This is a genomic window from Leptospira vanthielii serovar Holland str. Waz Holland = ATCC 700522 (assembly GCF_000332455.1).
Classification (GTDB): domain Bacteria; phylum Spirochaetota; class Leptospiria; order Leptospirales; family Leptospiraceae; genus Leptospira_A; species Leptospira_A vanthielii.
The window spans coordinates 57,672-173,014 of the sequence record NZ_AOGY02000042.1 but is presented as its reverse complement, the minus strand read 5'-3'; the positions used below and the strand labels follow the sequence as shown (position 1 = coordinate 173,014).

The following is a 115,343-nucleotide window of genomic DNA, read 5'->3' as shown; positions in this document are numbered from 1 at the left end:
ACTTGGTTATTATAGCCGGGCTCGCAATCTAAGAAAGGCCGCCATCTTTTTAGTTCAAAATTACAACGGATCTTTTCCGAGAGATTTGGCCTCTGTTTTGAAACTTCCAGGAATTGGAAATTATACGGCAAGGGCAGTTCTCTCCATCGCTTATGATCTACCACTTGCTGTTTTGGATGGAAACGTAAAACGTGTCCTCTCTCGTTATTATGGGTATTCAGAAAATATTTTAGGATCAAAAGCAGATACCGACTTACAAAAGCTAGCTGATGACTTTCTGAACTTAGACCATCCTGGAGACCACAACCAAGCCGTGATGGAGCTTGGGTCTACACTTTGTCTCCCAGAGTCACCGAAATGTTTGATATGCCCTCTGAGTGATTCGTGTTTTGCAAAAATCCACCAAAAGACGTCAGAGATTCCCCTGAGAGTTAAGGACAAAAAACAGATCCAACTAACAGCCGAAATTTTAGTGTTTTTCTATAGGGAAAACATCCTTCTTGTGCGAGAACCTAAGATGCGTTTTTTAAAAGAGATGTTCCATCTGCCGTATGGATTTACTGGAGAAATTCCTGCCGAAGCGTATGAACCCACTCCTTTTTTTTTGGCCTTAAGAGAATCTTTGTTGGGTCCGAATCCGAAACCGATAGGGCAGTTCAAACATACAATCACCCACCACAAAATGAATTTTTCCGTTCTCACTTCTCGATTAGAAAACAGATCCCGAGTTGAAACTCTGGCAAAGGAATTTGCTGTGGAAAGTAAGTGGGTCACTCTATCCACTTTGGATTCTGAATTTCCCTCTTCCCTTGCTTCTAAGGTAAAAAAGATTTTGCTTTACTTAGAACCATAGTTCGATACCATTCATGGGCTATGGTCGAGATCATTGTTTGGATCGAACTTGTTATTTCCAACATCCCATTGCCTATATTGGAGGTATGGGGTCGGTTTTCATTTTTACTAGGATCCATTATTTCGATATTCGCCTTTACTGGTTTTACATTTCGGAATGGAAAAACCTTCCGAATCTCTAGAGAAGTCTGGAATTGGAACCTAACAAGTTTCTACTGGTTTCTCATCACCTTCGTTACCATCTTTCTAACTGGATATTTGGGAAGCTCTATTGTTCTTATCCCCGGGGCCCAAACTCTCGAAAGCCTAAAGGATCTTTCTGTTTTCCTATGTTTGAATTTTTTTGGATACCCTGCTTTACTTGCAGTTCCTTTTGCCTACGGACTTTCTGATTTGATTGAGGGTGTACCTCCCGAATTTCTCTGGGACTGGTTACCCGGTTATTTTATCAACCCAAGTTTATTTTGGATCTCTTATCAAATGATAGGTAAGTCACCTGATTTTCGTAAGTTTCGAATTTGGGTGTATTACTTTTTATTTGTCCTACTCTTTTTATTTCTCGAACCATTTTTATGGGGATATTTATGTTCGGAACAATTCGGTGCTGAAATTTCTTACCATACTGTAAGTTCTGCTCTTCTATTCACTACCGGCATTACTTGGATTTTGGCTCCGTTTGTGATGTTAGTTACTTTTCCCCTTGTGAGAAGGTATGGATTGTTTTGGGCAGAGGTTCCAGGCCAAATGAAAGAAGTCACTCTTTCTGAGCCTCAAACCATATGGAAGTCGGGGCCAAAGGAATTCGATAATTTACAAACTGAGTCTGATCTAAGATCGGGAATTTCGTTGCAACTATTCATTGTTACACCTTTTGTTTGTTTGGTTTTGATTCTAGTCGGTGTTACTGCTTATATAACTCTTAAAAATGCAGAACAATCTGCTTTCCAAATGGTGGAAGTTTTACACAGACAATGGTCAAAGAATATCAGTCTTAGTTTGGATCGGTATTTGTCTTCGATTCCTGCAACTAACAATGAGATAAGGGATATTAGTGGTTTCGAAAAAGTTTTAGATGATTCTAAAGTCAATTCACAAGGTCGAGTATTTTTACTCGATGAACAATTATATCCATTGGCATCTCTCTCCTCAGAATTTAGAAAATCGAGGTTACTCGAAACTGTTCGAGTAGAACTAAAAAAACTGGGAAACGATATCAATACATCCGAAAAAAGGTTTAGTTTTGCGGTAGTGACCAAAAAACCACTCTCTCGTGATAACTGGAATGCGATGGTCACCATCTATGTTCATCCTAACTTAAAAGAAAAAACCTATCTTATCACATTGTTTCCTTACTCTTTTTATTTGAGTGGAGTCATTACGGGTAATAGTGAATCTGCGATGGTTTTTGCATGGGCGATCCTCCTTAGTTTGATCTTAGCTGCGGTACTCGCTGAGTTTGTGACAAGGCCCGTTCTCTCATTTGCAAAAGCATCCAAATCTCTTGCGAGGGGAGATTGGAATTATCCTGTAGATGAAAGTATGATTGCAGAACTCAAAGATCTATCGGAAGCCTTTCGTTTTATGTCCTCGGAACTCAAACAGAGTTTTGAACGCGTAGAAGAAAGCCAACGTTTGGTTATGGAGACAAATTCCAATTTGGAGGAAAAAATTGGACAACGAACGGAAGCGTTAATTGAAAGTAATCGCAGTCTTGTGGAGATGATCGAGACAAAGGAAAAAATCCTTATCGATTTACACAATACACAAACACAACTTTTGATGAGCGAAAAGTTAGCAGCCCTGGGTCAATTTGCAGCAGGGATCACTCATGAGCTCAACACTCCACTCGGCGCCATTACCTCCAGTGTCCGTGCTATGTCTGAGATTTTAAAAAATGATATCACCGACTTACCCGTATTTTTAGAATCCTTGAATCTCTCTGAAAGAGAAGATTTTCGATACTTACTCCATTTAAGTGTATCTTTTGGATCTCGTAATTCGGGACTACTCAACCGAGCAGAAAAAAAAGAACGATTGGGAATTTTGAATTCGCACCAAATTGAAAATCCAGAAGAGATCATTGAAGATCTAACTTCACTAGGGATCTTACAATTGGATGAACCACTTCTTAAAGTTTTAAAAAAACCAAGGTCTGGAATTATTTTGCAAAATGTATTAATTCTCGGGGGTTTATACCGTTTGGTGTATGTGGTGCAAACGGCGACAGAAAAAGCATCCCATGTAATCAACGCCCTCAAACATTATCTACATACCGATCGGTTAGAAACAGAAACAAAGTTTCAAAATGTTCACATTCCTACGGAAATAGATTCCATTCTTACCTTGTATCAGGCAAAAATAAAAAACGATGTTGAAATTATCAAATTCTATTCTACATCTGATTATTGTTTGGTGGAAAGAGACAAACTCAATCAAGTTTGGATCAATATTATCAACAATGCATTACAAGCGATGGACTATCGCGGAAAATTAATAATTTCCGTGACATCGGATACGAATTCTGTCATCACATCCATTCAGGATTCGGGAAAGGGAATTGCGCCTGAGATTCGCGATAAGATCTTTTTACCTTTTTTTACTACAAAAAAACATGGCGAAGGGATTGGGCTTGGGCTTGACATTTGTAAACAAATCGTAGAAAAAATGAAAGGCCGAATCGAATTCTCGTCAGATGATCATGGGACCGAATTTAGAGTGTATTTGCCAAAAGTAGTAGAAGGGGAAAGAGTTTGAATATTACGCAAGTACAACAGGAAAAAAACGCAATCCTTTGTGTGGATGATGAACCGATCCTTCTTCTTTCCCTCGTACAAGAACTGAAACGGGAGATTGGTGGTAGTTTTACCTACGAAACGGCTCAAAATCCAGAAGAAGCCATGGAAGTCATCGATGATCTTTGTCATTCGGGAGTGGAAGTGATTCTTATCCTTTCCGATTGGCTGATGCCTGGAATGCGTGGGGACGAATTTCTCATCCAAGTGCACCAAAAATACCCACATATTAAATCCATTCTAATTTCTGGCCATGCAGATCGAGATGCCATCAACCGAGTGAAGGAAGAGGCAAAAACTTATGCCATTTTTTCCAAACCTTGGAATAGCAGGGAATTACTCGATGCAGTTCGTTTCTGTTGCAATTTGACCTAAGTCCCATTTTCTGGACGTAAGGTGCGTACCATCTACATCCGCAAACTCCGATTCGAAGAAGCTCGGATCAAACTAGAACGAGAAATCCATGATGCCTATATGGATGGGGAAACCTATGTGGAGATCTTACATGGAATCGGGGAGGGAATTCTCCGGCGAATGGCGATTGACTATGTAGCGACTTGCGATTTTCTGAAATTAGTGGAGACCGATCCGATGTTTCGGTCCAATCCGGGCGCAACGATAGTCGAAATTCTCGCTCCGTCCAAAGAATACATCAACCGATTGAAATCATGACCGAATCTAACTCTACTATAGAAATCCTGGACGTTACTTTGCGTGACGGGGAACAAACAAACGGTGTCTCTTTTTCTTGGCAGCAAAAATTAAATATCACCAAACATCTATTAAAAGATCTAAAAACTAATCGAGTGGAAATTGCCAGTGCACGTGTTTCCCCGGGCGAATTTGAAGCCGTTAAAAAAATAGTGGAATGGTCTAAATCAGAAGGCCTTCATGATCGGATTGAAATTTTAGGATTTGTGGATATTGATAAAACGGTGGAATGGATGAAAGGAACGGGAGTTCGTGTCCTCAATCTTTTAACGAAAGGTTCACTCAACCACCTAACTAATCAACTCCGAAAAACTCCCACCGAACATTTTTTAGACATCCAAAAGACGGTAGCTAATGCAAGTGCTTCTGGAATTACAGTGAATGTTTATTTGGAAGATTGGTCTAATGGATATTTACATTCTCGTGATTATGTTTTAGAATATTTGAGTGTTGTCTCAAAGTATCCTGTGAGTAAATTTTATTTAGCAGATACACTTGGTGTTTTGTCACCAAGGGAAGTACGAACTGCGATCACAGATTTAGTGAAAGAGTTTCCGAAATTATGGTTTGAATTTCATGGTCACAACGATTATGATTTGGCTGTTGCGAACTGTTTGGAAGCAGTAGAGGCTGGGGTTCGCGGACTTCATGTGGCTGTGAATGGACTGGGGGAAAGGGCAGGTAACTCACCACTGGAGGCTGTAGTCACTGCTTTACATGACAAAACAAAATTCAGAACCTCGGTTGTAGAAAGAGAAATCACTAATGCATCTAGGCTTGTCGAAATATTTTCCGGGAAACGAATCTCAGATAATCGTCCGATTGTGGGGGAAGATGTATTCACACAAACGGCTGGGGTTCACGCCGATGGTGACAAAAAAGGAAATTTATATGCCAATCCTATATTACCCGAAAGGTTTGGGCGGACCAGAGTCTACGCCTTAGGTAAGTTAGCTGGTAAAGCAAGCATTACCGAAAACTTAAAACAGTTGGGAATGGTTCTTTCTCCTGAAATCGAAAAAAAGGTTTTAGAAAGGGTTATAGAACTCGGGGACCAAAACAAAACTGTCACGAAAGAAGATCTTCCTTATATTATCTCTGATATCACTGGCGAAAATTTAGAAGCTAGTTTTCGAATCGAAACTTGCACTGTGACCAGTGGGATTGGTGTGAAACCCAAAGCGGAAGTAAAAGTCAATTACCAAGGAAAGTATTTTGAAGCGAATGGGGAAGGCGACGGCGGTTATGACGCTTTTATGAATGCTCTTGGGAAAATTCTAAAAGAATTAAATATCCAAATTCCAAAACTCTATGACTATGAGGTAAGGATTCCTCCTGGTGGGAATACCAATGCCCTGGTCGAAACTGTGATTACTTGGAAAGGGGAGGGAGATTCACATCCGATTCGTACGATTGGAATTGATTCTGACCAACAAGTGGCGGCTGTAAAAGCCACAGAACGATTGTTACATATTTTACTCGGAAACGTATGATTCATTTTCTCATTGTAGGCCTTGGAAATCCAGGGGACAAATACAAAAATACTCGCCATAACATTGGTTTTATGATCTTAGATGCACTGGCCGCAAGTTTCGGTGTTTCGTTTAAAGATTCTAAAAAGTATATGGAAACCACTCATACTTGGGAAGGGGACAAAGTGCATCTTCTCAAACCTCAAGAGTTTATGAATCTTTCAGGAAAATCCACACAAACCCTTGCCAACTTATATAAAATCCCTCCTTCCCAAATTCTTGTGATCCAAGACGAAGTAGACCTACCTTTTGGAAAAATAAAAAATAAAATTGGGGGCGGAACTGCCGGCCACAATGGACTAAAAGATATAGTCGCAAAAATCGGATCACAGGATTTTCATCGGTTGCGATTTGGTGTGGGAAAACCGGAAAAAGGGGGAATGGAAGTGGCTGACTTTGTATTACAAAATTTCAATTCAGAAGAACGAAGTAGTTTGGATACACTCATCAAAGAATCCATTACCAAAACTGAAGATTGGATCCGAACCAACCGTAATCTTATTCGAAAAGAAAATGGGGTTTAGGGTTTATTATTATCCAACCGGAAAAGACTAACGGGCATTAGAATCGCATTTTATGACAAAAGAAAAAGAAACATCCATCAACCTTCGTAACCTTATCTTCCAAACCATTCTTTCTATTGTCATTGTCCTTGTGATTGTTTTTGGATTGGCATTTTTTTTCCGTAAAGAACTTCTTGGGTTCAGCGAACACTTTGTCCGAATTTTTGGATATTGGGGACTTTTTTTCGGTATGATCCTTTCGGATAGCCTTCCTGCCTTTGTCCCACCTGACGCCTTTCTTATGTTAGCGATCACAGGTGAGATGGATCCACTATTTACCATTCTTTCTATGTCCTTTGGAAGTATCCTTGGTGGAACTCTGGCTTACTTTATCGGATTGTATCTCATTCCTAAATTTCATTTGGGAAGGCAGATGGTTTTACACTACGAAGACAAACTCCTTCCTTATCTACGCAAATACGGTTTTGGGGCCGTGGTGCTCAGTGCTCTCACTCCCATTCCCTATTCCTGGATGGCTTACACAGTGGGAACATTTAAGATGCGTTATTCGCTATTTTTGTTTGGTTCTCTCTTTCGGTTTGTTCGTGTTACTGTTTATTTTTACGCTATGTATTTAGGATGGATCACGGGGGGATAGATGTCAGAAGAACGTTTGTTTCCCAAATCTGTCGATGAAGTCATTTTAGAGAAGGTAAGATTTTTCTTTTTGCCTGATCGTACGGCTGTTTTCGTAAAAAATTTAGTGGATGGTAAGGTATCGGAGAGGTCTCTTATTTGTTGTAATTCCGGTTGTGATGTTTGTAATGAAACCATATACAATTGTTATATGGCAGTAAAAAAAGAATTGGAAAATAGTTAAATTGGATTCCCTCTTTTCTCAAAACAAACAAGTTCCTTTGGCCCATGCAGTGCGGCCCAAAAATTGGTCCGAGTTTGTGGGCCAAACCCAAGTCGTACAATCTCTCAAATCCATTCCGAAACCCACCTCCATTCTGTTCTACGGTCCCCCGGGTTCTGGCAAAACTACTTTGGCACACCTTCTCACCCAAACTTGGAGTTTGGAAAAACGTTATTTGAGTTGTGTGACAAGTGGCCTAAAAGAAGTGAGAGAGGTTTTGGAGGAAGCAAAGAGGCGGGGAACCATTGTTTTGTTTTTAGATGAGATCCATCGTTTTTCTTCCTCACAACAAGATGCTCTTCTTTCTGCTGTGGAAGAAGGGGAAATCATCTTGATTGCGGCAACTACAGAAAATCCGAGTTTCCGTGTGAATAAAGCTCTCCTTTCTAGAATGCTTGTCTACCGACTCACTTCTTTATCTGAGGCAGACGAAAACTTTATTTTTGAATCTTGCCTCACTAAACTGGACCACAAACGAACTTTTCCAGAAGATTTAAAAAAAGAACTCTTTCGTAGAAGTTCTGGGGATGCAAGAAAACTTCTCGGGTATTTGGAACGTATTCTAAATGCTACGGAAGAAACTGATAAGATCACCGAATCTAAGTTAGCTGAAATTTTGGGTGAAAATGTTATTTTTTATGATAAAAATAGCGAAAGCCATTATGATATCATCTCTGCTTTTATCAAATCCCTTCGGGGTAGTGATCCCGATGCCGCCTTATTCTATTTAGCTCTTATGATCGAAGGGGGAGAAGATCCCCTATTTATTGCAAGAAGGCTTGTGATTTTTGCGAGTGAAGATGTGGGGAATGCCAGTGTCCACGCCCTCCCACTTGCCATTGCCACTTGGCAGGCTGTGGAACGAGTGGGAATGCCAGAAGGGAGAATTCCTTTGGGGCAATGCACTACCTTCCTTGCATCAGCACCAAAGTCTAATGCAAGTTATTTGGCCATCGACAAGGCTTTGCAACTTGTCAGGGAAAGAAAAAGAGAATTCCAAATTCCAAACCATTTGCGTAATGCTCCCACTGCCACACATAAAAAAGAAGGGGCTGGAAAAGATTACCAGTATCCCCATGATTTTCCAGGGCATTTCCTAAAAGAACATTATTTTCCTACTGATTTGTATCCTGACATCCCACGGTTTTATACTCCGACAAATCAAGGGATGGAAAAGAATTTAAAGGAGCAATTGGAACGTCTCTGGGGGGATCGGTATTGAGAATTTATCTCAAATCGGTTATAAACATTGCAAACGATCGAAATTAACACGAAAACAAAGGGGAAAATCATTCTCATCTTGACAATCGACCCTACTCGTGAGAGCATTTTCATACATGGGTTCTGCACCAGATAGTTTCGCACCAATCCTTTTACAACTTTTGCTCGGAGTCGGTTTCTCTGCTCTGATCTTGACCCTTGCCTTCCTCATCAATCCGAAGAAAAAATCGAAACCTCAAGACACCTTTGAATGTGGGGTCACGTATTATGGTGATGCCAGAGGACTTTTTAACATCAAGTTCTATCTTGTTGCGGTTCTTTTCATCCTCTTCGATATTGAGGCGGTCTTTTTATACCCTTGGGCAGTGAACTTAATTAGCTTCAAAGAAGCAGGGCTTGGAACCTTCTTCCTTGTGGAAATGTTTTTCTTTTTACTCATACTCGTTGTCGGTCTATACTATATATGGAAAAAGGGAGCACTGGAATGGGATTAACAGAAACACTATCCAAACCTGGAGAGATGTTTGGCGATATGTTCCAAGTCGCAACACTCGACAACGTAGTCCAATGGGGACAAAGTTTTTCTTTATGGCCATACCCTTTTGCAACTGCCTGTTGCGGAATTGAATACATGAGCACAGCTTGTGCCGATTATGATATCGCTCGTTTCGGAGCAGAACGTCCTTCTTTTTCTCCACGCCAAGCAGATATGATTTTGGTCCTCGGAACCATCACTTATAAAATGGCTCCCGTATTACGCCAGATATACGACCAACTCGCAGAACCAAAATTTGTCATCTCTGTAGGGGCGTGCGCCTCTTCTGGTGGAATGTTTCACACCTACGGTGTGTTACAAGGTGTAGACCGAATCCTTCCCGTGGACGTTTATGTTCCCGGTTGTCCACCAAGACCCGAAGCACTTCTCGATGCCCTTGTCAAACTCCAAAAGAAAGTGCAAGGCCAGGGACTCGAAGCGAGACGCCAAGAAGTGATGAGAAAAATCGAAGAAATCAACGAACGCAACAAACCTCTCGTAGTCGCATGAAAGAAAAAATTACTGAATACATAAACTCAAAGTTTTCTGATGTATTACTCCCGCAAAGGGACATAAACACCAATTTACTCTACTTTAGCATACAAAAGGAAGCCCTTCCTACCGTTGTACAAACGTTAAAGGATCATCCTGAGTTTTCCTTCAATTATTTGAATGATCTCACTTCCATAGATTGGCTCGGAAAAAGGGAACCAAGATTCGAAATGATTTATCTACTTCGTTCGCCAAAAAACAAACACTTCCGTTTGCAACTTCGAGTTCCTGTGGGCGAAGGAGAAGAGGTTCCGAGTCTTGCTGGTATTTTTCCTGCGGCCAATTGGCCTGAGAGGGAAGTGTATGATTTGATGGGAATTCCTTTTTCTAGTCATCCGCAGATGGAACGTCTCATTATGCCTGATAACTTTGTGGGTCATCCTCTTCGTAAGGACTATCCATTAGAGGGTCCAGGCCAAGATTATCTCATTGAAGACCTACTCACCATTCATGTGAGCGAGGATATTACCGGTTAGGCGGTAGGGAATCATTATGGTAATGTACGAAAAAACAGCCGAACATTTTGGCAAAAAATTCAAAGACCTACCCGAAGGCCATCTTCTTGTCAATCTCGGGCCAAGCCATCCTGCCACTCACGGAATTTTACAAAACGTAATTCAAATTGATGGGGAACGTGTTGTCGACACAGAATCTGTCATCGGTTATGTCCATCGTTGTTTTGAAAAATTAGGCGAACGATACGATTACAACCAGTTCTTAGTTTGTACGGATCGTATGAACTATGTATCCACTCCACTCAATAACATCGGTTGGATCCTGACCGTAGAAAAGATGATGCAAATCGAAGTTCCTGATCGAGTGACATACGTTCGTATGATCATTTCCGAACTCTCTAGGATCATGGACCATATCATTTGTAACGGGATTATGGGTGTAGACCTGGGTGCCTTTTCTGGCCTTTTGCATTTATTCCATCATAGAGAAAACATTTATCAAATTTTGGAAAAACTGACAGGTGCTAGGTTGACTACAACCTTCTGCCGAGTGGGTGGAATGGAAAGGGATATTTATCCTGAATTCCAAACTGAGATCAAAACCATCATCAAAGGACTAAAACCAGCCTTGGATGAATTTGAACAACTTCTCGTTCGCAATAAAATTTTTAACGAAAGAACCGCCGGGATCGGTGGACTTTCTGCAGAAAGAGCCATTGCCTACGGATTTTCTGGTCCGAACCTTCGGGCTGCAGGAGTTCCTTGGGACGTTCGAAAAGATGATCCTTATATGTTTTATGACAAAGTGGATTTTGATATTCCCGTAGGTGGGGACGGATCTGCTTTGGATAGAACTCTTGTTCGCATGGAAGAGATGCGTCAGTCCATGAGAATCATTGAACAACTGATAGACGGAATTCCAGAAGGTCCATACCACGCTGATGTTCCCCATACCTTCCTTCCTCCGAAAGACAAGGTGTATCACAATATGGAAGAACTCATTTACCATTTTAAAATCATTATGCACGGAGTGAAGGTCCCTCCCGGCGAATACTATATGTCGACGGAAGCTGCCAATGGCGAACTCGGATTCTATGTGGTTTCGGAAGGAGAAAAGTCTCCTTGGCGAGTGCATGTAAGACGTCCTTGTTTTTGGTATTACCAAGCGTTTCCTGAACTTGTCAAAGGTGGACTGCTTGCTGATACAATTGCCACTATGTCTTCACTCAATGTCATTGCAGGGGAGTTAGATTGTTAATGGCTTATCAATTTTCACAAGATTCCGAAAAAAGATTTCAAAGGTTGATCCCGCAGTTCCCAAGTAAACGTTCGTTGATTTTACCATGTCTTTTTTTATTACAAGCTGACAAAGGTTTTGTGGATCAGGAAGGAATGTCCTACATTGCAGAACGAATCGGTGCTCCGGTTTCTCTCGCACAAGTGCATGGGGTAGCTACCTTTTACACCATGTACAATAAAAAACCCGTAGGGAAGTTCCATATCCAAATTTGTGGAAATATTTCTTGTTACCTTGCGGGATCCGATTTCATCACAGAACATGTATGTTCTAAATTAGGAATCGATGCCGGAGAAACCACGGCTGACAAAAAATTCACGGTAGATGAAGTGCAGTGTCTTGGTGCTTGTGGGTTTGGGCCAGTCGCTCAAATTAATGATAAATATTACGAAAATCTAACCCCAGAGATCATTGAAAACATTCTCTCTGAATTGGATAAGCAGGTATAAAATGGGACTAAAGAACCTACTCACAACTCATATTGGTGCCGCAGATTCCCATACCTTAAACCATTACAAGTCGGTTGGAGGGTATGAAAGTCAAAAAAAAGCTCTCTCCGAGATGACCGCCGAACAAATCGTAAACGATGTTAAGAACTCAGGACTTCGAGGCCGTGGTGGTGCTGGTTTTCCTACGGGAAACAAATGGGGATTTATTCCCAAAACAGATAAACCAAAATATTTAATTTGTAATGGGGATGAAGGAGAACCGGGAACCTTCAAAGACCGACTCCTCCTGGAAAAACTGCCTCATATGCTCATCGAAGGGATGGTCATTGCTGCCAAAGCAATTGATTCCCACCAAGGTTATATTTATATTCGTGGTGAATTCCATAAAGGCATTCGTGTGGTGGAAGAAGCCGTAGAAGAAGCCTACAAAGCAGGTCTTCTTGGTGAAAACATTATGGGCCTAGGGTATAACTTTGATTTGGCGGTATACTCCGGTGCCGGAGCTTATATCTGCGGCGAAGAATCAGCACTCATTAATTCCCTCGAGGGTAGGAGGGGCCACCCACGACTCAAACCCCCATTCCCGGCAGTCTCTGGTCTTTATGCTTGCCCTACGGTTGTAAACAACGTAGAAACTTTTTGTAACGTCCCACATATCATCCGTATGACGGGAGAAGAATACAAAAAAATTGGAACTGAAAAATCTCCCGGAACCAGATTATTTGCTGTCAGTGGGCATGTGAAAAAACCAGGAATTTATGAAGTAGAAATGGGAACTCCCATGAAAGAACTCATTTACGATATTTGTGGTGGAATCAAAAACGATAAAACTCTAAAAGCTGTGATTCCTGGAGGAAGTTCTTCTCCCATTCTCACTGCCGAAGAAGCAATGACTGCCACTATGGATTATGAGTCGATTGCATCCCTTAAATCGATGTTAGGTTCCGGAGCTGTCATCATTCTCTCTGAGGTTGCTGATCTTGTGGAAACAACCTACCGATTGGCAGAATTTTATTCTCATGAATCTTGCGGCCAATGTACACCTTGTCGTGAAGGAACCCATTGGGTAAAAGACCTTCTCCATAAAATAAAGAACGGAGAGGGAACAGAAAAAGATGTAGAACTCATTTTTTCTTTGTCCAGAAATATGGAGGGTGGAACCACCATTTGTCCGTTAGCGGATGCATGTGTGATGGCAGTTCGTCCTACTATGACAAAGTTTAAAGGAGAGTTCTCAGCTCGATTGAAAAAGGAAGTGAGCGTCTCTCACTAAAGGTCACCGAAACATTATGGACTGGGCACTACTACTTGCTTGGGGAATTAAAATCCTCTCATTATTTTTTATAATCCTAACCGGTGTAGCTTATTATACACTCGCCGAACGTAAGTTTGCTGGATTCATTCAGGATCGTCCTGGTCCAAACCGGGCTGGAATTTTTGGTCTTTTCCAACCTCTGGCCGATGGAATCAAATTCATCGCCAAAGAAGAAATTTTCCCCAAAAATGTATCCAAGGGAATGTATCTTTTGGCTCCCACAATCTCTATGACTTGTGCCATTATGGCCTGGGCCGTGATTCCTTTTGGCGGAACCCTTCCTGCGCCGGAATGGTTGGCGACACTCACTGGTGTGACTACGATAGACTTACAAATTGCCAATCCCGATTCTGGGGTTTTGTATATGTTGGCCATTTCTTCATTATCTGTGTATGGGATTATGATTGCTGGTTGGTCTAGTAATAATAAATACTCTCTACTTGGTGGCGTTCGTTCCACGGCCCAGATGATTAGTTACGAACTTCCGATGGGTCTGTCCATCGTGGTAATTGTCATTATGACTGGATCTTTAAAGTTAACAGACATTAGTGATTCTCAAAAAGATATGTGGAACATTTTGTCTCCACCCGGTTTTGTAGCTTTTTTTATTTATGTGACTGCTATGTTTGCCGAAACCAATCGCCTTCCTTTTGACTTAGCAGAAGCCGAGTCGGAACTTGTCGTAGGTTTTCATACCGAATATGGTGCCTTTAAATTCGCTCTCTTCTTTTTGGCAGAGTATATGAATATGATTACCATGTCTTGTCTTACCACCTTACTTTTTTTTGGCGGATACAATGTTCCGTTCCAGTTGGGTGCGGGATCCCATTACCAAGCATTCATTGGACTTGGGTTTTTTATTTTGAAAGTTCTCTTTTTTGCCTTTTTGTTTATTTGTGTTCGTTGGACCCTTCCTCGTTTTCGTTATGACCAACTCATGAAACTTGGCTGGAAGAAGATGATTCCTTGGGGACTTTTTGCTGTTATGTTTGCCGCAATTTATACTGTATATTGGAAAGAAGGATGGATGAAATTATTTATATGAACCTAGAATCTTCTCCTTCTTTTTTATTATTTATCTTTTTTGGAACTGTCATTGTAATTACTGCACTCAGTGTCGTTTTTCAGAAAAATCCTGTGGTCTCTGCGGTTTCTCTTGTATTTACCTTCTTTGCCCTCGCAGGGATTTACGGGATTATGGGAGCCCTTTTTATTGCCACAATGCAGGTGTTAGTGTATGCAGGTGCAATTATGGTTTTGATTGTTTTTGTTTTGATGTTACTTTCTCAAAGGACAGAAACCTTGTCTCGTTATAGAAAACATCCAATCCGGTTGGTTTTACTTTCTCTATTTGCCTTTGGTTTTTTCTTTTTATTGTATTCTGCTCTTACTACAGGTGTGCCTCATTCGGACCAAATGGGAAAAGGGTATGCCCTCACTGAATATTCTTATCCCATCCAAGGAACGGGCACAATCAATGTGAAAGGGAATGTGGCAACAGTCGGTGCCTCTACATATTTAGATTATATACTCCCTTTTGAAATGATATCAATCCTTCTACTTGTGGCAGTTCTTGGTGCGGTGATCCTTGCCAAAAAAAGATTAACAGAAGTGGAACAAACTAAGGATACAGTCCTATGAACCAATTTGTAAACGGCATCCCCATTTCCTACATTCTTGGACTTGCTGGAATTTTGTTTTCCATTGGAGTTCTCGGTGTTCTCATTCGCAGAAACATTGTGATCATTTTTATGTCTGTGGAACTAATTCTAAATTCCGTGAATTTAGTTTTTGTTACATTTTCAAAAGCTCTTTCCCATATTTCTGGTGAAACCATTGTTTTCTTTGTGATGGCTATCGCTGCGGCAGAAGCAGCGGTGGGACTTGCACTTGTGATTGCCATTTTCCGGCATAAAAAATCCACCAATGTGGATGAACTCCAATCGATGAGATGGTAATCCTATGTTAGATTTATTTCCGTTAGTTGTTCTTCTTCCTCTCCTTGGTTTTTTACATAATGGTCTATTAAAGGATCGAATTCCTCATCGGTTTGCCGGTGCGATTGGAACTTTAGCTGTATTCATTCCATTTCTTATCACCTTAGGGGCGTTTAACGAGTTTCGACCGATGGAACGAACTGCCCCTCATTTGGTTCCTGTATTTGATTGGATTGTGGTTGGAAATTTTAAATCTTCCTTTGGATACCAAATCGACCAACTTTCCCTATATATGACTCTCATCATCACAGGAATTGGGTCTCTCATCCACTTGTATTCGATGGGTTATATGAAAGGTAATTTGGGATACAACCGATTCTTTGCTTATTTGAATCTATTTATTTTTTGTATGTTAAACCTCGTGCTCAGTGACAACTTAGTGCTTACCTTTCTTGGTTGGGAAGGAGTGGGTCTTTCTTCTTATTTACTCATTGGTTTTGACTATGACAAAAGTTCGGCGGCGGAAGCTGGGATGAAGGCTTTCATTTTGAACCGAATTGGGGATGTTGGTTTTATTTTAGGAACTGGATTTCTCTTTTGGATTGGGGGCAGTTTACAATACTTACAACTTCAAACAAACTTAAGTGAGATGAGCGAGTTTGCAAATTACGCCAATATCATAGCCTTGTTTTTCTTTATTGCTGCTATGGGGAAATCAGCTCAGATTCCACTTTATGTATGGCTTCCTGATGCCATGGCAGGTCCAACTCCCGTATCGGCTCTGATCCATGCGGCAACCATGGTAACTGCGGGGATCTTTCTTATTGCAAGACTCAATTTTGTATTTTTACTCGCACCAGAAACTTCCCTATTTATCGCATGTATTGGCGCTGTCACTGCTCTTTTTGCGGCAACGATTGGTACCTTACAAAACGATATCAAAAAAATCCTGGCATACTCTACAGTTTCCCAACTTGGTTTTATGTTTCTTGCTATGGGAAGTATGAGTTATGTAGCAGGTTTATTCCATTTAATGACACATGCCTTCTTTAAAGCTTTGTTATTTCTTGGTGCAGGTTCTGTGATTCACGCTCTCCATCATGAACAAAATATCAAACAGATGGGAGGGCTTTTTGGTAAAATCAAAATCACTTCCTTTACTTTTTTATTGGGAACCTTGGCCATTGCCGGGTTTTTTCCCTTCTCTGGATTTTTCTCCAAAGATTTGATCTTAGAAAAAGCTTACACTTATGGAGCTTACGGTTCCATCCTTTGGACTATGGGAATTGTTGCGGCCTTTTTTACTTCGTTTTATATGTTCCGCCTGGTTTTCGTTGTTTTCTTTGGTAAAGACAATACAGACCCGCATCATAAAATACACGAGTCTCCTTGGACTATGACCTTACCTCTGGTTCTTTTAGCATTGGGTGCGGTGTTTGCCGGTTTTTTACAAACTCCGCATTTCTTTTTACATATTGATACTTTGGAAAGATTCTTTGCACCTGTCTTAAACAAAGGATATGAGTTGGCATCATTACAAGGGAGCCTTGCCGAACACAAATCTCTCGTCCACGAGGTAGAACTTTCCCTTGCTGGTTTTTCGGTGGCGATTGGAACTGTGGGACTCATCCTCGCATACTTTCTTTACCAAAAAAAAGGAACACCAGTTTCAGAAGAACATACGGGATTTCGAAAGATTCTATTTCATAAATACTATATCGATGAAATCTATGATTTTGTTTTTGTTCGTCCCTTTCTTTTCCTTTCCCGGGGAGTGGCTTTTTTTGTGGATATCAAGGTTCTCGATCGTTTCTTTTTAGGTATCGGAGGAAGTTTCGGTATCATTGCCAATGGCCTTCGTCGTCTCCAATCAGGTTTTATTGGAGATTATGCTTTGTATGTAGTCATTGGTACATTTTGTATTTTAGTGTATTTATTAACGAGGGGGGTGTAAGGTGCCGGAACAAATTCTTTCCATCATTATCTTTTTACCAATCGTTTCCTCTATACTCATTGTATTTCAAAAACGAGTAGGGACTGTGGTTGTGATTTCTGCTCTCTCATCTGCATTCACAACCATCCTTTCCGTGGGACTGTTTTTCTTTTTTGATTCTTCCCAGTCAGGACTACAATTTGTCCATTGGATTCCCGATTGGATTTTATCTGGAAAACTCAGTGTGGATTACCATGTAGGTCTCGATGGTATCTCACTTTTACTTTTTGCACTCACTGCTTTTATGTTTTTCCTTTCGAGTATTGCCTCTTGGTCCAATATTCCTAAAAAAATCAAAGAGTTCCATATTTGCCTGCTCGTTTTAGAAACTGCCGTCCTTGGTGTTTTTGCTTCCGGCAACCTAGTTCTTTACTATGTATTTTGGGAACTCATGGTATTACCTATGGTTCTTATGATTGGAATTTGGGGTGGAGAAGAGAGGACCAAAGCTGCTCTCAAATACTTCTTATTTTCTATGGCTGGCTCCTTGTTTATGTTAGGTGGAATTCTCACCCTTTACTTCAAAACAGGAAAAACATCGATCGAGTCTTTAGCCACAGCAAGCCTTGGAATGTATTCGGAACCTCTGCAATGGTTTTTGTTTTTTAGCTTTTTTCTTGCCTTTGCGATCAAAATTCCACTTTTTCCATTTCACACTTGGATGCCCGATGTCCATACCCAAGCACCTACTGTGGGTTCGGTGGACTTGGCGGGAGTATTACTAAAGATTGGGGCTTATGGTTTCATTCGGTTTTGTATTCCTTTTTTCCCAGAACCAAGTTTGTTATCGCAAAATTGGATTCAGATCCTTGCCGTGATTGGTATTGTTTATGGTTCTATGGCAGCCCTAGTCCAAACGGATATCAAACGAATCATTGCTTATAGTTCTTTATCACATTTAGGTTTTTGTATTTTGGGACTCTTCTCTTTCACAAACGAAGGGGTTGTGGGTGGAATGTTGCAGATGGTATCTCATGGTGTTTCCACCGGGATGATCTTTCTTATGATTGGTATGGTCTATGAAAGAGCTCATACCAGAAACATTGCTGAGTTTGGTGGACTTGCCAAACAAATGCCGGTGTTTTCCACTTTCTTTCTCATTGCTATATTGTCTTCTGTGGGTCTTCCTGGAACCAATGGATTTGTGGGTGAGTTTCTGATCCTTATGGGAGCCATCAAATCCAATGTATGGCTCGGTGGGATTGCGGCCACAGGAGTGGTTCTTGGTGCCCTCTACCTTCTATGGTTTGTAAAACGATTTCTTTTTGGGGTGAGTAAAACCATTCAAGCAAAACCATATAAAGATTTAAGTTTCCGCGAAGTGGGAATTCTTTCTCCACTCGTAGTCTTTATTTTTTGGATTGGAATCTACCCAAAACCTTTTTTAGAAATTTTACAATCTTCATCGAATGTATATTTGAATTCGGCATCGGTTCAGTCCATTGCAGAAAGAAAAGACATCCAAAAAGATTTTCTTGGTGGAACGGCAAGCCGGCAATTTTCTGATTATTCCAGTTTGGGAAAAGAACCACTTTCGTTTGAAGAAAGGTTGGGCACTTTTCAATCGAAGTATGCACTTCCTACATTTGTTTCCTTAAAAACAAACCCACCAAATTTGAATGAAAACTTAGACAATTTGGAAAAATCCATTGAGTCTGATTTTGAATTGGAACCAACACCGAAAGAGACAATAGGAAACTAACCCATGTCATATACTCCTTCTTCCAATGACCTAATCGCTATCTCACCCATGCTCATTCTTTGCGGGGTGGCCTTACTTTCGCTAGTCGTTCAGTTTCTAATCCCCAAAGAAGAGGACTCCAAACCTTTATGGGTACTTTCTATATTAGGAATTCTTGGAGCCATGTATGCTTTGTATCATACCACTAGTTCTCCGGGTTATGGCAAATTTTTTGGATCACAGGTTTCCATTAGTCCTTTAACTGTATGGCTCAGTGCAATTTATTTAATCGCTGGGCTTATTACTCTTCTCATTGCTCCTCCCTTTTTAGCACAACATAAAACCTTATTTCCTGAGTTCTTTCCCCTTGTACTGTTTTGTTTGTCTGGGATGATGTTTTTAACCTCAGGATATGATTTTATCGTCATCTTTGTGGGATTAGAAATCTTATCCCTTTCTCTTTATGTGATGATTGGAATGGCTAGGTCTTCTGTTTCATCCTTAGAAAGTGCGATGAAATACTTTTTACTTGGAACTTTTAGTTCGGGGTTTATGTTACTGGGAATTGCCTTTTTGTATGGTGGATCTGGAACGACTAACTTAGACGGTGCCTTAAGGGGTCTTTTTTTAAAAGGGTATGAATCCAATTTTTCTAAATTAGGATTTGGACTCTTTTTAGTGGGAGTTTCTTTTAAGGCAGCTCTTGTTCCTTTCCACTCCTGGACACCAGATGTTTATGAAGGAGCTCAGACACCGATCACTGGTTTTATGGCTAGTGCAGGAAAAGCATCGGCTCTTGGACTTTTTATTGTATTATTCAATCATATCCCTGTGGGTGAGATTGGGAATTCTTGGAAATACCTGATGGGAGTGATTGCTCTTGTTTCCATGACTTGGGGAAACATTGTAGCTCTAAAACAAGAGAACCTCAAACGAATGTTAGCCTATTCGTCAATTTCGCATGCAGGTTATATTGTGGCTGGAATTGTTTGTGGGGCAGGACTTGAGGCTTTGTATTATCTTTTTTCCTATTCCCTTTTGAATTTAGCTGCCTTTGCTATCATCTCCTATTTAGAACAGGGAAAACATGAAGTGACTGTCAATGGGATTTCTCATTTAAGCGGAGAACACCCGTTAACGGCACTTTCACTTTCTATTATCTTTTTATCCTTTGCTGGTTTTCCACCTCTCATTGGATTTTGGACCAAACTTTTCCTTTTGCAAAAGATTGCAGAATCGGATTTGTTATTCAACAGAATCCTTCTTTTTGGTGCTGTGGCAAACTCTTGTGTGGCATTTTACTACTACATGAAAATTACCATCCAATCCTATATGAAACAAGATACAGGGGCGGTGGCAGGAGTCCGAGACCTTCCTGCGATGCCAACTTTGGGATTTCTCGTATTTTTACTTAGTTTGTTTTTTACTGCGGGATGGCTCTTTTTCCAACCAGGTGCCTTGCTTTAAATCTGCTATAGCAGAAATAGTTCCAGGATAGCGAAAAACGAATTGATCCCTAACCTGGGATCTAGAGGGTAGTCCATAAGTAGGTAATTTCGTATGGCAACCATTCAAAGAAAGACAGAAACTCTCCAAGATGCAGATGCGATCAAGGCGTTCCTTGTTTCCAAGGGACTTGTATATGAATTCTTTAAAACACCAGAATCTCTGGATTTGATCCTTGACCAAAAAGGCTTAACTGATGCTGAAAAAGCAGAAGTTCTTTCTGGATTGGAATACCGATTTGACCAACTAAAAAAAGAGCATGGTTATAAGGCCAACGATCTTGTGGTCCTTCATGATGAAGTTCCTGGAATCCAAGATATGTTAGCTAAATTTGATAAACTTCATATCCATACGGATGAAGAAGTGCGTTATATCATCGACGGAAGTGGTATCTTTGGATTCATCATTGATGGAGAAAGATTCGAAGTCCATGTCAGTAAGGGAGATTTCCTTTCCATCCCAGCCAATACCAACCACTGGTTTACCCTCGACAAAAATTTAAGAATCAAAGCAGTTCGATACTTCAAAGACAATTCTGGATGGACCCCTGTTTATGTGGATGAATCCAAAGTTTTGATTAATGCTTAGTCTGTAGTGATTGTTAGGCGGAATTTGCCTCGATTCGCTAGAGGTAAAGGTTAGTCGGCGGAGTTTTCCGCCGCAATTCCAAACCACTCAACAATGAATTGGAGGGTGGTCCTTCCTTGGTAAAAGTTTTCTTCCAAACTGCCCACAAGATCAAAACTCCCATGTTCCGACATAAATTTTTGGAACTCTTCTCCCTTATTCCAAATCATATACTTTAAAGAACCACTTCCAATCAAATGAAATCGAACGTGTTTTCCGGCACTGAGAGGTGTTAGGTGAATGGCTTTGGCATTCCGGATGGCAAGTTTGATATCGGGATTCCCTTGTCCAAAGGGTTCTAGGTCCTTCCATTCTTTCAGAAGTCGTTCACCCATCTCTTCTGTGAGAACGGTAAAGTCAGTTTCAATGGAATGAACGGCTGATCTTTCTTTATCTTTTGCTAACCAGTCTTTGGCGGCGATATACAAAGCAGATTCAAAGGCAGGAATTTTATCCAGTTGGATGGAAAATCCTCCCGCTTCTGGATGACCCCCAAAATGCAAAAAATGACTGGATAAAGATTCTAAAAGTTCCAGAACATTCTCTGGTCCATAGGACCGAATGCTCCCTCTCGCATCTCCATTGTCAGGTGCCAAAAAGATCGCCGGTTTTTTATAGGTATCCACCATTCTTGTAGCCACAATCCCGCTGACACCAGGTTCCATATCGGGTTCATAACAAAAAACAATTTCATTATTTGTCCTTTCTGGTTTGCGTGCAAAATACCTTTCCACACGATCCATATTCCGTTTGGTTCTTTCTTTTCGTTCCTCATTGATGGATAATAATTGTTTGGCTTTGGTTTTGGCATCCAAAGTTGTTTCGGCAAGAAGTAAGGAGACAGCTTCCTCGGTTTTTCCCATTCGTCCTGCGGAATTGAGAACAGGGCCAATCGACCAACCTAAATCTTTAGTGGTGATTCCGTGGGGATTGAGTTTTAATTCTTTTAGGAGTTCAGAGAGTCCTTTTCTTTTTTTGTCACCTACGTAGAGTTTGGTGAGAGACTCGAGGGCCAATTTCACAAAATGTCGATTCTCTCCAGTGAGGGGCATCATGTCTGTGATGGTTCCAATTCCTGCAAGATCTGTTTCTTCTTCGAGGCCGGAGAAAAAATCAGGAATCCGGGAACATTGGTAATAGAATAGTTTTCTTTCGTCATCAACGGGGATGGCGGTAACAAAATCTTCAGGATAAGGGAGAATGGAATTTTTCTCAAATTTTTGGTTGTCTACCGAATCTTTCGGAATGATTAAACCATTTTGGAAATAGAAAGTTTCCTTCTGACCACTGTCTGGATGAGTGGTTGTTTTTGTATAGATTCTGCCAAACTCTTCACTCAATCGAAAAAGAATCGCAGATACAAGTTTAAATGATAACACTGCAGTGCAGATTTTTTTTTCAGGATAGACTGAATCGGTTCTTCTTGGATTCACCAATGCACAGTGAGTTGGAATTCGTACAGGCACTTCATGATGATCAAGAACAATGACTTGAATCCCTGTTTTTGTTAATTCTTCAATTTCATCCGCTTGGCTCGAACCAAAATCTAAAGTAACAAGAAGGTCTGGTTTTACTTTTTTAATTTTGACCAGGGCTTCTTTACAAAGGCCATAGGGATCACTTTCAGAAGATACCATCACTTCTAGGTTGATGCCAGAAAACTCTGGATGAGATTTTAAAAAGAAGGCAAGAAGACAAGTGGAGCTTACTCCATCCGAATCACGATCTCCATACAAAAGGATTTTTTTCCCCTCTTTGGCAAAACGAACCAAGAGTTCGACGGCATCTAAAAGATCGGGAAGTGAAAATGGAGAGTGCAAACAAGAAAAGTCGGAACTCAGAAGTTCTTTGGGATGGATGTTACGAAGGCCCTCTCTTTTATCGACTAAGTAACGTAAAAGGGGCCTTTTGGAATCAACTTTGGTTCGAACTTCAGACAACAGTGGTCCGAAGTGAACCTTGGTTACATGATGCAATTGCCAATAATTTTGGAACCGAATTCTACTTCGAGTCCCGGTGTTTTGATATCACCAACGACCTTACCATTTTTTTTAAGTTCCACTTTTTCTTTTGCGTCTACGTTTCCTTTGAGGTTTCCGTGAACCACTAGGCTTCCTACTTCCACATCGGCTTCTACATCACCAGTTTCATCAATGATGAGTTTCCCTTGGGAAGTGATTGTGCCTTTGAATTGCCCTTTGATTTTTAATGTTTGGTTGAAGGAAAGGGTTCCGCGAAACGTGATGTCGTCGCTAATAATGGTGTCTATAGATTCGTCTTTCATCGGTAGGGATAGTCTTGTCTGATCCTTGCGTTTTGGCAACTACACAAGCATTTGTAACCAAAAGGAAATGGAAAAAAGTTCATATTTTCTAGTGTTTTCTCTTGTGTCTCCACTTCAATTCTTGAACCTGGGTCTCAAGAGTAGAAAAAATAGTGAAAATTAGACGCTTCTGGAAGTCCGGGTTCATCCTACTTTTAGCGGTTTTCATCAATCTGAATCTGGTCGATGACCGGTTTGTTTCTCCTCTCGAAGATTTGGATTTTCAATACCAATCCTACGAGTTGGAAGAGACGACTCGTGTTCTTACTTCCTCTAAAGAATCCAACCAAGTTTTGAAATTAGTTCCTTCTCGCAGGGAACAGTCCCTTGTGAAGATTTCTGTCCTTCGATGGTCTACAATTTCTACAGAACCTGTCTTTTTTACTGAAATTCCTATCTTATTTCACTTTCTTTACCTCCCACCTCCTTTTTTGGCTTAATCGTTGCATGTAGATTAGTCTAGTAGTAGAGCCCAAGTTTGGCCTCTGCAATGTTTTCAATTTCAAATAGGAATTATGTTAGAAAAAATCATTCAGTTTTCCATTCACAAACGAGCCACAGTTCTCGTTTTGACAGCCACACTCACCATCGTTGGCTTTTATAATGCACTCAATCTTTCCATTGATGCCATTCCCGATGTGACAAATGTCCAGGTATCAGCTGTGACTTCGGTTCCTGGTCTTTCACCACTCGAAGTGGAACAATTTATCACTTATCCCATCGAACTTGAGTTTAACGGGATGCCTAAAGTTACGGAAATTCGTTCGATCTCAAGGACCGGTGTCAGTTCCGTAACAGTTATCTTTGAAGATGGGACGGATATCTATTTTGCAAGGCAACTTGTAAACGAAAGGTTAAAACAAGCAGAGAACTTTATTCCAAAATCTTACGGAAAACCGGAACTTTCTCCGATTGCGACTGGCCTTGGTGATATTTATGAATTTGCTTTAGTTTCCGAAAGCCATACTCCTGAAGAACTCCGAACCGTGATGGAATGGGAAGTCGCAAGACAACTTCGTTCCGTCAAAGGAATCATTGATGTAAACGTAGTAGGGGGAGATGCCAAACAATTTCAAATCAAAATTGACCCCAAACGTTTGTTATCTCATAACTTAACACTCTCTCATATCACAGAAGCTCTGGAAGGTGCTAACGTCAACTTAGGTGGTGGATACATCCAAAAAGGGGAAGAGCAGTTTGTGATTCGAGGCGAAAGCCAATTTAAGTCCATCGATGATATCTCAAGGCTTTCCGTTCGTACTTCAAGAGATGGAATTCCTTTGACACTTGGTCAAATTGCCAAAGTGGAAACGGGACCTGCCCTTCGTTTTGGGCTTAGTACGATGAACGGCAAACGTGAAGTTGTCGGTGGGACTGCCATGATGTTACTCGGTAGTAACTCCCTCCAAGTGGTGAGCCGAGTAAAAGAAAAAATGAAAGAAATTGAATCCCGTCTTCCTAACGGGATGAAAATTCAAGTTTATTACGACCGTTCTGAGTTCATTGGCCGAACACTTTCTACTGTTTTTACAAACCTTGTCGAAGCAGCTATCATTGTTCTTGTTTGTTTGATTTTAACATTAGGGACGGTGAAGGGAGCCTTTGCCGTAGCACTTGCGATTCCTGTTTCTATGATGGTTGCCACCATTCTTATGAATGCCTTTGGGATTGTGGGAAACTTGATGTCTCTCGGTGCTCTTGACTTTGGGCTTCTTGTGGACGGTTCCATTGTGATGTTAGAGTCCACACTCCATGGATTTTTACTTCGTAAAAGTTTCCTCCTATCTAAAACCTCCGCCCAGGACATGGAAGATGGGATGGAAGAAGTCATCATGGAGTCTTGTATCAAAGTAGTGCGGGCATCTGCTTTTAGTGTGGGAATTATTTTACTCGTATATTTACCGCTGATGACACTGGAAGGGGTGGAAGGCCGGATGTTTCGTCCGATGGCCATTACCGTAGCGTTTGCGTTAGGTGCCGCACTTTTATATTCGATTACCACATTTCCGGCACTCATGTCGTATATCTACACAAAACCAATTTTACATGAATCAGCGTTTTGGCATAAGTTCCAATTAAAATATGCGGAAGTGCTCACTTATGGGATGAAGTTCAAACGCCAGTTTACTTATGCCGGGATTGGTGTGGTTTTGTTGTCTTTTGCTCTTGCTTCCACTCTCGGATCAGAATTTTTACCAAGGATTGACGAGGGAGAGATTGCCATTGATATCAAACGCCTTCCCTCTACCGCCATCAACCATTCCCGTGACTTAAATTTGGAAATGGAGAAGGTAATTTTGAAATTCCCTGAAGCAGTAAGCGTTGTCTCGAGACAAGGACGTGGTGAGTCTGCCGCAGAACCCATTGGTTCGGAAGAGGGAGAGATGATGGTCAAACTGAAACCCCGCAAAGAGTGGGTTTCTGCACACGACCGAGAGGAACTTATGGAGCTTATGAAAAACTCTGTGAACAAAAATGTTCCTTCATCTTACATCAGTTTGTCGCAACCCATTGAAAACCGCGTCAATGCCTTGTTATCTGGATCCAAAGCCGATATCGTAATCAAAATTTATGGTGATGATTTAAAAACATTGAAGTCCATTGCGGACAACTATGCCTCCAAAATCAAAAAAATCCAAGGAGCTGCCGATTTGCGGGTTCAGAAACTCCTTGGTCTTCCCTTACTTGAGATCAAAATGAATCGGGGAAATATGGCTCGTTACGGGGTTCGTGCAGAAGAAGTGCTTACCACCATTGAAACACTTCGTGTAGGTGCTAATGCTGGAAAGGTTTACGAAGGGTACAAACGTTTTGATCTCATTGTGCGTTTGGATGCAGATGTCACCGATATTGGAGTCATTGAAAACGTTCCCGTCATGACTGACTTAGGCGGAACGGTGCCTCTTGGGCAAGTAACAGACATTATGATGACGGAAGGGCCGGCTGCTCTCTATCACGAAGGTCTGAAACGTAGGATCCTCGTAGAAGTGAACGTTCGTGGGCGAGATATGATTGGCTTTGTGAATGATGTGCAAGGTGCCACTCAGTCTATCGAGTCGGGGCTTCCGCAAGGCTATTATGTAGATTGGGGTGGTCAGTTTGAAAACTTCACTCGCGCTAAAAACCGATTGGCCATAGTGATCCCGATTGCCGGAGCCATTATTTTTGCGATGCTCTTTATAGCTTTTGGAAGTGTCTATTATGCATTGGGAGTTTTTATCTTGGTGCCATTGTCACTTTCTGGGGGAATTTTATCTCTTGTGATTCGTGGTCTTCCCTTTTCGATTCCTGCAGGGGTTGGATTTATCGCCGCAGCCGGTATATCGGTGTTAAACGGGGTGGTCTACGCTTCGGCATTAAAAGACCAATTAAAAGTCACAAGAGATCCTTCCATTGCAGTGGTAGAGGCTGCGGTATATACACTCAGGGCAGTAGCCACAACGGAACTTGTCGCTATCATTGGATTTTTACCGATGGCGATTGCTTCCAGTGCGGGTGCCGAAGTCCAAAGACCTCTGGCAACAGTGGTGATGGGTGGGGTTCTTGTAGCAACCATCCTTTCCAGGTTCCTTTTGCCGATTGCCTTTGAATTTTTAGTGAAACTCGCACAAAGACAAGAAATCAGACAAATGGAAAGGGAACGTAAAATGAATGATTACTTTGTAGAAGAGATGAAAAAATACAAAGCAACAGAGCTCAACGAAACACACGGACATTCTCATCATTACAGGGAAGTGGAAGAACATTCGTCGCAAAACGAAGATGATTCCAAAACAAACAAACAAAATCAGAAATCTAAAAGAAAGAGGACTTAAATGAAACCGAATTATTACGTAGCGCACCCTTGGCATGGATTGGAACTGGGACCAAAAGCTCCCGATGAGTTAGATGTATTCATTGAACTCACTCCGCAAGACACAGTAAAATATGAAATCGATAAAGCTTCTGGTTTTATTCGCGTGGACAGGCCTCAAAAGTATAGCAATCGTTCGCCGACTCTATATGGATTTATACCAAGAACATTTTCTGGGGAAGCCTCTGGAAAACACTGTTCGGATGTAGTCGGAAGACCAGACATCATTGGTGATGGAGATCCGATTGACATTTGTGTCCTTAGTGTGAATCCAATCACACATGGAAACATGATTCTAACGGTGATTCCCATCGGTGGACTTCGAATGATTGATAAGGGTGAAGCAGATGACAAAATTGTCGCTGTACTCAAAGGGGACGAAGTGTTCGGTCAAATCAAAGATATTTCTGAAGTTCCTAAAGCTCTTATCAACAAACTCCACCATTATTTTTTGACTTACAAATTGGATCCGAACTCTCCTTCTACTGGAACAGTGGAGATCACTGAAGTGTATGATCGGGTCGAAGCAATCAAAGTCATCCAGTATGGAATCGAAGATTATATAAAGAAATTTGTAACTGTATGAAATTTGTTAGGAAGTTTTCTGTTTTTATCCTTTTAGGGATCAGTTCATTCCCTGTTTTTCCCAAAGAAAAAGCGGTTTATGAACTGCATTCTAAAGAAGAATTGTTTTTCCTTGGTGAAGATTCCAGAGCCCAAGATTCGAAAGAAAAATGGAACTTGGATGAGTTGGAGGATTTTGCTGTCACAAGTAATCCTCTTTACCTTCGCGAAAAACAAAACATCGGTATGGCTCGCGGGGATGTCATTACCGCAAGTTTGTATTATAACCCGATAATGAACATGCAACAGCAGTTTATAGGAGCCTCTGCCAATGCTGCAACAGGTAGAGCAGAAACTTCGTTTATCTATAACCAACCCTTTGATATGAGTGGAGTGATTCCTCAAAGGGAAAAAGTCGCCAAACAAGAGTTTTTAGGAACCATTGCTAGTTTTCGCGACTTTGATCGTTTGTTTCGTTTGCGTCTCAGACAAAACTTTTGGACTTATCTCTACGTAACAGAGCAGATCAATTACCAAAAAGAATTTTTGGAAAACTACCAAGACCTTTTGGATCTTACTAAACTTCGGGCCGAAAAAGGAGATATATCCTTTTTGGAATATGACCGATTGGCATTAGAACGTGTACAAATTGAACGAGAATACCGAAATGCACGGATTTTGAGGGCACAAGTAGTAAAAAATTTGAGAATCCTTATTGGTATATCTGATATGAATTCTCCTTTGAGTATCAAGGGACGGCTTGAGTTTATATCCACTCGTGAGTTTGGTATCGATTTAAATGATTTTGATATTGAAGAGAGACCTGACTTAGTTGCTTTAAAAATTCGCCAACAAAGAGAACGAATGAATATCGAATTAAAAAAACGAGAAATCATTCCTCCTCTTACACTCGGTGTTGAATTTTTAAACAAAGGAAATGAAAATGTCACGGGTATTTATGCGGCAACACCGCTTCCTTTGTTTGATCGAAAACAAGGGGAAATTTTAAAGTCGGAAGAATCTTATAAAAAACTAGGATTCGATGTGGATGCGAAACGAAACGAAATCGTTTCGGAGATTTCTGCAGCCATTAAAGAATTACAAGCTAGGGAATCGCAGTTACTCGATTACCAAAAGATGGGACTTCTCGAAAAAAACAAGGAAGTCCAAGAGAAGTCAAGGCTTGCTTACATTCGAGGTGCATCTAATTTAGTAACTTTTTTGGAGGCTGAGAAAAACTATCTCAGTGTCCTTCGAAGTTATTATGAAATCATTTATCTCTATTACAATGCTTTGGAAGGATACAAGGCTTCTATCGGAAAGATGGATAGCTCGGAGTTTTAAATTTATATGAAAACAGAATTCAATTTTAAGAATATTAGATCGCTAAGTATACTGGTGCTTGTCGGCAGTTTAGCATACTTCGGGTATACGAAGTTTTTTGGCGCCGGTAAAAAAACAGAAGCACTGACTGATGATAAGTCAAAGTTTATGATTTCACAGGAAATTCAAAAGAACCATCCGTTTTCGGTGGTTTATCTGGAAGAAAAAGCACTGGAGGAAGAACTCCAACTTCCAGGAACTGTTTCTTATGATATGAATAGTGTGGCCAAAGTAGGGTCTCGTGTTAGCGGACGAATTGTACAGGTATTTGTAAAGGAAGGAGAACACGTGAAAAAAAGTACGGCTCTTGCTTCCATCCAATCAGTGGAACTTGGAACCACAGAAGCTAATTATTTAAAGGCGAGGGCAAGATTAGAGGCCTTAAAAGTCCAAGCCGACAGAGCCAAAGATTTGTATGAAAGGAAAGTGACCTCTGCCAAAGAATATGAAATGTCTTTAATGGATTACAAATCGGTAAAAGCAGAAATGGAAACATCCAGGAATGCTTTGGAAAATTTAGGTCTAAATGATGCAGAAATTACAAATCTGGAAGGTGGAAAATATAATTCTAAAAACTTATATATCCGAACTCCCATTTCTGGAACTGTAACGGTAAGGGAAGCTATCATTGGTCAGGCGGTCAATGCTCGTGACAATCTATTTACTGTTGCTGATTTGAGTGTATTATGGATCAATTTAGAAGTATATGAAAAAGATTTGGCCTCCATCCGTATGGGTAACGAAGCAAAAGTCATTCCTATTGGTTCGAAGGATGATTCTTTGAAAGCTGTGGTATCTCATGTGGGGGATGTGATTGATCCGATTAAAAAAACCGCAGAGATTCGTTTGGAAGTTAGAAACTCAAAAGGGAGGCTTCGTCCCGGACAAAGTGTAACCGCAACTGTTGTGGGCGCAATGGTGGAATCTTCGGTTAACAAGGCAAAGGTGATCCCGGCTGATTGTATTCATAAAATTGAAGGCGAAAATTATATTTTTGTTCGGAACTCAGACGGATCTTTTTCTGCCAAAAAAATTGGTGTGGGTAAAACTTATGACAATTGGGTTGAGATTACAAATGGTGTGGAATCAGGGGAAGCCATTGTAGAAGAAGGAAGTTTTGTTTTGAAAAGTGAGTATTTAAAGTTATAACGCCTAGTTTTTTGTTGACATAACGCCCATTTCCTAGTTATCTGTTTAGTATGAAAGATCTCACGGAAAAACAAGAATTTGTTCTACAATACATTTCGGGCACGGTCCGCGAGAAGGGGTTCCCTCCTACCATCCGTGAGATTGGGGACCAGTTTGGAATCACCGCGAAAGGTGCTTACGACCACCTCAAGGCGATCGAAAAAAAAGGTTATATCCGCACTTCTAAAAACCAAAGTCGTGCTATCGAACTCCTGAAAGGAAATGGGGACGAGGCACTTCTCGTCCGTGCGTCTGGAATTCCTCTCCTTGGCCAAGTGGCTGCGGGTTCACCCATTCTTGCCGAAGAAAATATCGAAGAATACATTGCTGTCCCAGAAGACTTGGCGACAAAACCTGGAACCTTTGCTTTACGTGTGAAGGGAGATTCCATGGTGGAAGCCGGGATTAGTGATGGTGACATTGCTATCATCCAAAAAAAGGACACAGCTAGGAATGGGGAAATCGTTGTCGCCATGATTGAAAACGAAGCTACCTTAAAAGTTTTTTATAAAGAACCGGACATGATCCGTTTGGAACCAAGAAACGTGAAACTAAAACCCATTCGTACTAAAAAGGCTACGATAATTGGGAAACTAATCGGACTCTACCGCATTTACTGATTGACCAAACCCTGGTTGGGAGTGAGTTTAGAAGGGATGTCGAAACATCTCTTCTCTTTCCCAACATTTCTTATCCTTTCCCTTCTCCTCTCTTGCGCTCCCAAAAAACAAGAAATTGATGCCTATGACTTAAAACGTGTTTTAGAACGGTTCGCACAAAATCGGATCCAAACCGGTCTTATGGCAGATACCAAAAGGCCCACACCGACAGACATTGCTCTTTTTGAAGAAGCTTGCGAAGTCTACCGGTTGTCCATCCCAGAAGCCAAAGAAATGTTAAAAAAAGAAAACAAAGCCCTATACGAGTCAATTTATGGAAATGAATAAAATCAAAGTATCCGAACGTCTGATTTGGGGAAGTATTACCCTTTGTTTGGTGGCCCTTGTCTTTTTTGCAAACACTGATAAAGTAAAAGCCATCTCCACTGACGGCGAAAAATACTTACAAATTTTACACGAAGTTGTTTCTTATATTGAAAACGATTATGTGGATCCCCAGGAAGAGAAAAAAATCTACACAGGTGCCATCCTTGGAGCCTTACAAAGTTTAGGTGATCCACACACACGGTTTTTAGATACAGATGAGTTTGGAGAGTTACAAAATGAAACCAAAGGAAGTTTTGGTGGAATTGGTGTGGAGATCAGTTTCCAAGAAAATGCTTTTATTATAGTGGCGCCGATAGAAGGAACACCTGCTTGGAAAGCGGGTCTCCAACCCCAAGACAAAATTGTCGAAATCAACGGAAAAAGTACAAAGTCAGTTTCGTTATCCGAATCCATCGGAATGATGCGAGGAGAAGTGGGATCCTCCATTTCGATGAAAATCGAAAGAAAAGGAATCAAAGATCCTTTTGTTGTGAATTTAGTCAGAGAACTCATCCAAATTCGTTATGTAAGATCGCATTACCTTCCGGAGACAGAAACCGGTTATATCAAACTCGTGCAGTTTATGGGGAAAGAAACCACTGCCAAAGAATTTGCGAGCGCACTGACCGCCATGAAGGAAGCGGGTGCCAAAAAACTAGTGATTGATTTACGAATGAATCCCGGTGGACTTTTGGATTTAGCCATTGACCTTGCGGATCTCTTTTTACCACCAGAGGCGGAGATTGTCTCCGTGAAAGGCCGAGGTGGTGTTCTTGTAAAAAGTTATAAAGCGGATAAAAAAGAGAAAAAGTTTTTAGACATTCCGATTGCCATTCTTGTAAACGGGGGATCTGCGAGTGCTTCTGAAATTTTAGCGGGTGCGTTAAAAGATAACAAACGTGCAGTGGTGGTTGGTACCCAAAGTTTTGGAAAAGGTAGTGTGCAGTCTATTTTTCCTCTTTCGGGGGGAACGGGTGTTGCCATCACCATTCAAAAATACTATACCCCTTCTGGTGTTTCCATTCATGGAAAAGGAATCACTCCCGATTATATCGTAAACCCAATTGCTGCCAGTGAAGATGAAAAGTATGCCTTAGAAAAACTCTTTAAAAAAAACTTGATCCGTCCCTTTTTAGAAACTCATGCGGAATACAACGATGCTGCTTTAGCTGATTTTGCATCGATTCTAAAAAAGGAAAATCTTACCATCTCGGATTCAGTAACTCGTATATTTCTATTTAACGAAATGAGAGCCGGTTCTTCCCATGCGAAACCAAGACTGGATTTGGATACTCAACTTTCTGAAGCCATCCGTATTTTGAAGTAATGGCCTACGGGTTAGGAATCGAATCCAGTTGTGATGAAACCTCCATTGCCATTGTTTCTGATGGCAAGGACCTCCTTTCCTTAAAAGTCTATAGCCAAATTGAGTCCCATTCCCCCTACCGTGGTGTGGTTCCTGAGATTGCCTCCCGTGCCCATTTAGAAAAAATCAACTCTCTGCTCGCTGTTTCTATGGAAGAGGCAGGGATCAACTATTCAGATTTGGAATACGTCGCAGTTACCAGTTATCCTGGGTTAGTTGGTTCGCTTATGATTGGAGCGCAACTGGCCCGATGTATTTCTCTTGTGTATGGAATCCCGATTGTGGCCGTCAATCATCTAGAGGCTCATTTAGCTGTGATTGGTTTGGAAAGAGAACTTCCTCCCTTTCCTTGGCTTGGGGTACTTTTGTCTGGTGGAAACTCTTCCATTTATCTTTATAAGGGATTTGGTGATTTGCAGATCCTTGCGGACACGCAGGACGACTCGCTCGGAGAAGCTTTTGATAAGGTGAGTGCAGTTCTTAACCTTCCATATCCTGGCGGCCCCTATCTCGAGGAAAAGGCCAATGCCTACAAAGTGAAAAAGGAGGAAGGGAATCCTTTCCCGAAACTTTTGAAAGAAGATGGGGATGAGAAAATTAGATTTTCTTATAGTGGGCTTAAAACTGCCGTTCTTTACTATTTACGGGCAAACTCGGAAGCTCCTCCCGTGGAAAAAATTTCCTACTTCTTCCAAAAGACGGCCTTTGAACTGGTCACTCGCAATATCCGTAAAGCGATCGCCAAAACTGGAATTCGAACAGTCGTCGCCGCCGGTGGGGTCCTTGCCAACGGGACCCTCAGAGAAAGTTTGGAAGCCGAAAAAGAAAGATCCCAATTTGACCTATTTTATCCTCGAAAAAAAATTTACTGCACAGATAACGGAGCGATGGTGGCATGTCTTGGATACTACCTCTGGAAACAAAAATCCTTTGTGGGGCTCGACTTTAAGGTAAGCCCCAAGCGAAACTTTGAACAAATAATATGAAACTAAAACTTACCTGGATTCCAAACACCCTTACTCTCGGAAACTTAACCTTGGGATTTGTCTCGATGCTCCTTGTTGCAGAAACAAATCCAACGCACACCAATTCCCACGAACTTTATACACTCGCGGGAGTGTTTATCATCTTAGCTGCGTTATTCGATGGATTTGACGGGATGGCGGCTCGTGCTCTCAACTGTACAAGCGAACTTGGGGCCGACTTAGATAGTTTGGCTGACCTCACAACCTTCGGAATTGCTCCCGGATTTTTGTCTTACAAAATGTTCTTCTTTGATATCAAATTGGATATCTTTGACAAACCAGACTACTTTCCTTTAGGGATGTTCATTGCGGCTTTGTATCCGATTTGTGCGGCTTATAGACTCGCTCGGTTCAATGTAGCACATGATCCTAAGTCGTTTAATGGACTTCCTTCTCCCGTTGCCGGAGTTGTGATTGGAATTTTTCCTTTGGTGTTTTCTGTGTCCCAGGTTCCTGTTTGGACGGCAGTTTTGTTTTTTGTGATCACGGCACTTCTTATGGTTTCGACTTTAAGATACAGCAAACCTCAAGTGGCAATCCGAGGGCTTTTTTCTTGGAAAAAATTAGGGATAAGTATTGTGGGCCTTGGTCTTTTGTTACTGGCGATCGGATTTTACCGCTGGCCTTATGTGATGTATGGTGCGGTGGGGTTTTATGTATTCTCTGGAATTGTATCCTTTCTCATCCAAACCATCCAAGACTATCGAGTCTAATTTGTTTCTTTTAGATGAAAAATATCAAGTAGATTGGCAACGGTAAATATAGTTCGTACTTCCGCAGATAAATGGATGATACGGACTTGTTTCTTTTTTTCCTTTGTCCAACTATAAGTATGGAGTAAGATTCCGATTCCAGAAGAATCTAGGTAACTCAAGTTTTTAAAGTCTAAAACCAGTTCTTGGATTTCTGGTGTATCAATCAATGTCTTTAAGTCCGTGCGAAATTTGGGAGTATCTCTAAGGGACAAGGACCCATTCAAAAGGACTATTGCCTTATCATTTTCTCGTTTGATTTCATACTGAAACATAACTTCGGTTAAGACATCATCTGAAAGAACCAAATACAATCAAAAAACGTTTGATTTTTCAAAAAAGGACTCTAGAAAAAGAGCAATGAAAATCAAGTTTTGGGGTGTCCGCGGTTCCATTGGTTCACCCATTCGGCCTGAAAGTGTTAAACATAAAATCGAAAAAATTCTTTCTTTGGCAAGTCCCACAGACATTCAGAACGAACAGAGTATCCATAGTTTTTTAGATTCTTTAAGTTTTTCTTCTTCATCAACTTACGGTGGTAATACGACTTGTGTAGAAATCCGCGACAAAGAGGAAAACCTAATCATCATCGATGGTGGTACGGGGCTTAGGGAACTCGGAAATCAAATTATGGCCTCCGATTTTGGAAAGGGTGCTGGCCATGCCTATTGGATTTTAACTCATACACATTGGGATCATATCCAAGGAATTCCTTTTTTTGTACCTCTCTTTTTACCAGGCAATCATTTCGAATTTATTTCTTGTATGAACGATGCAGAAAAAAGATTGGAACACCAATTTGTATTCACACATTTTCCAGTTTCCTTTGATCATTATGCGGCCCAAAAAACCTTCCAATACATAGAAGAAGGGGAAATCATTTCTCTTGGACCCCATATCCAGGCTTTTAGTAAATCGGTGCGCCATCCTGGAGGGAGTTTTTCTTATCGGTTTATGGAAGACGGTAAGGCCATCATCTTTGCCTCTGATGCAGAATTCAATTTAGAAGAGATGGAAAATATTGATACCTATATCGATTATTTCCGGGAAGCCGATGTGCTTGTCTTTGATACACAATACACGTTCGAAGATTCTTTACAAAAAATTGATTGGGGTCATAGTTCGGCATCGATTGCCACAGACATTGCTCTTCGTGCTAAAGTAAAAAAATTGGTGATGTTTCATCATGATCCATCCTACGATGATGAAAAGTTGGATTTGGTATATTTACGTGCTCTTAAATACAAAGAGATGTTTGATCCCCATGGAAAATTAGAAATCATTATGGCTTATGAAGGTTTGGAAATAGAGGTTTAAGATGGCAAAAAAAGGTTATATCATTGGGATTGATGCAGGTACTACAGGAATTCGTACTTTTTGTTTTAACGACAAAGGAAAGGTGATTTCTTCTGCTTACCAAGAATTCAAACAATATTATCCCAAACCAGGTTGGGTGGAACATGACCCAGAAGAGATTTGGGCAAAAACTCAGAAACTAATTGGAGCCGCCATTAAAAATGGAAAACTAAATCCAAAAGATGCAGTTGCGATTGGAATCACAAATCAAAGAGAAACTTCTGTTGTTTGGGATAAAAAGACCGGCAAACCAGTGTACAACGCCATCGTATGGCAATGCCGCCGAACTTCTGATATCTGTAAGGAATTAAAAAAACAAAGCCTCGATTCTAACTTTCGCAATAAAACAGGTCTTGTTCTGGATGCCTATTTTTCAGGAACCAAAATCCAATGGATTTTGGATAACGTCAAAGGGGCAAGGACCAAAGCAGAGAAGGGAGAATTGTTATTTGGAACCATCGACACTTGGCTTTTGTATAAACTCACCGGTCACAAAGAACACAAAACAGACCATACCAATGCCTCAAGAACTCTTCTATTTAATATCCAAACCAAAGAATGGGATGAAGAACTTTGTGATATTTTACGAGTTCCTATGTCAATGTTACCTAAGGCATACAATTCCAAAAATCTCTTTGGATTTACTTCTAGTGTAAAATCACTTCCCGATGGGATTCCGATTTCCTCTCTTGTGGGAGACCAACAAGGAGCTCTTTTTGGTCAACTTTGTACAGAACCCGGCGAAGCCAAAAACACCTATGGTACTGGATGTTTTTTACTCTTCAATGTGGGGGATGAATTTAGAATTTCAAACCAAGGACTCATCACTACACTGGCCCTCGGTCCTGAAGGCAAAACAGTCTATTGTTTAGAGGGTTCTGTATTTATTGGGGGAGCAGTCGTTCAGTTTCTCCGGGATAATTTAGAATTTTTTAAATATTCCAAAGATTCCGAAAAATTAGTCAAAGCCATCAAAACAAAAGATGATTTGGTTTTTGTTCCTGCCTTTGCAGGTCTTGGAGCACCTCACTGGGACCAAGAAGCGCGTGGTGCTATCTTTGGGCTTTCTCGTGATACAACGGCTGCTCAGATTACGAGAGCGGCTCTTAAGGCCATTGCTTTACAATCCTATGAACTGGCAAATGCAATGGAAAAAGAAACAGGGAAACCTTTAAAATTTTTACGAGTTGATGGAGGAGCCACTTCCAACGCCTGGCTTATGCAATTCCAAGCAGACATCCTTGGAACCAAAGTCATCCGACCGAGTAATGTAGACACAACAGTGCTTGGGGCCGCTTACCTTGCGGGACTCGAACGAGGATTTTTTAAGTCGGTGGCAAGTCTACGCAAAGAAGAACAAAAAACCACTCAGTTTGTTCCTAAGATGAAAGAGAGTGAACGGAAAGAAGAAATTGATAAATGGAACTGGGCCATCGCTCGAGTCAAAACAGGAAATTAAATAAATCGAACGATAACTTAGCAACTATTAGCTGAGTTCTGTTTGATCCTTTTTGGGAAACCTGTTTTCATTTTTTGCGAAATAGAATCCTATAGAGAGTAACCAAATCGGAAAACTCAGTTGGCAAAGAAGGAGAACCCCTGGTGAAACCAGCCAGGGGTAACTGGCAGTGATTTGAAATCCAAAAACAAAGATTCCTATTACTAAAACTAAACTACCCCAAGTTTTTTTCCTAAAAGAAATACTGAATAATAAAATCGCCAATGCCAAAACAAGGGAGATCATATGCATGGTTCCTGCGATCAAACTTAAGATAAATACAATCGTATCGATTGCGAGAGGATAAACATTCACAGGATACACGAGCCTACCGAGAAGCAAATCCACAAGAACAAACATCGGAACAACAAGTAAAAATAACAAACCAGAGGCAAATAACACAAGTGGTGGCTGGTTTTCTTTTATAGGATTTGCTAAAGTATAAATGGAGGGAAGTAAAGAGAGTGTGGCAAAGATCAAAATTTCATCAGCGATCTGTAGAAAAGTTTTCCATTCAGTAATCCAGCTATGTAATTGAGCTGTATCACTCGGGGGAGAAGGGACAAGGTAAGAAAGCACAAAGTATGTGGCAAATAACAAACTAGCGATGAAAAAAGGGAATCCCTTCCATAGAGAGTTAAGATTTTTGATTTGCGCCATGTTTTTAATTTAGAGAAAAAAGAACCGTAAGTCTAGTGAAAAAATTTGATTCGTGAAACCTTCTTTAGTAATCAAACCATAGAAGGGAAAATTCAAAAGGTTTTTTTTCTTTCGTGATGCCGCCACCAACAAGGAAGATCCCGGTTGCATAGTAAGGAAGTTCAATGAGTAAATCAGGCGGGAGTCTATGAAACTCAGAAGATTTGATTTCTTTCCGAGATAAAAAGAAATCAAATCGTAGGACATCGATCCAATCATTGGTTTTAAAAAATAACTTCGTAGCTGTTTTCCCATAAAAACTAAGCGCGTTACCAAAGACAAAAAAATTGATTTTCTCTGAGTTCGTAAAAGGGATCTCTTCTTTGAATTCCTCTTCCCCTTTTTCTCTATAGGTAAAGATAGAACCTTCTTCGTAGTAGATATTTCTCGCAAACCGTTTGTAAATTTCCGTCTCTATCACTGTAACCAAATCCTCACCTTCCGGTGGTTTTTTTGAGGGGCCTTCTAAAATATGTTTCATTTTGTTTTTGGAGATAGAAGACCGAATCACATTCATTACTGGTTTGGAAAGATTTGGTAAAATAGATTTGATGTACCTTTCGTCGTGGTTTCGTAAGATTTCTTGTAAAAAAGGGCCGTGAATTAAAGGAATCATTTCCACAGTAAACATCTGTTTGTTTAAGAATTTAGCAAATTCTGGTTCATAACGAAATAAATTAGAAACAATGGTTTCTTCTTCCCGAGGAGTTCCAGAAAAAAGAATGGATACCAATCGAAAGAGATAAGTTTTACTTTTGGCATCGAAGTATAGACTTTCAATTTTTTCACGAACTAAGGTTTCCGATAGATCAGGATTGATGATGTCTCTAAGGGAAAGGTATTTTGCCGATTGAAACTTGTCTCGTTTGGAACGAAAAAGTGGAGAGGGAAAATTGTTGATTCCACCAATTTCAGTGGTGAAGATTCCAAATCCAGGTTTTGGTCTCGTTTCCGAATCTTTTGGAGGTTTCGTACTACCTAGATAAGTTGGCGTTATGGCAGGTTTTGTTTCAAACGATTGTCTATTGTATTGTAAAGAATAAAGAAACTGAGGAATGAGGATGGGGTCTGTGGTGACTGAAGGAAGTTCAAGGATCCTACTTTTTGCAATCGGATAAAAGGGTTGGATGGATGTTTGGAATCTCGCAACAGAGTCCGCAGTGGCTAAAAAAAAATGGTAATTGTTTCCTTGTCTGTATATCAAAGGGGAGGGGATTTTTTCAGTTTTTTCTGAATTCTGATTCTAAAGTGCTCCCAATTATAATCAGATTTTAAAATTTCCAACTCATTTTCGACTCCAAAACGCATGAAGTCGTAGATCTCTTCGTGTTCCATCCCCACAACAATCGAAAGGTCTTGGATGACTCTTTGCAATCGTCTGGCATCACGGTCACTTAAGGTAAAGGTTTCTAATAGTTTTTTTTCGAATTCCGTCAGTTGGATCAAGGGAACCTAAAACGCAGCCACAAGGATGGTTTCGATTTCATTTTTGGGAAGTTCTCTAGGAAGACAATCAAGAAACGAGTAGGTTGCTGCCAGTGTGGCAATTCCAGGTAGGTCGATTTTTTTCACTTCGTATTCGGACAATCTTTGTGGAATTCTTAGTTCTAAATAGATTTTACGAATTCCTTCCACCGCTTTGATCGCAGCTTCAATGACGGAGATATTGGTCACATCTTCATCAAGTGCTCTTGCAATCATTACATACTTACCAGCAGAGGAGGTTAGGTTGTATTCCATTACATGGGGAAGTAAGATCGACATACTTTGAAAGATATCTAAATTGGTTACGGTGGTAACTGCCAATGAAAGCGCATAACAAAGTCCAAGGCTACTTGTGGACTGGGCAATGCCAGCAAGTAAACTTGCCGCATAAATAGAGTTTTTCGGTCCTAAGTTTCTCGGTTCACGGATGGCAGGTACAATGTTTTTGGAGATGAGTTCAATGGCACGGAGTGCTGTGGAAGATGTGATTTCATTGGCATATTTGGAAAGAATACTATCCACCGCTGCAGATAGAATTGAAATCCCTGTTTTTGCAGTTTCGGAACTTGACATACCGGCACCAATTTTTGGATCAGAAACAATGAGTTCCGGGAATGCCCATTCATGTGCAAAGTACTTTCTGTTTTTATCTTTATCATCCACAATCGAAAAGAAGGGAGAACATTCATTACCGAGTAGCGGTTTTGTGGGAACAACAATCAAAGGAAGACCTTTTCTTTTTGGTTGTTTTTTCCCAATTAACAATTCTTCTGCAAACAAATCATTGGTTGCCAGTAGAGAAGCCGCCTTACCTGCGTTTACTGATTCAAAGGAACCATAAGCCACAACACAATCGGCATTGGAAATTCTAAGGAAGTGGGCACAGGAATCTAAATCTTTAAAATGAACTCGGTCTACAATATCATCATAGATAATCACACCTTCGGCGTGTTTTTCGAGACTGGTTTTGATGATGGAAAGTTCTTCTGCGTTTTCTAGTTCTTTCTGCGTTGTGATAAGAACCACTCTAGACCCAATGTTTTTTACAAAAGATCCGAGTTTGTATCCACAGTCGATTTCGAAGTGAATTTTAGGAGGAAATTGAAAATTAATCCATTCGGGGAGTACTGGCATACGATCCCCTAATTATGAATGTACGGACTGAGAGAAATCCCCGGAGAGGACAAGTAAAAAGGATCCCTCACCACCCGTCCTTTTTACTGCTGTCCGAGGAAAGTTGACGCGATTTGGTCGGAGATTTTATCCAACATCTCTGTGGAGAGGTTGTCATAGTCGCCGTTTTTCAATCGTTCTTTGATCGCTTTGATTTTTTCTGTACGATCTTCTTCTGGAGGAGCTTGTACAATTTGTTTTGCGATTTGTTTTACTTCTGCTTGGAGCTTTGCTTCCGATGCAATTTTTTTGGCAGCATCAGAGATAGAAATAGTATCTACCGGAGCTTGTGTTTCCGTTTCTCTTGGCCCTTGTGGTTTTTTTGGTTCGTACCCGTAACCACCAACTCGTCCTATTTTGTCGACGTTCATATATTTAGTCCTCTTCCTACATCACATATCGGTGGAATCTGAATTTCCCTTAAGTGTTTTTTTTCGATGATTTAAGAGAAAAACAAACTCGCCTTTGGCGTTGGGCGGTTTGGCTAGCAGATCCCTAGGATTTGCGTAGTAAAGTACCTCTTCAAAGGTCTTTGTCAACTCCCTTCCCACAAGCACTTCCGTTTCTGGAAAAAGTTCTACAAGCATAGGGTAAAGCCTTGGGAGTTTGTGGACTGATTCGTAGAAAACCACGAGTCCGTCGATTTCGGAGGCTCTTTCTAATTCTCGGTGTTTTTTACTCGGTTTTTCAGAGAGAAAGCCCAAAAAATACGTGGGATTGACCTGAAATCCAGAAACAGAAAGTAATGCGGTTAAGGCGGAAGCACCAGGAACCGGTACAATCCGAAATCCTTTTTCTCGCGCCGTGCGAACCATCTGGCTTCCTGGATCGGAAACACCTGGGGTACCCGCATCCGAAACTAGGGCCATGGACTTACCTGCTGCAAGTTGTTCCAAGATACTCGAGTAGGGAGATTCTGAACTGTCTTTGTAGAGAGCAAGGACGGGCGTTACGATTTCTAATCGAGATAATAGGGAGCGAGTTTCCTTCGCTGATTCGCAAAGGATAAGGTCTACTTCTTTGAAAATTTCGAGAGCCCGTAAGGTCACATCTCCCAAATTTCCAATGGGAGTGGCAACAACATAGAGAGATCCGGGTTCGCGTTTATGGGCCAATGTACTGGCATCCTGGTGGATTTGCACCTGCGGGACAAGTACAACCTAGGTCATTGTCACCCTTGGTGCAGGGGTTACAGGCAGTTCCCAGAGCACAAGCGGTGGGTGTGCCACAAGCCGCATTAGCACAAAAACTTGTATTACATCCTGTTCCAACGGGGCAATTGGTTTGGATATCGTTTACTTTATTGGGAATGGCACAGGTACTTGTGGTGGCGGATGGATTGGAAATCAGTCCACCTGTCAGCATTGAACGAAGGGTAAAATTATAAATTTGGCATTTCTGAAAGAATTCTGCGCCAGGAGGGGGAACGGCAAACCGGATTCGTTTTGTCACAATCTTCGATGCTTCTGTGGATGCTTGGTAAGGAAGGTGTGGAAAACTCGGTTGGACCCCATCTTCTAGCCATTCCCCTTGGATGGTTTGAATGACCCCAGGAAAGGCCGTTGTCACATAGAGATTATAACCTTGAAATTGGGGTTCCCTGTTGGTCACAAAATAACGAAGAACGTATTCAGGCCTTGGGTCGACTGTTTGTGTCAATTCCGACTTGAAGTCATTTGTCAGGTTGCTATTGACTGCGACCACAGAAAGGATTTGCGGGATACTGGGAGGGACCAGGAATATAAACGGAGCCACGGGCGTATCTGTATTGATCCCGCATTGAAAAAAAGAGAGAAAAGATATGCAGACTAAGTAAATTGGATGTAAAGAGGGAAAACGCATTCTATTTCTCGTTTCCCTTCCAAGTTTTCAGGAATTCAATCTATGGGAATCCAAAAAAAAATACTCTTTGTGTCCATTTCAATGATTGGGCTTTTTTTTCTCATTTTACTCTTAACGGGTGGAGATGATGAAGATGAAGTCCGCCGTAAAAAAGAAAGAAGTTCTCAGGCCCTTGCCCTTTTTGTGGGAGGATCGAACAATCCGAAAGGAACCAACCGTTTGGGGGTGCGAGGCGAAGATGCTGGTTCCATCTTTGATTCCGACTACTACAATGCAGGTGGTATGCGTTATGAAGAAGATGGCACTCTTGCAAACTCGGAATCTGGTGAAATTCCCATCAATCCGCAAACAGGCAAACCTTATCCTCCAGAGGCCATGCAGGCATTTGAAGAACTTCGGGAACAATTTCCTGATAACGATTTGATCCCGAAACGAATGACTGCGGAAGAGAAAAAAAAACAGTCTGAATTCAATCAAAAATTATCAAGAGCCACAAACACAGTGTTTGGTGGAGCTCCCAACGCCACAGACGTTGCTTTGTATTATAACCACGTGCGAAAACAAGGGAAAGATAGATTGGAAATTATCAATTACCTGATTGAAACACAAGGTGGAGATGATCCAGAGATGGATAAAAAGTTCCAAGAAATTTTGAAGAATATTCAATTTCAAAACGAACAAGCGGAAAAAGAAGCAGCAAATGCCTTCGAAAAGGCAGGGATTTCATCTTCGAATTAAGTTTCGTTGGATAAGATGGGATACCGGTAACTGGATTTTGGATCCAGGCCGTACTCATCCAAATGGAACGAGGGAGGAAGCCTCTCTCGTTTCCATTGTGCTGTCATAAATAATTTCTTAAATTTCCTTAGATAACCAAAAAGGTTGTCCGTTGTCTCCCATGGAAATTCTTGTTTTAAACTTTCCAAACAGTCCAAATCACCAATCGCTAAAAATACAAGTTTTCTTTCGATCGATTGTAAGATGGGGTAGGGCATAAGATCTTTTTCATCTTCTTGGTGTTCTGCGAGGGGTTTTAATTCTGCTGTGGGTTTGGTGTTTCGTAAAGTCGAAATGGAATCTTTCGGTGAAATGAATTGGTTGTTTCCATTTTGGATATCATCCAACCAGTCCAGTAAAAATTCCTTACTAACACCAGCTAGTGGAGCAATGGAACCCGACGAATCACCATCCATAGTTGTATAACCAACAGCGGCCTCACTTCTGTTTCCCGTCGATAAAAGTAAATGACCATTGATATTGGCAAGTAACCAAACGAGTGGAGAACGAACTCTTGCTTGGATATTTTGCAAAGGTAAATCGTGTTCTTTCCAGTTGAGTGTCTTTCCGATTACCGATTCAATCAGTTCCACGGAAGTTTCCACAGCGCGGTCAATGGCGATGGAATAAAAATGACAATCCAGTTCTTCTGCAAGGGCCTTTGCGATCTCTTCTGTCAGCGTGGAATTGTTTTCCGTTTTTTGGTAGATGGTAACAAGTAGGTTTTTTTCCTCAATTCCCAGAGAGGAAAAAATGGAATCACCATTTTCTCTTTTGGCAATCTCTTTCATGGCAGTGACAAGAAGCGCACAGGTAGCACTGTCTGCACCACCGGAAAGAGAAAGGGTAAACCCTTTAGTTTTGGATTTTCGTAGGTAATCAAAGAGACCGAGGCAAACTGCCTTTGTGAATTCTTCATAGAAAGAAAGGTGGAGTGAATTAGAACTCTCTTCTTTCTCAATTTCTGTTCGTTTGTCTAGGACTGAAAATCCGAAGGATTCCATTCCGTTTGCATTTGCAAGCGTATCGATCTGGATTTTTGCAATTTCTTCCATGGGAAATTTTGGTTTGGGATCACGAAAGGAGCGAGCTTTCGCCGCACGGATCTCCATAGGATCAAAAGAATAGGAGGTTACTTGAAAGGGAGAGAAGGCAAACCTTGGCCCTTCTTTCACTAAGTTACCGAGGGAGGCAAAAATGGCTCCTCCTTCAAAGATAATCCTTCCTGATTCATTTCCGGTAAGATTGGTAAAGACTTGTAGGTTACACTGATTCCTACTGGATTCCGCAAAAATTTGCCTACGTATTTTTTGTTTCCCCATTGCAAAATGAGATGCTCCCGGAGAAAACAAAACATCGATTCCTTGGAGGCTGTAAGAGGTGGCTGGCTTTTGTACAGACCAACTGTCTTCACAAATCTCTACTCCAAAATTCCAATTTTGAGTTTGGAAGATAAAATGTCCAAAGGGAACTTGCCTGCCCCCAAAAGTTATGGTTTTGTTGAGGAATTCTGACTCAGAATGGAACCATCTCCGTTCATAATGTACGCCTGTGTTTGCTAAATTTAGTTTAGGAACAAGGGCCACCACCTTACCACCGTAAAGCACTGCCATACAATTGTATAAAAACGAATCCACAAAAACAGGGAGGCCAACCATCACAATTTGGTTGGGTGCCAGTGTTTTTAATTCGCCGATGATTTCTTCAGAGCGAATCCAAACAGAAGGTTTGTAAAAGGCATCTTCACATCCATACCCAGAAATACAAAGTTCAGGAAAAAGGATACAATCCGCATTTTTTGCATCTGGGCTGCCGATTGCCTTAGAGATTGATTCATAGTTTCCTAAAAAGTCTAGGGGAGTTGTATTCAGTGTAACGGCGACTATTTTAATTTTGGGCATTTGCAAAAACTCGGTTATAAATCTTATCCGACGCTCCTCTGTTTTCTACAACAAAGTTTCGATTTCCTTTTCCCATCTTTTCTCTGAGGGTTTTGTCTTTGACTAAAAGAGCAAATTTTTGGACAAATTCTTTCTCGGTCTCCGCTTGGAACAGTCCACCTAATTCTTGCATAACGATGGCTTCAGGTGCGTTGGAGATTTTAGGTCCGGTGATCACAGGAAGTCCCAGGGCCGCCGGTTCAATGGTATTGTGGACACGGTGCGTAAAAGCCCCTCCCACATAAGCAAAACTTCCATATTGGTAGGCAAAAGCCAGGATTCCCATAAGATCAAAAAGAAGGAATTTTGGGAAACCTTCTCCTTTCTTAACTTTCGAAAACACTCCTACGGTTCCATATTTTTCTAAAGTAGGGATCCAGTCCTCCATACGACTCGCATCCCATTTATGAGGAAAAATCCAATAGTAGGCATCATCTGTATGTGTTTTCAAATAAGCCGTAAAATATTCTTCACAAACGCCATAAGTGGAACCGAGGAGGATGGGTTTGTTTTTGTTTAAGAATTCTTTTTGGTCAGAAACAAATTCGGTAAAGATGGGGTTCGGGGATTTGGTTTCTAACTTTCCAAGCACCGATTCAAACCTTGTGTCACCTAACACAAGGAAATCTGTGTTTTCTGCGACCAGGCCTTCAAATTCTTTTGCCATTAGTTCGTGGCTTGGATAAATTCCAGAAAGGTAACGAAAGGATGCCTTGGTTAAGGATCTTACAAGCGGATTTTTTCTGGATGACTGAGAGGACAAACTGGCACAACAAAGATAAGACTTGGTTCCTTTACGAGAAGCTGTTTTTAGAAGATTGGGCCAAGTATCCCAAGCCATCACAAGTAAAACTTGGGGTTTAAAATGGGTAAAGATTCGATCATACGCATGGGGAAGATCAAGGGGGAGATAAAAATAAACATCCGCTAAGGGATCTAAAAACGAAGATTCTTTCACCGAAGAGGAAAAAACAGATTGGATGATAAAAACATTTTTATGTTTTTTGCGGATGGTTTCAGTAAGAGCACGCGCTTGGTCTAATTCTCCCACACTTGCGGCATGAAGCCAAACCACAAATTTGCCTTCGGGAGTTTTCGAAAAGATTTGGTTTAGGGATCGTTTTCTTTTTTTTAATTCTTTGCGAACTGGTTTTACGAATAAAAAAAGAAATTTTAAAACAAGGAAAACTGTGAAGGTAAGGATGTTGTAAAAAAAATATACCATTTAGCGTTTTTTACCCCAGGTGTCGTTTACTTCCGAACCAGGGTAGATGAAAGTTCTTTTATCAATGACGAAACTCAAATTGTCAAAGTATAAATGAAACTCTCCTTTCTTTTGTGAGGCCAAACTCTTCAATCGAAACGAAGAAAAGGAAATGGGGAAAGACATGGATTGGATGAGCCTTGTGTTTTCTTTGGGTAGGCTTATCGTAAATTCCAATCGTCTCCACCCTACAAAATTCAAAGTGCCCAAATCAAAATACAAGTCTTTCGATTTTTTTTGCGAAAGACCCATACTCAAATTGATATGATGGCCTTCCGAATACACCCAAAGGATTCCTTGGATGGGCATTCCGAGCGGTAGAAGGATTGGTTCTTTCGGACGTATTTCCCAGTGGTCAAGCCTTGGATTTTCTACATAACTTTGGAGAAGGAAACTGGTTTGGTTTTGGAGGTTTGCATAACCCGATTCTTTGAGGATCGTTGTCTCTTGTAAAAATGCTTCGGATTTCGGAACAGAGGCGGCAAACTGAGTTATTGCCAAAAAGGAATCCACTCGGTAAAAATCCCATGGTCTTTCTCCTTCAAAATCTTCCACAAGGAAGAGAAGGTAACTGGAATCAATGGTGAGTGCGGATTTTAAAATTTGGACTCGGCCGGCTTCGTCAGGGTCATGGGGCCTCGGAAGAGACAAAAGACTGGAAATCATGAGTAGGAAACCCAAAGAGAATGTGATTTTTTTTGTAGTTTTCATGATTTCTCACTTTTCGAAAGACCAAAAACGTGTACTCTAATTTTATCAAAGGAAAGGAATCCGCACGTCATGGGCCGCCGCGACAATTTGAAAATACTCACAACTGCCATTCTAGTGGTCCTACTTCTTTCATCGTTCATTTTTGCATTTATCTATAGAAACGAAATTTACCAAAAACTCCAAACCATCGGAAAAAACAGAGATGCGGAGATGGTGGATCGGGAAATTGAAAGAGAATCACCCCAGATCCCTGCGCCCAAAGAAAACTTAGCCAAAAATGATGGTATAGAGTCAGTAGAGGATCGGTCTAAACTTCCTGAATTGCCTAGTTTGGACGACATGGAACCAGAAACAGAACGCCCTCGTTCTGTTTCTGTAGCAGCATCTACCAAATCAAAAGACAAAACAGATCCATCCTCACGTTTGCAAGAAAAATTGGACCAAGTGGAAGAGACTTTTTCTCCCAAAGAAGAAACTAAAAAAACTAAGAAACCATCTTTGAAAGAAGAACAAATCTCTGAGAGTGTCGATCCCACTTCTTCCGCCAAACAACCGAAAGCCGATATGAAGGATTCTGTAAAACTTTCCAAAAAAATGGATTCAAAAGTTACCAAAACTTCAAAGGCCATATCACAACAAAATCGCACTAAAAAATATAGTTCAGTTGCGGATAAGAGACAAGGAACCAAATCAAAAAAATCATCTTATCCCCAAAAGTCGCAAAAGAACAACTATGAGGAAACTGGATCTTCTACTATGGAAGTTCGGATGCGCACTGTGGAACAAAAACTTTCTACGCAAAACGATCGAAATGAAAAACGATTCATTGAGATCGAACGCCGCATTGAGTCTTTAGAAAAAGCGTTAGCTAAGTAATCGTGTCCGATTACGGTTCTTTGTATTTCTCCATTCAAAACTCTCTAAAGGATTTATATCCCAAGAGATCTCCTTTAGTCATTGCTGTATCCAAAACAAAACCCTACGAAGTGCTGCGAGAGGCCTATTTACAAGGCATTCGTGAGTTTGGTGAAAATTATATCCCCGAAGCCATTTCTAAATTCACAAAACTAAAGGAAGAGTTCCCCGAATCGGCAAGTACGGTCCATGTTCACCATATTGGTCCTGTCCAATCCGGAACCTTGCGAAAGTTATTTGGTGTTTTTTCCCATACACATGGTGTCGGAAGTATTTCTACATTAAAGGAACTTCTCAAACGTGCCGAAAAAGAAAAAACTCTCATTCGTTATTTTATCCAAACCAATCTCACCGAAGAAAATACAAAACATGGAATGGGATTTGAAACCCTTCGCACTATGAAAGAAACTCTCTCCAGTTACCAAAATGAGTTTTGTATTTGGGAGGGGTTTATGGGAATGGGTCCGTCAACTGGTGATTTGGCGAAAACTCGGGAAGTATTTTCGCTCCTGGCAGAACTACGTGATACTTACTTTCCCGAAAAAAAACTGTCTATGGGAATGAGTGGTGATTATGAACTCGCAGCCGAGTTAGGATCCGACTATTTGCGGATCGGTTCAAAGATTTTTGGAGAGAGGGACTATGCAAAGGAATCCGTTTGAAACTGTAGGAATTGTGGGCCTAGGAAAGATGGGGGCGGCGATTGCGGCGGCTCTTGTGAAAAAAGGAACCAAGGTTTACGGGTTTGATCCGAACTTAAAGGAATCTCCTGTGGCCGGTGTGACTCTTGTGAGCACACTTGAGGCAGTCAGTAAAGAGGCGGAAGTGGTCGTGATTGCGGTAAAACCAAATCTTGTTGTTTCCGTTCTAAAAGAATTTTCCAAACCATCCACTTTTGTTTCGATTGCCGCCGGGATTTCCTTTTCGCAAATTTCAGAAGCCGTTCCCAAAGGATCTCACTCTGTAAGAGTGATGCCAAACCTACCTCTGGTTTCTGAACGAGGGGCCTTGGCGTACTTTTGTGAAGATGGGGCAGCCCCAAACGTGGAACGATTGTTTTATGGAATGGGTACAACGATTCGGGTCGGAAAAGAATCACTAATGGATGCAGTGACCGGGCTTTCTGGTTCAGGGCCAGCTTATGTATTAACTTTTTTACAAGCAATGGCGGAAGGGGGACTACAAGAGGGTTTGAGTTATGAAGAATCTTTGTCCTTGGCCATGGAAACCATCGAAGGAACTTTAGTGTATTTTAAAACGCTAAGAAAGGAAAACAACCTTCATCCCATGGAAGTGAGAAATTGGGTGACTTCTCCCGGAGGAACTACCATCCATGGCTTAGATGCTTTGGAAAGGGGAGGATTCTCAACCGCCGTTAGAGATGCAATCAAACGAGCGACGGAGAGAAGTAAGGAATTGGGGAAAGGATAATAACGGTTGCGCGGACAGGATTCGAACCTGTGGCCTTTGGGTTATGAGCCCAACGAGCTACCAGCTGCTCCACCGCGCAGTATAAAACCATTATTTTAAAGATTGGTAAATTGTCAACGTAAACGTTATGAAAACTTTGCTATTTTCTCCCAATTGTAAATTTATCGATTTCCGCCAAAATCTTACTTTACAGTAGTCAAAAAAGACGAATGATTCCTATCTTATACAGAATTCTGGCGGTGCGTTTTGTCTTTTAAAGAAAACACTGATATCGTTTTTGAGCATTACGAAAAAAAAAATCTACGACCAAAAACAACTACTGGAAATCTCTCGTGCCCTGAATTCCACGTTAGACTATAAGTATTTAATTGATGCTATTCTTAACATTTGTTTGGCGCAATTACAGACTCTTCATGCAGCCATGTACTTAGAGCCAGAAATTGACTTGGGGTTATTCAAACTAGAACCCCAGTCCATCAAAGGATTTGAGTTGAGTGTGGAAGAACAAAACTACGAAATCAAAATCGATAGCCCTCTCATCCATTATTTCGAAGAAAAACCCAAAGCCGTAACCATGGACCAGATTCTACTTATGGATTCTTTGAAGTCCATCCCTGACATTACCTACCTTCGTAAGATGGGAGCCGAGATCTTGGTTCCACTCAATGCGAAGGGAAAGGTAAATGGTCTTTTAGTCCTTGGTGACAAAATGACTTCCGAAGAGTTTTTGGAAGATGAAAAAGAATTTATGACCACCCTTGCCAACCTTGCAGGGATTGCTGTAGATAACGCTCGTTTGTATGAATTGGCAACTGTGGATATGATGACGGGTCTTAAAATCCATCACTACTTCCAAACAAAACTCAAAGAAGAAATGGATCGTTGTCGTAAAAAAGGAACCAAACTTTGCCTATTGTTTACAGATGTGGATCATTTCAAAAGGTTTAATGATACATACGGCCACCAAGCAGGGGACGTGGTTCTCATTGAAGTCGCAAAACAAGTGATCAATGCAGCGCAGCGCCACCACATACCAGCAAGATACGGCGGGGAAGAGTTTTGCCTTGTGATGCCGGGGGCAACGGAAGAAGAGGCGATGGTTAAGGGAGAAGAGATCCGTAAGGCTGTCGAATCCATGGTTGTTAAAAATCCCAATGATGGAACGGACCTAAAGGTCACTTTGTCAGTGGGAGTATCCAGCTTTCGCACCACCGACCGTAACAACAAAGATCTGATTGAGAGGGCCGACAAAGCCTTATACCAGGCAAAACATTCTGGTAGAAACCGCACAATTTGTTATAAAGATTAGGAAATTTGCCGATGGGTAGAGTATGGCAGAGCCGGCATACCTACTCAACGACCTCTCACCATCGGTTCCTTCCGATGTATATGAATCCATTCGCAATCGTGCTTTGGGTCTTTCTTCGTATGATTTCCAACCCTATTCTTGTTTTATCGAATACAAGACTAAGGATCAAAATACGGGGATTGAATATCGAGATTGTATCGTAGATTACACAAGATGTTCCAATTCTCGCTGTATCAAAAAATTGGTATAATTCTTTCTCTATTCTTTTTAGGGGCATGTATACCAGGCCCTGTGCGTTCCCACCAAACCTTTGTTCCCTACCAGTTTCCCACAAACAAAACGCTCCCACCGCACATCAGTATTTCGGTTATCGACAAGGGAACCCATCTTCTCCTTAAGGGAGCACAAACCCAAGGGCAAACTTATTCCTTTTTGTGGGATACCGGGTCTGATTTGAGTTTTTATGAATCGGCTGGTGAAGACGGGACTTCGGAATTTCTCTTGGGCGGTCAGCGGTTTACCTTGAAAAATAAAAATGGGGTTTTGCCGGAATCCATTCCGGGACTTCTTGGCCTCGATTTTTTTCGGAACAGTTGTATCTTTTGGTGTGGCGAAGAGTTAAAACAATTTCCAGAGGATTCTCCATTTTGTGAACACCCGGACGCTTACCTATCTACAGATCTAAAAATTCTGAATACAAAGAAGAAAGGGGCTCATTTTTATGTGCAATTTGAATATCCAGAAGGATATACCTCCTTTGGACTTCTCGACACTGGATCTTCTTTAAACCTTTTACCCAAGGGCCCCAAGGACCGATTTCTAGGAGAAAAGAAGGTATTTCTTGCAGGAAATAAGATCCAAACAGCGATCCAGATGGAATCGGCTTCTCCGTTCTATTTAGTGAACAAGTCCGGGATTCGAGAAGAATATAGACAAGTCCAGTTTCTCACAGGAATTTCACTTGAGAATTTCCATTTGCCGGGGGACAAGGATAGGGAAGAGGATTGGGTGATCGGTCTTGACATACTTCGGACACGTCCTTTGTTCTGGGACTTCTCCCGGGGTCGAGTAGGAATCGTTCATACCAAAAACTAAGGTGAAAGAAAAAGAAAAAATCATAGTAGCGATGAGTGGTGGGGTAGATAGCGCAGTAGCTGCAGGACTTCTTATGGAAGCGGGTTATGACGTGATCGGTGTGAACCTACGTACTTGGGAATATGAAGCTCCCGCCTGTGATACTACTAAAAGATCCTGCTGTTCTCCAGAAGACATCCGCGATGCTAGGGATGTAGGTCTTTCTTTAAACATTCCTTTTTATGTAATTAAAATGGAAAAGGTATTTGGAGAGCGAGTGATCGATCGTTTTATTAATGATTATAAAGATGGAAGGACACCTAACCCTTGCGTGGAGTGTAACACCTTTGTGAAGTTTGGTGCTCTTTTTGAACAAGCAAAAGTATTAGGAATCGAAAAGATTGCAACGGGTCATTATGCTCGTGTGATTGAGGTGGATGGTCGTTATGCCATTCGTAATGCTGTGGATATGAAAAAAAACCAAACGTACTATCTGTACGGTTTGTCCCAAGAAAATATTAAAAATACAGTTTTCCCTTTGGGTGAGATGGACAAAACTCAAGTTCGTGAAATTGCCAAACGGATGGGTCTACCTGTGGCGGAAAAACCAGAATCACAAGAGATTTGTTTTATTCCTGAAAATGATTATAGATCTTTCCTTAAAAAAAAGGGGATGGAGTTCACTCCTGGATTTTTTAAATTGGCATCCGGCCAGATCATAGGCAAACACCAAGGAAAAGAAGGGTTTACTATCGGCCAAAGGAAAGGCCTTGGGATCGCTTGGAAAAACCCACTTTATGTTCTCTCCATTGAAGATGATGGAACAGTGGTTCTTGGCGAAGAAGAAGAAACAGTATCTGAATCTTTTGTTTTAGAAGAGATTACCTACCAAGCACTGATGCCGATGGAAGTGGGCGAAACTAAGGAAATGAAAGTCCAAATTCGTTACCGAAGTGCACCTGTTCATTGTTTGGTGACTTCGCTTGGAAATACTTGGAAAGTAGAATTTTTAGAAGATGTAAAAAGTGTCACTCCAGGTCAATCAGCAACATTCTATCCAAAGGATGGGGATTATCTACTTGCTGGTGGAATTATCCAAAAAGGTTCGATCACAAGAAAGGTGAAGGCAAATTTTGTTTCTGAGGCGGAGAGTGTTACCATTTGAAATCGGTAGAAGGTAAAACAATCCTCATCATTGGTGGGGGGTTGTTACAAGTCCCCATCATCCAAACCGCAAAGACCATGCGACTGCATACTGTGGTTGCTGATATGAACCCCACTTCCATCGGATTTCAGATTGCGGACGAAGCCATCCTGATGTCCACAAAGGATGTAGAGGGGATGGTTCGGGAGTCAAAAAAATTTGCACAAAATTCTCCCATCCACGGGGTCATCACTGCCGGCACTGATGCGAGTATGACAGTGGCAGCTGTGGCCTCTGCCTTACAACTTCCAGGTATTCGTTTTGTGGATGCAGAAGCGGCATCTAACAAAGGGAAGATGCGTCAAAGACTAAAGGAATTTGGAATGCCCATTCCTCGGTTTGCCGCAGTTTGGTCTTTGCAAGATGCGAAAGATGCACTTGATTCTTTGACCTTTCCTTTGGTGATGAAACCTGCTGACAATATGGGAGCACGAGGTGTCATCAAAGTCACAAACAAAGATGACCTTCCCACGGCCTTTCGCCATGCCAAAAGGTTTTGTCCTACGGGAGAATTGATTTTAGAAGAGTATATGGAAGGCCCCGAACTCTCTGTGGATGCCTTGGCTTTCCAAGGTCAGATCCGGATGACAGGGATTGCCGACCGAATCATCGAAAGAGAACCCTATTTTATTGAAGTTGGGCATAACATGCCTTCTGCGATGTCCAAGGAAGTTTTGGATGAAGTGGAACGAGTGATGGCGGGTGGAATGCGAGCTCTCGGAATCCATTTAGGTGCAGGAAAAGGGGACATCAAAGTCACAAAAGAAGGTGTGAAAATTGGTGAAATTGCCGCAAGACTTTCAGGTGGATTTATGTCTGCCTTCACTTATCCCTTATCTAGCGGTGTGAATTTAAATCGTGCAGCACTTCTTATTTCCCTTGGAGAAACTCCCGATAATTTAGATCCCGTTTTTAGTCGAGTCTCTATAGAACGTTCGTTACTGTCTAAACCAGGAAAACTTGTTTCCATTGCTGGAGTGGAAGAGACAAAAAAAATTGATGGAGTTTCAGAAGTTTTTATCCAATCCAAACCTGGTGATATCATAAAGGAACCTACAAATAACATTGATAAGTCGGGGCATGTCATCATTGTTGCTGACAATTTAAAAGATGCGGAACTTGTTTTTGAAAAAGTAAAAGATACCATTCGTTTCGAGGTAGATGAACAATTTTCTATCACAGAAAAAGAAATAGGTGACCAAGCGAGAATTCGTTTTGGTAAAGATATTTGTTGGGTCTGTAAACAATGTGATGGAAGTAATTGTGCCTCAGGGATTCCTGGGATGGGCGGAGTGGGTCGAATGGAAACTTTCCATGACAATAGCGAGGCCCTCGCTGAATATTCGATTTTACCGGGTTATATTCGAGATCATGTACTACCTGAGATCCAAACCAAGTTTCTCGGTTTTGATCTAAAAACTCCAATCATGGCGGCACCAATGACCGGGGTGGGAACGAATATGAACTTTGTGATGACGGATGCCGATTATGCAAATTTGGTAGTTCGTTCCTTTGTTCAAAATGGAAGCCTTGCTTGGCTTGGAGATGGTGCTTCTCCTGAAAAATACAAAATTATGTTAGAGGCATTAAAGAAGTCTTCCGGAAAAGGCATTTTGATTTGTAAACCTAGGGAAGATGAATCGATGTTAGTGGATCGTTTTTCCGAAGCAGAAGCGGACGGAGTGTTCGCTCTGGGAATGGATATTGATGCTGTGAATTTCAAAACCATGGTACAAAAGAATTTATCCAGTATTACTCGACCTCTTGACCGTCTGGTTCGGTTGAAAGAAAAAACAAAATTGCCGTTTATTCTTAAAGGAATCATGAATCCAGAAGATGCAAAGTTAGCTTTAGAAGGTGGGTTTTCTGCGATTGTTGTTTCTAACCATGGCGGAAGGGTATTGGATGGAATGCCGGGAACGGCTCGTGTCCTTCCTAAAATTGCAGAGGTAGTAAAGGGCAAAATTCCACTCCTCGTAGATGGTGGCATTCGTTCGGGTATGGATGTTTTTAAAATGTTAGCGCTCGGTGCCGATGCCGTGCTTTTGGGAAGGCCCGTTGCCATTTCCCTAGTCGGTGGTGAGGAAGCGGGAATTCGCTTTCTTTTACAAAAATATTCGGAAGAACTAAAACAATCAATGAGTGTTACCGGGGCCAAAACTTTGGTGGACATCAAGCGATCTATGTTGCTTCATAAACTTCACGGTTGACTATGGATAAGGAAATCAAAGACCCCGATGGTATTTTAAAGGTAATTACCGCACTTTTCGGCAAACTTCCGGCATATATTATTTATTCTGACAAAGAATTTCCTGTTAAGATCATTGCATTAAAAAATAAAGCTCTAATCATCAATACCAATCTGAAGTTTCCAAATAGAGATCGAATTCTAACAGTTGTTCATAATGGAAGTAAGTTTTTAGCACATTTTATTGTAGCTGGCGGAGATGGAAATGGAATCGAAATCCTAACGCCTGTTAAAATCCAAATTACCACCGCATCAAGACAAGGATCTCGGGTGGAAGCCAGTCAAATCCAAACTGGTATGGTAGTTTCTAATATCATCAATGTAAACGACGTATCCAAAGCCATTGGATTTGATGATAAAAAAGTGGATGCCATCCTTCTTGCTTACAGAGCCAAACTCACCAAAGCTTTCCCGTTATCTTCTATATTCTTTGCTGGTCGTATGGACAATCGTCTGCGCCTGATGCACCACTATGATAAAGATATTTTCATTGTTGACCGTAAGGAAAAGTCATCGGCTTCGGCGGATTTTTTTCCATTCGATGAGTATTTGAGAATTTTCGATAGTTCTAAAATTCCAGACACATACACTTCAGAAATCTGCGTACCTATTAAGTATAAAGGTTATGTGCATCTTGGTTATGTTCAAGTATTAGCTGAAAAACCTCTCGATTTCGAAATTTACAAACAAATTCAAAACTTTTCCAATGCAGTGAGCCGTGATATCATAAGCACGGGTGTTTTCCAAGAATCTCGTGACGTCTGTCAGGTAATGGACTTAAGTATGGGTGGTATTAGTTTTATTCACGCACCATCCCGTTCTTTCTCAAGATCTGTTACTTTGAATGGAACCATCCTTTTTGATTTGAACTTGGAAGAAGGTAAACGAGTTACAATCCGTGGAATCATAAAAAACATCCGTAACCAAGAAACCAACTTCCGAGTTGGTTGCCAGTTCTACAACCTAACAGAAAAAGATTTAGAAGTTCTCGGAGTTTTTCTGGATGCAGGTAAAACAGAGGAAGAGGCAAATGCTCCGTCCGAGGAACCACCGATGGATACCAATGAGAATGGAGAACCGGCCGCCGACTCGGAAACAACAGAAGAAGGACCAACTGTGGTGAGTGCTGCGGACGAACCTGGGGATCCCTTTGGAGAAGTTATGGATGATTTTTCTTCGGATACACCCATTTCCGAACCTTAAAAAATGACTGTTTACAAGTCATTGATTCGTTATCCCTATACGGGTAAGACAGTTTTTGAATTCCTAACAACAAAATTTCCTTACCATGACCCCGAAGAATGGGGCTTCTTACTCAATGAAAACCGTGTCAAAGTCCAAGACAAAGTGGCACTTCCTGATTTTGTTCTTCAGGAAGGAGATACCTTAACCTATGAACCCATCCCGGGTCGGATTGAGGAACCTGAAGTTGATACCAACTACACTATTCTAAAAGAAACAGAGGATTTCCTCTTTGTAGACAAACCGGGAAACCTACCTATGCACCCTGCAGGAAGGTATCGCACAAGGACACTACTCAATCTTTTGGAGAAAACCTATCCCAGAGTGATTCCTGTCCACAGGCTTGACCGGGAAACCTCGGGTATTGTGATCTTTGCCAAAACGGAAGAGGGCCGCACCTGGCTTCAAAAAAAATTTGAATCAAGAGAAGTAAAAAAAGAATACCTGGCTGTGGTTCGAGGTTATTTTCAAAAGGAACTTACCCTTGAGGGTTTTATGGGAAAGGATTTGGATTCTGCGATCCGTAAAAAAATGAAATTTTCATCATCCGAATTTCCAGATGCCAAGTCAGTTTCTACAAGTTTTATTCCACTAAACTTCAACGAGTCGCAAAATATTAGTTTGGTACTTGTGCGGCCCATTACAGGCAGGATTCATCAAATCCGGGCAAGCCTTCTCTATTTAGGATTTCCTATTCTTGGGGATAAATTGTATGGCCCAAGAGAAACTATGTTTTTGGATTTTGTTCAGTTTGGACTCAGTGCTTCTTTACTAGATGAGCTGGGATTTGAACGCCAATTGCTTCATGCACATAGCATTAGTTATATGGATGAGAGGGTTGGTAAAAATTTACTTATCAAATCAAATCCACTGGCAGAGATCGAAACCTTCTTCCCAAATTCTAAAGACTATGTCCCATAGGTTTTAATAAAATCTAACTCAAGATTCGCCTTTCCTCCGATCTTTCTATAAAGAGAGAGGAGGCTTTTGCAAAGGATGGCAGGAGCAGGCAGACTATTAAAGGATTCCGATAAGATTGTATTTGGTGAGTTTTGGACTGCAAAACAACGCCAAGGACATCCAATTCATCATACCGTAAGTTATAGAGCATCATTTAAACCGGAACTTCCTTCTTTTTTTATGAAGGAATTTTTAAAAAAGAAAAATAGGATCGTATATGATCCGTTTGGTGGAAGAGGAACTACTGCGATTCAGGCTAATATTGAAGGTCATGTGGCGGTTCATAATGATATTCACCCATTGTCTATTTTTCTTGCGAGTGCAAGGCAGTATGTTCCGAGACTCGAGGATTTAGAAAAGAAGTTAAATTCCTTGGATTTAGAAGCGGAAGTGGAGGAAGATCCCTTTGATGTGAATCTCCTTCCTTTTTTCCATCCACGCACTTTAAAGGAAATCAAAAACCTAAAGAAGTATATGGCAAAAGATCCGTCTGTGGAAATGAAATTCATTTCGCTTATCGCATTGTCTCGGTTACATGGCCATAGCACTGGATTTTTTTCCGTATATACTTTTCCTCAAGTTTCGATTCCCCCGGAATCACAGGCAAAGAATAACATCAAACGCGGGCAAACTCCCGAGTATCGTCCCATCAAACCGAGAATCTACCAAAAGATGAGGCGAGATTTGGCACTTCCCATTCCTCCGTTTTATCATGAATTTTCGAAGAACAACTTGTATTCACTAAATTCAGCAAATTCTGTTCCCAATGTAGATTCGGAATCTGTGGATTTAATTGTCACTTCACCACCATTCTTAGATAAGGTGGACTATGAAGGGGACAACTGGCTACGTCATTGGTTTTTGGACATTCAAAAGTCAAAAGACAGAAAGCTCAGTATATTTAGCAATTTAAACGATTGGAATGAGTTCATTCGATCTACCTTAAAAGAATCGGCAAGGGTTCTAAAAAAAGGAGCTTACATGGTAATGGAAGTAGGAGAAGTCAAAAAAGGAAATTCCATTCTGTATTTGGACGAGGACGTGGTGCGGATGGCGGAAGGAACGGGACTTGTTTGGAACAAAACCTACGTCCATACGCAAAGTTTCACAAAACTTTCAAATTGTTGGCAAGTTTCCAATAACGAAAAAGGCACAAATTCCAATCGTTGTGTTGTTTTACGGAAAGTTTTATAAGTCTAATCTTTGTATGAAACAATTTCGATTTCTTTTGATACTTTCTTTTTTAGGTTCTTTCGGATTGATTACTGGTAGTGGTTTTGTAAATGAGTTGTCTGCGGATCCTTTGGATTCGCACCCAATTGAAATATCAATTAAACAGAAATCACCGGGAAAGTTTGAGTTGGAATTGTTTTTGCCAAAAGACTTTGGGTTCCAGATGGAAGCACCACACAGGATATTTTTATCGGGAACGGATGGACTTAAAGTTTTGAATGCAGATTTAAAACTTAAAGGGCCGGTTCACTCCAAAAAACCAGAATACTTTGAATACTTAAAACCCTTTACCTTCCAAGTGGAAGGAAAGGGTAAGTTACAACTCGATGCGAAGTTGTTTTACTGTAACTTTGTAAAAAACATTTGTATACCGGCTAAAGTTAACAAATCGTTTTCTATCTAAGTTCTAAATCATTCTAAATCTTTGGTAACTAGGCGTTTTAAGTTGGATTTTTGAATTTGGTATAAGAAAAAATACCTTCCGCCAATAGAAACGTTTTTATCCACAATCTTTCCTTCTTTAGAAATCTCGCGGAGTTCTTTACGTCCCTTATCAGAAAGATTAGGGATGGTGTATGTTTTTAATAAGTTGAGTGACTTTTGTTCTGCAATTGTTTTTGCTTCATCCATTCGTTCGGATTCTGTTGGTAGAACACTGGACACGGCTACTTGAAACAATGTCTCAGAAATGAATCCTTCTTTTGCTTTAGTAAATTCTAAAATGGCTTGATTTTCTGTATCATTGGCTTGCGGCACAACTTCTTTGGTTTCTTTGGACTTACAATTCCATACGAGAGTTACAATAGCGAAAGAAAGGATAATCCTTGTTAGAGTTTTGTTCATTTACAATTTCCTAGGTTCTGAAATGTGAGTTTTTTCCACACGTTCCATTAATTTAGGTTGGATGTTGCGGAATAGGAAAGCACATTTTGTTCTATCTGTGTAATCTTCTTTATATAAGGTAAGAGTGTCAAAGAACCAGGCAAAGTTGTGTAAGTTTTCAACAGGATTCTCTTTTTTGTCTTGGGGATTCCCCCTAACTTCGCCTAGGTTCTGGCCTGTGATTTGCGACTGTGAAGGATTTGTAGTGGATTGCCCTTGGGTAGTCTGAGCATTTTGTAGGGTCATCGGATTTGCGGCTGTAGTCGCACTGGTTTGAGTTCCCGTGCCTGAAGTAGTGTTCTGAGGAGCATTGGCAACGACCCTCGTTTGTCTATCTTTCCCTTCTAAGGATGCCGCATATTCATCGAACCCCTCACCGAACCTGTGCTTTTGTCTTTGGATTTGTAGAAGGAAGGGCATACTCAATCTCTCTCTTTCTACAAATGCTCTCCGTTTACAATCTTCACGTCTTGCGTTTCCTGAGATTTCTTTGTAAGTCACTGGGATTTCGACTTTGATTTGAAAAAATTCCCGAGAAATAAACCCTTCATCTTTTTCGTTGAGGAGAGCTTGTTCTACATAATTGGGATCAGCAATAGTGAAGAGGCGACAGGAACAAAAGAAGCTTAAAATTAGAAGTTTACGAACCATTTCCACCTTCAAGACTAGTAGATGATGTCGAAATTACGAATCTTTTTCCTTTGTTTCTTACTACAATTTTTACCTCTTTTTTCCCAGGACCAATTCTTCGGAACCTCCGAATCCCAATTTCGTGAAAAGATAAAAACCATCCGTTTGGACAATGGTCTCACCGTTGTGCTGATGAAGCGAGGAACTTCGCCGACAGTTGCCTTGTACATCAAATTCCTTGTAGGAGCTGTGGATGAAACACCGGAAGAAGCGGGTACGGCTCACCTTTTGGAACATATGCTTTTTAAGGGTACCAAAAATGTGGGGACCACTGACTTTGATAAAGAAGAAAAATACCAAAAACAAATCGAAGTTTGGGGAACAGAACTGGATGATCTCAAATTAAAAATTCGAGACCTTACCACACGAGGAGAAACCATTCCTCCTTCTTTACAAGAAGAGGTGGAAACCTTAAATCGAAGGTTAAAAAATCTCATCCAACTCCAAGATGAGTTTATTGTTAAAAACGAAGATTCTTATATTTATGAACAAAATGGTGAGGTTGGATTCAACGCATATACCTCACAAGATGTCACAAACTACCAAATCCAACTTCCCAACAACAGAATCGAAGTTTGGGCAAAGATTGAATCGGACAGATTAAAAAATCCTATCTTAAGAGAATATTATACGGAAAGAGATGTTGTGATTGAAGAACGTCGGATGCGTACTGATGACAGTGGAGCAGGTGTTTTACGAGAAAAATTTTTCTCTTTGGCCTTTGAAAGTCACCCTTACAGAAAACCAGTGATTGGATATTCTACAGGCCTACCTTTTTTAAAAATAGAGGATACCAAAGCCTTTTTTAAAAAACACTACACACCAGATCGAATGGTCATCTCCATTGTGGGACAATTTGATTTTGAAGAAACCGAATCAATCATTCGTAAATATTTTTCTGATCTAAAACCTGGTAAACCAAGGCCTACTTATAAAGTGGAAGAAAAATCTTTTCCTGGGGAAAAACGATTCAAAGTTTATCACCCTTCGGGAAGTCAGATGATGGTGGGTTGGCTAAAACCCCCTTATCCTCATAAAGATAATTCTTCTTTTGATGTACTATCCACCATCCTCACCTCGGGAACGGGATCTAGGTTGTACAAACGATTGGTTTTGGAAGAAAAACTGGCTGTGAGTGTAGGGGCAGCTAATGGATACCCTGGAGAAAGATACCAAAATTATTTTGTATTCTTTATCAAACCGAAAGAGGATGCCAAACCAGAATTGATCGAAAAAATCATTTGGGAAGAACTGAATAAAATTAAAGAAACGGGCATTCCCAAAGAGGAACTGGATAAAGTAAAAAACCAAATGGTTTCCGATTTTATTAAAACCTTGGATGAAAATGGAAGTATTGCTGATCTTCTAAGTTATTATCAGTTGTTATATGGTGATTGGGCTGGGCTTTTCCGTCAATACTCTGCCATCATGAAAACCTCATCAAATGATATCCAAACTCTAATTCCTACATATCTTTCTAAAGATAAAGTAGTTGTGGGTGTATTGGAAGACGTAAGGAAAAAATCAAAATGAAACGTATTTATTTAATTCTTTTTGTAGTTGTCGTTTCTGGTCTCTCGGCTCGGGAGATGGGGGAGTTTGTTCGGGATTTAAAATTCAAACCATTGGAGTTTGAAGTGCCAAAAATCACATCAGTAGAACAACCCTCAGGTGTAGAAGTATTCTCATTAAAAAATGCAGAATTTCCTATCGTGTATGCGGACATTTATGTTTACCATGGAAAAAAACATTTAAGGAAACGATCTGTCGAAATTGCCAGATTATTAGAAGATAGTTGGGAGTTGTCAGGATCGGCAACATTTCCCAAAGAGAAGTTTTTAGAAACACTCGAGTTTTACGGAGCGTCTTTTTCAGTTTCCATCGATTATGAAAAAACAATATTCAGCATCGCTTACCTGAAATCCACAGAGAAGGAAGTCCTTCCTGTTTTGCGGTCTTTTTTCGCAGAACCAAATTTAGATGAGTCTTTGATGGTTACCACCAAAGGAAAGTTAGGTGAAGAGATTAAACGTAGAAATGATAACCCGACGGCACTTGGATCAAGAAAAGCGAAGGAGGCGTTGTTTCGTGGAACCATTGCAGGAACTTCTATGCAGCTTTCTTCGTTAGAATCTCTGAAACTCGCTGATCTTGTCCAGTTCCAAAAAGAAATCTTAAGTGAGACCAAACGAAGGTTCCTTTTGACTGGTGATTTTGATTTGAAATCCTGGGAGAACTTCCTGCCGAAGTTGGCAGAGGGATCAAAAACACAGGACTTTGAACTCATTACGCCATTGATCTTGTCTGAAAATGTAAAAAAAGAAGGAAAGGAAATTCGTTTGGTGGCCAAAGATGTAAACCAAACATTTATTTCTATGATAGGAGTCCTTCCTGAACACAACCATCCTGATTTTTATGCCATCCAAGTTTTAAATTATATCATTGGTGCTGGTGGGTTTAACTCCTATTATATGAGAGAGATTCGAAACAATAGGGGTCTTGCTTATTCGGCGGGGAGTAATACTGAATTCCAAGAAAATTATGGAACCATCCAGTTTTTTGCGATGACCAAAACGGAATCCGCAAAAGAAGTTCTCTCCCTTATGCGAGAACTCATCCAACCCAAACTCATTGACTCTTTAACAGAAGAAGAACTGGTTCGGGCAAAAAATGCCATCATCAACCAGTTTGTATTTCAATTTGAAGATGATAAACGAACTCTTGCCAGCGAAGTGAGAAGACGTGATCATAAAATGCCAGAAGGATATTTACAGAACTTCCGAAAGGAGATCGACCGATTGACTCTCTCTGACTTAAAAAGAGTGGGTAATCTTTATTTCCAATCGGACAAATTATTGGTTACGGTTGTGGGGCCCAAAACTTTGGAACAATCCTGGAAAGGATCGGTAAAGGTAATAAATCCGGAAGATTGATGTTAACTGCTAGTTTCGAATACAAAGGAACCAAATTTGAAGGTTTGTCCGAAGGTGGGATTCGGACATCCATCATTTGTCCTTCTCTTGACTTTATGTTTGATTTTGGGTTTATCAATCCTGATAAAATCCATATCGGAAGAATTCTATTATCGCACGCCCATCTGGATCATTCTTGTGGAATTCCATATTATGTGTCACAACGGAGCCTTCGCAAACTTCCCGTCCCGAAAATTTACCTTCCCAAATCTTTAGAACCAAAGATGTCGCAAATTCTAAAACTATATTCCGAAATTGAAGGTTTCGATTACGATTGTGAACTTGTTGGCCTCGAGTTTGGGACCAGAGTAGATTTAAAACCAGGTTATTTTTTTAAACCTTGGGAAAGTTTTCATAGAGTTCCTTCTCAAGGTTATACGGTTTATGAAACCAAACGTAAGTTAAAGAAAGAGTGGACAAGTCTCAATTCCGAAGAAATTCGAAACAAAAAAGATTTGGGCGAAGATCCTACGGAAGAAATCTCTGTCCCTCTGGTTTCCTTTTCTGGAGATACAAAAATTGAATATGTATTAGAAAATGAAGATGTTCGAAAGAGTAAAATTCTATTTATGGAATGCACTTATTATTGTGAGAAGAGGGATGTGAGTCGTGCACGGGAATGGGGTCATACCCATTTTGATGAAATTGTTGAACATGCGACCGCTTTTGAAAATGAAGCTATTGTTCTCATCCACCCATCGAAACGTTATAGTTATCGCGAGTTAAACGATATCCTTCGTAAAAAAGTTCCCCCAATTCTGAAAGATCGCATTTCTCTTTTTTTACCTCCCAAAACATGAAACCAAGACCGAGTATTTATATCCCAGAATTGGAATCTTATATAGATTCTAGTTTGGTGTACAAACCAAATCCCATATTTTCGGAAATGGAAACGTATGCCAAAGATAAGAACATTCCTATTGTGACTGCTGCCACGGGAGCTGTGTTGTCTCATTTGGTCTCTCTTTTGAAACCGAGTCAAGTTTTGGAATTAGGGACGGGCCTTGGGTATTCGACACTTTGGATGGCCTTGGGTTCCCCGAATTCGCAGTTTGTAACTGTGGACCGGTATGAGGAGCAGGCGGCCCTTCTAGATGAGTATGCCAAAAAAATGGGAATCTGGGACCAAATTCATGTTAAACGGGTCACCGCGTCCGTTTTGGAATACTTACAGGAGAACCGAGAGGAATGGATCGATTCTGATCTTTTTTTTATAGATTGTGATAAAATTACCTACCCTGAAATTTTTCGAATCCTTTGGAGAGATTCCAAACCAGGAGCCAGTTTTTTATTCGATAATATGTTGTGGCATGGACGAGTCCTTCATCCCGATCCAAAGAAACCATCTGATTTGGCCGTCATGTCTCTTTGGGATGAGGTGAAATCCCAAGTTTTTCGTTATACATTGTATTCTGTTGGTGATGGATTACTCTTTTTTCAAAAGGATAAAAAATAGTAGTCAAACCCCTGTAATCTCGGCTATTCTGCTCCTTGGTTTAAGGAGAGTAAGTTTCGTGTTAAAAAATAGTTTCATCATCCTTTCGTTTTGTTTCTTTTGTTTGTCTCTGCTTGCACAAGAGTCTGGGGCTCCCGAAAAAGGGAAAGAGTCCTTTGAGGAACTCGACAAACTAGACCAAGGGAACAACTTAGAACGAAAACAATATAAGAATATTTCTGAAAATAACAAAGACCGCGTCATTAACGCCATCAAACTATTAACGATTGTGACTGCTAACTTTGGGGATGAAGTTCCTGATTCGAAAGCGGCCCTAGACAAAATCAAAAAAGATTACCAAGTGGTTTTACGTTATTACTACCGACGTGCTTACATTGCTTCGGGGAAAGCGATGGTTACTTTGGAAAAAGATATCTCTACTCTCATGGGTAAGTTTTCAAAAAACTATGATACCAAAACACAGAACTTACTTGCTGAATGTGCTGATTTAATCACAGGCCAAGAACAATCCCAACTTGTGGAATCCTCCCAAGAAGGTTCAAAAGTAGTGGTTCCTTACCGTGAGATTGCAGAAGGCCAACAAAAACTTCGCATTGCTTATGGACAAATGGGATTAGCTACAGACATGTCTCGTGACGATCGTTTTTACGATGCTATCGTACATTACCGGATTGCCAAAGATTATGGAATCAAAATCCTTTCTGATTTCAAAGAAGCAGAAGCGGACAAAAAAGCCATCACTGATAAATACGGTAAAGACTTAAGCGATAACAGAAACCAAATCTTTAGCCAACCTACAAAATAGAACTTTAAACTTTTTCTTTTCTCCGCCCCCCTGGGTGCGGAGAATGACCCATCGTGCTTTTTTTATCTTCATTATTCTTTCGTAGACTTTTCTTCATTTTTGGTTTTGTTTTTTTCTCCTTTTCCTTGGGAGCGGTACCAGTCTTTCGTATTGTTGTGGATCCAGGCCACGGGGGAATTGCCAAAGATCCCAAGGCGCAACATGGGGACAAATATGACAGTGTCACCCAAACTTACTTAGAAACATACAAACAAGGTACGGAACATGGAAACATCACCGAAAGAAAGGTAGTCCTTGACTTAGCCAAAGAAGTTCACCGCATCTTAAAACTAACAGAGACAGATGCCGGTTGGAAAGAATTTGAAGGGTATCTTCAATTATTCTCCAAAAAAACAGATTATACAAGAGTTACCTTCGAAAGTAAACTCACTCGTGAATCATCCTTTGATGAGGATCCCACATCCGATGATCCCAATGCCACCTACCGGTTGTATGATTTCCCAGACCAAAAAACAGGTGTTCGTCGGAAAGGAAGATTGTCTAAAATCAATGAACAAAAACCTCATTTAGTTTTGTCACTGCATTTGAATCCTGCTAGTAAAGGCCAAACAGGGGGAATGGGGGCAGTCCTCACCCCAGGTTACAAAACATTCTCCCAAATCAAAAAAATATCGGAAAAGAAAAAATCACAGAACTCATTTCTTAACGGCCCTTGGTCGGACTGGCTCGTTTTTCAATCGGGATGGTCCAAGTTGGAAAATGCCATGGCGGATACTTGGATTTATCTACATGGATATTGGTCTAAAAAAAATGGGAAAGAAGCCGATGTTTCCAAGTTTGAAGGATACCGCCAAAATATGATTAGCTGGCGATATGCCGATGAACCTAACTGGGAAAAACAAATTGGAAAACCAGGCCCTTACGCCACAACCCACGAAGACTTTTCGGAAACAGGAAAGTTTTGGGAAAGGGAAAAGGGAAAAAAAGAAGAGTGGAGAAGGGAAGGGGGAAAAGAAGGATTTGGTGGTGACAACCACTATGTAACTAAGGAACTGATGCGTTTTGTCCAATATGGACTCCCCGTCCAATTAAAAGAAAAAAACTCTCCTTATCCAGAACTTGGTCCTATCCAAAAACCTTATATATCTACTTACAGCCTTCCGACTTATACCAATGCCCTTTGTGCTTTTATCGAAATTGGTTATGTCAACCGAAGCCGTGATATGAAATACCTTACCCAAAACAAAAAAGAGACGGCCATTTCCTTGGCAGTGGGCATTTACTCTTTGTTTGTTGGTCTGGATGTGAAAAAAAATGTCAATCTACCTTATAACCCAAAAGGTAAAAAAGTAAATTGGGAAAGGTATGAAACTTATTTTGATGATGTTTTATAAATCACTGATACACTCATGAAACCAAAAAAAGAATCTTCAAAAGTACTCGGCCATCCACTCTTTCAAGAGTTGATCACGATGTACCAAAAGTCTCTCCAGAAGAGATACTCGCCGGAAAATTTGTTATTATACCCTGAATTTAGTTCGATACCTCGTTCTAAAATTGACCAATTGTTGCATTTTTTTTTAGAGTACCTGTATCCTGAATATTCCAAACGGAAAGAATTGGACTCCGCCTTTGATGCGTTATCTGGTTTTGTAAACCATCCTACAAAAATTTGGGGAATCCTTGGAAACTTGACCATGTCTATCTTTCGTTTTGGAAAACATTTTCCCATGGCATTAAAAGCAGGCCTTGCGGCCCTCCATTCCTATGTGACCGCCCATCAGTTTGAAGAAGAACTTGTTTTGGAACTTGATAGAAGAGAAAACAAAGTTAGTTTATTACAATCAGAATTTGCAATGGATTCCCTCATTGCTAAAGTAGAAAAAAAGAAAGCCGATGCTTTTCGAAAAGACATTGGTGCTTTATTCAAAGTGTTTTCCGATGCAGAACTCATTCGTAAAATTATTTTGATTATGGAAGATATACTCGTTAAGATGGAATCGAAGGGTAGTTTGTATACAGAGGAAGATAGAAAAGGAATTACATTGGGAGTTTCGATTCTAAAAGAGGGGAGAGGAATCTTTGATCAGATGAAAGAAGAAGAAATAAACCTTGTCTTACAAGCCATTGATACCATCGAAGAAGATTTTTATCAAAAGGCTTGCGAGAGAGATTCGAACTAAATTACTGTTGGTACCGATGGCCGGAATCGAACCGGCATGATGTTACCATCGGTGGATTTTGAATCCACTGCGTCTACCAATTCCACCACACCGGCATAAATCAGTCTTCAGCTTCGATATATTTACCTTTTCCGCGGGCCACTATTTTGCCGATCTCATTTTCTATTTCAGCACGGTTTTCTATGATTTTTTTGTTCTTTTTCACAAACCAACCACGTAAGTGCAATGGTTCATTCACTTTTGCAGGTTGTAAGAAACGAATGGTTAATTCACCTGTTGTGGTTTCGAAATTCATCGCTTCGTTGATCTTAACCATGATTTCATCTAGGATGGTGGATATAATTCCTGGGTGGATTTGATCCGGTAAACCCTGGTATTTTTCGGGGCAGGTGTAATCACCGAAGGCAGTTTTTGTGTCTTCGTCGAATGTGATTTTTAACTGCAACCCGTCTGCATTGTCCGGTGAGGAGGCAAAGCTGAGATTTTTTTTCGCAACGGATTTCATGCCACCATGGAACGCAAGAATTTCTCTTGTGTCAAGCAGAAAAAGAACTTGCGGTCATTTTGGCCCGAAAACCCCCGTAAAATGCTAGGAAATCGAATATTCTTTGAATATACCTTAAGTTACTGTATAGGAAACCTCGAAAATAAAGAGTAGAACCCTTTTATGTTAACCACCCTAATGATGTTACTCGGTCTTTCCGGCGCTGGTGCCGACCTCAATGATATCGCTGGGAGCGAAGGGGGTGGTAGGCCCAATGTTGACTTAAGTCCTCGCCAAAAACGGAGACAAAAACAAAGACAATCCGCGGAAGTTGAGGATACAAAACCTCAATCAAAATCACCAAAAAAAGAAAGGCCATCTTCTGGTGGTCGTGGCCAAGAATTAAATTTCCAAACAGATCCCAAGGAACCTAAATCCAAACCAAAACCTCTTTCGGAAAGACTTTCCGATTTTGATGAGGAAGAAGAGGAACAAGGGGAAGCTCTTGGTGAAGATTCTGGAAAAGAGCCAAAGTCCGGTAGAGGTGGAAGACGTGAGAAACAGAAACCACCCAAATCTCTCAGCGACCTTCCGTTAGGTGAATTTGGAGAAGAGGGTTCGGAATCTCCTTCATCTGGTGAACGACCGCGAAGGGAAAAACCGGATATTAGTTTTTCTGCAGATGATATCATTTCCAAAAATTCGAAGTATTCCTTTCATAGAAGACCACTCCTGAATGCAGAGGCACTTGTTGAAGCCGAACAAGTAGAAGAAGCCATCGAGATCTTTGAACGGACGGGGAACCGAATTCCTGACCAAGAGATCAAAGAAAAAATAAAGAAAAACATCCAGGACTTAGAAGAGTTTTTAGAAGACAATCCTCCTTCTGGAAAACCAGGCGAACCAGGAAAGGACGAAAAATCCAAACAGGATCCATTAGGAAAAGAAAAACCAAAGAAAAAAGATCAGAAACCTGGTGTTGGCACAAAACCTGACAAAGATCTCACCGATCTTGTGGGTGCCTTAAAAGAAGTCTCTGAACTATTTGCAGAATCGATTGCGCGTGCCATTCAATTTGCACAAAGTTCTCCGCCACCTAACTTTCCGCAATCACCCCAATCCTTGCCACAAAGTACTGGATCTTCTGCGCAGCAGACATCGCAATTACCTCCGCCCCCACTTCCGCCAAACGCTGTTGAGACGGCAACACCCGCAGGAAAACCAATCCAACCTTCACCTGCGCAAGGCCCAAGCCCCATCTCTGGCCCTCAGATCAACCAAAACGTTTCCGGTGGAAACCAATTAGTTCACCCAATAGTATACCAGTTTTTACAATCATCACCGCAAGCACCAGGATTTGATCCCAAGGTCGCACAAAACCAAGACCAACTCTTACAATCACTAAACCAAGGTTTGACGACGGGGGGACTGGCTTCTGGATTTCCAGGCGCTCCTATGGCACCACCGGGATCGGGAATTGTTGGTCCTTTTTATGTTCCCCCAGACATGCCTGGTGCGGGTATGCCAGGTGGTTTGGGAAGTCCCACGGCCCCAGGTGGTCTGCGCCAACCTCTCGACTTACAGACGCTAGCGGATCAGATTTCCAAAAAAGATGTTTCAGAGCTTGATCTTCCGGAAGACACATTTTTTTCCAATGATTGGAAACAATTCAAAGACCTGCCTCTGGTGGACCGAAGGTCTGGTGAGGAACGTAGAAAAAATGCGGACAGGCGAACCAACCTAGCGGGAAGAAAGGATCGAAGGTCTGGTGAGGATAGAAGAAAGAAAAACCGATTCCTGGAACGGGAAGATTTTTTAAAAAACCAAGCCCTAAAGAAAATTGAAAAAAAAGCAAAGGAGCTAGAGGCCAAAGGAGAAGAAGCCTCTCTCAATGATTTACTAAAACCATATTTCCCCGACCAACCAAACTTAAAACTGCCTGAGGATTGGGGTCTTGAACCCATTGGTCTTCCTGATCCAAATGATCTGCGTAGGGATGAAAAGGAACCTCCTCTCCACCCACAAGAAAAAGCTGGGTCAGGCGAAGAACCGAATTGGTTTGACTCCACAACGGATGCTCTTCGCAAAGAGTTGGAACTCCCAGATCCTATTGATCCTCAAACGGAAAAGTTAATTTCACCAAAGGCAGATTTACCTGCGGCAAAGGACCCAGACCAACAGAAATCAGAAACCATCATCGAGACGGATCTACCGATCCAAGTAGAGCTCACCAATCGGCCGTTAACGAGTGAAGATTTAAGGATTGGCCTACCCGATGCGGATGAAGTCTTTCGTGACCGCAAACTCAAAGAAGAGGCGGGTGGTGCGACTGCTGGCGAAGGGCCAGCCCTCGAAGATGTAGAGGCTCCCGAAATTGAAATCGTCGATGGAAACTTGGGTGAGATTGCTGAGGAAGAATCTCCTATCCCACTGGATGAGATGGCCGAAAAAGCCACAGAGGATGAACCGGAAAAAATCATCCATGGGGTTTTGGAACTCAAACCCCCCGAAGCAGACGACGCACCATTTTTAACACTCACTTATGATTTTGGAAAAATTCCGCATGCGTTTCGTTTGTCGAAGAATTATTCGATTATGGAATATTCGTATTATAAATACAAACCTATGCTTATGAAGGCCCAAGAGTTTGCACGTCGTAAGATGCTAAAAAATGCTTTGAACTATTACAGAGTGATCAAATCACAAAATATCCCACCAGAACTTCGTAAGATGATCAACCGAAACATCAGGGACATCACCGAGTTTATGGAAAAATTCCTTATGGCCAAAGGGAACTAACTCTTGACATTTTTTTTTATTTTTACAGTCTAACATTTATAAGTGAGGTGTAAACCGATGAGATTGCGAACTAGAAAATAGGCAAACAAAAACAAAAATACTAAATCCATCCTTCTCCTATTTTTTTAGGACAAGACTTGTTTGCCTATTTCCCCTTTGGAAACTACAGGAGCTTGTCGCATGTCCGAACATATCACCATACATAACTTAAACTTTCTTTACGAATCACAATCTGAATTTTTATTCCAAGATCTAAACCTTCATTTCGGGCCAGGTTGGACAGGAATTGTCGGCAAAAATGGAAGCGGAAAATCTACTTTGGCAAAACTCATCGCGGGTGAGTTAGATCCTCATAGTGGAACCATCCAAGGCAAACAATCTCTGTGTTACGTATCTCAAGATACCTACATAACACGGGAAGTTTTGGAAGATCTTTTATACAATGATTCCAAAGAATCAGGTCGGTTTAAAAATCTATTGAAGATACGAATCGAATCTCCGGATGACTACGATTTTTTAAGTTTTGGAGAAAAACGGCGCCTGTTACTTGCAGTGGCACTTTCGGAATCTCCTGCGGTTTTGATTTTGGATGAACCTACAAACCACTTAGATTTCGAAAGCATTCAGATCATTCGGAATACTCTTTCCCATTATCAAGGGATTGGAATTTTGATTAGCCACGATAGATCTTTGTTAGATGATCTTGCTACCCATTGTATTTTTCTTGAAAAAAACTTTTATTCTCAAAGGCCCGGAAATTATTCAGAGGGCAAAAAAGAAATGGAAAGGGAGGCAATTGAGAGAACCCGCGAATGGGAGGCGGCTCGCTTTGTTAGAAAAAAACTAGAAGCGGAACTTACTCGCAGAAGAGAAGAGGCAAGTTTATCACACAAACATAGATCAAAAAAAGGATTGGATCTCCATGATCATGATGGTCGGTATAAAAAGAACTTAGCAAGGGTGAGTGGGAAAGATGGCCAAGCCGGTCGACTCAAACAACAGTTAGATAAAAGAACCGAACATTTGGAACGTAAGGAAAATGAAATTTTTCTCCGACTTCCAGAAAATGAAAATTTAGGAATTCTTTGGAAAACAGAAACTTCCAAAAGGAAACATTTGTTTTTATGGGAAGAGGAAAATTTTGATTTTGGTTTTATGAAATTGCAAGTGCAATCCCATATACAAATTCTTCCCGAGTCAAAAATTGCCATCACCGGAAAGAACGGATCGGGGAAGTCTACACTCCTTAAATTTTTAGTTAAACAATTAGAAGAGAAAAAAATTCCCCATTTGTATTTGCCCCAAGAGTTTTCTAAAAAAGAGATACAAAGTTTGTTATGGGAATTTCAAAACCTACAAGCGGATGTGAAGGCTAAAGTTCTTTCTGGAGTGCATAGGCTCGGGAGTGATCCGAAACGTGTTTTTGAATCGCAAAGTTTTAGTCCGGGAGAAATCAAAAAAATATTTTTATCTCTCCGCTTAAATGTGAATCCCGAAATTCTTCTCTTAGACGAACCTACAAACCATTTGGATATAAAATCTTTGGAAGCACTCGAGAGCTCACTCAAGGCACTTCGCACAGCTTTAGTGGTCGTGAGTCATGATAGGTGTTTTGTCGAATCCATCGCAAAGGAGGAATGGTCTTTGGAAAACCTGTCTGTGACCCAAAAACATCTAGACAGAATCTAAGGATTGTACTTAGAATAATTCTAAGGAGTGACTCTATGCCACAAGTGACATCACATGCCCCTGATTTTAAAGCAACCGCTGTGATCGGGGACAGTTTCAAAGAAATCAAATTGTCTGATTACAAAGGAAAATGGGTGGTTCTGTTTTTCTATCCACTCGATTTTACATTTGTTTGTCCGACAGAAATTATTGAATACGATGCGAAACTCGAAGATTTTAAAAAGATCGGAGCAGAAGTTTTGGGTGTTTCCGTTGATAGCGAATTTTCGCACTTAGCTTGGAAAAAAACTGCCCGAAAAGAAGGTGGTATTGGTGAGATCAAATACCCACTCATCGCTGACAAAACAAAAGAGATCGCAAAGTCTTTTGGAGTTCTGATTGAGTCAGGTCCTGATGCAGGTGTTGCCCTTCGTGGAACTTTCATCATTGATCCTGCGGGAATCATCCGCCAAGCAACTGTTAACGACCTTCCAGTAGGACGTAACATTGAAGAAGCAGTGCGCCTCATCAAAGCTTTCCAATTTGTGGAAAAACACGGTGAAGTTTGTCCTGCAAACTGGGATGAAGGAAAGAAAACGATGAAAGCAGATCCTACTGGATCCAAAGCTTACTTCGCTTCTGTAAATTAATTAGAGAATCTCTAAGATAGAGACGGGAGACAATATGGAATCTACAGCCAGCCTAGACAAGGCACCTTTTGAATTTTACAAACCTGATAATTTTCCAAAGGGACTCACTCGTAAGGTTGTAGAATCCATCTCCCATATCAAAAACGAACCAAGTTGGTTGGCGGAATTTCGTTTGAAGGCTTTTGAAGTCTATGAACAAAAACCCATGCCTACTTGGGGCTTCATTCCTCAATTTCATATTAATATCGATGACTATGTACATTACGTAGGTTCTAACCAAAAGAAAAAAAAATCTTGGGACGAAGTGGATCCTGAGATCCTACGTAGTTTTGAAAAGTTAGGAATTCCTGAACACGAAAGGAAATACCTAGCAGGAATCGAAACTATGAACGATTCCGAAACCATCTATGCCAATGTGAAAAAAGAACTCACCGACCTTGGAATTATCTTTTGTGACATTGATACTGCCATCAAAGAGTATCCAGAACTCGTTCGTGAGTATTTGGGAACTGTGGTTACCATTGGTGACAATAAATTTTCCGCCCTGAACTCAGCAGTATTTAGCGGTGGTAGTTTTGCTTACATTCCTAGAGGAGTCAAAACTCCTATGCCTCTCCAGGCTTACTTTAAAGTCACTGCAGCAAGTTCCGGACAATATGAACGGACCCTCCTCATTGCAGACGAAGGGGCTCATTTAGAATACAGCGAAGGTTGTACTTCTGTCCAAGACAAAGGAACCAATTTTCATACAGCCGTAGTTGAACTTGTGGCTAAAAAAAATTCTAAGATCTTTTATACCACAATCCAAAATTGGAAAAAAAATATGTACAATTGGACCGTGAAACGGGGGATATGCGAAGAAGCAGCCCACATCACTTGGACCGATTGTAATATTGGTGCCAATACCATCAAATACCCAGGGATTATTTTAAAGGGTGATCATTCTACTGGGGATGTGCTTTCCTTAGCTTTTGCAGGAAGTGGACAGGTGCAAGATACGGGGGCTCGGATCATTCATGTCGGAAAGAACACTCGTTCCAATATCCTTGCCAAAGGGGTTGCCCTTGACGGGGGAATCAATTCTTACCGCGGACTTGTTAAGTTTGAACCATCTAGCAAAGGTTCTTACAGCCATATCAAATGTGATGGGCTTATGATGGACAATCGTTCTCAGTCCCATGCGTATCCTTACAACGATGTGTCAGGGGAAGAAGGAACTCTCAATTACGAAGCGACAGTTTCGAAAATTGATGATGACCAATTGTTTTATCTGCAATCACGCGGGATGTCGGAAGACGATGCGAAGTTACTTATCATCAACGGATTTTGTGAAGGTGTCACCAAACACCTAGATGTGGAATATTCAGTAGAGATGACAAAACTCATCAAAATGATTTTGGAAGACGGAAAGGTGATTGCCGAAAAATAATCGGCAAATTCATTCTTTAGTTTTATTTTTTAAATACTAGAACGGCTACGGCCGCACTCGCAATCAGTAGTCCTAAATATTCTCTGACTTCTTCCACTTCCATCCCAAAGTAGGGAGCTTGTGTGTAGTAATACCCCGCTAAAACTAAATAAATGGGAATCAGAATCCACCCAACGAATTTGGGTATCTTACGGTAAAATCCTGCTAGGGCAATGGCAGCCACAAAAGCATAAATGGGGAACCAGAGGTAAGGGTCTGGGTCATTCAATTGCAAATAAGCAAAGTAAAGGAAGGTCGGGATACAAATAATTCGAAAGAGTTTCATAGGTCTCACCAAAGTTTTTTGATTGCGGACACAAATCCAAGCCATTTATCTTATGACTGGAACCTTAAGTATTATGAAAATCCAAATCTTTGTCTTATTTTCCCTTTTGTCAGTCTCTGTTTCTTGCGATGATTTAGGCAGAACTGTTTTAAAAAACTTCAATAAGAAGTATGAAACCGATGGCCAAGTCCTCGGATCCAAACCTTTGTTTGTTGGAATCGATGCTAACCGCAAACAAATCGCCATCTCTTTACAAGAAGTGGTGAAAGTAAAAGAACCCACCGACATCCAATTTCCACCGGGGGACACACCCTTTCTTTTTGCCTTGGAAAAAGCAGGAAACCTCATCCTTTTTGACAGAGAAAAAAAGACAAGTCGAGTGCTTGCTAAATTTCCAGTCATTACCGACAGCGAAGAGGGTCTTCTTGGCCTAAGCTTCCATCCACAATTTCCCAAACAACCGAAACTTTATACCAATTATGTAAAGTCCATTGCCAGTAAAGACATCACCATTGTTTCTGAATGGGTTGTAGAAAACCCAACCAGTTACGATACCATGAAACTCGTAAACGAACGTGTGTTATTGCAAGTGGAACAACCTTATCCCAACCACAATGGGGGACAGTTGGCATTTGGTTTGGACGGACATTTGTACATTGGACTTGGGGATGGAGGTTGGAGAGCCGATCCTAAAAACAATGGACAAAATCCAAATACCTTACTTGGATCGATTTTAAGAATCTCTGTATCCCCTGACACCCAGTCGAAAAAACCATATTCCATTCCTACGGATAATCCCTTTGTGGGAAAAGCCGGTTTCGCCCCAGAAACTTTTGCTTATGGGATTCGGAATCCTTGGAGGATGAGCTTTTCACCTGACGGACGTTTGCTTGTGGCGGACGTAGGCCAAGATGCTTATGAAGAAGTAGATATTATCCTTTCTGGAAAAAACTATGGCTGGAACCAAACGGAAGGATTCCATTGTTTTACTGACGGTTGTAATACGGCGCTTTACCAACCTCCTTTTTATGAATACGGAAGAGAGGAAGGCCAATCCATCACTGGTGGGTATGTTTATGCAGGAACTGCCATTCCTAGTTTGAAAGGAATGTATGTCTTTGGGGATTTTATCCAAGGAAAAATTTGGGCCATCCCAGTCCCAAAACCGGGAGAAAATACAAGGATTACAGAAACCTTGGCTCTTGGAAAATGGAACCTTCTCATCCCGACCTTTGGACGGGACAATGATGGGGAAATTTTTGTAGCAGACTACCAATCGGGAACCATTTACAAAATGGTAAAACCATAATCAATTGCACCGGTCCAAAACCACTTGATCACTTTTTTAGTCTTATGGAAGTTTCTTAATTTTTATTTATGAAAAAACTATTTTCTAAATTGCCGTTTTACATTCGATTTCACTTACTTCTCGCTGGCCTTGGGATTGTATTTCTTACCATCTACCGGGCCTGCTTTTTTATCATGTATTCTTATCGAATCCATGACAAATCAACTTGGATCATTCTGAAAGCTTTTTTAAAAGGGGCTAGGTTTGATATATCCGTCTTGTGCGTGTTACTTGGCGTGAGTTTGTTGTATTCTTCGTTACACTTTCTCAACCGCAACCGAATTTACAGGGCAGTATGGCGAACCTTTCCTGTCATTTTGATTATCCTGCTACTTTTTCTTCTCATTGCCGATTTGATTTATTATGAGAACGGAAACAAACATTTAGGATACGAAGCCTTTGCTTATTTGGGTTTTGAGATGTTGCCCCTTGTGGGTTCTGCCTTTTCCCAAAATCCTATTTTGTTTTTGTTAGGGCTTTTAGTCATCGGAGGAATTAGTTTTGGAATTTATAAAATCCAATCTAAGTTTCCTTATTCTCATGTAAATTTACACTACAAATGGGCGGGCTTACAGTTCCTTGTGGTTTTAGCCCTTTTAGTTCTTGGGATCCGTGGAGGCATCCAAACAAGTCCGCTTCGGACAAGTGACGCCATCATCACCAAAGAAACCATCATCAATGATTTGGTATTAAATCCCGGTTTTACTGTGATCACTGACTTAAAGATGACGAAAGTCGATGACCGTCACTTTATGAAGTTAAGTGATGCCAGTGTCATTGTACAAAAAGAAGTGACCTATCCTGGTGCCAACTTTGTTAGCGAAGAGTATCCTTTACTTCGAAAAACCACAGTCGCAACTAGTAAACCTTTGCCACATATCGTAGTGATAGTGTTAGAAGGTTGGACTGGAAAATTTATTGATATCATTGGAACAGGTAAGGTAGATGGAAAAGTTGTTACTCCTTATTTCAACCAACTCATCCGCCAAGGAATGTTCTTTAAGAATTTTTTTGCGAGTGGGGGACGAACGACCAATGGTCTTATGGCACTTATGGGTGGAATTCCCGACAGGCCAGGACTCTCTGCGGTTCGCACACCGCAAATCCTGAATCGTTTTTCAGGCCTTGGCAATATTGCTAAAACCATTGGATATGAAACTCTTTTTGTAACGGGAACCGATCTCAGTTTTAACAATAAGGGAAGTATCATGTACCATTGGGGTTTTGATACACTCGTTGGCAAAAGTGAGTTAGAAAAAGTTCCTGAATACAAAACGGGACCTTGGAGTTATTTGGGCGAAGCCTCACTCGATGCGATGCATAAAAAACTCCTTCTAGTGAAACCAGAAAAACCGATTGTTTCTGTGATCCATACAGGAACCACTCACTATCCTTACAAAGTGCCCGATGAGAAGTATCGTTTGTTTGAATCGACCACGCAAGACAGCGAATACTTAAACGTCCTTCACTATGCAGACTTTGCATTGAATGAATATATGGAAAAAGCAAAAAAAGCCCCTTATTTCAAGGATACCATTTTCTTTTTTGTTTCTGACCATAGCCACCACCGGTTTCTCAACTATTACGAAGACCGTAGTGTTCCCCTCTTGATTTATGCACCGGGAAAAATTAAACCGGAACTTCGCGAAGACATCACCTCTCAACTCGATTTAATTCCGACCATTCTCGGATTTATGGAAAGGGAAGTATACTTTAGTGTAATGGGTCGGGACTTACGAAAAGTAAAGGGTCATTCGGCTTATTTTGCCTACGGGAATATCTTTGGATGGATCGAAGATGATTTTTTGTATTACCAGTCGGTTTCTGGGGGACAAGGGGAAACAAAGACCATCAAACCACCGTTTGTGGACATTGGACTCTGTTACAAGGATATCAACTTATGCAAAAAACATGGGGATAAGACCAAAGCTTTCCTAAATTTAGGAGACGAACTCCTGAAGTCGAACCATTTGTTCCCTTCGGAGTCCGTTCTTAAAGAGATTAAATCTAATACCAAGTATTAGAAATATTACTCAAATCAAAGAAGGTCTTTCGTTTGAGAATGATCCAAGCTAAGGATACAAACGAGAGGCCAATGAGTGGAATGGCAAAGATTTCAATTTTTGGAATATTGGAATACACAAGGGCACCCACAAAAGCCAAAATAAAAAGAACATTCCTTACAACTTCTGTTCGTCTTGACCATCGTTTCATTTCCATTGTTCTATCGATGGAGAACAAACTAAAGATAATCACAATGGATAAAATTCCAAGAGTCACCATATCTTTTTCTAAATTGATTTTTGCTACCTTCCAAATCACAAGACCCACAGCCATAAGTACGGCCGCTTGGAGAGCTACATAAATCATAACACCCATAGGAGGTTTTGGATCATACTTAACCACTTTGTCTGGTTCGGGAGCAGCATCAGCACTAGTCATTAAGTAAGTTGGTTTCCAACCAGGAGGTCCAAAAATCGTTTTAAACACATCACCAAACGATTTACATTTCAAAATTTGAAAGAACATATCTTTGAATACATGTAAGTTTACCGTGATCGGATTGAAGGAGTTCACGGGTTTTGTCAAACCATAGATAGGTTCTTCTGCTTCCCATTCAAAGGACCCAAACATACGATCCCAAATGATAAAAATTCCCCCGTGGTTGCGGTCAATGTACTTGGGTTGGATTCCATGGTGGACTCGGTGGTTGGAGGGAGTCACCATAAACTCTTCTAAAAATCCTAACTTCCCAACAAAACGAGTGTGGACCACAAATTGGTAAACTTTTAGAATTCTGTGACTGAGTAAAAACATGGGCCACGGAATTCCGAGTAGGGCCATAGATAGAAAGTAAGTATATTCGAATATTCTTTGTAGTCCATTCCCTCGAAAGGCAACGGATAAATTCATTTCTTGTGTGGAGTGGTGGGTGACATGAGTGGCCCAAAACAAATTGATTTCGTGACAATGTCTGTGAAACCAGTAATAGACAAAATCAGCAAAAACGACCGCAAAAGTCCAAGCTCCGAGAGCCTGCCAGTTTATTGAAAAACTAGGCGAAAAACGAAACGGGCTTTCCAATGGAAAAAAATGGTAACCTAATGCAGAGAGTGAAAAATTCTTCTCTACTTTGTCATAGACATAGAGTGCTCCGAGTAGGATCACCACTCCAATCAAAGCAAAGATCACACCCGTACTCACATCGGCAATGAGAACGTTCAATCGGTAATATTGTTTTCCTTTGAAGTAGGAAACAAAAATCTCGATTCCTATCAGCGCGACCATGACGATAAAGGCGTATTCCATAAAGGCGTCGCTATTCATTCGTAAATTTTCCTCACTTGATACTAGGCTTTTGAATCAATGCGTGTAAGTCAATGTCCATTTGGATTCAGTAATTTCACTAAGAATGGTCCTGGAATTCTTTTTTAGACTTGTTCCAAAGGCGATTCTGGAGTATGAATAGAGAATTGCCGGAAATCCTTGTCCCTACGGGGGGCACAGAAAAGATTGGCTAAAGGTGGAAAATCCAAACCAATGAAAGAGGAAATACCGGTTCTCAAAGGGAAAACCAAAAAAGAACTAGAAGAGCTATGTGTTTCCTTAGGTCTGGAAAAATACCGAGCAGCACAAATTTATACGGGGATCTATAAGAGCCGTTATACGAACTTAGACCAGTTCACCACCCTGTCTAAAGAAGCCCGCGAAAAATTAAAACAACATACATCTTTCCCAGAAATCGAACTCGGAAGGGACTTAGCATCCAAAGAAGACGGAACTCGCAAATTCACTTTTTATGTGGGCGAAAACAAAGAGATCGAAGCCGTATGGATTCCTTCTGGGGATGGTGGTCGTAAAACCATTTGTATTTCATCTCAAATCGGATGTACTCTCAATTGTAAATTCTGTGCCACGGGACTTTTGGAATACAAGGGAAACCTGCATACTTGGCAAATCCTCGACCAAATTTTACAAGTGGAACGTCTCGTCGGAGACCGTGCCACAAATATTGTTTTTATGGGAATGGGTGAACCCATGCACAATTATTTTTCGGTGATGAAGGCAGCTCATATCCTTCGTGACCAGGAAGGTTTTGGTCTTGGGGCACTTCGAATCACCATCTCTACTGCCGGTGTGACTACGGGGATCAATCGTTTTATTGAAAACAAAGAACCGTTTAACTTTGCCATCTCTCTGAACCACCCGAATCCCAATTCTCGTTCTTCGATTATGGATGTAAACGACAAACATCCGTTAGACAAACTAGTGGAATCAGCAAAAAGATTCACAAAGGAACTCGACCGCGCCATTACTTTTGAATACGTAATGATTCCTGATGTGAATATGGGTCGCGACAATGCGGAGCGTCTTGCAAAAATTGCACGTTCAGTCAATAAATGTAAAATCAATGTGATCCCGCTTAATACGGATTTTACCGGATGGCGTAGACCCACAGACGATGAAGTCAAAGATTTTGTTATGCATCTCAAAGCAAAAACAACAGCTCCCATTCTCAACCGAAGGAGTCCTGGCCGGGACATTAACGGCGCTTGCGGAATGTTAGCACTCAAAGGAATTCGAAGTGAAACACGGTAAATGGATCTTAACTCTTGCGCTAGCTATCTTTTTTGTGAATTGCCAAGATATCGTAGAAAAAAAATGCCAAGCGGCTTGCGAAGTATTTGTCACTTGTACTGAGGAAGAACTGAAACTCACTCTAGCACCGGATGTCAAACGTACAGGTCGAATCCAATGTATGGATGGATGTACCACACACAATAGTGATATCCTCCAATGTTATGACCAAGAACCCAATTCCTGCAAAGGATTTGGACAATGCCTCCTACAAATTGGTACTTTAGAATGAAAGAAACACTCAATCCCTCTGAAAGAATTTTTTATCGAATTCTCTTACTCATCGCATCCCTTCCAGTTTTATTCACTCTTCCTTTAGATGTGATTGATATTGACAGTTCGCAATATGCAGGGATAAGCCGTGAACTCGTGTTATCTGGTGATTTTTTTACTTTGTTCGACAATGGGAGACGTTATTTAGATAAACCCATCCTTACCTTTTGGACAATTGCCACATCCTTTTCTCTATTTGGAATTAACAATATTGCCTTTCGGATTCCTGCGATTTTACTTAGTTTACTTTCTGTTTTCTCTATATACCGCATCACCATTTTAACCGGTGGAAAAGAAAGACAAGGTTATTTGGCATCTTTTGCTTATCTTCTAGCTCCTGGTTTTTATGCCATGATTGTGGATCCAAAAATTGATGTGTATCTCACCGCTTATTTGGTTTTTACTTATCATTTTTACTATTTAGGAAGAAAGAAAAATCCAAACTTCTTTTACTTAATGTATCTGATGATGTCTATGGGATTTATCACCAAAGGTCCTATCTCTGTTGTGATTCCTGCTTTGTCCATTGGTGGAGACATTCTTTTTCGCAGGGATTGGAAGTTGTTATTATCGATGAGAGTTCCCACAGGGATTTTTGTCCTCGCTTCCCTTCCTGCCTTTTGGTGTGTTTTACTTTATAAAAGTTTTAACTCTTATGGCCCCTCTTTCTTTTTGTGGATCCAATCTTTCGGTCGTTTTTACAAAGAAATGTATGATGTGAAGTTTGATCCGTTCTACTTTTATAAATCCTTTTCTTGGGCTTTTTTTAGTGGGGTGGTGCCGATGATTATCTATATCGCATTTCGCACTTACAACTATATCAAGTCTCTGGGTTGGAAAGAAATCCTTCGCAAAATCCGCGCTAACGAATACAAAGAAATCGACTTTGTGATACCATTTTGGGTATTTCTATTTTTATTTTTAATTTCTTTTTCCAGGTTTCCCCTCCCGCAGTATACTTACTGGGTATTGCCGGGGGCCGCCTTGTATTTTGGAAAGATTGCTGAAGAAAGTTTGTTTCGTTCCACTGTAGAACGCCTTCGTCCCTCTTTCCTTATCGCTGGCCTTGTGTATTTGGTCGGGTACTTTCTCATTCCTGTTTTTGTTGCCGATGTAGGAATTGTTTATTATGTATTTGGTGCGATAGGGATTTTATTTATCATGTTGTCGGCTCAACTCATTCCATTGGAAGTGCTTGTCACTTTAGTGGGAGCCACACTATTTTTTAGCGCGATTAGCATTCAATTTTATCCACTACTCACTAGTTACCAACCGGCTAAAGAGTTTGGTGCTAAAATCAAAGAACTAGAACCAAATGAACCAGTTGTGTATACCTTCTGGTTGTCCAATTCCAAAAGGTCTTACGGTTTTTATGCAGAAAGAAACTTTAGAAACGTATATGATCGGGATAAATTAGACAAACTTTGGTCTGAAAAGCCGGAGAGGCTTCTCATCCTTCCTTCCGAAAAACTTGGTCAATTGCAGGAACTGGCAGGGCCTGGATACAGCATTGTGCCGGTTTTGGAGCGTGAATCCTTCAAAGTGGCCACACCGACTATCGGATTCTTGAAAAAAGAGACAAGGGGCCTCGTCACAAAGAAAATTTCTTTGGTTTGGCTAAAAAAAATTCAGGGGAAATCTTCTAAAAATTCGAAAGTATAACTAGGCTAAATTGTGTAAGTCTGGTTTTTAGGGCCCTTCGATGTCAAATCAGGGCCTTTTTTTTTGCCCTCTCAAAATCTGCCGATTCTGTTTTTTAGAGACTTGTACTAATGATTTACAGCGGATCACCATTGTTCCTTTCCAACAAAATACATTTTTGGAAATATTTTTCCAAGAAATCCTTTTCATTTTTTAAAAACACGGTGTAATGACACGTCACATACGGTGCTATATGAAAAGTTTAAAATACATTTTAGGTCTATATACATTTCTCTCCATCCTCATTTTATCTGTGGTTGTATCGACTCTCATTTTGTATTTGAACTGGGGTCTCCTTGTTAAAGTCTACCGAGGAGAAATGGAAAACGCAGGTAAAAGTGCCGGTGCCGAACTTTCCAATTATTATAAATCGCAATTGCGAATCGCAGGTCTTCTTTCCAAACAAAGAGAGATAGTAGAATCCTTTCAATCCGGAAAGGCAAAATTTGCCACCGATCTTCTCGTAGGTATGATGCAAGAAGCGAATGGGGAATACGAAAATATCTTTTTATCAGAGCCCATTCAAAACGCAAAAATTTTTGCTGCAGGAATCCCTCGTTCCATTGGATACCAGCTGGAAGAATCTAAAACAGGGGACCACGTTATTGTCGCTCTAAAGAAGAAATTTTTAATAGGATCGGTGCAAGAGTCGCCAATCACTGGTTTGCCGGTGAGTTTGGTTTCTTTTCCCATTGAAGATAATGGTCGTCTTGTTGGAATTTTATGGATTGCGTTGAATTTGGAACAAGTTTCCAAACGAATGGGAGAAGGAATCCATGTGGGAGCCAATGGTTATGTAACAGCCATCACCACCAAGGGAGTTGTCTTTGCAGGCCCCGATAAATCCAAAATTCTAAAATTAGATTTAAGTAAAATTCCAGAAGGTCGTCCCATCCTAGAAGCCAAAGACGGAGCTTACTTTGAATATACAGAAAATGGAAAAGACTTTGCCTTTCTTATCAAACGCCTAGAAGAATGGAATACCATCATTGGAGTGGTGCTTCCTAAGTCCGATATGAATTCTGGATTCATACAGGTGGCGATCACAGCTCTTGTGGTTGTATTTTTAATTACTGCCCTTGTCGTTTTTGGAATCTTTCGGTTCCTTAAAAAACGTTTGTTACCTTTAGAAACTTCCGTTGCCATTTTAGATAAAATGGCTGCTGGCGATTTAACTGAATCCTTTACTCTCACCAATCATGATGAAATTGGACAAATGAATTTAGCACTGGATGGTTTTGTCAAAAGTATTCGTAACTCTCTGGGAGAGATCCAGGCAGTGGCAGAAGAGATTGCGTCCTCTTCCGAAAGTTTGCGTGATTCTTCTGCTAATTTTTCTGATATGGCGCAAGGAACGGCTGCATCGGCGGAAGAGATCTCGGCCACCACAGAAGAAGTGGCGGCCAGTATGGAAACCACTGCGGTCTCCACTGTCAAACAACACGACAACATCCTTGAGTTTAATCAAAAGATTTTGGAACTCTCCAAAGGAGCCATCCAAATTGAAAAGGATACCAAGGCAGCCCTTGCCAATACAGAAAACATTACTAAACAAGCCAAACTTGGTGGTGAGTCCTTAAACCAAATGAAGGACGTGATTGGTGTCATCTTGGAATCTTCCTCTGAAATGAAAGAGGTCATTGGAATCATCGATGAAATCTCGGACCAAACTAGTTTACTGGCACTCAATGCTGCGATTGAAGCGGCAAGAGCAGGGGAGGCAGGTCGTGGGTTTGCCATTGTTGCCGAAGAGATCTCCAAACTCTCTGATAAAACCGCCCATTCCATCCAAGCCATCGAAGATATGATTGGAAAGAACAGTAAGGAATTGGAGGAAGGTGCCAAGGGAATTCGTTCCTCTTTGGAGCTTTTGAACCTGATCATCCGAGACATTGCCGAAGTGGAAAGTGTGATGAAACGTCTTTCGGAAGCCACCAAATCCCAACTGAGTTATAACCGGGAAGTGGATGAACGCTCCGCTGAAGTGGGTCGTGAATCGGAGTCCATTCGCGGGGCCATCGACGAACAAAAGCGTGCCATCGAACAAATTTCCCAGTCTGTCGTTGGTATCAATAATGAAACCATGCACATTGCCACAGGTTCTGACCTAGTTGCTTCTTCTTCGAAAAGTCTATCTCATGCAGCAGATACTTTGCGTTCGATTACCAAGCGGTTTACAATCACTAGGAGCTAGAGGAATCGATTCAGGTGAACCTTATGCAAATCTTAGGCCGATTCTAACTCATTCTAATTTTTTAACACAAAAATAACGCCCGTTTGGTGAGATTGAGGCGACTTATTGAGACTCGGTTTCAATAAAGAAAGTTTCAAAAAAATTTGGAATTATGTCTCTTTTCATGTTTTTTCGCAACCAAAACCCTTACATACTTGCTTTTTTTCTTATTTTACCTTTCCTTGTCAGAAGACAGTGTAAACGGATTCAGGAAATCTGCGAATGAATATAAAAATACTCAAGATCTCTGTGCCTATCGTTGCGATTGCAGCGCTTGCATATTTGATTTTTTCACCTAGCCGTTATGTGGGCTATTCACCCGACCAGCCCATCCCCTTCAACCACAAGATACATGCGGGCGATAACAAAATCGACTGTAAGTATTGCCATACCGGTGTTGAAAATTCGGCCCATGCCACAATTCCTCCAAGTTCCACTTGTATGAACTGTCATGGAGCAGGTAACGTAGCGGGTAACCAAGAACATGTTAAGTGGCTTAAAGAACAATACGACAGCAACACTCCAGTTCCCTGGGTGAAGGTCCATGACCAACCAGACTTCGTATACTTCAACCATTCAAGACACGTACAACGCGGTGTTGATTGTTCCACATGCCACGGCAACATGGCAGAGATGGTGAAGGTTAGACAGTCCAAGTCCCTAAATATGGGATTTTGTGTCGATTGCCATAGAGAGAACAATGCTCCTAACGATTGTTCTACGTGCCACAGATAATCGGGAGACAAGTAATAATTTATGATGAAAGACGATAGTTTCCAAAAAGAAAAAAAATCGCTTTGGCAGTCTTATGAACTTCGCGGTACTTCTCGCGAACGTGAATTGCAAAAGCAAGAATTCTATAAATCCCCGGATCCCCTGATTGCAAAAATCAAAAAGGGTGACTTCGATCGCAAAACTTTCCTTAAGTTTATGGGTGCCTCTGTAGTTATGACTACTGTGGGTTGTATCCAAAAACCTGCTGAAAAAATTGTTCCTTATGTGAACCTCACGATAAAGAACCCAGACAATAACGAAGTAGAACAGTATGACTTCGTAAAACATGGACATTCTTACCACTATGCATCCGTATGCGGTGGATGTTCTGTTGGTTGTGGTGTCTTAGTAAAAGCAAAAGACGGACGACCTTTGAAACTCGAAGGAAATCCAAGCCATCCGATTTCGGAAGGTGCGCTTTGTGCTTCCGGCCAAGCCTCTATTTTTGATTTGTACGATGCAGATCGTGCCAAAGAACCACAACAAGTGGTAAACGGAGCCGCAAAATCTAGCGACTGGTTTGTTTTAGATAAAGATGTAAAAGAGAAACTAAATGCCAACAAAGGAAAAACCATTGTTGTTACTAAACCTCTTACTTCTCCTGCGACACAAGAATTCATTTCTGAATTCTTAAAATCAGTAGGTGGTGGAAAACACATCGAAGTGGCGTTTCATTCTTCTGATGATGCGATCACTCTTGCTCAAGAGAAATCTTACGGAAAGGCAGTGCTTCCTAACTACCATTTCGACAAAGCAAAAGTAATCCTTTCCATCGACAGTGACTTTTTAAACAACACTAACTACCACAATGACTTCTCTAAAAGAAGAGACCTGCAAGACAAAGGTGTAAAATCCTTCAATGCCTTCATTGCGGCAGAAACTCATCCGTCTATGACTGGATCCAACGCAGACCAAAGGGTTCCTATTAAACCAGGGGACCAAAGAAAGTTTGCTCTAGTCATTGCAAAAGCCCTTTCTGATTTGGGAGTGGGTGGAGCTACAGGAGTTTCTGGAATCAATGTAGAAACATCGGCATCGGAGCTTGGAATTTCTAAAGAAGTGGTTCTACGCACAGCTAAAGCTCTTGCTTCTGCTAAGGGAGAATCCCTTGTGGTTGCCGGTGGATCGAATTCCCTCACAGAGGACGCTGTTGATTTACAAATTGCAGTGAACATGTTAAACAGCATGCTCGGTAACGATGGAAAAACAATCGATGTTGGAAACCCTTTGAAAGATGGACTTTCTAACTATGCTGCCAATTTAAAAACTCTCGCAAAAGACTTAAAAGAAAGAAAGGCCGGTGTGGTCATTCTTTTTGGTGTGAATCCTGTTTATGAGGCGCCTAACGGAGATGATTGGAAAAAACTTCTTCACGAAGCAGCACAAGTAGTTCAAGTTTCTGACCGAGTGGATGAAACGGCCCTTGCTTCGAATTGGCTGGCTCCCGTGTCCCACTTCCTTGAGTCATGGGGTGATAACGAATCGGTAGCAGGAATTGTTTCCATCCAACAACCAACCATCCGACCACTTTTCCAATCCAAAGCATTTGAAGATATGCTCATCACTTGGGCTGGCGGATCACTCCTTGGTGCGAGTTCTCTTTATGATTACCTGAAATCAAAATACTCGAAAAAAACCAACTGGGAAGATTTACTCCGCAAAGGGGTTCTTGTTTCTGGAAATCCAAAAGCAGACAAGTCAGGACGATCTTTCCGCGGAAATATCGCACCACTTGGGGCTTCGAAATCGGGACTCACTGTTTCTCTTTACGAAAGCACCGCCATCGGTTCTGGAGAAAGAGCAAACAACTCCCAACTCCAAGAACTTCCGGATCCTGTATCGAAAGTGACTTGGGACAATTATGTTGCGATAAGCCCGCAATACTCTCGTTCGTCGGGAATCAAATTGAATGACGTTATCACAGTTACTGTGGGCGGAAAATCATTTGAACTACCAGCTCTCATCCAACCGGGCCTCCATCCGGAAGCCGTGGGAATTGCTCTTGGTTACGGAAGAACGAACGTGGGTGAGATTGGAAACGGAGTGGGTAAAAATGCATCAGTTTTTGCAACAGAAGTAAACGGATCTTTCGTATACTCTGGTCTTTCTATCACTCTTTCACCGACTGGAAAGAAATACAAACTCGCAACCACACAAGACCACCATATGATGAGTCCAGGTGTGATGATGGGTGTAGAGTGGAAAGAAAGACCTCTCATCATTTCCGCAAAACTCCAAGATTATGCAAAAAATCCTGGGGCCGGAATTCCTGAACCAGAGATTCCAAAAATCCTAATCGATGGAAAATTACAAAGAGCACAAGGTGCGAATGCTCCTTCTGACCAACCAGGAAGCCAATTCGCCTACCCAGGATACAAATGGGGAATGGCAGTGGACCTTACTTCTTGTTCTGGTTGTGGTGCTTGTGTTGTTGCATGTAATATTGAAAACAACGTGCCGATGGTCGGACGTGACGAAGTCAGAATGGGTCGTGAGATGCATTGGCTTCGTATCGACCGTTATTATATTGGGGATCCTGAAAAACCAGAATCACTCGAAATCGCACACCAACCACTCATGTGCCAACATTGCGACAATGCTCCTTGTGAGACAGTTTGTCCAGTAGCTGCGACTGTTCACAGTTCGGAAGGAACCAACGATATGGTTTACAACCGTTGTGTGGGAACTCGTTACTGCTCCAACAACTGCCCTTACAAAGTGCGTCGTTTTAACTGGTTAGAACATTGGAACGAACACAATTTACTCGGAGAAGCAACACCTACGTTTAAGGCTCGCCCTCCAAGAAACTTGGGTCTCAATCCAGATGTAACCGTTCGTTCTCGTGGGGTTATGGAAAAATGTAACTTCTGTGCTTCTCGAGTTGCTGAGAAAAAAATCGCAGCGAAAAACGAAGGAAGAACATTGCGAGATGGAGAAGTGAAGGCTGCATGTGAACAAACATGTTCTTCCAATTCCATTGTGTTTGGTAACGTAAATGATCCTGAATCTAAAGTAGCGAAGCTCTTGAAAGACCCTAGGTCTTACAAACTTCTGGAATACCTAAACATCGGACCTGCTGTCACTTACATGACTCGCGTTCGAAACGACGTTTAACAGGGAGAACACAAAGGGAATGTCATTAGCACAAGCAGTTCGAGATAAATTAGACATCCCCGACCTGGTAACAGGCGGGAAGTCGCTTAAAGATGTAACCGTTGATATCGCAAAACCAAACGAAGATTTTCCTACCAAACTTTGGTGGAATACTTTTCTTTTGGTTCTTACGATCACCCTGATCGACGTAGCCATTATCGGTTATTTGTTTTATGAAGGTCTTTACCTCCTCGGGATCAATAACCCCGTAGGTTGGGGATTTTTCGTAGTTAACTTCGTATTCTGGATTGGTATCGGTCACGCAGGAACATTGATTTCTGCGGTTCTATTCCTCTTCCGTCAAGGTTGGAGAACAGGGATTAACCGTGCCGCAGAAGCGATGACAATCTTTGCTGTACTTGTTGCCGCATCGAACCTCATCCTTCACGTAGGTCGTCCTTGGCTTGGGTTTTGGCTCTTTCCTTATCCAAACGAAAGAGGCCCACTTTGGGTGAACTTTAGATCCCCACTGATTTGGGATACTTTTGCGGTATCCACTTACCTTTCCATTTCCATGGTGTTCTGGTATTTAGGGCTCATCCCTGACCTTGCCACACTTCGTGACCGTGCTACTGAAACTTGGAGAAAGAACTTATACAACGTTCTTGCTTTTGGTTGGGTGGGATCGGCAAGATCTTGGTCTCATTTAGAAATTGTTTCCATGATTTTGGCAGCTCTTTCCACACCACTGGTTCTTTCGGTTCACACGATTGTATCCTTCGACTTCGCAGTTTCCATCCTTCCGGGATGGCACACGACCATTTTTCCTCCATACTTTGTTGCCGGTGCGATTTTCTCCGGATTTGCTATGGTGGTAACTCTTATGGTGATTGCTCGTGAAGTATTCAATCTTAAGAACTACATCACCATGAAACACTTGGACAACATGAACAAGATTATGATGGTAACAGGTCTTATCGTAGGTCTTGCTTACGGAACAGAATTTTTTATCGCTTGGTATTCTGGAAACGAATACGAAGTGTTTGCGTTCTGGAACAGAGCTTTTGGTCCTTACGGTTGGGCATACTTTATCATGATTTCTTGTAACGTATTGTCACCACAAGTGTTCTGGTTCCGCAAACTTCGTTACAACATCCCTGTGATGTTTATCGCATCTCTTGTGGTAAACGTTGGTATGTGGTTCGAACGATTTGTGATCATGATGACGCTCAACCGAGACTTCCTACCGTCCAGTTGGGCAATGTATACACCTACACTTTTCGACTACGCAATGTTAATCGGAACTTTCGGTATCTTCTTTACTCTCTTCCTTCTCTGGTGCCGAATTATGCCAGTGATTGCGATTGCAGAAGTAAAAACAGTGATGCCACAAAAAGAAGGAGCACACCACTAGTATGTATCTTCCAAAATTAGAACAGTTTCACAAATATAAAGAAATGGATGAAGGAGTTTTCGGAATTTTCGAGACTCCCGAAGCAATCATACATGCGGCAGAAAAAACCAAGGAAAAGGACTACATCGGGTTTGATTGTATCCTTCCTTATCCTGTTCACGGGATTGATGAAGCGATGGGAACTCCAAGATCTGGACTTCCTTGGATCACCTTTGTAGCCGGAATCTTTGGATGTGCGATTGGGATCCTATTTCAGTATCTCACTCATGCCTATGACTGGCCTCTCAATATCTCTGGAAAATCTCTCAATGCATGGTTTGCTTATGTGCCCATCATCTTTGAATTAACTGTATTTTCTGCAGGGATTTATACTGTAGCTGCACTATGTTTCTTAAGCGGTATTCCCAAAGCAACCCGTCGAATCCTACACCCGGATTTGACATCTCACAGGTTTGCTCTTTGGATTCCTAAGTCTGCTAAAGGTTATAACGAATCAGAAGTTGTTTCTTTCGTGAAAAACCTTGGTGGATCGGAAGTAACCGTGGTGAAACCGGAGAACCAAAAATGAAACAAAACATCTTTAGAGTTTTAGCACTTGCGGGACTCCTTGTTCTCGTGAATTGCGATTACAAAACTCCCGTTTATGAATATTTTCCTAGTATGTATGATTCACCTGCGCGTGAATCTCAAGAGGATGATTCTTTTGCAACGAACGGTTCTGCGTCTCGTATCCCTCCAAAGGGTGCGATTCCAGTAGGATACTTTCCGTATCCGTATGCAGCAGAAGCAACACCTGATACTCTTCCTGGATCAGACAAAGGATTAAAAAACCCTATCGCCAAAGCAAACTTAGGTGATCTGATGATTGGTGAAAAACGTTACCAAACATACTGCACACCTTGCCATGGGGTAAGAGGCCTTGGAAATGGAACTGTTGTGGGTCCTGCACCTAGGTTCCAACAATCACCACCTTCCGTAGTCTCTGATAAAATCAAGGGTTGGTCTGATGGACAAATCTATCATATCATCACTATGGGGCGGGGACTTATGGGAAGTTATGCTTACCAAATCGAACCAGAAGACAGATGGAAGCTCATTGCTTACATAAGAAAACTTCAAGAATATGAAGTTCAAAATAAAAAGGCGAACTAGGGGAAACTATGAGCGCGACAAAAGCAGCTAAACTAGACGAAAAATTACTGCAGTTCAAACTGCCGGCAACCCTTCGTAATGCCCTCATTGCCATGATCGGAATTGGAGTGGTGAGTTTTCTCATCGCTTTTCTTGGTTTCGGTCATGAAACATCTCGTCACATGGACGAAGCAGGTCATTTCCACCACACAAACTTAGGTTACCATATTTTACTCATTGGAACTTATTTTGTAATCGGTCTTGCCATCACAGGAATTTTCTTTACCGCAATCCAACACCTTACGGGATCACATTGGTCTGTCACTGTTAGACGACTTTTTGAAACCTATGGACTTTTCACTCCCATTGCAGGCCTTCTGCTTGTGGGTGTAGTTTTTGGAATGCATGACCTCTATGAATGGGCGGATGCGTCAGTTCGTGAAAACGATCACCTCATCCACCACAAGTCGGGTTACTTAAACCCAACAGCATTCATCATTCGTTGTGTAGCGTTCATTGGTATTTGGACTATCTTTGCTTACATCTTTCACGGAAAGTCTGTAGGCCAAGACAAAGACAAGGTTGTAGATACAACAAAAACTTTGGCAAAAATCTCTGGTGGATTCATTCTTTTCTTTGCACTATCCTGGTGTTTCATGTCGTTTGACCTTCTCATGTCGCTTTCCCCACACTGGTTTTCTACTATGTTTGGTGTGTATGCGTTTGCAGGTGCTTTCCAAACATCCCTTGCTTCTTACCTAATTGTAATCGCAATTCTGAAGAAAAACGGATACCTCGGCGAAGCAGTCAACGAAAACCATTACCATGACATTTCAAAATTCCTTTTGGGTATGACAACTTTCTGGGCTTATGTGGGTTTCTCACAGTTTATGCTCATTTGGTATGCCAACATCCCAGAAGAAACTTTCTTCTATGAGATGCGTATGACGGGCGGATGGGGTTACACAACTCTTGCACTTCCTTTTGTGAAGTTTGTGATTCCTTTCCTCCTCCTTCTCAATCGTCCTAACAAAAGAGACATTGATTTCCTTTGGAAGTTAGCTGTGTGGATTTTATCGGTTCAGTTCTTTGAACTTTTCTGGTTGGTATTCCCTGCAAACTTCGAGAAGTTTTCCATCCTTCACTTCGTTCTTGCCTTTGGTGGAACTGTAGGCGTGGTGGGAATTTTCGGTTTCTTCGTCTTCAAAAAGTTGGAAAAACACAGCTTAGTTCCGGTAGGAGATCCTCGTTTAGATGAGTGCCTCCACCACCACCAATAGGAGAATTGTTTTGAAACAAAATATCGTATTACTAATGGTTGTCGGAGCAAGTTTTGTAGCTTGTTCCAAAAACGCAGAAGTGGCTTGGCATAAAAATTGTGATGCCAAAACAAACAAAGCAAGTTTGGATTTTACTGTTCCATTGTATTCCGAAGCAGATTCTAACTCTAAAGTGGTGGAATTTGTTCCGGCAGGAACAGTCGTTAAAGTATTTGAAGCTCGTAACCACAACGTATGGGCCCCAAAATACTTTATTAAAGTGCAGACGGCAAAAAACGAAGGTTATATGAGCCCACGTTGTTTTGTTGTCAACCAAGATCCGGAAGTAAGTGTTTGGAGATATTCCAAAGGACTCGTAAAGGAATACAATCCCTTCTACAGCCCTACAGACAAAACACATTACCCACGTGGTTATGAGTATGGTAGCTTAAAAGATCTTTCAAAAGAAAAGATCCCTCTTTCTGACCTCACTAAAGGTTTGGAAGAAGTTCCTTACACAAATAAAAACATGTTAAAACAAAACTAAGAATTTTGTAAAGTTAGGTTTGGTGGGAGAAATCCCGCTGAACTTTCTTTTAAAAAAGACCCGAGGGAAACCAAGGGTCTTTTTTTTTCCACTTGACAGGGGTTATGTTGTTGTTCATTTAATAACTTCTATAAAGGAAAAATGAATGAAACATATGTTAGATAGAATTTCTCTTGGGGTTTTGACTCTTCTTGTCGCTACCAATTGTACTACTGCGAAAATAAAGGATGTCAAACCAGATGTAAGTGGACCTAAATTGAACATTTACTTTTTAGGGGGAGATACAACAAATTACGTTGGAAAAAAGCACATTACAGATAGTAATTATGAATTTGCAGAAGTGGATATTGCATTTCAAAATATATCAAAAGACCCTTACCCTATCGATTTTCAATATATGTATAATGAAGCAAAGGGGAATAGTCCTGAATCAGCAAGTATAGTTGGACTTTCGTATTGTTGTCATTTTGGTGAAGATTTATTGCAAGACTTACAATCAATAGTTTTACTAACATCCCTATACGAAGCAAATCTTTCTCCAGGACAGATTGAAACGAGAAGATATTATTACTTAATAAAAAAAGGTGAAATTCCCAAGGAATTAACTTTCTATAAGAAGTTAAACAAGGAAAAGGATGGCAAAGAAGGTTTAGAAAAAATTGCTGTGATCCCAGTTAAAAAGTAATCGGAAAAAATGCAAAAGACCCGAGGGAAACCAAGGGTCTTATAGTTTTCTTTGCTAGTGGTCGCAAAATCCAGTTTGTCCCAATACAATAATTCGTTTTTTATATTTAAAAAAACCAAAAGAGCTCCTTTACTTTTGGATTTCTGAGTGTTAGACCAATCCAAAGTAAGAGGCCAATGTATATAGGAAAAAGAGTGTGAGAGAAAAGCGGATTTCCCACACGTAAATGAACGGCTACAGCTCCGCCCAAATAGGCCGTAAGTAGTAGGGCACCTAACGCAGACGTTTGCGGAATGGCATATAAAATCGTGATGACAAGAAGTATAATGCCAATCGTCACTGCTTGGGATCCGGGGATTCCTAATTCCTGCATACTCTTTAAAACAGGTTCTATTTTTGCCAGTTTTCCCACGGCATCAAAAAGTAAAAAAGCAATCACAAGTCCACTTAGGATTCTTCCCACCCAAAGAAATGTTGGGGAGCTATTGAGTTCGTTCATAAAATCACCTCTTGTCAAAAAATCGATCTCGCCAGAAAAACATATCAACTGATATGTTGTCAATAGAAATTATAATTATTATAAATATGAGTCATAGGTTTGGGCATCATTTGGAATGGGATTTCAAATTGGTGTTCGATGGGAAAGCAGGGAAGGTTTTATGAGGGAACAAGGCTAAGGGAATGGGAAAACAAGAGGAAACTCGTAAACTCATCATCGAATCTGCTTTTTCACTGATTTACCAAAATGGGTTTCAAGGAGTGGGGGTTCGTGAAATTGCAGAAAAAGCCAATTTGACCATTGGGGCTTTCTTCTATCATTTCCCGACTAAAAACCACGTGGGTTATGCCATCATCGATGAGTTTTTATCAAAAGGAATTATGGAGCGTTGGATCCTACCGTTGGAAGGTTATGAGAACCCCATCGAGGGAATGATACATACGTTTAAAAAAACGTTTGATGAATGGCCTGATGAGTTTGTTTCTAGGGGTTGTCCATTGAATAACTTAGGCCAAGAAATGTCTGCCATCGATTCGGAATTTCAGAAGAAGGCAAAAGATTTGTTGTCTACCTGGATACAGAATACAAAAAAAAATTTGGATTTAGCGAAGAAACAAAAAATCCTTAAAGCGAATACAGACACTCGGAAACTTGCCGAATTTATTGTTACTTTTCAAGAAGCAACTTTTGCTATGGGGAAGGTGATGAATGATCGTAAAGTTTATGATTCTTTGTATGTGTCCTTTAGAGATCATTTGCGAAGCCAGTGTATTTGAAATCGTAGGTAGATTTTAGGAATCTGTTAATTTCTTTCCACGCCCAAGGAATGGTTCTTACTCTTTTGTTTTAGCATACCTTGACATTCTTCTTTTAGTTGTTATACTCACATCCATGGGCCAAAAAAGAACCATTGCTACCTCCGCCTCCGAAGAACGATTAGAAAAACTTCTTGAAGAAAGATTAATTCCAGGATCCAACCAAGAATTTATCGATAAACGAATTTGGGACCTTTTTGGAGAAACATGGTGTGTCATGTTTACTGATCTTTCTGGATTCTCTCGCGGTGTTGCGAAATTTGGAATCATTCATTTTTTGCAAACTATTTATGAGTCACAAAGAATTCTTATTCCTGTTCTAGATGAGTTTGATGGAATCCTAATGAAAGACGAAGGGGACAGTCTTATGGTTCTTTTTCGAAATACGAATAAAGCCATTCAGTGCGCCATCCATATGCAGAAGGCATGCAAACGTTATAACGAAGGAAGAAGTGCTGAAGAACAAATTTTACTCTGCGTCGGACTTGGGTATGGAAAAATTTTAAAGATTGGAGACACCGATGTATTCGGCTCCGAAGTAAACGCAGCGTCAAAGTTAGGTGAAGATACGGCCAAAGCCTGGGAAATTTTAGTCACAAGTGCTGTGAAAGAGAATGCAGACGATACCACCGACTTTGATTTTGAAGGGATATCTGAAATTCCTCCTGGCTCTGACGGAGCTTACCGTTTGGTTTATACATTAGAAGAAGCGAAGTGGGTTGTATTATGAACGGAAAATATAGGTAACAAATATCACTTTAGATTTTGATATAAAGTTTCGAAAGGAATCCGTTGGCGATTTTGATTGTTTGAAATGCAAATACTAAATCATTCCATAAATTCATAGATAGATCGAATCTCTCCGTTTGCCTCTACATAAGAATACAACTCTTGGAATTCTTTGTTTTGGCAAAGGGTTCCTGAATCTCCGATAAGAATTAAATGTGATTTGGCGCGTGTGAGGGCCACATTCAAACGTTTGGGATTGAGTAAAAAACCAATTTCCCCATCTGGATTGGACCTGACCAAACTAAGGATGACAATTTCTGATTCCCTTCCTTGGAAAGAGTCAATGGTTTGGGTGAACCATTTTCCTTCGGATACTTTTACCAACTTTTCCACTTGGCCTCGGTATGGGGAAATTACCGTTGTTAACTCTTTGGGAATTCCTAAGTGAAACAATTTTTCTATCAACTGGATTTCTGTGTGATTGAAAAAACTGGGTTCTTCTCCTTCTGTTTCTTCCTCGGAATCACTGCCGGCCGTGTCGATCCAAAGGATAGGTGGATTCGAACCTAGGACCTTCGAGATATCAAGGGAGGAAGTCCATTTTGCGTCGGGATGGGTGAGGATTTTACTTTCGTAATAGGTTTGGTTGGGAAACCCAAGAATTTCCGGTTTCATCCTGAATTGTTTTTCTAAAAATAAAATCCGTTCTCCAGAATCAAAGGCCACTGCCTTTTCTAAAAAACTAGGAATGGTTTGGTGGTCAGGGTGAGAATAACTTGCACCGAGTTGTCTGGGATCTCCAAAAAAGAATGTTTTTTTTCCCGCATAGAGAGCCATATAACATCCGGGGTCCAAACTTTGTGTGGCTTCATCTACGAATACAAAATCAAACTCTCTTCCTTTTTTGAATTCATTTCCAAAGCCCGAAAAGGTAGATACGATCAGTTCGGCATTGTCGAGTAACTTGGTGCGAATATTCGATTCTGCTTCTCTGATAGTAGAAAGTAAAAACTTAGCTTCTTTACGGAGTGCCTTTTTTTCTTCTCTTTCTTCTTTTCCAAAATTACGTTTCCAAGAGTTGGCTTTTTTCTGAAGTACCTTTAGTTCGGTCTGCCAGTTATGAATTTGTTTTTGGTCGGAATGTGTTTGGATGAGGTGGTCGATATGGTGGGGCAAAACATCCTCTTTGATTTTGGTGGAGTTACCCAACCGAATCACACGAATCCCTTTTTTTTGTGCAAGCTCTACAATATAATCGCAAGCAAAGTTTGTGGGGCAAAGGGTTAATACTGATTCATTCCTAGATTTAATCTCCTCTACAGCTTGCATCAGTAAGGTGGTTTTCCCGGTTCCTGGAGGTCCGAAAACAACTCCGTAATCATTCATTTGAAAGATTCTCTCTATCGGTGGTTTGCCCTGGCCGGCCTTGGGAGGTGTTGGTTTTTCCCCGAGTCCAAAACCCAAAATCCAATTGAGTTTTTTATGCGATAAACTTTCTTTATCTTCTAAAACTTTGGTAATGATTTCATTATACAAATCATAGGTAGATTCTTGGAACCATTTGGAGATTTGGAATTCTTGGTCTTCCCATTCATAGTCTCCTCGGACTTGGATGGTGAGCTTCGTATCAGAAACCCGGTAGATATTTCCAAATATGGTTTCTGATTCGCATTTAAGTAGGACGGGAATTCCTGGTTTTAACCATTCTTTTGCTTTTGTGGAAGGAGAGATTTGGAATTCTGCTCTCCACGTATTACCCACAACGAATCGCAAATCTTCCAATAGTGCGGATTTAATGGCTTTGGCATCCGAACCTTTTTCCAAAAATAAAGAACGTTCGTATTCTCGTTCTTTTGATAGAATTGTTTTTACGTATAGAATTTCTTCTTCCAGTGAACCAAACTCTTGTTTTATGGTTCTTCCCATTCAATGTTCTCCAAGGTTGTAAAAAAACCGTTTCTCAGTAGGGGAGCAAAGTCGATAAAATCGGCTGCTTTTAAATATAAGGAATCTTCAATGGAATAGGCTTGGATGAGGTTGTTTGCAGCCTCTTCCAACTTACCCAACCGGCAATGGGCCCGAGCTAAGATGATCAGTGTTTCCGGATCAATTTCTTTACAATACTGGATATGGGTCTTAATGGATGTGAGTGCATTTTCTGGATCTTCCGCATCCAAATAACATAAAGCTAAGAGATCATAATCTAGGAACTCTTCTGGTTCCACCATACTAAGAGACTTCTTTAAAGATGCTAGTGCCGAATTAAAATCTCCACGAGAAAAATACAAAGACCCAAGTTCCGCCCAAATGTCTTTACGATCAATCCCTCGGCCATTACTTAAATGTTCTTGCGAAAGAGCTTTTTTTAAAACTTTGATCGCCTCTTCGGAACGTTCCATATCTTTCAGAAGAGAGGCGAGGAGTAGGTAGTTTTCTAAATAAGAAGGAAAATAGGTAATACTTTTTTGGAGTAAAACTTTCGCAGATTTAAATTTCTTTAATTTGATCAGATAACGAGAATATACAGTAATACTTAAAGGGTGGGAGGGGTAATTTTTGATGATGTCTTGGAATAACGATTCCGTTTCTTTCGGATTTCCAACAGCATACAAACACCAAGCTTTTTTGGCTTTGATTTTGATGAGAGTCGATTCGTCGGTTGTATGCGACTCACTCTGGGCATAAACATTAAACGCACGTGTGAATTCCTTTTCTTCTTCCAGGAGTTTGGCTTCACGGATCAGGGAAAAAAAAGAACTCATACGACGTTTTTTACTTCAGGAAATAAGGGATTCGCCGATGGGTAGAATAGGGAGTAAAGATTGTAAAAGGAGGTCCTATTATGGTTCCATCTACACCTATTAACTCGGTCGTCAATTTGCCGAAGGAAATTTTCCAGGCCCAAAACCAACTGTCAGAGAAACTCATGAAGTTGGCTGCGGAAGAAAAAGTAGGCCCAGTAGCAAAAAGCGAACGGTTACTCGACATCTACTGTTAGTTAGTCTACCCGGGTTTCTGGATTGAAAACTGGTCGTTTTCTTTCCATAAACCCACCAATGGCCGAACGAAAGTCTTTGGAATCAAGCATACTCGCATTCCAAACAGCTACATAATCTAATCCCTCTTCGATAGTCTTTCCAATTCCATGGTTTAGGACTTGTTTGACCCCGCGAATTACGATGGTCGGGTTCTCTGCAATTTCTTCCGCGGTTTTTAATCCGGCTTGGAGTAGGGAATCAAAGTCTTCTGTGACCTTTGTCACAAGTCCCATCTCAAGAGCTTCCTCTGCACTGATATCTTTTCCGGTCAAAGCCAACTCTCTTGTATGGGCATTTCCAATCAGGTGAGGAAGTCTTTGTAAAGATCCCATATCGGCGACTATGGCGACTTTGGATTCTCTAAGTGAAAAACTCGCATCCTTTGACGCATAACGAATATCACATGCGGAAACTAAATCCAGTCCACCACCAATACAGTGTTTTTGAACTAGTGCAATGGACGGTTTTTTGGAATTGTAGATGGCATTGATTCCTTTTTGCATCGTAAGGATGAGTTGGTAGAGTTTTTCCCGACCATCTGCAAATTCTCCTTGGAACACTGATTTGAATTCTAAAAAGAATTCTTCCAAATCAAGGCCAGTAGAGAAGGATTTCCCCTTCGCTGCGATCACAAAACAATGGATTTGCGGGTCGACATTGATCTCATCCACCATGTCGGGAAGATCCCGCCAAAAAGGCCAATTCATGGCATTCCGTTTTTCGGGACGGTTTAACCAAAGGATGGCTACGTTTTTTCTCTTTTCAATTTCAAAAAATGGAGAAGGGTTCATACGTTTGTTTTTTCCTTTAGCCAAAGTTTTTTAGAAATCATGAGATACACACCAAAGAGGATAAGTGCAATAGAAATATACTGTGACTGAGAAAAACCATGCCAGTAGTATCCAGTAAGGAATGTTGGGTTTCCGTTGGCATCAGGAATGTTAACAAGAGTAGGCGGGTCGATAAATGGAATGACCGCTTTGTTTACACGTAAGAACTCGATAATGAGTCTTGCAAATCCATGGATGATGAGAAACTGTGCACCGATACTCCATTTACGAAAATTTTGGTACCTTGCCCAAAATTGAAAGTAGGCAAAGTATCCGAATGCCATAATGGATTCCATCACAGGTGTATTCCAAACGGGAACACCGGAAGGGTGGGCGCCATGGAAATCAAATACGAAAAAAGGAATTCTCGCATCCGTAGCAAAACCGTAACAGCCATCCCCGCTCACAAAACATCCAAGTCTACCTATCGCATAACCCATGCTAATCGCAGGAATCACTGCATCGTAATAGGAACCGATGTCTAGTTTGTGGTGACGAAAATAGAGAGTGATGAAAAGCCAGCCGAAGAGAAGGCCTCCAAAAAATACAAGTCCACCACCGCTAAATAAAGAAGACCAAAGTCCAGGGTGTCCTGGAAATCCATTCCAGTGGGTGAGGGGGTAAGTATACTGCCCGTCGTATCCCGGAACATCTATAAACACTTGGTCCCAAATTTCGAAGATAAAGAAAATTTTGGCACCAACTAAGGTACCTAAAATCCCAAGAAAAATCAGCCAGTCCGAGTGGCTCGGATCCAACTTTTTTCTTTCCAACTCCTTCGGGAGAAGGTAAGAACCAACAAGAAAGGCCAACATCATGAGAAGGCTGAAAGTGGATAAACCCTCCCAGCCAAAGGGATTCGGAATCGGAATTCGATCTAACATAGGGGAAAGGGTAAAATTTAGGCTAAAAGGGGAAAGGAGAATTTCGGACCGGGGAAACCGTTAAATTTAGTAAAAAATTAGGTTGACTCTAGATAGTTTAATATTAAACTATCTCTTGTTGATTTAAGGAGAACCAAATGTTCGATACCCTATTTTCTACATCAGGGGATATTATCCCTCTTATCTTACGCATCACAGCTTTTGTTGTGATTTTCCCACACGGTGCCCAAAAACTACTCGGTTGGTTTGGTGGATACGGATTCAAAGGAACTTACGGGTTTTTTACGGGAACAATGAAGTTTCCAGGAATCCTTGCAGTTCTTATCATTCTCGGTGAATCTTTTGGACCAGTGCTCCTACTTGTGGGTTTTTTAACTAAGTTTGCTGCGGCTTCTATCGCTATCATTATGATTGGTGCTGCTGTCCTTGCCCACAGACAAAACGGATTTTTTATCAATTGGAATGGAAACCAAAAAGGAGAAGGATATGAGTTCCATATTCTTGCTTGTGGTCTTCTTATCGCCCTAGTGGCTGGTGGAGCTGGTGTGTATTCGGTTGATTTTAACTTAATCGGAAAATTCTAAGATTCTATTTCGAACTGGTTCGACCTTTGTCTCTGTTGGATTTCCAACAAACAAGGGTTCGAACCAATCCTTTCTATTTCATTTAATCTAAGTTAATGTATTCTTCTGGATCGAGTGGTGCATCAAGACCGATTCGCACTTCATAGTGAACGTGAGCTCCCGTTGCCTTTCCCGTTTGTCCTACAAGGGCAATTTTATCTCCCCGTTTGACACGGTCTCCCGGATTTACTAAAATGAGAGAGCAGTGGCCATAGAGAGTAAAAAATCCATTTTCATGATTGATCCGAACTGATTTTCCAAGACCTCCGACAGCGGTATCAACAGCAATGATTCCGGGACCTGTGGCATAGATGGGGGTTCCTTCACCCGCAGCAAAGTCAATGCCTGAATGATACTCACCCACCGGTAAAATTCCAAAAGGATCACTTCTATACCCGAAGGTGGATGTCACAACACCCACACCTGGTTTTAGGGGACGGCCTCTCGGCATAGAATAAAAAATACTTTCTCTCATGGAAAGATAATCAATGGCATTTTGAAAATTGGGAACGAGATTCCCTAACCTTACACCAAACTGTGTATAGGTGGTAACTACTTGTTGGAATAACAACAGATTAGAATCAAGTTCACTTGCATCTTTGCGGAACTCTTCTTTTAATAAATAATCTTGGGTGATCATTTCCTTTTCTGGAATTTCTTCCCAAGCAAGGAGATTCAAAGACTCCGCTGTGGATTCTAGTTCTTCTACGGAATCTCTTAGGTCTTGCGATAGTAGATCATAAAACAAAAAGGAGACCAGTTGGGTTTCCGTTTTTTTCTCCAAAGAGAGATCTCGGTCAAATAAAAAGGAAAAATAAAAAAGAAGGCCGAAAGAAAGTAGGACAAGCGAGAGGGAAAGGCCAAATAAAAACCCAAGCATCCCGACTGAGATCTCAATTTGGGCCAAAGCTTTTTCATCATTCGGGATGAGGACGAAGCTCACTTTCTCCCGACTGCGGGAAATCCACTTTTGGAGGCGCTTTCGCCAACGTAAGTGTGCAATTTGGAGCCTTTCGTAGGCGGTTGTGACGTAAGTTTCTGCCAATGTTCGTTATTCCGCCAATTTTTTCCTTGCCCATGCCATTTTTCAGGGGAAAGTGGATGAATCCAATATGTTTAAATTTCTCACTTCTCTTTTCAGAAAGAAAGCCGACTCTGTCGATTCCTTTTTGATGTACCCCGAGGGAAAGAGATACTATCGAGAATCCCATTCTATCCGCAGGGCCAATATCGATGAAGATGCCATCAAAATCATCAATCGATTGAACAAGTTTCGTTACAAGGCCTATTTAGTCGGTGGAGGGGTCCGAGATCTGCTTATGGGCAAACGCCCGAAAGACTTTGATATAGTCACAAGTGCGACTCCCAACCAAATCAAAAGGGTCTTCAATAACTGCCGAATCATCGGTAAACGATTTAAAATTGTACATATCATTTTTAAAGGTAAAATTATTGAAGTATCTACGTTCCGATCACTACCGGAACATCGTTTGGAAAAACACAAAGCAGACAACGATTATCTCATCAAACGGGACAATTCCTTCGGTACAGCAAAGGAAGACGCGGCAAGACGCGACTTTACCATTAACTCCTTGTTTTACGATCCTAAAAACGATTCCATTTTGGATTACGTTGGTGGATTTGAAGACATTCAAAAGAAAATCGTTCGGGTCATTGGTGATCCAGATATTTCCTTCAAAGAAGATCCGGTTCGTATGTTACGAGCTGTTAAGTTTTCTGTTTTACTTGGACTCGACATCGAGAAAAAAACCAAACTGGCAATCAAAAAGAACCGGTTGGAACTTGATAAGTCGTCCACAGCAAGACTTTTAGAAGAATACAACAAGATGTTTAGAACTTGGAAGACTTCGATTATTTTCGAAGGCCTTGCCGAGAATCATTTGCTTGATGTTTTATTCAAAGAACCTGCAGATAAACTAAAGAAAACAGATGTAGAGTGGCGTGAACATTTTATGGAAACACCACTTGGGAAAAGACTCGCAGTCACTGACAAACTCCTTTCTGCCCGAGAAGAGATGACACCTGCTATCTTTTATTCGTTAATTTTCTATGATATCATCAAAGATCTTTATGAAAATGACCGAGGGCATCTAGCGCATAACATTAAAGAAAACCTCCAACCTGTTTTTGAACGTATGGGAATTCCTAAACGCGAACAAGACAATTTGGTAAAAATATTTATTAGCCAACCTCGTTTCCAAGTCACTGATGATGAAAAAGAAAAACAAAACTCTTTTTTCAAGAAAAAGGACTATTTCTACGATGCGTTTATGGTCTACAAGATCGTAGCAATTTCGGAAGGAAACGAATCGGCAGTACAAACTGCTTTCTTTTGGGAAATCTCTTTACGACAAAGACCGAAACCTGATAGCCATCAGTTCGGACAACAGAATCGTAAAAAAGAACCGAACAAAAAACGTCCTCCTAGAAAGAAACATAGAGACAGAAGAAGTGGTGGTTCACAAAATCAGAACAATGTTCAAGACGGAAACCAATCAGACTCTGGCAAACAACCAGGTTCCGCTTCCGATCGACAGACCTCTGATTCTGACTCAGAAGAAACATAACTAATTGAAGAGGTAAGGTTTTCCCACCTTACCTTTTTTTCTATTCTTTCGTCGGATGTACCGATGGAAAAACTGCAAACACTAACAAAAGTATTACTTCTCGAAGATGATCCAACCATTTCCCTTCTTTATAGTGGATTACTTCAAAAACAGGGAATGGAAGTCACGAGTTTTGCAGAAATAAAAACCGCTTTGGATTACATCGAAGCCAATCATTTTTTATCAGAAAGTGTGATATTAACAGATTTACAATTACCAGATGGTAATGGTTTGGAATTTGTTCGGGAGATTCGAAAGATAAACAAGTCCATTCCGATCATTGTCATAACATCGACAGAAGATCCAAAATCGATCATCGAAGTGATGAAAGAACATGTTCAAGAGTATATCATTAAGCCAGTCATTCCGGCTGAACTTATCTCTAGAATCAAATACCAACTTTCCAATAAAGATAAGGAATATCAATATTCGGAATATGAAAGAGAAAAGATTATATCTCTTGAGAAACTTTTAGATTGGTATAGTTATAAGAATCATAGCCTAAAAAAAGGTGATCTAAATACACAAGACATGCATAAAAACTTGTTTTATGGACTTCGGACCAGTTTGGCTCAAGGTGCCGGATTTGGAATTCTCACACAGATTATCGATATCATTAAAGTGATGCCAAAAGCTCCGAATGGAAACTTTATTTTGGATAAAGATATTTTAGATTTACTGGAGGAAAATGCTAACTATTCCAAAAAAGTATTAAATAGATTTACTGAAATTGAAGATGTAATCTTTGATCGCATACCTGCACAATCGGCTACCCCGAACCAAGTTCTAAAAGAACTCTTAGATGTTAAATCTGAAATGAGTCATCTATTTTCGCTCAAAGAACAATCTTTCTCTATGGGAGAAATCGATCCAAAGTATTTGGATGAAAATACTATCGTTTGGAACCAAAATTATTTCCATAATGTGTTTTATGAATTGTTACTCAATGCAATGAGGTTTTCTGCCTTTTCAAGTAAGATTTATACTATGTTTCAATCAAGTAAAGAGGGGTTTCGGTTATCTATTGTAAATTCATTCAGCGACGATTTTCAAATGAAAGATGGAATTCCCAATGAATACTTAGAATTAATATTCGAACCTTTTTTTCGATTGAATAAGAATATTTATGAAAAACATGGCTCGCTTGATTACGGAATCGGACTTAGTTTTGTTCGACAAACATTACAAAAATTCGGTGGATCGATTTCCGCATTCAACATTATCGATCATAGGAACAACACGAAAGAGTCAAAGATTGAGTTTAGGATTTTTTTACCTTATTCCTCTTCAGTGAAATGAAGAAACCCACGAGACTTTGGTACATAGATTTTTCCACCTTTCCTAAATTGCACTCCCGGTTTTCCTTTTTCCAATTTTCCCACCATGGTTACGGGAATTCCGGCAAGATCTGTCGGCAAAATTTCGGGAGATAAAAACAAAAGTTCCAACTCTTCTCCTGAACCTAAACATAAATCAAATCCGAGTTCTGACAGGGCCAAAGGATCCAAAGGAATCGATTCCACTTGGATTTTTAGTTTTCCTTTCGAGGTTGTCGCCAACCTTTCTGCGTCTTGGATGAGACCGTCCGTAATGTCCATACAGGCATGGATCTGGAATTTTTTGAGAGAATTTAGTATCGCATAACGAGATTTAGGAGAAAGGTGATGGGCGATTGTTTCTTGGTATCGTTTGTCCTTGGATTTTTTTTTCAAAACCTGAAGGCCGAGTTGGCTTTTACCGAGTGACCCTGTGATATAGAGATAGTCTCCCGGTTTTCCCCCAGAACGAAGCCAGGGTTTTTCCACCGTCCCCACAACCGTAAGTGTGAGCTGGGTTTTGGAGGCAGAAAATGTGTCGCCCCCCACCAGTTTCATTCCATATTGATCTAAAGATTTACGAAGTTCTTTGGAAAAGGCGCGGATCCATTCCTTTTTACGGGAGAGGGGAGATAGTCCCAGATTTAGAAAACATTCTTTCGGTCTCCCTCCAGAGGCTGTGATGTCGGAGACATTGACTTCGACAAGTTTTCTTGCTAAAATAGGGGCAGAGGACCACTCATGGAGGAAATGAGTGCCTTCGGAAAGGGAATCTGTTGTCACGAGCCGGTTCGGGGCCAAAAAATAACAATCATCCTCAGGGGGAGGAGTGGTTCCAAACAAAGTTCGTATAATTTCGGATTCTTTCAAGGCTTACATCCAATAAATTTGTTTGACCCGGTGTGAAAACCGAAAATCCTGACATAAAAGAGGAAAATCTCGTACTTATGGAACTATTGTCTAAAGCCCACAAGACCCCTTCTATCGCAAAAGAAGCCGTACAAAAACAGTGGTTTGTTGTGGACGCAACTGATAAGACTCTCGGAAGATTGGCAAGTCAAGTAGCTTCCCGACTTCGCGGAAAACACAAATCTACCTTCACTCCTAACCAGGATTGCGGAGATAATATCATTATCGTTAATGCATCTAAAGTGGCAGTCACTGGCCGCAAAAGAGAACAAAAAATTTACTATCATCACTCACGTTACCCAGGTGGTATGACTGCAATTGCATTCCATAAACTCATTCAAGAAAATCCTGAACGAGTGATCATGGAAGCTGTTAAAGGAATGTTACCTAAATCTAAGTTAGGTGATCAAATGTTGAGAAATTGCCGCGTGTTCGCAGGTAATGACCACAACTTGGGAGCTCAAAAGCCCCTTAAACTGGAGTTGAAATAATATGGCGCAAAAAGCAATTTGGGCAGTAGGCCGTCGTAAAACATCTGTTGCACGTGCAAAAATCGCATCTGGAACAGGTAAAATCACTGTAAACCATAAAGATGTAAATGATTACATCAAAAACGGAGATCACCTAGTTCGCCGTGCTCTCGAGCCTCTTTTCATTTTAGAAGCTCGTGACAAATATGACATTGCACTTAATGTATCTGGTGGTGGAGTGGTAGGCCAAGTGGGAGCAATCCGACATGCTGTCGCTCGTGCACTTGTTGCTTTTAATGAGGCTTTTAAACCTGCTTTGAAAAAAGAAGGTTTTCTCACTCGAGATAGTCGTATGGTGGAACGTAAAAAATACGGTTTACACAAAGCTCGTCGAGGAACTCAGTTCTCAAAACGTTAATCGGAAATCCTCTTTTTTTTCCGAACCAAAGCCTCCTGGAAATGGGAGGCTTTTTTTTTAGGTAGGTACCCTTCTTTGAACCAACTTGTATTTTATTTTGCCTTCGCAATTGGTACCTTTGCCAGTAGTTGTTTTTTATATTCTATTGTAATTTTTTGCCAAACCTTAGATGCTGTGAAGGGATTCTCAGGGATCGTTTTCTTTTTTCTATTTTTGCCCTTTCCTATTTTTTTCTTATACACAGGTTACTTACTCGATCATTATTCCAAAAAATGGGTGGTGGTGAGTTTTCAGTTTTTTCTTTTTATCTCCGCTTTTCTGTTAGGTGTTTGCACCGAGTTTTTTCATAACCATCCATTATTTTTATTGCCATTGGCTTTTGTGAATGGGATTGGAATGACTACTGTCCTTCCGGGACGAATGGCGATTTTACGAGAGGTGATGGAATCACATCGGTTGGTCTTTCATACCATTGCCGGGAACTTACTTCTCATCTTTGCTTTTGGAATGAGCCCTCTGGGTGTCGGTTGGTTTCGGGAAGGAAATGACTATCCTCGTTTATTTTTGGTTTTGGCATCTTTCCATTTACTTTCAATGATCGCCTTTACTTTGTTACGTTATGATGGTAAAAGTCATTACGCAAATATTGGTTCGAAAGGTTCAAAGTTGGATAAGATTCCCTCTCTCTCCGCCAATCTTAAAACGGTATTGGAATTTCTAAAAGTAGATTCGGTTTCCAGGCAAGTGATGTACATGGCAGTTCTTAGTATGCTTGCACTTGGTCCCATCCAAGTCATCCTTCCTAAATATGTCCGCAATGAGTTGGGGCTTGGAGAGCTAGCTCGGGGAACCGTTCTTGTATTTTTAGGGCCTGGGTTATTTTTCGGAGGAGTTCTTACCATCCTTTTCCACCACCTGGAAAGAAAGGGCCTTGTTTTACTGATTGTGTTTACCCTCTCCTCTATTTTCTTTTTGGGTTTTGTTCCTTTTGGAAAAGCCTCTGCTACCTCTTTCTTTTTGTTTTGTTTTGGAGTTTCGGGAGGAGTGGTTTCTAGTCTTCTTCCTGCCATTTTACAAAAACGGGCCGAAGATGGAATCCGAGGACGAATCCTTTCGCTTTATACAGTTTGTTTCCAATTCACACCGGCAGTGTCTGGATTTTTTTCCGCCCTGCTTGCCGACACCATTGGTATGCAGTTAACCTTTGGAATTTTAGGTGGGGTATTTCTCTGTTTTGCCTTGTTTTCTTTTCTCCAATACAAGGAATTACGGGAGAGTTAACTTCTAATTTCCTTGCCCTAGGAGGTGAAACCGATTTCGCTGTAAGTGTATGATGTCGAAAACTGTCCGCGAAATTGCTGAGTTGTATACCAATTACTTTAAAGAAAAAGGCCACACCATCGTGCCTTCTTCTAGCCTCATCCCTAAGGGTGATCCCACTCTTTTATTTACAACCGCCGGAATGGTTCAATTCAAACCTCTATTTACGGGAGCAGTCGAGCTACCTTACACAAGAGCGGCTTCGGTGCAAAAATGTGTTCGCACCACAGATTTGGAAGTAGTCGGTAAAACGGAAAGGCATTGTACCTTCTTTGAGATGCTCGGTAACTTCTCCTTTGGAGATTATTTCAAAAAAGAGGCCATTGAATACGCATTAGATTTTTCACTCAACCACTTACATATCCCCAAAGATAAAATTTGGGTGACCATTTACCTAGATGATGATGAAGCTAAAAAGATTTGGATGGATGCGGGCATTCCAGAAGAACGGATTGTTCGGCTCGGAAAAAAAGATAATTTTTGGGGACCTGCGGGAGATAGCGGGGCTTGTGGTCCATGTTCGGAATTGTATTTGGACCGTGGTCCCGAAAAAGGTGGTCCGAATTGTGGAAACAATCCAAATTGTAAACCAGGATGTGATTGTGATCGTTATTTAGAATATTGGAATTTAGTATTTAACCAATTTAACCAAACGGTTTCCGGGGAACTCCTTCCTTTAAAACAAACCGGAATTGATACAGGTTCTGGACTGGAACGAGTGGCCATGTTATTACAAGAAGTGGATTCGGTCTATGATACAGATGAATTAAAATCCATCATTCGAAAAATTGAATCACTTTCCGGCAAAACTTACGACGAATCCACAAAACAATCTTTTCGAGTGATTACGGATCATTCTCGTTCCGTATTCTTTTCGCTTGGTGACGGAATCTATCCTGACCGCACGGGACGTGGGTATGTGATAAGACGTCTCATTCGTCGGGCATCACTCTTCGCAAGAAAACTCGGAATCCACGAACCGTTTTTATACAAACTCATTCCTACTCTAAAGGATTTGTATTCGGTTCGGTATCCAGAACTGAAAGACAAAGCGAAAGACATTGAATCCATCTTAAAAAAAGAAGAGGACCTTTTCCTTCATACCTTAGAAGTAGGACTCGAAGAATTAGAATCCCTTTTGGATCATTTAAAATCAAACAACCAAACTGTTGTTACCGGGAAAGAAGGTTTTCGGTTGTATTCCACTTACGGGTTTCCTCGTGAGATGACCAAGGAACTTGTAGAGGATCGGGGATTTGGTTTTGATGACAAAGGATTTGAAGAAGAACTAGAAAAAGACCGTGACCTTTCCCGTGCTAGTTGGAAAGGAAAAAAAGTCCAATACCTAACTGGTCTTTCGGCAAGTCCCGAACTCAAAACAGAATTTTTGGGATACACTGCCGCAAAAACCTCGGCAAAAGTAATCTATCTCTTTGTAGACGGTAAGTCTGTGGCTTCGGCAAAACAAGGAGAGGAAGCGGTTGTGGTCTTGGATCAAACCCCGTTTTATGCAGAGGGTGGTGGTCAGATTGGAGACTGGGGTTATCTAAAAAAAGAAGGTTTCCAGTTCCAAGTCCAGGACACCCAAAAAGAAAACGAAACCTTCCTCCATCTCGGTGTGATTCTAAAAGGCAATATTTCTGTTGGTGATTTAATCGAAGCGGAAATTGATACGGGACGTCGGCAAAACTTAGCCAATCACCATTCCGGCACACACTTGTTAAATGGGGCACTCCGTCGCATTCTAGGGAACCATGTGGCTCAAAAAGGTTCGATTGTTTCTTCTGATTATCTACGTTTTGATTTTTCCCATCCTAAGGCTCTTTCGGAAGAAGAAATTGTCTCCATCGAAAAAGATGTGAACGATGCCGTGAATGCACAGATCTCAGTGAAAACAGAAGTTTTAGATATTGATGCCGCAAAACAGTCCGGTGCTTTGTCTATGTTTGATGAGAAGTATGGAAATTTGGTTCGTGTGATTTCTATGGGCGATAAATCCAAAGAATTCTGCGGAGGAACTCATGTTTCTAACACAAAAGAAATTGGATATTTTGCCATCATCAAAGAAGGAAGTCCCGGTGCGGGAAATAGAAGGGTAGAAGCGATTTGTGGCGAAGCGGTCATCGAATATTTTTTGTCCCAGTTTCAAACCTTGGCTGCAAAAGTAGAAACCCATAACTTAAACGCCAAAGAAACGTTTGGTGATCTAAAAGAATTTGGAATTTCTACAGAGGTTCCTGCCCCCGAAGACCTTCAGAGTTTATTTTCCAAAAAAGGGAATGCTGCGGTAGAATTTTTGCGTAAATTACGCGAAAATTTGGAGACGGAACTCGAAGAAAAATCCAGTGCCCTGTTTAAAGCCAAAAAGAAGAAGGAACAACTCAGTTTCCAAATGAATCCGGAACTTGTGGATGGACTTCTGAAAAAGGCAGTTTCTTTGTCCAAGGGAAAAGTGGTGACTGAAGTTTTCACTTCTGTAGACGCCAAGTCCCTAAAGGATTTGGCCGATAGCCTCAAAGCCAAAGAACCAGAAATCCTTTGTCTATTTGGATCGGTAGAGGGTGACACAAGTTCCCTTGTTTTTATGTGCAATAAGGTACTCAATGAAAGAGGAATCCACTGTGGAGATCTTTTGAAAGAAACCTTAGTTTTGTTAGATGGGAAAGGTGGTGGGAGACCAGATATGGCGCAAGGTGGTGGTAAAAAACCAGAAAACCTAAAGTCCGCTTTGGAATTTGCATTGGGACTTGCCAAAAAGAGTTTAGGATAATAGGAAAGAGTTAGGAGGAATGTATGGCACAAGATCCATCATTTGACATTGTATCAAAAATCGAAAGACCGGAATTACAAAATGCCGTGGCCCAAGCCATGACCGAAATCCAAACCAGATTTGATTTTAAGGGTTCCAATTCCGAGATCAAACTCACCGAAGATACCTTGGTTTTGACCTCGGAAAATGAGATCAAACTGAAACAAGTGATCGATGTCCTAACGACCAAAATGGCCAAAAGGGGAATTAGCCTCAAAGCCTTTGATTTTGAGTCCAAAATTGAGCCAGCTACAGGACAGACGGTCCGCCAAAAGGTAAAGATTCAAAACGGTTTGGACAAAGAACAAACGAGACAAATCACAACCCTCATCAAAGACCAAAAATTGAAAGTCCAGGCCACCATCCAGGGCGAATCGGTTCGGGTTGTGGGCAAAAAAAAGGATGATTTACAAGAGGTAATGGCAGCCATTCGGAACGCAAATTTCAATTTTGACGCCAATTTTACGAACTTTAAGGGGTAAAATTCTACCTTTAAGTTCTGTATTTCGGCTTCCATTTTTTTTCTATCTATGTCTCAAAACCGGCCGATATTTCCCGTATGGACCCTAAAAAATCCGTATGGGAATGGACTTTGCCACGTAAAGACTTCCTTCCCTATCTATTAGTATTTTCCGGTGTGTTTTTACTTCTCTCTCTCTTTTCTTTTCAGGAAGGAGAGGATGGGTCGCTATTCAATTGGTTTGGAAGGCTCGGGCATTACATCGCCTTCACCCTCCTTTATCTTTTTGGAAAATCTTCCTTCTTATTTGCGGGTTTTGTTTTGATGTTAGGTGTTCTTTCACTACGAAATCCGGACTTTGATAGGCTTGGCAAAGCTCTCTTTTTTCCTTTGTTTCTTGTGGCAACAACTGTGAGTTTGAATCTACTCGAAACCCCCCTTGGTCACATAGGGGACAGTGGTGGGATTCTCGGTCAATTTTTCTCTTGGGTTTTTTCTTATCTTTTTGGAGAGACTGGGCGTATCCTCGTCGTATTCTTTTTATACTTATACTTTGCCGTGATCTGGCTTGAGGATGGGGCTTGGTCTTTTACTTTTGATGCGATTCATAAATATTCCAATGGAATTTATCGATTGATGGGAGGCCAAAGAGAACTCCCACATCTCCGACTTCCCAGTTTTTTGGATTCTGTTGTTTCCACTCGTCGTGCGCCGGTGGATGAAATTCGAAGCAAACAATGGTTTTCTGTCCAAACGGAAGAAGAATCCAAAGAAGACATTGCCAATCATTTCTGGAATGTGGTTGCCGATGAAAAATTGGGGCGGAAAACACAAAGAGCCGGAATGGATTTGGATCGTTTCAGAAACGAAGAAAAACAATCAAATGAAAGAGATGATTTTTCTATTTCGAAAGTTTCCAATCCCAAAACACAATCGGTTCGTTACCGCAATGCAGCAAAATTTGAAGGTTTTTTTGATGCGTCTGAAAAGGTATTTCGTTTCCAAAAATCAGAATCAAAGTTGGATTCTCTTGCGGAAGTGGAAAGAAACGAAATCTTAATTTCGAAACTGAGGCTAACGGACAACAGACGACTCAATGAAGAATTGGAAGAAAGGGAAAGTGTGCGTGAATCCAAAATTCTATTTCAATTTCCAGAAGCCAAATGGAAACCGAAAGTAGACAGAGTTGCAGACTTAAATGAACTAGAACTTCCCAAACTAGACCCTATCAAACTTCCGTTTGGTGGACAAAACCCAGTTTTCAAAACTTCCGGTTTGTCTTCACCCGTTGATTTTTATGAAGAGGAAACGGAGGACTATGAATCGGAAGAGGATGATTCAGAAGCCTTGGAATCATCACCGGACCTACTGACTTCTTCAGAAGAGGAGGAGGAAGTTCTCTCGAAAACAGAAGCCATCCAAATTCCCGAATCGGTGCGTCTTTCCCTTGTGGAAGAAACCGGTTGGGATGCGAGTGAAAATGGTGAAAATGATGAATCACCAGAAGAAGTGGATTCTCGTTCCGAAGAGTTTGAAGAAGAAACTCTCGAAACTTTGGCCGTGGAAGAGGCCTCACCCCTCGTTCGTTCCAATCTAAGTTCTGGAAATTTCGGTAAGAAAAAACTAGAACCAAAGGTAGAACAACAAGAACTGATGTTTGGCTCCATGGTTCCGAAACCTAAATTAAAGAAAGGAAAGTATTATATTTCTCCAAGACTTCTTGTTTCTCACCAAGTGCCTGTGGCCAATATCCTAAAAAATGATTCCGAACTAGATCTTATCTCTCGTAAAATTGAAGAGTCGACTGGACATTTTGGAATTGAGTCGAAGGTCGTTACCAAAGAAAGAGGACCAATTATCACGCGTTATGAGATCACCATTCCGAATGGAATCAAACTCAACCGTATCGTATCTCTTTCGGATGAAATTAGGGCCTATCTCGAGGTAAAAAACATTCGGATTGTGGCACCGATTCCAGGTAAGGCTTCCATCGGGATTGAGGTTCCGAACCGAATCAGAGAAGATGTGTTTTTGTCGGAAATTCTAAAAGACACCATCCTCCAACACAAAGCCAAAGACTTATCGATCTGTATTGGAAAAGACATCTCTGGAAAACTTGTGATGATTGATATTGCTAAACTTCCTCACTTACTTGTGGCAGGAACAACTGGTTCTGGAAAGTCAGTGAGTATCAATGCGATGATCACAAGTCTTATCTGCACTCGTTCCCCAGAAGAAGTGCGCTTCATCATGATCGACCCGAAAATGGTGGAGATGACTCTGTATGAAGGCATTCCTCACCTTCTTATGCCAGTGATTACCGATCCAAAAAAAGCAACGAAGGCACTTTCTTGGGCCATCCAAGAAATGGAAAGTCGTTACCAAATGATCTCCCAATTGAAAAGTAGGGACTTCAAAAGCTTTAATGAAAAAGTGGATGAGTATGCCCATGCCAAAGGGTTCCAAAAACTTCCGTACATAGTGATCTTTATTGACGAACTTGCGGATCTTATGATGGTTTCGGGAAAAGATCTCGAGGAACAAATCCAAAGGATTTCTCAAAAAGCAAGAGCGGTCGGGATCCATCTGGTGATGGCAACCCAAAGGCCTTCGGTGGATGTGATCACTGGTGTCATCAAAGCGAACTGCCCGGCAAGGGTGGCCTTCCAAGTGGCACAAAAAACGGATTCTAGAACCATTCTGGATACAAGCGGGGCCGAAACCCTTCTTGGAAAAGGAGACTTTTTGTACAGGTCTCCGACATCGAGTGACCTCCAAAGAATCCAAGCTCCCTTTATCGAAGAGAAAGAAATTGAGTCCATTGTGGAAGAGGCCAAAAAACAAGGGGCTCCTGCGTATGTGGAAATGAATTGGGAGGATGAAACAAACGTCGAAATGGCTTCCGATGAAGATGAAGAACTTTTTGACGAGGCTTGGAATATCGTTGTCACCGAAAAAAAAGCCAGTGCCAGTTACCTCCAACGCCGAATGAGAATCGGTTACAACAAAGCCGCAAGGCTTATGGAACTTATGGAAATGCGGGGATATGTTTCCCCACAAATCGGGGCCAAACCTCGGGAAATCCTGCGTTCAGCGTAAATCATCGACAAGAGAACTTTGTCTGAAAAACTGGGAAACTATGAAAGTATGGATCGGATCTTTTTTACTTGTATTTGGGACGACTCTCGGTGCCCAAACAAGTCCGGCTCACAATTGGCACTCACCTTCGGAAGTTGTCAAAAAGATAAAGAAAAACTTTAGCGATATCAATTCCTATTCGGCTGATTTTCTCATTAAAACAGAAGACAACAAAAAGGAAAAACAGATGCGCGGGAAATGTTTCTACAAACGTCCCGGCAAAATTAGATACAACTTCGCAGAACCGGAAGGGGACGAAATTGTTTCTGATGGAAAAACTCTTCATATCTTTATTAAGAGGTTAGGTGCTGTGGGAAAACAGGATTTAACACTCGATCGTA

The 115,343-nt window shown here is 41.0% G+C and carries 109 protein-coding genes, 2 tRNA genes and 1 pseudogene (2 of these 112 cut by a window edge); 85 read left to right on the top strand and 27 right to left on the bottom strand.

The genetic code is table 11. The annotated features are described in order from the left end of the window. The 22 genes from mutY to LEP1GSC199_RS09770 form a co-directional block, all read left to right on the top strand. Positions 1–853: the 3' portion of an A/G-specific adenine glycosylase gene (gene mutY, locus LEP1GSC199_RS09875; protein ID WP_002981449.1), read on the top strand. The gene continues 224 nt to the left of window position 1, outside the view; 853 of the gene's 1,077 nt are visible here — the last part of the coding sequence; its start codon lies beyond the left edge, outside the window; the stop codon is at positions 851–853. A 20-nt stretch (positions 854–873) separates the two neighbouring features. Continuing rightward, positions 874–3,606: a HAMP domain-containing sensor histidine kinase gene (locus tag LEP1GSC199_RS09870; RefSeq protein ID WP_002981560.1), complete on the top strand. Its 2,733-nt coding sequence runs from the start codon at positions 874–876 to the stop codon at positions 3,604–3,606. Further along, entirely contained in the window at positions 3,603–4,019 is a 417-nt protein-coding gene (locus LEP1GSC199_RS09865; protein WP_002981200.1) for a response regulator, read from the top strand. The genes LEP1GSC199_RS09870 and LEP1GSC199_RS09865 overlap by 4 nt, the downstream gene beginning before the upstream one ends. Positions 4,020–4,040: 21 nt before the next feature. Beyond that, a complete protein-coding gene (locus tag LEP1GSC199_RS09860; RefSeq protein ID WP_002981228.1) occupies positions 4,041–4,316 on the top strand; it encodes a Smr/MutS family protein in 276 nt (91 codons plus the stop codon). Then, complete coding sequence (gene cimA, locus LEP1GSC199_RS09855) at positions 4,313–5,848, top strand: (R)-citramalate synthase CimA (protein ID WP_039926492.1); 1,536 nt, start codon at positions 4,313–4,315, stop codon at positions 5,846–5,848. Before LEP1GSC199_RS09860 ends, cimA begins: the two co-directional genes overlap by 4 nt. After that, positions 5,845–6,411, top strand: coding sequence for an aminoacyl-tRNA hydrolase (pth, locus tag LEP1GSC199_RS09850; protein ID WP_002981298.1), 567 nt, complete (start codon positions 5,845–5,847; stop codon positions 6,409–6,411). Before cimA ends, pth begins: the two co-directional genes overlap by 4 nt. 52 nt (positions 6,412–6,463) lie before the next feature. Continuing rightward, positions 6,464–7,048, top strand: coding sequence for a YqaA family protein (locus tag LEP1GSC199_RS09845; protein ID WP_002981618.1), 585 nt, complete (start codon positions 6,464–6,466; stop codon positions 7,046–7,048). Next, complete coding sequence (locus LEP1GSC199_RS09840) at positions 7,049–7,270, top strand: hypothetical protein (protein WP_002981351.1); 222 nt, start codon at positions 7,049–7,051, stop codon at positions 7,268–7,270. It begins immediately after the preceding gene. 1 nt (position 7,271) lies between these two features. Further along, positions 7,272–8,531, top strand: coding sequence for a replication-associated recombination protein A (locus LEP1GSC199_RS09835; protein ID WP_002981376.1), 1,260 nt, complete (start codon positions 7,272–7,274; stop codon positions 8,529–8,531). Positions 8,532–8,646: 115 nt separating this feature from the next. Beyond that, the gene (locus tag LEP1GSC199_RS09830; RefSeq protein ID WP_002981657.1) at positions 8,647–9,024 is read left to right on the top strand and encodes an NADH-quinone oxidoreductase subunit A; all 378 of its coding nucleotides are present in this window, start codon (positions 8,647–8,649) and stop codon (positions 9,022–9,024) included. After that, complete coding sequence (locus LEP1GSC199_RS09825) at positions 9,015–9,575, top strand: NADH-quinone oxidoreductase subunit B (RefSeq protein ID WP_002981516.1); 561 nt, start codon at positions 9,015–9,017, stop codon at positions 9,573–9,575. The genes LEP1GSC199_RS09830 and LEP1GSC199_RS09825 overlap by 10 nt, the downstream gene beginning before the upstream one ends. Beyond that, positions 9,572–10,093 (top strand): NADH-quinone oxidoreductase subunit C, encoded by a 522-nt coding sequence (locus LEP1GSC199_RS09820; RefSeq protein WP_002981275.1) that lies wholly within the window; start codon positions 9,572–9,574, stop codon positions 10,091–10,093. The genes LEP1GSC199_RS09825 and LEP1GSC199_RS09820 overlap by 4 nt, the downstream gene beginning before the upstream one ends. Positions 10,094–10,109: 16 nt before the next feature. After that, a complete protein-coding gene (locus tag LEP1GSC199_RS09815) occupies positions 10,110–11,330 on the top strand; it encodes an NADH-quinone oxidoreductase subunit D (RefSeq protein WP_198288773.1) in 1,221 nt (406 codons plus the stop codon). Next, entirely contained in the window at positions 11,330–11,818 is a 489-nt protein-coding gene (locus LEP1GSC199_RS09810; protein ID WP_002981230.1) for an NADH-quinone oxidoreductase subunit NuoE family protein, read from the top strand. Before LEP1GSC199_RS09815 ends, LEP1GSC199_RS09810 begins: the two co-directional genes overlap by 1 nt. A 1-nt stretch (position 11,819) precedes the next feature. Beyond that, positions 11,820–13,091: an NADH-quinone oxidoreductase subunit NuoF gene (gene nuoF / locus LEP1GSC199_RS09805; RefSeq protein ID WP_002981405.1), complete on the top strand. Its 1,272-nt coding sequence runs from the start codon at positions 11,820–11,822 to the stop codon at positions 13,089–13,091. A 16-nt stretch (positions 13,092–13,107) separates the two neighbouring features. Further along, positions 13,108–14,178, top strand: a complete 1,071-nt coding sequence (gene nuoH, locus LEP1GSC199_RS09800; protein ID WP_002981638.1) for an NADH-quinone oxidoreductase subunit NuoH — start codon at positions 13,108–13,110, stop codon at positions 14,176–14,178. Next, positions 14,157–14,774 carry an NADH-quinone oxidoreductase subunit J family protein gene (locus tag LEP1GSC199_RS09795; protein ID WP_002981271.1) on the top strand — a complete coding sequence of 206 codons (618 nt, stop codon included), beginning with the start codon at positions 14,157–14,159 and terminating at the stop codon, positions 14,772–14,774. Before nuoH ends, LEP1GSC199_RS09795 begins: the two co-directional genes overlap by 22 nt. Beyond that, a complete protein-coding gene (gene nuoK, locus LEP1GSC199_RS09790; RefSeq protein ID WP_002974388.1) occupies positions 14,771–15,091 on the top strand; it encodes an NADH-quinone oxidoreductase subunit NuoK in 321 nt (106 codons plus the stop codon). Before LEP1GSC199_RS09795 ends, nuoK begins: the two co-directional genes overlap by 4 nt. 4 nt (positions 15,092–15,095) lie before the next feature. After that, a complete protein-coding gene (gene nuoL, locus LEP1GSC199_RS09785; RefSeq protein ID WP_002981367.1) occupies positions 15,096–17,024 on the top strand; it encodes an NADH-quinone oxidoreductase subunit L in 1,929 nt (642 codons plus the stop codon). A gap of 1 nt (position 17,025) precedes the next feature. Further along, positions 17,026–18,765: a complex I subunit 4 family protein gene (locus LEP1GSC199_RS09780; RefSeq protein ID WP_002981604.1), complete on the top strand. Its 1,740-nt coding sequence runs from the start codon at positions 17,026–17,028 to the stop codon at positions 18,763–18,765. 3 nt (positions 18,766–18,768) lie between these two features. Beyond that, entirely contained in the window at positions 18,769–20,211 is a 1,443-nt protein-coding gene (locus LEP1GSC199_RS09775) for an NADH-quinone oxidoreductase subunit N (RefSeq protein ID WP_002981435.1), read from the top strand. A 93-nt stretch (positions 20,212–20,304) separates the two neighbouring features. Next, complete coding sequence (locus tag LEP1GSC199_RS09770; RefSeq protein WP_002981344.1) at positions 20,305–20,838, top strand: cupin domain-containing protein; 534 nt, start codon at positions 20,305–20,307, stop codon at positions 20,836–20,838. A 50-nt stretch (positions 20,839–20,888) separates the two neighbouring features. On the opposite strand, the gene recJ is transcribed toward LEP1GSC199_RS09770, so the two are convergent. Beyond that, positions 20,889–22,853: a single-stranded-DNA-specific exonuclease RecJ gene (gene recJ, locus LEP1GSC199_RS09765; protein ID WP_039926489.1), complete on the bottom strand. Its 1,965-nt coding sequence runs from the start codon at positions 22,851–22,853 to the stop codon at positions 20,889–20,891. Then, the gene (locus tag LEP1GSC199_RS09760; RefSeq protein WP_002973855.1) at positions 22,841–23,161 is read right to left on the bottom strand and encodes a bactofilin family protein; all 321 of its coding nucleotides are present in this window, start codon (positions 23,159–23,161) and stop codon (positions 22,841–22,843) included. The genes recJ and LEP1GSC199_RS09760 overlap by 13 nt, the downstream gene beginning before the upstream one ends. 152 nt (positions 23,162–23,313) lie before the next feature. Between LEP1GSC199_RS09760 and LEP1GSC199_RS09755 the strand changes: the two genes are divergently transcribed. The 10 genes from LEP1GSC199_RS09755 to LEP1GSC199_RS09710 all read left to right on the top strand — a co-directional run bounded on the left by LEP1GSC199_RS09755 (position 23,314) and on the right by LEP1GSC199_RS09710 (position 34,278). Further along, complete coding sequence (locus tag LEP1GSC199_RS09755; RefSeq protein ID WP_002981287.1) at positions 23,314–23,640, top strand: hypothetical protein; 327 nt, start codon at positions 23,314–23,316, stop codon at positions 23,638–23,640. Between the two features lie 75 nt (positions 23,641–23,715). Further along, on the top strand, positions 23,716–27,015 hold the full coding sequence (locus LEP1GSC199_RS09750) for an efflux RND transporter permease subunit (protein ID WP_002981528.1): 3,300 nt from the start codon (positions 23,716–23,718) through the stop codon (positions 27,013–27,015). Then, on the top strand, positions 27,016–27,639 hold the full coding sequence (locus LEP1GSC199_RS09745; protein WP_002981244.1) for an inorganic pyrophosphatase: 624 nt from the start codon (positions 27,016–27,018) through the stop codon (positions 27,637–27,639). Continuing rightward, positions 27,636–28,961 (top strand): TolC family protein, encoded by a 1,326-nt coding sequence (locus LEP1GSC199_RS09740; RefSeq protein ID WP_002981238.1) that lies wholly within the window; start codon positions 27,636–27,638, stop codon positions 28,959–28,961. Before LEP1GSC199_RS09745 ends, LEP1GSC199_RS09740 begins: the two co-directional genes overlap by 4 nt. Before the next feature lie 6 nt (positions 28,962–28,967). Next, positions 28,968–30,149 (top strand): efflux RND transporter periplasmic adaptor subunit, encoded by a 1,182-nt coding sequence (locus LEP1GSC199_RS09735; RefSeq protein WP_002981535.1) that lies wholly within the window; start codon positions 28,968–28,970, stop codon positions 30,147–30,149. 50 nt (positions 30,150–30,199) lie between these two features. Further along, complete coding sequence (gene lexA, locus LEP1GSC199_RS09730) at positions 30,200–30,808, top strand: transcriptional repressor LexA (RefSeq protein WP_002981304.1); 609 nt, start codon at positions 30,200–30,202, stop codon at positions 30,806–30,808. 36 nt (positions 30,809–30,844) lie between these two features. Next, the gene (locus LEP1GSC199_RS09725; protein WP_051122379.1) at positions 30,845–31,135 is read left to right on the top strand and encodes an LA_1448 family UV-C exposure upregulated protein; all 291 of its coding nucleotides are present in this window, start codon (positions 30,845–30,847) and stop codon (positions 31,133–31,135) included. A 1-nt stretch (position 31,136) separates the two neighbouring features. Next, on the top strand, positions 31,137–32,501 hold the full coding sequence (locus LEP1GSC199_RS09720) for a S41 family peptidase (protein ID WP_039926533.1): 1,365 nt from the start codon (positions 31,137–31,139) through the stop codon (positions 32,499–32,501). After that, positions 32,501–33,526, top strand: a complete 1,026-nt coding sequence (gene tsaD, locus LEP1GSC199_RS09715) for a tRNA (adenosine(37)-N6)-threonylcarbamoyltransferase complex transferase subunit TsaD (protein WP_002981262.1) — start codon at positions 32,501–32,503, stop codon at positions 33,524–33,526. The genes LEP1GSC199_RS09720 and tsaD overlap by 1 nt, the downstream gene beginning before the upstream one ends. Continuing rightward, positions 33,523–34,278: a CDP-alcohol phosphatidyltransferase family protein gene (locus LEP1GSC199_RS09710; protein WP_002981331.1), complete on the top strand. Its 756-nt coding sequence runs from the start codon at positions 33,523–33,525 to the stop codon at positions 34,276–34,278. The genes tsaD and LEP1GSC199_RS09710 overlap by 4 nt, the downstream gene beginning before the upstream one ends. On the opposite strand, the gene LEP1GSC199_RS09705 is transcribed toward LEP1GSC199_RS09710, so the two are convergent. After that, complete coding sequence (locus tag LEP1GSC199_RS09705) at positions 34,275–34,592, bottom strand: STAS domain-containing protein (protein ID WP_039926531.1); 318 nt, start codon at positions 34,590–34,592, stop codon at positions 34,275–34,277. The two genes, LEP1GSC199_RS09710 and LEP1GSC199_RS09705, sit on opposite strands and share 4 nt — an antisense overlap. Before the next feature lie 85 nt (positions 34,593–34,677). Here LEP1GSC199_RS09705 and LEP1GSC199_RS09700 point away from each other — a divergent pair, with 85 nt between their 5' ends. Both LEP1GSC199_RS09700 and glpK read left to right on the top strand, forming a co-directional pair. Next, complete coding sequence (locus tag LEP1GSC199_RS09700; protein WP_002981202.1) at positions 34,678–35,634, top strand: MBL fold metallo-hydrolase; 957 nt, start codon at positions 34,678–34,680, stop codon at positions 35,632–35,634. Between the two features lies 1 nt (position 35,635). Next, positions 35,636–37,132, top strand: a complete 1,497-nt coding sequence (glpK, locus tag LEP1GSC199_RS09695) for a glycerol kinase GlpK (RefSeq protein WP_002981318.1) — start codon at positions 35,636–35,638, stop codon at positions 37,130–37,132. 27 nt (positions 37,133–37,159) lie between these two features. Here glpK and LEP1GSC199_RS09690 read toward each other — a convergent pair whose 3' ends face one another. The 7 genes from LEP1GSC199_RS09690 to LEP1GSC199_RS09660 all read right to left on the bottom strand — a co-directional run bounded on the left by LEP1GSC199_RS09690 (position 37,160) and on the right by LEP1GSC199_RS09660 (position 42,370). Beyond that, complete coding sequence (locus LEP1GSC199_RS09690; protein ID WP_002981256.1) at positions 37,160–37,831, bottom strand: hypothetical protein; 672 nt, start codon at positions 37,829–37,831, stop codon at positions 37,160–37,162. Between the two features lie 64 nt (positions 37,832–37,895). Then, positions 37,896–39,074 (bottom strand): FliG C-terminal domain-containing protein, encoded by a 1,179-nt coding sequence (locus LEP1GSC199_RS09685; RefSeq protein WP_002981394.1) that lies wholly within the window; start codon positions 39,072–39,074, stop codon positions 37,896–37,898. Continuing rightward, on the bottom strand, positions 39,071–39,316 hold the full coding sequence (locus LEP1GSC199_RS09680) for a hypothetical protein (RefSeq protein WP_002981511.1): 246 nt from the start codon (positions 39,314–39,316) through the stop codon (positions 39,071–39,073). The genes LEP1GSC199_RS09685 and LEP1GSC199_RS09680 overlap by 4 nt, the downstream gene beginning before the upstream one ends. 6 nt (positions 39,317–39,322) lie before the next feature. Beyond that, positions 39,323–40,489 (bottom strand): iron-containing alcohol dehydrogenase, encoded by a 1,167-nt coding sequence (locus LEP1GSC199_RS09675; protein ID WP_002981346.1) that lies wholly within the window; start codon positions 40,487–40,489, stop codon positions 39,323–39,325. A gap of 83 nt (positions 40,490–40,572) precedes the next feature. Next, positions 40,573–40,899 (bottom strand): flagellar biosynthesis anti-sigma factor FlgM, encoded by a 327-nt coding sequence (locus LEP1GSC199_RS09670; protein WP_002981279.1) that lies wholly within the window; start codon positions 40,897–40,899, stop codon positions 40,573–40,575. Between the two features lie 21 nt (positions 40,900–40,920). Beyond that, positions 40,921–41,643 (bottom strand): 16S rRNA (cytidine(1402)-2'-O)-methyltransferase, encoded by a 723-nt coding sequence (gene rsmI / locus LEP1GSC199_RS09665; protein ID WP_002981610.1) that lies wholly within the window; start codon positions 41,641–41,643, stop codon positions 40,921–40,923. Beyond that, positions 41,633–42,370, bottom strand: a complete 738-nt coding sequence (locus tag LEP1GSC199_RS09660) for an LIC11073 family putative lipoprotein (RefSeq protein ID WP_002981388.1) — start codon at positions 42,368–42,370, stop codon at positions 41,633–41,635. Before LEP1GSC199_RS09660 ends, rsmI begins: the two co-directional genes overlap by 11 nt. Positions 42,371–42,412: 42 nt before the next feature. Here LEP1GSC199_RS09660 and LEP1GSC199_RS09655 point away from each other — a divergent pair, with 42 nt between their 5' ends. Further along, positions 42,413–43,108: an LIC_20245 family lipoprotein gene (locus tag LEP1GSC199_RS09655; RefSeq protein WP_002981477.1), complete on the top strand. Its 696-nt coding sequence runs from the start codon at positions 42,413–42,415 to the stop codon at positions 43,106–43,108. Here LEP1GSC199_RS09655 and nadE read toward each other — a convergent pair. The 3 genes from nadE to LEP1GSC199_RS09640 are packed head-to-tail and all read right to left on the bottom strand — an operon-like array spanning position 43,105 to position 47,062. Then, positions 43,105–45,048 carry an NAD(+) synthase gene (nadE, locus tag LEP1GSC199_RS09650; RefSeq protein ID WP_002981277.1) on the bottom strand — a complete coding sequence of 648 codons (1,944 nt, stop codon included), beginning with the start codon at positions 45,046–45,048 and terminating at the stop codon, positions 43,105–43,107. The genes LEP1GSC199_RS09655 and nadE overlap by 4 nt on opposite strands. Then, the gene (locus LEP1GSC199_RS09645; RefSeq protein WP_002981289.1) at positions 45,035–46,312 is read right to left on the bottom strand and encodes a 3-deoxy-D-manno-octulosonic acid transferase; all 1,278 of its coding nucleotides are present in this window, start codon (positions 46,310–46,312) and stop codon (positions 45,035–45,037) included. Before LEP1GSC199_RS09645 ends, nadE begins: the two co-directional genes overlap by 14 nt. Then, entirely contained in the window at positions 46,313–47,062 is a 750-nt protein-coding gene (locus LEP1GSC199_RS09640) for a flagellar filament outer layer protein FlaA (RefSeq protein ID WP_002981647.1), read from the bottom strand. 69 nt (positions 47,063–47,131) lie between these two features. Here LEP1GSC199_RS09640 and LEP1GSC199_RS09635 point away from each other — a divergent pair, with 69 nt between their 5' ends. The 3 genes from LEP1GSC199_RS09635 to proC are packed head-to-tail and all read left to right on the top strand — an operon-like array spanning position 47,132 to position 49,408. Next, a complete protein-coding gene (locus tag LEP1GSC199_RS09635; RefSeq protein ID WP_002981369.1) occupies positions 47,132–47,938 on the top strand; it encodes a hypothetical protein in 807 nt (268 codons plus the stop codon). A gap of 2 nt (positions 47,939–47,940) precedes the next feature. Then, positions 47,941–48,639: a YggS family pyridoxal phosphate-dependent enzyme gene (locus LEP1GSC199_RS09630; protein ID WP_002981339.1), complete on the top strand. Its 699-nt coding sequence runs from the start codon at positions 47,941–47,943 to the stop codon at positions 48,637–48,639. After that, on the top strand, positions 48,620–49,408 hold the full coding sequence (gene proC, locus LEP1GSC199_RS09625; protein ID WP_002981614.1) for a pyrroline-5-carboxylate reductase: 789 nt from the start codon (positions 48,620–48,622) through the stop codon (positions 49,406–49,408). Before LEP1GSC199_RS09630 ends, proC begins: the two co-directional genes overlap by 20 nt. A gap of 6 nt (positions 49,409–49,414) precedes the next feature. On the opposite strand, the gene LEP1GSC199_RS09620 is transcribed toward proC, so the two are convergent. After that, a tRNA-Met gene (locus LEP1GSC199_RS09620) sits at positions 49,415–49,487 on the bottom strand. A 167-nt stretch (positions 49,488–49,654) separates the two neighbouring features. On the opposite strand from LEP1GSC199_RS09620, the pseudogene LEP1GSC199_RS09615 reads away from it, so the two are divergent. The 9 genes and pseudogenes from LEP1GSC199_RS09615 (at position 49,655) to mpl17 (ending at position 59,081) form a co-directional block, all read left to right on the top strand. After that, a pseudogene (locus LEP1GSC199_RS09615) lies at positions 49,655–50,717 on the top strand (diguanylate cyclase). A 22-nt stretch (positions 50,718–50,739) separates the two neighbouring features. After that, entirely contained in the window at positions 50,740–50,967 is a 228-nt protein-coding gene (locus tag LEP1GSC199_RS09610) for a hypothetical protein (RefSeq protein ID WP_002981583.1), read from the top strand. Next, entirely contained in the window at positions 50,931–51,812 is an 882-nt protein-coding gene (locus LEP1GSC199_RS09605; RefSeq protein WP_002981502.1) for a hypothetical protein, read from the top strand. Before LEP1GSC199_RS09610 ends, LEP1GSC199_RS09605 begins: the two co-directional genes overlap by 37 nt. Position 51,813: 1 nt before the next feature. Then, positions 51,814–52,956: a tRNA 2-thiouridine(34) synthase MnmA gene (mnmA, locus tag LEP1GSC199_RS09600; protein WP_002981240.1), complete on the top strand. Its 1,143-nt coding sequence runs from the start codon at positions 51,814–51,816 to the stop codon at positions 52,954–52,956. Further along, entirely contained in the window at positions 52,953–55,205 is a 2,253-nt protein-coding gene (locus LEP1GSC199_RS09595) for an alpha-hydroxy-acid oxidizing protein (RefSeq protein WP_002981556.1), read from the top strand. Before mnmA ends, LEP1GSC199_RS09595 begins: the two co-directional genes overlap by 4 nt. Before the next feature lie 2 nt (positions 55,206–55,207). Further along, positions 55,208–56,446 carry a PilZ domain-containing protein gene (locus LEP1GSC199_RS09590; RefSeq protein ID WP_002981224.1) on the top strand — a complete coding sequence of 413 codons (1,239 nt, stop codon included), beginning with the start codon at positions 55,208–55,210 and terminating at the stop codon, positions 56,444–56,446. 3 nt (positions 56,447–56,449) lie between these two features. Next, on the top strand, positions 56,450–57,406 hold the full coding sequence (locus LEP1GSC199_RS09585) for an RluA family pseudouridine synthase (protein WP_002981641.1): 957 nt from the start codon (positions 56,450–56,452) through the stop codon (positions 57,404–57,406). Positions 57,407–57,481: 75 nt separating this feature from the next. Next, positions 57,482–58,639, top strand: a complete 1,158-nt coding sequence (locus LEP1GSC199_RS09580) for a DNA methyltransferase (protein WP_002981566.1) — start codon at positions 57,482–57,484, stop codon at positions 58,637–58,639. A 13-nt stretch (positions 58,640–58,652) separates the two neighbouring features. Then, entirely contained in the window at positions 58,653–59,081 is a 429-nt protein-coding gene (gene mpl17, locus LEP1GSC199_RS09575; protein ID WP_002981221.1) for a cell surface protein MPL17, read from the top strand. An 8-nt stretch (positions 59,082–59,089) separates the two neighbouring features. Here the strand turns inward: mpl17 and LEP1GSC199_RS09570 are convergent, their stop codons facing one another. Both LEP1GSC199_RS09570 and LEP1GSC199_RS09565 read right to left on the bottom strand, forming a co-directional pair. Then, positions 59,090–59,521 carry a lipoprotein gene (locus tag LEP1GSC199_RS09570; protein ID WP_002981653.1) on the bottom strand — a complete coding sequence of 144 codons (432 nt, stop codon included), beginning with the start codon at positions 59,519–59,521 and terminating at the stop codon, positions 59,090–59,092. Further along, entirely contained in the window at positions 59,522–60,211 is a 690-nt protein-coding gene (locus LEP1GSC199_RS09565; protein WP_002981670.1) for a hypothetical protein, read from the bottom strand. 21 nt (positions 60,212–60,232) lie between these two features. Here LEP1GSC199_RS09565 and LEP1GSC199_RS09560 point away from each other — a divergent pair, with 21 nt between their 5' ends. The 7 genes from LEP1GSC199_RS09560 to LEP1GSC199_RS09530 are packed head-to-tail and all read left to right on the top strand — an operon-like array spanning position 60,233 to position 67,666. Then, the gene (locus LEP1GSC199_RS09560) at positions 60,233–61,783 is read left to right on the top strand and encodes a M16 family metallopeptidase (RefSeq protein ID WP_039926482.1); all 1,551 of its coding nucleotides are present in this window, start codon (positions 60,233–60,235) and stop codon (positions 61,781–61,783) included. Then, positions 61,780–63,183, top strand: coding sequence for a M16 family metallopeptidase (locus LEP1GSC199_RS09555; RefSeq protein WP_002981208.1), 1,404 nt, complete (start codon positions 61,780–61,782; stop codon positions 63,181–63,183). The genes LEP1GSC199_RS09560 and LEP1GSC199_RS09555 overlap by 4 nt, the downstream gene beginning before the upstream one ends. Continuing rightward, positions 63,183–64,022 carry an MBL fold metallo-hydrolase gene (locus tag LEP1GSC199_RS09550; RefSeq protein ID WP_002981418.1) on the top strand — a complete coding sequence of 280 codons (840 nt, stop codon included), beginning with the start codon at positions 63,183–63,185 and terminating at the stop codon, positions 64,020–64,022. The genes LEP1GSC199_RS09555 and LEP1GSC199_RS09550 overlap by 1 nt, the downstream gene beginning before the upstream one ends. After that, the gene (locus LEP1GSC199_RS09545; RefSeq protein WP_002981667.1) at positions 64,019–64,678 is read left to right on the top strand and encodes an O-methyltransferase; all 660 of its coding nucleotides are present in this window, start codon (positions 64,019–64,021) and stop codon (positions 64,676–64,678) included. The genes LEP1GSC199_RS09550 and LEP1GSC199_RS09545 overlap by 4 nt, the downstream gene beginning before the upstream one ends. 58 nt (positions 64,679–64,736) lie before the next feature. Continuing rightward, positions 64,737–65,483 (top strand): hypothetical protein, encoded by a 747-nt coding sequence (locus LEP1GSC199_RS09540; RefSeq protein ID WP_002981335.1) that lies wholly within the window; start codon positions 64,737–64,739, stop codon positions 65,481–65,483. Positions 65,484–65,536: 53 nt separating this feature from the next. Then, positions 65,537–66,877, top strand: coding sequence for a hypothetical protein (locus LEP1GSC199_RS09535; protein WP_002981645.1), 1,341 nt, complete (start codon positions 65,537–65,539; stop codon positions 66,875–66,877). 15 nt (positions 66,878–66,892) lie between these two features. Continuing rightward, complete coding sequence (locus tag LEP1GSC199_RS09530) at positions 66,893–67,666, top strand: hypothetical protein (protein WP_002981416.1); 774 nt, start codon at positions 66,893–66,895, stop codon at positions 67,664–67,666. Positions 67,667–67,674: 8 nt separating this feature from the next. Here the strand turns inward: LEP1GSC199_RS09530 and LEP1GSC199_RS09525 are convergent. Beyond that, positions 67,675–67,761 (bottom strand) — tRNA-Leu (locus LEP1GSC199_RS09525). Between the two features lie 5 nt (positions 67,762–67,766). Next, entirely contained in the window at positions 67,767–68,171 is a 405-nt protein-coding gene (locus tag LEP1GSC199_RS09520; protein ID WP_002973585.1) for a PaaI family thioesterase, read from the bottom strand. A 162-nt stretch (positions 68,172–68,333) separates the two neighbouring features. Between LEP1GSC199_RS09520 and LEP1GSC199_RS09515 the strand changes: the two genes are divergently transcribed. The 4 genes from LEP1GSC199_RS09515 to sufB all read left to right on the top strand — a co-directional run bounded on the left by LEP1GSC199_RS09515 (position 68,334) and on the right by sufB (position 74,696). Then, positions 68,334–70,949: a hypothetical protein gene (locus tag LEP1GSC199_RS09515; RefSeq protein ID WP_002981398.1), complete on the top strand. Its 2,616-nt coding sequence runs from the start codon at positions 68,334–68,336 to the stop codon at positions 70,947–70,949. Between the two features lie 180 nt (positions 70,950–71,129). Continuing rightward, a complete protein-coding gene (locus LEP1GSC199_RS09510) occupies positions 71,130–72,638 on the top strand; it encodes an ATP-binding cassette domain-containing protein (protein WP_002981612.1) in 1,509 nt (502 codons plus the stop codon). Between the two features lie 35 nt (positions 72,639–72,673). Then, positions 72,674–73,267 carry a peroxiredoxin gene (locus tag LEP1GSC199_RS09505; RefSeq protein ID WP_002973954.1) on the top strand — a complete coding sequence of 198 codons (594 nt, stop codon included), beginning with the start codon at positions 72,674–72,676 and terminating at the stop codon, positions 73,265–73,267. A 34-nt stretch (positions 73,268–73,301) separates the two neighbouring features. Continuing rightward, positions 73,302–74,696, top strand: coding sequence for a Fe-S cluster assembly protein SufB (gene sufB, locus LEP1GSC199_RS09500; protein WP_002981658.1), 1,395 nt, complete (start codon positions 73,302–73,304; stop codon positions 74,694–74,696). Positions 74,697–74,718: 22 nt separating this feature from the next. On the opposite strand, the gene LEP1GSC199_RS09495 is transcribed toward sufB, so the two are convergent. Continuing rightward, positions 74,719–75,021, bottom strand: a complete 303-nt coding sequence (locus LEP1GSC199_RS09495; RefSeq protein WP_002981643.1) for a transmembrane 220 family protein — start codon at positions 75,019–75,021, stop codon at positions 74,719–74,721. Between the two features lie 73 nt (positions 75,022–75,094). Here LEP1GSC199_RS09495 and LEP1GSC199_RS09490 point away from each other — a divergent pair, with 73 nt between their 5' ends. Both LEP1GSC199_RS09490 and LEP1GSC199_RS09485 read left to right on the top strand, forming a co-directional pair. Continuing rightward, complete coding sequence (locus LEP1GSC199_RS09490; RefSeq protein ID WP_002981204.1) at positions 75,095–76,330, top strand: PQQ-dependent sugar dehydrogenase; 1,236 nt, start codon at positions 75,095–75,097, stop codon at positions 76,328–76,330. A gap of 68 nt (positions 76,331–76,398) precedes the next feature. Next, positions 76,399–78,393, top strand: a complete 1,995-nt coding sequence (locus LEP1GSC199_RS09485) for an LTA synthase family protein (RefSeq protein ID WP_002981372.1) — start codon at positions 76,399–76,401, stop codon at positions 78,391–78,393. On the opposite strand, the gene LEP1GSC199_RS09480 is transcribed toward LEP1GSC199_RS09485, so the two are convergent. Then, the gene (locus tag LEP1GSC199_RS09480) at positions 78,377–79,696 is read right to left on the bottom strand and encodes a sterol desaturase family protein (RefSeq protein WP_002981253.1); all 1,320 of its coding nucleotides are present in this window, start codon (positions 79,694–79,696) and stop codon (positions 78,377–78,379) included. The two genes, LEP1GSC199_RS09485 and LEP1GSC199_RS09480, sit on opposite strands and share 17 nt — an antisense overlap. 213 nt (positions 79,697–79,909) lie before the next feature. Here LEP1GSC199_RS09480 and rlmN point away from each other — a divergent pair, with 213 nt between their 5' ends. From rlmN to LEP1GSC199_RS09420, 12 genes are all read left to right on the top strand, one after another. After that, positions 79,910–80,968 carry a 23S rRNA (adenine(2503)-C(2))-methyltransferase RlmN gene (gene rlmN, locus LEP1GSC199_RS09475; protein WP_051999752.1) on the top strand — a complete coding sequence of 353 codons (1,059 nt, stop codon included), beginning with the start codon at positions 79,910–79,912 and terminating at the stop codon, positions 80,966–80,968. After that, positions 80,955–81,239 (top strand): Cys-rich protein, encoded by a 285-nt coding sequence (locus LEP1GSC199_RS09470; RefSeq protein WP_002981281.1) that lies wholly within the window; start codon positions 80,955–80,957, stop codon positions 81,237–81,239. The genes rlmN and LEP1GSC199_RS09470 overlap by 14 nt, the downstream gene beginning before the upstream one ends. Next, a complete protein-coding gene (locus LEP1GSC199_RS09465) occupies positions 81,236–82,942 on the top strand; it encodes an ArnT family glycosyltransferase (protein ID WP_002981520.1) in 1,707 nt (568 codons plus the stop codon). The genes LEP1GSC199_RS09470 and LEP1GSC199_RS09465 overlap by 4 nt, the downstream gene beginning before the upstream one ends. 232 nt (positions 82,943–83,174) lie before the next feature. After that, positions 83,175–85,175, top strand: a complete 2,001-nt coding sequence (locus LEP1GSC199_RS09460) for a methyl-accepting chemotaxis protein (RefSeq protein ID WP_002981232.1) — start codon at positions 83,175–83,177, stop codon at positions 85,173–85,175. Between the two features lie 261 nt (positions 85,176–85,436). Further along, positions 85,437–85,949: a cytochrome c3 family protein gene (locus LEP1GSC199_RS20875; protein WP_002974237.1), complete on the top strand. Its 513-nt coding sequence runs from the start codon at positions 85,437–85,439 to the stop codon at positions 85,947–85,949. 24 nt (positions 85,950–85,973) lie between these two features. After that, a complete protein-coding gene (locus tag LEP1GSC199_RS09450) occupies positions 85,974–89,102 on the top strand; it encodes a TAT-variant-translocated molybdopterin oxidoreductase (protein WP_039926524.1) in 3,129 nt (1,042 codons plus the stop codon). Between the two features lie 19 nt (positions 89,103–89,121). Further along, a complete protein-coding gene (gene nrfD / locus LEP1GSC199_RS09445; RefSeq protein WP_002981581.1) occupies positions 89,122–90,495 on the top strand; it encodes an NrfD/PsrC family molybdoenzyme membrane anchor subunit in 1,374 nt (457 codons plus the stop codon). A 1-nt stretch (position 90,496) separates the two neighbouring features. Further along, positions 90,497–91,063: a DUF3341 domain-containing protein gene (locus tag LEP1GSC199_RS09440; protein ID WP_002981374.1), complete on the top strand. Its 567-nt coding sequence runs from the start codon at positions 90,497–90,499 to the stop codon at positions 91,061–91,063. Then, on the top strand, positions 91,060–91,647 hold the full coding sequence (locus LEP1GSC199_RS09435; protein WP_002981189.1) for a c-type cytochrome: 588 nt from the start codon (positions 91,060–91,062) through the stop codon (positions 91,645–91,647). Before LEP1GSC199_RS09440 ends, LEP1GSC199_RS09435 begins: the two co-directional genes overlap by 4 nt. A gap of 8 nt (positions 91,648–91,655) precedes the next feature. After that, positions 91,656–92,906 carry a hypothetical protein gene (locus LEP1GSC199_RS09430; protein ID WP_002981636.1) on the top strand — a complete coding sequence of 417 codons (1,251 nt, stop codon included), beginning with the start codon at positions 91,656–91,658 and terminating at the stop codon, positions 92,904–92,906. 10 nt (positions 92,907–92,916) lie between these two features. Then, positions 92,917–93,432, top strand: a complete 516-nt coding sequence (locus tag LEP1GSC199_RS09425) for an Lsa16 family lipoprotein adhesin (RefSeq protein ID WP_002981446.1) — start codon at positions 92,917–92,919, stop codon at positions 93,430–93,432. Between the two features lie 145 nt (positions 93,433–93,577). Beyond that, a complete protein-coding gene (locus LEP1GSC199_RS09420; RefSeq protein ID WP_002981676.1) occupies positions 93,578–94,117 on the top strand; it encodes a hypothetical protein in 540 nt (179 codons plus the stop codon). Positions 94,118–94,223: 106 nt separating this feature from the next. Here LEP1GSC199_RS09420 and LEP1GSC199_RS09415 read toward each other — a convergent pair whose 3' ends face one another. After that, the gene (locus LEP1GSC199_RS09415) at positions 94,224–94,616 is read right to left on the bottom strand and encodes a DoxX family protein (protein WP_002981327.1); all 393 of its coding nucleotides are present in this window, start codon (positions 94,614–94,616) and stop codon (positions 94,224–94,226) included. A gap of 182 nt (positions 94,617–94,798) precedes the next feature. Here LEP1GSC199_RS09415 and LEP1GSC199_RS09410 point away from each other — a divergent pair, with 182 nt between their 5' ends. Both LEP1GSC199_RS09410 and LEP1GSC199_RS09405 read left to right on the top strand, forming a co-directional pair. After that, positions 94,799–95,392, top strand: coding sequence for a TetR/AcrR family transcriptional regulator (locus LEP1GSC199_RS09410; protein ID WP_002981401.1), 594 nt, complete (start codon positions 94,799–94,801; stop codon positions 95,390–95,392). A 115-nt stretch (positions 95,393–95,507) separates the two neighbouring features. Then, positions 95,508–96,161 carry an adenylate/guanylate cyclase domain-containing protein gene (locus LEP1GSC199_RS09405; RefSeq protein ID WP_002981410.1) on the top strand — a complete coding sequence of 218 codons (654 nt, stop codon included), beginning with the start codon at positions 95,508–95,510 and terminating at the stop codon, positions 96,159–96,161. 98 nt (positions 96,162–96,259) lie between these two features. Here the strand turns inward: LEP1GSC199_RS09405 and LEP1GSC199_RS09400 are convergent, their stop codons facing one another. Continuing rightward, positions 96,260–98,086, bottom strand: coding sequence for an AAA domain-containing protein (locus LEP1GSC199_RS09400; protein ID WP_002981218.1), 1,827 nt, complete (start codon positions 98,084–98,086; stop codon positions 96,260–96,262). Beyond that, positions 98,071–98,922, bottom strand: a complete 852-nt coding sequence (locus tag LEP1GSC199_RS09395; RefSeq protein ID WP_002981378.1) for a tetratricopeptide repeat protein — start codon at positions 98,920–98,922, stop codon at positions 98,071–98,073. Before LEP1GSC199_RS09395 ends, LEP1GSC199_RS09400 begins: the two co-directional genes overlap by 16 nt. 80 nt (positions 98,923–99,002) lie before the next feature. Here LEP1GSC199_RS09395 and LEP1GSC199_RS21445 point away from each other — a divergent pair, with 80 nt between their 5' ends. After that, complete coding sequence (locus LEP1GSC199_RS21445) at positions 99,003–99,158, top strand: hypothetical protein (protein WP_002981291.1); 156 nt, start codon at positions 99,003–99,005, stop codon at positions 99,156–99,158. Here LEP1GSC199_RS21445 and LEP1GSC199_RS09390 read toward each other — a convergent pair whose 3' ends face one another. Together LEP1GSC199_RS09390 and LEP1GSC199_RS09385 are read right to left on the bottom strand one after the other, a co-directional pair. Beyond that, entirely contained in the window at positions 99,159–99,989 is an 831-nt protein-coding gene (locus LEP1GSC199_RS09390) for a crotonase/enoyl-CoA hydratase family protein (RefSeq protein WP_002981616.1), read from the bottom strand. Further along, positions 99,986–100,912 (bottom strand): prolipoprotein diacylglyceryl transferase, encoded by a 927-nt coding sequence (locus tag LEP1GSC199_RS09385; protein WP_002981360.1) that lies wholly within the window; start codon positions 100,910–100,912, stop codon positions 99,986–99,988. The genes LEP1GSC199_RS09390 and LEP1GSC199_RS09385 overlap by 4 nt, the downstream gene beginning before the upstream one ends. A gap of 137 nt (positions 100,913–101,049) precedes the next feature. Here LEP1GSC199_RS09385 and LEP1GSC199_RS09380 point away from each other — a divergent pair, with 137 nt between their 5' ends. Next, complete coding sequence (locus LEP1GSC199_RS09380) at positions 101,050–101,496, top strand: DoxX family protein (protein WP_002981669.1); 447 nt, start codon at positions 101,050–101,052, stop codon at positions 101,494–101,496. Between the two features lie 82 nt (positions 101,497–101,578). Here LEP1GSC199_RS09380 and LEP1GSC199_RS09375 read toward each other — a convergent pair whose 3' ends face one another. Next, positions 101,579–102,580 carry a M23 family metallopeptidase gene (locus LEP1GSC199_RS09375; protein ID WP_002981396.1) on the bottom strand — a complete coding sequence of 334 codons (1,002 nt, stop codon included), beginning with the start codon at positions 102,578–102,580 and terminating at the stop codon, positions 101,579–101,581. A gap of 67 nt (positions 102,581–102,647) precedes the next feature. On the opposite strand from LEP1GSC199_RS09375, the gene pcnB reads away from it, so the two are divergent. Next, a complete protein-coding gene (gene pcnB / locus LEP1GSC199_RS09370; RefSeq protein ID WP_002981451.1) occupies positions 102,648–104,123 on the top strand; it encodes a polynucleotide adenylyltransferase PcnB in 1,476 nt (491 codons plus the stop codon). Positions 104,124–104,186: 63 nt separating this feature from the next. Beyond that, positions 104,187–105,461, top strand: coding sequence for a hybrid sensor histidine kinase/response regulator (locus LEP1GSC199_RS09365; protein WP_002981468.1), 1,275 nt, complete (start codon positions 104,187–104,189; stop codon positions 105,459–105,461). Here the strand turns inward: LEP1GSC199_RS09365 and thiL are convergent. Beyond that, positions 105,440–106,348, bottom strand: coding sequence for a thiamine-phosphate kinase (gene thiL / locus LEP1GSC199_RS09360; RefSeq protein WP_002981494.1), 909 nt, complete (start codon positions 106,346–106,348; stop codon positions 105,440–105,442). The two genes, LEP1GSC199_RS09365 and thiL, sit on opposite strands and share 22 nt — an antisense overlap. Positions 106,349–106,425: 77 nt before the next feature. On the opposite strand from thiL, the gene rplM reads away from it, so the two are divergent. The 7 genes from rplM to LEP1GSC199_RS09325 form a co-directional block, all read left to right on the top strand. Continuing rightward, on the top strand, positions 106,426–106,878 hold the full coding sequence (gene rplM, locus LEP1GSC199_RS09355) for a 50S ribosomal protein L13 (RefSeq protein ID WP_002973943.1): 453 nt from the start codon (positions 106,426–106,428) through the stop codon (positions 106,876–106,878). A gap of 1 nt (position 106,879) precedes the next feature. After that, a complete protein-coding gene (rpsI, locus tag LEP1GSC199_RS09350) occupies positions 106,880–107,275 on the top strand; it encodes a 30S ribosomal protein S9 (RefSeq protein ID WP_002981674.1) in 396 nt (131 codons plus the stop codon). A gap of 75 nt (positions 107,276–107,350) precedes the next feature. Continuing rightward, positions 107,351–108,556 carry an MFS transporter gene (locus tag LEP1GSC199_RS09345; RefSeq protein ID WP_002981187.1) on the top strand — a complete coding sequence of 402 codons (1,206 nt, stop codon included), beginning with the start codon at positions 107,351–107,353 and terminating at the stop codon, positions 108,554–108,556. 49 nt (positions 108,557–108,605) lie between these two features. Beyond that, complete coding sequence (gene alaS / locus LEP1GSC199_RS09340; protein WP_002981475.1) at positions 108,606–111,365, top strand: alanine--tRNA ligase; 2,760 nt, start codon at positions 108,606–108,608, stop codon at positions 111,363–111,365. A gap of 23 nt (positions 111,366–111,388) precedes the next feature. Next, positions 111,389–111,886, top strand: coding sequence for a YajQ family cyclic di-GMP-binding protein (locus LEP1GSC199_RS09335; RefSeq protein WP_002981194.1), 498 nt, complete (start codon positions 111,389–111,391; stop codon positions 111,884–111,886). Positions 111,887–111,963: 77 nt separating this feature from the next. Then, positions 111,964–114,963, top strand: coding sequence for a DNA translocase FtsK (locus LEP1GSC199_RS09330; protein WP_002981551.1), 3,000 nt, complete (start codon positions 111,964–111,966; stop codon positions 114,961–114,963). 40 nt (positions 114,964–115,003) lie between these two features. Beyond that, positions 115,004–115,343, top strand: the start of a protein-coding gene (locus LEP1GSC199_RS09325) for a LolA family protein (protein WP_002981564.1). It continues 362 nt past the right edge of the window; the window shows 340 of its 702 coding nt (coding positions 1–340); it begins with the start codon at positions 115,004–115,006; the stop codon falls past the right edge of the window.

What these genes read in the sequence shown, in the direction of transcription:
- LEP1GSC199_RS09460 (WP_002981232.1), top strand. Translation starts at nt 83,175, where the DNA reads ATGAAAAGTTTAAAATACATTTTAGGTCTATATACATTTCTCTCCATC.
- rlmN (WP_051999752.1), top strand. Translation starts at nt 79,910, where the DNA reads ATGAAAGAGGAAATACCGGTTCTCAAAGGGAAAACCAAAAAAGAACTA.
- LEP1GSC199_RS09795 (WP_002981271.1), top strand. Translation starts at nt 14,157, where the DNA reads ATGGATGAAATTATTTATATGAACCTAGAATCTTCTCCTTCTTTTTTA.
- pth (WP_002981298.1), top strand. Translation starts at nt 5,845, where the DNA reads ATGATTCATTTTCTCATTGTAGGCCTTGGAAATCCAGGGGACAAATAC.
- LEP1GSC199_RS20875 (WP_002974237.1), top strand. Translation starts at nt 85,437, where the DNA reads ATGAATATAAAAATACTCAAGATCTCTGTGCCTATCGTTGCGATTGCA.
- LEP1GSC199_RS09740 (WP_002981238.1), top strand. Translation starts at nt 27,636, where the DNA reads ATGAAATTTGTTAGGAAGTTTTCTGTTTTTATCCTTTTAGGGATCAGT.
- LEP1GSC199_RS09675 (WP_002981346.1), bottom strand. Translation starts at nt 40,489, where the DNA reads ATGCCAGTACTCCCCGAATGGATTAATTTTCAATTTCCTCCTAAAATT.
- LEP1GSC199_RS09550 (WP_002981418.1), top strand. Translation starts at nt 63,183, where the DNA reads ATGTTAACTGCTAGTTTCGAATACAAAGGAACCAAATTTGAAGGTTTG.
- LEP1GSC199_RS09610 (WP_002981583.1), top strand. Translation starts at nt 50,740, where the DNA reads ATGGCAGAGCCGGCATACCTACTCAACGACCTCTCACCATCGGTTCCT.
- LEP1GSC199_RS09750 (WP_002981528.1), top strand. Translation starts at nt 23,716, where the DNA reads ATGTTAGAAAAAATCATTCAGTTTTCCATTCACAAACGAGCCACAGTT.
- LEP1GSC199_RS09570 (WP_002981653.1), bottom strand. Translation starts at nt 59,521, where the DNA reads ATGAACAAAACTCTAACAAGGATTATCCTTTCTTTCGCTATTGTAACT.
- LEP1GSC199_RS09330 (WP_002981551.1), top strand. Translation starts at nt 111,964, where the DNA reads ATGGACCCTAAAAAATCCGTATGGGAATGGACTTTGCCACGTAAAGAC.
- LEP1GSC199_RS09770 (WP_002981344.1), top strand. Translation starts at nt 20,305, where the DNA reads ATGGCAACCATTCAAAGAAAGACAGAAACTCTCCAAGATGCAGATGCG.
- LEP1GSC199_RS09430 (WP_002981636.1), top strand. Translation starts at nt 91,656, where the DNA reads ATGAGCGCGACAAAAGCAGCTAAACTAGACGAAAAATTACTGCAGTTC.
- LEP1GSC199_RS09735 (WP_002981535.1), top strand. Translation starts at nt 28,968, where the DNA reads ATGAAAACAGAATTCAATTTTAAGAATATTAGATCGCTAAGTATACTG.
- LEP1GSC199_RS21445 (WP_002981291.1), top strand. Translation starts at nt 99,003, where the DNA reads ATGGTTCCATCTACACCTATTAACTCGGTCGTCAATTTGCCGAAGGAA.
- LEP1GSC199_RS09830 (WP_002981657.1), top strand. Translation starts at nt 8,647, where the DNA reads ATGGGTTCTGCACCAGATAGTTTCGCACCAATCCTTTTACAACTTTTG.
- LEP1GSC199_RS09775 (WP_002981435.1), top strand. Translation starts at nt 18,769, where the DNA reads ATGTCATATACTCCTTCTTCCAATGACCTAATCGCTATCTCACCCATG.
- LEP1GSC199_RS09480 (WP_002981253.1), bottom strand. Translation starts at nt 79,696, where the DNA reads ATGAATAGCGACGCCTTTATGGAATACGCCTTTATCGTCATGGTCGCG.
- cimA (WP_039926492.1), top strand. Translation starts at nt 4,313, where the DNA reads ATGACCGAATCTAACTCTACTATAGAAATCCTGGACGTTACTTTGCGT.
- LEP1GSC199_RS09410 (WP_002981401.1), top strand. Translation starts at nt 94,799, where the DNA reads ATGGGAAAACAAGAGGAAACTCGTAAACTCATCATCGAATCTGCTTTT.
- LEP1GSC199_RS09560 (WP_039926482.1), top strand. Translation starts at nt 60,233, where the DNA reads ATGATGTCGAAATTACGAATCTTTTTCCTTTGTTTCTTACTACAATTT.
- LEP1GSC199_RS09760 (WP_002973855.1), bottom strand. Translation starts at nt 23,161, where the DNA reads ATGAAAGACGAATCTATAGACACCATTATTAGCGACGACATCACGTTT.
- nuoK (WP_002974388.1), top strand. Translation starts at nt 14,771, where the DNA reads ATGAACCAATTTGTAAACGGCATCCCCATTTCCTACATTCTTGGACTT.
- LEP1GSC199_RS09640 (WP_002981647.1), bottom strand. Translation starts at nt 47,062, where the DNA reads ATGAAAACTACAAAAAAAATCACATTCTCTTTGGGTTTCCTACTCATG.
- LEP1GSC199_RS09510 (WP_002981612.1), top strand. Translation starts at nt 71,130, where the DNA reads ATGTCCGAACATATCACCATACATAACTTAAACTTTCTTTACGAATCA.
- LEP1GSC199_RS09400 (WP_002981218.1), bottom strand. Translation starts at nt 98,086, where the DNA reads ATGGGAAGAACCATAAAACAAGAGTTTGGTTCACTGGAAGAAGAAATT.
- LEP1GSC199_RS09365 (WP_002981468.1), top strand. Translation starts at nt 104,187, where the DNA reads ATGGAAAAACTGCAAACACTAACAAAAGTATTACTTCTCGAAGATGAT.
- LEP1GSC199_RS09655 (WP_002981477.1), top strand. Translation starts at nt 42,413, where the DNA reads ATGGGAATCCAAAAAAAAATACTCTTTGTGTCCATTTCAATGATTGGG.
- nadE (WP_002981277.1), bottom strand. Translation starts at nt 45,048, where the DNA reads ATGCCCAAAATTAAAATAGTCGCCGTTACACTGAATACAACTCCCCTA.
- nuoL (WP_002981367.1), top strand. Translation starts at nt 15,096, where the DNA reads ATGTTAGATTTATTTCCGTTAGTTGTTCTTCTTCCTCTCCTTGGTTTT.
- LEP1GSC199_RS09810 (WP_002981230.1), top strand. Translation starts at nt 11,330, where the DNA reads ATGGCTTATCAATTTTCACAAGATTCCGAAAAAAGATTTCAAAGGTTG.
- LEP1GSC199_RS09840 (WP_002981351.1), top strand. Translation starts at nt 7,049, where the DNA reads ATGTCAGAAGAACGTTTGTTTCCCAAATCTGTCGATGAAGTCATTTTA.
- mpl17 (WP_002981221.1), top strand. Translation starts at nt 58,653, where the DNA reads ATGAAACAATTTCGATTTCTTTTGATACTTTCTTTTTTAGGTTCTTTC.
- LEP1GSC199_RS09820 (WP_002981275.1), top strand. Translation starts at nt 9,572, where the DNA reads ATGAAAGAAAAAATTACTGAATACATAAACTCAAAGTTTTCTGATGTA.
- tsaD (WP_002981262.1), top strand. Translation starts at nt 32,501, where the DNA reads ATGGCCTACGGGTTAGGAATCGAATCCAGTTGTGATGAAACCTCCATT.
- glpK (WP_002981318.1), top strand. Translation starts at nt 35,636, where the DNA reads ATGGCAAAAAAAGGTTATATCATTGGGATTGATGCAGGTACTACAGGA.
- LEP1GSC199_RS09565 (WP_002981670.1), bottom strand. Translation starts at nt 60,211, where the DNA reads ATGGTTCGTAAACTTCTAATTTTAAGCTTCTTTTGTTCCTGTCGCCTC.
- LEP1GSC199_RS09515 (WP_002981398.1), top strand. Translation starts at nt 68,334, where the DNA reads ATGTTAACCACCCTAATGATGTTACTCGGTCTTTCCGGCGCTGGTGCC.
- pcnB (WP_002981451.1), top strand. Translation starts at nt 102,648, where the DNA reads ATGTTTAAATTTCTCACTTCTCTTTTCAGAAAGAAAGCCGACTCTGTC.
- LEP1GSC199_RS09710 (WP_002981331.1), top strand. Translation starts at nt 33,523, where the DNA reads ATGAAACTAAAACTTACCTGGATTCCAAACACCCTTACTCTCGGAAAC.
- LEP1GSC199_RS09845 (WP_002981618.1), top strand. Translation starts at nt 6,464, where the DNA reads ATGACAAAAGAAAAAGAAACATCCATCAACCTTCGTAACCTTATCTTC.
- LEP1GSC199_RS09635 (WP_002981369.1), top strand. Translation starts at nt 47,132, where the DNA reads ATGGGCCGCCGCGACAATTTGAAAATACTCACAACTGCCATTCTAGTG.
- LEP1GSC199_RS09415 (WP_002981327.1), bottom strand. Translation starts at nt 94,616, where the DNA reads ATGAACGAACTCAATAGCTCCCCAACATTTCTTTGGGTGGGAAGAATC.
- LEP1GSC199_RS09545 (WP_002981667.1), top strand. Translation starts at nt 64,019, where the DNA reads ATGAAACCAAGACCGAGTATTTATATCCCAGAATTGGAATCTTATATA.
- LEP1GSC199_RS09405 (WP_002981410.1), top strand. Translation starts at nt 95,508, where the DNA reads ATGGGCCAAAAAAGAACCATTGCTACCTCCGCCTCCGAAGAACGATTA.
- LEP1GSC199_RS09725 (WP_051122379.1), top strand. Translation starts at nt 30,845, where the DNA reads ATGTCGAAACATCTCTTCTCTTTCCCAACATTTCTTATCCTTTCCCTT.
- LEP1GSC199_RS09870 (WP_002981560.1), top strand. Translation starts at nt 874, where the DNA reads ATGGTCGAGATCATTGTTTGGATCGAACTTGTTATTTCCAACATCCCA.
- nuoF (WP_002981405.1), top strand. Translation starts at nt 11,820, where the DNA reads ATGGGACTAAAGAACCTACTCACAACTCATATTGGTGCCGCAGATTCC.
- LEP1GSC199_RS09380 (WP_002981669.1), top strand. Translation starts at nt 101,050, where the DNA reads ATGTTCGATACCCTATTTTCTACATCAGGGGATATTATCCCTCTTATC.
- LEP1GSC199_RS09530 (WP_002981416.1), top strand. Translation starts at nt 66,893, where the DNA reads ATGAAACCAAAAAAAGAATCTTCAAAAGTACTCGGCCATCCACTCTTT.
- proC (WP_002981614.1), top strand. Translation starts at nt 48,620, where the DNA reads ATGCAAAGGAATCCGTTTGAAACTGTAGGAATTGTGGGCCTAGGAAAG.
- lexA (WP_002981304.1), top strand. Translation starts at nt 30,200, where the DNA reads ATGAAAGATCTCACGGAAAAACAAGAATTTGTTCTACAATACATTTCG.
- LEP1GSC199_RS09485 (WP_002981372.1), top strand. Translation starts at nt 76,399, where the DNA reads ATGAAAAAACTATTTTCTAAATTGCCGTTTTACATTCGATTTCACTTA.
- LEP1GSC199_RS09435 (WP_002981189.1), top strand. Translation starts at nt 91,060, where the DNA reads ATGAAACAAAACATCTTTAGAGTTTTAGCACTTGCGGGACTCCTTGTT.
- nrfD (WP_002981581.1), top strand. Translation starts at nt 89,122, where the DNA reads ATGTCATTAGCACAAGCAGTTCGAGATAAATTAGACATCCCCGACCTG.
- LEP1GSC199_RS09385 (WP_002981360.1), bottom strand. Translation starts at nt 100,912, where the DNA reads ATGTTAGATCGAATTCCGATTCCGAATCCCTTTGGCTGGGAGGGTTTA.
- LEP1GSC199_RS09585 (WP_002981641.1), top strand. Translation starts at nt 56,450, where the DNA reads ATGACTGTTTACAAGTCATTGATTCGTTATCCCTATACGGGTAAGACA.
- LEP1GSC199_RS09670 (WP_002981279.1), bottom strand. Translation starts at nt 40,899, where the DNA reads ATGAACGTCGACAAAATAGGACGAGTTGGTGGTTACGGGTACGAACCA.
- LEP1GSC199_RS09815 (WP_198288773.1), top strand. Translation starts at nt 10,110, where the DNA reads ATGGTAATGTACGAAAAAACAGCCGAACATTTTGGCAAAAAATTCAAA.
- LEP1GSC199_RS09825 (WP_002981516.1), top strand. Translation starts at nt 9,015, where the DNA reads ATGGGATTAACAGAAACACTATCCAAACCTGGAGAGATGTTTGGCGAT.
- LEP1GSC199_RS09705 (WP_039926531.1), bottom strand. Translation starts at nt 34,592, where the DNA reads ATGTTTCAGTATGAAATCAAACGAGAAAATGATAAGGCAATAGTCCTT.
- LEP1GSC199_RS09555 (WP_002981208.1), top strand. Translation starts at nt 61,780, where the DNA reads ATGAAACGTATTTATTTAATTCTTTTTGTAGTTGTCGTTTCTGGTCTC.
- sufB (WP_002981658.1), top strand. Translation starts at nt 73,302, where the DNA reads ATGGAATCTACAGCCAGCCTAGACAAGGCACCTTTTGAATTTTACAAA.
- LEP1GSC199_RS09590 (WP_002981224.1), top strand. Translation starts at nt 55,208, where the DNA reads ATGGATAAGGAAATCAAAGACCCCGATGGTATTTTAAAGGTAATTACC.
- LEP1GSC199_RS09495 (WP_002981643.1), bottom strand. Translation starts at nt 75,021, where the DNA reads ATGAAACTCTTTCGAATTATTTGTATCCCGACCTTCCTTTACTTTGCT.
- LEP1GSC199_RS09645 (WP_002981289.1), bottom strand. Translation starts at nt 46,312, where the DNA reads ATGGTATATTTTTTTTACAACATCCTTACCTTCACAGTTTTCCTTGTT.
- LEP1GSC199_RS09420 (WP_002981676.1), top strand. Translation starts at nt 93,578, where the DNA reads ATGAAACATATGTTAGATAGAATTTCTCTTGGGGTTTTGACTCTTCTT.
- LEP1GSC199_RS09520 (WP_002973585.1), bottom strand. Translation starts at nt 68,171, where the DNA reads ATGAAATCCGTTGCGAAAAAAAATCTCAGCTTTGCCTCCTCACCGGAC.
- alaS (WP_002981475.1), top strand. Translation starts at nt 108,606, where the DNA reads ATGATGTCGAAAACTGTCCGCGAAATTGCTGAGTTGTATACCAATTAC.
- LEP1GSC199_RS09580 (WP_002981566.1), top strand. Translation starts at nt 57,482, where the DNA reads ATGGCAGGAGCAGGCAGACTATTAAAGGATTCCGATAAGATTGTATTT.
- LEP1GSC199_RS09395 (WP_002981378.1), bottom strand. Translation starts at nt 98,922, where the DNA reads ATGAGTTCTTTTTTTTCCCTGATCCGTGAAGCCAAACTCCTGGAAGAA.
- LEP1GSC199_RS09660 (WP_002981388.1), bottom strand. Translation starts at nt 42,370, where the DNA reads ATGCGTTTTCCCTCTTTACATCCAATTTACTTAGTCTGCATATCTTTT.
- LEP1GSC199_RS09465 (WP_002981520.1), top strand. Translation starts at nt 81,236, where the DNA reads ATGAAAGAAACACTCAATCCCTCTGAAAGAATTTTTTATCGAATTCTC.
- LEP1GSC199_RS09390 (WP_002981616.1), bottom strand. Translation starts at nt 99,989, where the DNA reads ATGAACCCTTCTCCATTTTTTGAAATTGAAAAGAGAAAAAACGTAGCC.
- nuoH (WP_002981638.1), top strand. Translation starts at nt 13,108, where the DNA reads ATGGACTGGGCACTACTACTTGCTTGGGGAATTAAAATCCTCTCATTA.
- LEP1GSC199_RS09700 (WP_002981202.1), top strand. Translation starts at nt 34,678, where the DNA reads ATGAAAATCAAGTTTTGGGGTGTCCGCGGTTCCATTGGTTCACCCATT.
- LEP1GSC199_RS09440 (WP_002981374.1), top strand. Translation starts at nt 90,497, where the DNA reads ATGTATCTTCCAAAATTAGAACAGTTTCACAAATATAAAGAAATGGAT.
- LEP1GSC199_RS09745 (WP_002981244.1), top strand. Translation starts at nt 27,016, where the DNA reads ATGAAACCGAATTATTACGTAGCGCACCCTTGGCATGGATTGGAACTG.
- rpsI (WP_002981674.1), top strand. Translation starts at nt 106,880, where the DNA reads ATGGCGCAAAAAGCAATTTGGGCAGTAGGCCGTCGTAAAACATCTGTT.
- LEP1GSC199_RS09490 (WP_002981204.1), top strand. Translation starts at nt 75,095, where the DNA reads ATGAAAATCCAAATCTTTGTCTTATTTTCCCTTTTGTCAGTCTCTGTT.
- LEP1GSC199_RS09335 (WP_002981194.1), top strand. Translation starts at nt 111,389, where the DNA reads ATGGCACAAGATCCATCATTTGACATTGTATCAAAAATCGAAAGACCG.
- LEP1GSC199_RS09690 (WP_002981256.1), bottom strand. Translation starts at nt 37,831, where the DNA reads ATGGCGCAAATCAAAAATCTTAACTCTCTATGGAAGGGATTCCCTTTT.
- LEP1GSC199_RS09605 (WP_002981502.1), top strand. Translation starts at nt 50,931, where the DNA reads ATGTTCCAATTCTCGCTGTATCAAAAAATTGGTATAATTCTTTCTCTA.
- LEP1GSC199_RS09505 (WP_002973954.1), top strand. Translation starts at nt 72,674, where the DNA reads ATGCCACAAGTGACATCACATGCCCCTGATTTTAAAGCAACCGCTGTG.
- rplM (WP_002973943.1), top strand. Translation starts at nt 106,426, where the DNA reads ATGGAACTATTGTCTAAAGCCCACAAGACCCCTTCTATCGCAAAAGAA.
- LEP1GSC199_RS09450 (WP_039926524.1), top strand. Translation starts at nt 85,974, where the DNA reads ATGAAAGACGATAGTTTCCAAAAAGAAAAAAAATCGCTTTGGCAGTCT.